The organism is Saccharicrinis sp. GN24d3 (assembly GCF_052400645.1).
Classification (GTDB): domain Bacteria; phylum Bacteroidota; class Bacteroidia; order Bacteroidales; family Marinilabiliaceae; genus Saccharicrinis.
Map to the genome: position 1 here is coordinate 1 of NZ_JBQTGI010000020.1, position 96,718 is coordinate 96,718.

Sequence of the window (96,718 nt, forward strand, 5' to 3'; positions counted from 1 at the left end):
TTGAATTATATACCGCCATATAAAACATTACACATGCAAATATAAATCCCCGCAACATCAAGTGCGATGAAATTTTAATGTAATTTTTTTACCCACGATAAATTCTTTGAAAGTAATCGGGAAAAGTTATGCCTCGTTTCAGCAACTCCTTGTTTTATCGTATTTTAAATACGCATTACATACCTCTAATACATAATCCGGGTTAAACCACGTAAACGTTTACTTCCATTTATTGGCAATTGCCACCAGCGACAACATTACCGGAACTTCTACCAAAACCCCGACAACCGTTACCAAAGCGGCAGGTGATTGCAATCCAAACAATGCAATTGCAACGGCCACAGCCAACTCAAAGAAATTGCTTGCACCAATCATAGCTGCCGGTGAACATACCGCATGTGGTAATTTAAGTTTTTTACCGCCAAGCCAGGCAATAAAAAAGATAAAGTAAGTTTGAATGACCAATGGCACTGCGACCAATAGAATTATCAATGGGTTTTCACTGATGGTATTTCCCTGAAACGCAAATAACAATACCAATGTTAGCAACAATGCTATAATGGAAACAGGCTTAAACTTAGGTAGAAATGATTCTGTAAACCATTTTTCTCCCCTTCTCTTTATTAACTGTTTATTGGTGATATATCCTGCCAACAGCGGAATAACCACAAATATTAACACACTTGCTACCAAGGTATCATAAGGGACTTGTACATTTGTCATTCCCAACAATAATCCTACAATAGGTACAAATGCAACCAATATTATTAAGTCGTTTACAGCTACCTGAACCAAGGTATAATTTGGATCTCCATTGGTTAAATAACTCCAAACGAAAACCATTGCCGTACAAGGAGCTGCTCCTAACAAAATGGCGCCTGCAATATATTCTCCTGCAAGTTCGGGCGAAATATAAGCCGCATAAATTTTCGAAAAGAAAATCCATGCAAAAAAGGCCATGGTAAAGGGTTTTATCAACCAGTTTACAACAAGGGTTAATATTAAGCCTTTTGGGCGCTTTCCTACGTTTTTTATGCTGGAGAAATCAATCTGTAACATCATAGGATAAATCATCAACCACACTAAAATAGCGACAGGGATATTAACTTTAAATACCTCTAACGAGCTTAATACCTGCACGCTGTCCCCGGCAAAATTACCAATAAGAATACCTGCACCAATGCACAAGGCAACCCAAAGGGACAGGTATTTTTCGAAAAATCCTATCCCAGCTTTACTTTCAGCCATAAGTCAAATATTTGAAGTAATGAAGGGGCCGTCTCAAAATTAATTTATGTTAACAGTGAAACTTACGGATTGTAAGTTGGAAGGCAATAAATCCCCATCCATTCGTTTGGCGTTTACAATTCGTAAGTTTATCATTTTCATAAATTAAATTCCGAACACCCTCAAGGTGAAGTCTTAATTTAATTGAGGTTCGATTTTCTCAGTATATAACTTATGAAATCCTTCTTTAATCTCGTCCCTAACACGGATAAATTCACTCCAGATAAACTCCTCTGTTCCTTCTGCGTGCGACGGATCGTCAAACCCAATGTGCAAACGATTTTTTACTTTGCCCATAAATGCGGGGCAGGCTTCATTTGCTCCGCCGCAAACCGTTACGACATAATCCCATTCTTCGTCCAAATAATCGTTTACCGAATCTGAACTATGACCGCTGATATCCAAACCAATCTCTTTCATGGCCTTAACCGCTTTTTGGTTAAGTTTACCCGAAGCTTCGGTTCCCGCTGAACGAACCGTGATTCTCTCGTCAAAAGATTGTAAAAATCCATGAGCCATCTGACTGCGACAGCTGTTACCTGTACATAAAATTAATACCTTCATTGTTGTAAGTCATTTGAATCAGGAAAAATGAACACAGGGACACAAAGGAAAAGCGTTTGTTTGACTGCTTTTTGTTATTCCTATATCATTTTCCAAAGTTTATATGATTATTTACATTTATAATTTTTTGTGTTTAGCTGATCAAAGAAAGCAAGCGAAGTAAGCTTTAATTCATCGATCTTTTTCACATTTAAACAATACTTTGTTTTTACCCCTGCAATCTCACCTTCAATCAACCCCACTTCTTTTAATTCCTTAATATGCTGATTCACGGTTGTTCGCCCCAGGGGCAACTCATCCGATATGTCACCTGTAATACATGATTCTGATTCAGCGATGAATATAAGGATTTGCAACCTGGCAGGATGCGAGAGCGCCTTGAAAAGGTTCGCACTTTCCGTCAGGCTTTTTTCGAATAATTCCGATTTTGCTTGTACCATAACCCATTTGTTTGACGCAAATATACGTCATATTTTAACATGACGTATAAATACGACATTAATTTAATGTTAAAAAGGTAAAATTTTAATTTTCTTTATTCAAATCTAAAAACCAGTAGTACATAGCAAGAGATTGCTACTACGGCATTTTACTAACTTATAACAATGTATGACTGAACTTTTTGTGAAGAAAACTAAATAGGTTAAGGATAGCATCGCCTGTAGCGATTCTATCCTTTTTGTAAATCAAATACTATATCTGTTCGCTATTACGAACTTTATAAATTTTCTTTTGCTGTGATTCGTGGTTGGTTCGCATTAACAGATCCAAGGTAATACCTGTCATAATCAGCTGAAAACCGCCAAGCAGGAATACAATTGCAGCAAAAATCAAAGGACGTCCCCAAATATCCTCCCCCATTAATTTCACTACCAATAAGTAAGCCATCAGAACAACTCCAATAGCAAAACTACCTGCACCAATAGGCCCCAGAAAGTGCATTGGTTTTTGGGAGTATTTATTGGTAAATCGCATTAAAATCAAATCGCTGATTACCTTAAAAGTACGCGAAAGCCCATATTTTGATTCCCCTGCAACACGAGCCCTGTGATTTACCGGAATCTGTTCAACTTTTGCACCTTCATTAATGGCAAGGATGGCAATAAAACGATGCATTTCGCCGTATAGCGGGATATCCTTTGCAATATCACTTCTAAAAACCTTTATGGCACATCCATTATCAATGATAGGTGTATCGGACACTTTTCGCACCAGCGAATTTGCAATCTTCGAAGGTATTTTTCTCAGAAACATATCATCTTTGCGTTGTGCCCTGATTCCGGTGACAACATCGCATCCCGTTTTTTCCATCACCTCCATCATCTTGATTAAATCGGCAGGGTCGTTTTGCAAATCGCCGTCTAATGTAGCAATGATATCTCCTGTAGCATAATCAATACCGGCCTTTAAGGCAGGACATTGGCCAAAGTTTTTTCTCAAGTCGATTAAAACAACATTTTTACCTTTTTGCTGTTTAATTTCTTCAACGGTTTTGTCTTTTGAACCATCATTAATCAGTATCGTTTCAAAATCGTATTTTGAAGGGTTCAGTGCTTCGTACACTTGATTTACTAACGGCGTAATGTTACCCTGCTCATTATAAACCGGAATAACTACAGAAATCTTCATGTTATGTTTTTTTAAAAAACTTATTCTATTTTCAGCAAATATACTTTTTTTAAGGACTTTTCGCGTGTGACAGGATTTAAAAACTCACCGGACATCCTTGATATTAATCGATGTGGAAAAGCTTTTTCAAAACCTATCCTGGACGGCATCATCTCCTTGATATCCTTATAACCTTCCTCGTTGGTTACCACCCAATAGTTGGCGTTATTCATCACTTTTTCGAAATCTTCTTTTTCCTGGTACCAGGAAGAAATTTTTGAGGGGTAAAAATAAGTTTCGAACTGACGAAACTTATAGGTATATAAATCTTCTTGCGCATTAGCCAATTGGCTGTATGCATCGCTAGCCCTGATACCGCCATGATATTGAAACGCGCTGGGTATAAAATGTGCATTTAAAACAAAATTTAATACAATGGAGGAAATGGCTAATGGAACAATGATTTTTTGATACAATTCATGCCTGGGCAATACAAAATAAATAGCAACTGCCATCCCAACGATCACCGGAATCCAAATTGTCAAGTTTCCGGTTTTAAAAACATAGGTGAGTATAAAAACCAATGCCGCAGTGATAATGGCCAGCATTACATTACGTGCTCCCAGCAACCACTTGCCTAACATATGGTTTTTGCTTTCCACTATTCCCTGGTAAAGAAATTGGGCTACAATTACCGATAAAAACGGCGTAACCGGATATAAATAATGAGGTGCCTTCTGACTCGCCACGGACAATATTAAGGTATAAATTATAACCACTGCATAAGTCATATACTCGGGTCGCTTAAATCTTTCGCTTCCCTTTTTTACAAACATACCTTTGATATGATTCCCGATGGTAATCAGTGTGAACAAAGACCATGGCAAATAAATGTAAATCATGGTATGCAGATAAAAAGAGATATCTCCATCCACTGCACCTCCTTTGTTGTAGGCACCTTGAATTCTACCTACATTATTCGACCAAAAAAAGAATTCGATCCCTTCCCAGCCAAAATTATCGTAATTGGCCTTTAACGTGGGAAACAGAACCAACCCTAATATTGGAAACGCCAACAACCAAACCGGATTAAAAATGTTTTTCCAGTCTTTTTTCAACAATAAATGTCCGCCAACAGCAAAAACAGCCACTGCTAATCCAACAGGTCCCTTGGTTATCATGGCAAAACCAATAAACACAAAACCTAAAATAAAATTGATAGCACTTTTATGATGAAGAAAGAAAGCCAGGAAAGATACGCCTAGCACAACATTAGCCGTCAACAGGGCATCCGTATGTAAGTCGTTATGGTACAGAAACATCATTTCGGATGTGGCATACATTAAGGCAGCCAGCAATCCTGTTTGTTCGCCATAATACAGTTTAGCCATTCTGTAAAGCGCGATAACACTTGCTATCGAAAACAATAAAGTGGGTAGCTTAAAAGCAAATAAAGATATCCCAAACAAATGAAATGAAGCAGTGCTCAGCCAAAAGAAAAAATGAGGTTTGTGCAAATATGGATGACCGTGTATTTGTGGAGTCATCCAATCTCCGCGCTCAAACATGATTCGGCTTATGGCGGCATACTTTCCCGAATCGATACCAACTTCCGGAAATAAGCCAATTACATAAACAATCAGGGCGGCGATAAACAATCCCGCTCCAACCTTTTTATTGTTCATATTAAGTGTCAACTATAATGCGTTAAAATCGTCGGCAAATATATTACTTTAATCCACAACAATATGGTATTTATGCAATAAACCAACTAATCCGGGTACTGAAAACCTTGCATTGCGGATTGAATTTTGTTCGGGATTAATGGAGAAATTAGTCGCAGTCCTAAAATCCGCTTTTTCCAGGTTGCTCCGCTGGAATATCGCTCCGCTTAAATCGCAGTTATGAAATGATGAACCGGTAAGCACTGTTCCAGAAAAATCTACCTCGGTCATCCTACAGGTATCAAAACCAGTCTTTTTTAGCTTTAGCTTATAAAACGAGGAATAATCCAATATACATTCGCTAAACCGGAACGATAACGAAAAGGTATTGCAATCATCAAACTGCAGACCGATCATTTTACAGCTTTTAAAGTGTACATCCCTGAAAGCACAATCGGTCAGCTTCATATTGCTTAGGTCACATTCAATAAATTCACATTCTGAAAATATGTAACCCGACAAATCACCCTCGGAGAAATTGCAGTTACGAAATATACAATCGTCGTATTCGCCCAAAGGCAAATCAATCATGATCATATCTTTAAATTCTTTACTAACTTGATAGCTGTTAGACACCTTATTCTGATTTTTATGATGAATACCTCTGTTGTTTTTTGCAAAAGGTTGAGTGTATGATTTCGTCAGGGATTTCGGACCTCAAACCCATCCAGTTACCGCCCAAGATTGAGGCGGGTGATAGCACTTGAAAACCTCTAGAAACCTTATAAATTATACACATTATTGAACTAAACCTCACTTCGCTCGGTGGCCAAAAGTCACTCCATTCGACTACCTTAATAGCTTACATGTTCCATTAACAGTTTACAATAATGACAAATTTAAAAAAACATTCGATCAGAAGGCCATCCTTCGCAATATAAGTGAGCGCATACGGGAACGTTACTGGTGGCACAATAATGATTATGCCAGCTTCGTCGAAAAAGAGCCTGAACAAACCAGTATCGAAGAACTACGTAACGATTTCCAGGCCCAACTAACCGAAGGGCAACGTGAAGATGGGATATTACGCGCCCTCGCATTCCCTTTTCTCCAATGTGATCCACAAATAGCCTGAACGGAAAAAATACACCCGATTGTCAATGAAAATAAGGAAGATAATGAAGAACTAAAAAGAGGTTTGAGAATAACACAGCCAGGCGCGAGATGCCCTTACCGAACAGAAAGCAGAATATTAAACCTCTTTAATTAAAAGGCTATAATAAAGGGATTTAGCCCAACACAAATTAAAACCCAATTGAGCGCTGGTCTTGAAGATTCAGCAAAAAAAAACGGCAGCAGGGACTTTTCTCCCTGTTGTTTTTTTTGTGCTCCGCTGGGCTTTAATATCTATCCTATATGGTTAGCGATTCGTGCTTTTATTTCTTATTTTTTCAAACTTTCCTTTTCAAAAAAATCAACTAAGATATCACACAATAGTTGGGGGCTTTCAATAGCGGGGCAATGTCCAACGCCGGGAATAATGTGCAATTCTTTTTCGTCCTTGGACAAACCAGATAATGCATTGTAAATTAATTCAGCGTGCCCTGTACCAACCACATAGTCTTGTTCGCCCTGAATAACAATTGTGGGAGTTTTTATCTGCCTTAATTCCGGTTCAATATTGATGTTGTTGTACGAAGGTGTGTTTCGGAAAGCAGCATTTACGATTTCTGCTTTATCTCCAACTTCTGCATATTCCTTGGCTGTATATTTCATCAATTTCATTAAGGCAGTATCTTGAACTACATCTTTAAATGAAATAACCTTGGAAGTATCGGCAAAATAAGCGTTGAATCCAAGTTTTGGAGGCACTTCATGTTTCATCCAGTTTACATCGGTATGGAAGTGTGCAAAATTACTGCTTTTAATTCGTTTCAGTTCTGCGACAATATGCTCCAATTCAGCTTTTTGTTCTTCAGAAATTTTGGTTTGAAGCATCTCTTTTGCTCTATTTGTTTCAAAATTAATAAGTGATTGGTTTTGATATTGGCTGTTCACTTTTCCGTCAATACACGCATAAGCATGCACTTTAGTCTGGTCTTTTAACAAGTACAAGAAACCATACATTCCACCCCATGAGGTTCCCATGATATTTAATCTATCTTTCTGGTATCTGGCGCGCAGGGTATCGATTACAATATCTAAATCTTCAAGATACTGCGCTACTGTAAGTAATATTGTGTCTGAACATGCCAAAGATTTTCCGCATCCACGTTGGTCAAGGTATGCCACCAGAAATTTATCTTCCAGTCCCGGTCCCATCAACTTTATGTCTATCCCGGAATATCCGCCAGGGCCACCATGTAAATTAATGATTAATGGTTTGTTTGCATTTCCACGCACTCGGACATAGACTGCTGATTCGGGGACATCAACCATTATCTCCTGATCAATAATTTTAATTGGAGATTCATTTTGGCAAGAGTAGGCTAAAAAAATAGCTCCTGTAATAAATACAATAAAGAAGATTTTTATTTTCATGATATACATTCAATTATTTAAAGACAATTTGTGGTCGTTTTTCAAAAATTATTACCACCGGTTTCGTTTAAGAAACGTTTTAATGGCTTATATACCTTATTGAATACTAGACTTTGTTCAATATCGCTTTAATTCAGCGCATTACAGGTTATATTCCTTCTAAATTAATCATCTTATACCTTCCGGCAAAGGCGCCAGGTTTTTATTTAGTGATCATTCTTTTGTCTCTTTTATTTTACTTATGAGATATTTCAGATTAAAGATCATGGATAAAATAAAGAGTAGAATGATTGCAATAACTAATAAAGTATTATTATCCAGAATAAAATAATTGATTATAAAAGTCGTAAACCCAATCAGCATAAAACTCTGCCCTATAATTAGGGTCAAATAGTCCGTCTTCTTTTTAGTCATTTTTTCTGCTTATTTATGGTTTATAAAAAATCTTGTATCTCAAAAAATAGACTAATTTCAGCCTTACATACAACTCAAACATAGATAAACCTGTCAGTTTTCGAATATATTTTGCAGAGTTACAATTACAAATACTACTTGTTTTTTAAGGCGGATGGTCCAAGAATATAATTAGTATCATACCTAATTTTTAAAATAGCATATCCCAGGGAGATATTTTTTTAATAGGCCAACTACTCATCCTCCATGGATTTTACCGCATTGTTGGGTAGCTCCAATGGTTTAGAAGATGAATTATCATCAGACCTGTTTAGCGCAACATAGAGTCCGGTAATTGATTTAATGAGGGCAGCTATTGCAGTAAGAATGGCCGGTGTTATCATCCAAAATGAATTCTTTTTTTCTTTCATCTTTGTAGAATTTGCTGATTGACCATCATTAAGATACAAAAATTTGATCGTTTTTAATTGAATGAAAAAGATTATATCACAGCAAATTATCTAAGATATCTCATTTATTTTCATGAGCTAAGGGAACTATTTATCCCAGTTTGCTAATTTTCCTTAGGATATCTGGTTTTAGTATTTCAATATTTTTTCCGTCAATATCGATAATTCCTTCATTTTTAAATTCAGTCAACAATTTAATGGTACTTTCTTTTGAGATACAAGCGAAATCAGCTATATCTTTTCTTGTAATAAATTTGAACACGTTTTCGTTGTTAAATCTGTCTGCGGTCAAATATAACAAGGTATCCGCAAGCCTTCCTGGCATCTGTTTGTAACCGATACTTTGTATAATATTAAAACATAGTTTTTCCTGTCTGCAATACCGTTTTATCATTTCAGAAGCAAAACTTGCGTTGTTCTCCAGCAGTTTTCTAATGGCATTTTTATCAATAAGGCATACATCAGTTTCTTGAAGGGCAACGGCCGAATAAAAATAAATATTGTCACCGTATATAGATTCTATAGCAATAAAATCGGACGCTTTAAGTATTTTGATGTTGGTAAATTTATTATTCTTGTTTTCCAGATAAAGTTTTACCAGGCCGTTGGAAACATATAAAACATAAGAAGCAAAAGCTCCCTGTTTACAAAGGTTCTCACCTTTTCTATAGGTAATTTGTGTTTTCTTTTGATTAATAAATTCTAATTCGGACGGAATTAATTTCCTGAAGCATTTCGAACCTATCTTACAATCAATGCATGTGCTGGTTAAACTCATAATCGCCTAGTTCTATTACATTATAAATTTAGGATAAAAATCCCAATTCCGAACAGGTTAGATAACTCATTTATTTTTGTGAGCTATCTTAGTTGATACGTTAATGACTAAGATGGCTATTTCAAATTTTTAGACGTATTATCAGGTAACTTTGATATTGAGGAATTAACAACTAAAAAGGAGGTCGATATGCCAAACAGAAATGGAACAGGTCCGGAAGGTAAGGGAGCCAGAACTGGCAGAGGATTAGGCAACTGTAATCCTCAAGAATCCGGGAACCAGGACAGATTTCAAAGAAGGGGATCCGCTCATCGGCTTGGACGGGCAAGACGCAACAGATGGAGACAAGGTCGGAGCTGAAACGCATAGTAGGTTGAACGATAGGAGGATGCCCAAAACGATAATGGGATTTTAAGATTCTTACAATTTGGGAGTTTGTTTCTTGTATCTAACCCCTATCTCCCCTGAAGGGGACTTTAAGACTTCCGGAAGCTGCCGGAGAGCTTTGGAGGGGTAAAATGGAAGACATCTTGTAAATCGTAAGTTTCAAATTTTATAATTGTCAATTTTGGACATTCTCTTTAAATAAAAAAACATGAATACGTCAAAGATTGCTATCCCGGTTGATAACGGGCAATTAAGCAACCATTTCGGGCACACGCAACAGTTTAATATCTATAAGGTAAAGAAAAATTCGGTATCCGGGGAGGAAGTTTTGTCACCTCCTTGCCACGAATCAGGCCAATACCCCGGCTGGCTGGCTAATATGGGAGTAACCGACGTGATTGCCTGCAGTATGGGCCAAAAAGTAATAGCCTTGTTCAATCAGAAAAAGATAAATGTATTTGTGGGGGTGACCATTAAACCACCTAAAGAGTTGGTATTGGAATTACTTAACGGGACCCTTGAAACCAGTGATAATACTTGTCACCCTTAAGGCAGGCGCATATACAAGGATTTGTGGCCGTAAAAGTTGCGAATATGTTGCGTTAGTTACCGGAGCAACAGGCTTATTTTGGGAGGTTTAATGGGCTTTAAAATACAACAATGCTCCATTCTCATAAGGTAAACTCTGGAACCTAATTTTTTTTTTGCTAAAACATTTCTTTTAGCTCATCCTCAGCATAAAGTGTCCCACCGATTTTTACGTCAGTTTTTTTCTTCTCTGGTGTTGGTGTGCCGCTAAAGAATATTCCTCCCGGCTTTAGCACTCTTTTTAATTCTAGTATAAAATTGTCGATATTGGTAAAAAAGTTTAATGTCAGGTGACACAAGCTTAAATCAAAAAAATTGTTGCCGAATGGCATATTGTTGGCATCAGTAACATAGAATTCAGCATTTTCAAACACACTATGATTGAATTTTTTTGCTGCCATACCAAGAAGCCCCGAACTGATATCAGTGCCGATATATGAGTTATCATTGCGCAGAAATTCTACGGCATTCCCACTACCGGCTGCAATATCCAATATTTTTTGATGGTGAATGTCTTGAAATTCACCTTTTAAAATCTCGAAGTGCTTTTGAATAGAGCCATTAAACTTATTGGGGAAAACAGATTTGTCCATGATCATGTTGTACAGGAATGAAAACATATCGCCAAGCCAGGGTTTATATTTCCGAATTTTCCCGTTATCGTATAATACATTGAAAACTTTCTTCTCCTTTGTTACCCGCACCGATTCTTTACGTTTACGGGTGTTCATCATTAAGTGTTTTTATTTTATGTATACCGTTGCCATGGAACAATAAATAGATTTCCATCCTGGGCTGAAACACTATTTTTTTTGCTTTTTTGGTTAAGATGATTTGCTTTGGATAATGGAATTTGCCCGCCTTCTATTTTCAGGTTTCCCCTTAACGCATCTTTCTGGGGTCCGCTGTTTTTTCTGTTTTTCATGACATTTTTTTTACTGACTATATCATCCGCTCAGTTGGTGAATTAGTATAACACTGACTATTATTTCCGATAGTTACTTGTATGAATTCATCGCCCGTAATTGATTAAATCATAGAGAACAACTACCCGATTTAACTTATGAATTAAAAATCCAACGTTCGAATTAGGTTGTATTAGTTCGAGCGCTCATCCTCGAAAAGGTGTGAAGAACCTTTATCGGCTAAAATGTATAATCAACTTTTAGGATCCCAGATAAAAAGGATTAAAGTATCATCCTTCGATTCGAAAGGACCATGCTTTTCATGTGCTTTGAACATTTCATAGGATCCTGCCGGATATTTTTTATCCTTGCTGATATATTCGCCTTTGAGTACTAAAAATTGCTCGCAGGTGGCATGCGAATGACGATCTACATGGAAGCCTTTGGGAAGCTTGAGTAAAATCGTTTTTGCAAATTCATCATCGCGCAACACTTTTTCTTTTGTACCTTCGGCATATCCTTCTACGTCTTGCCAGTTTCGGTCGTCGAATAAATCTCTCATTTCATTCATTTTAATTTCTAACATTTTAATTTCCTCCATATTTGTTTAACCATTGCCTACACCTCAAATAATTATATATCAATCCTGATATAATTATAGCTGGCCACATTAATTTGTTATTTTTGGGTTCAAAAATCAATCGCATAAAACCATCCTCTATCTGCTCTAATAGTTTTAACTTTACCTTCCCCTTCCAGCACACCCAAATATTTGTTAATCTCATTATGATGGATTCCCAGAATTTTATGAAGATCGTCAAGCGTACAGGACCTCCTGGATATGGTTTCTACAATGGTGCTTTCAATATCTTTACGATAAGATGTCATGTCTTTTCGTTCAGGTATCGGTGCAATAATTTCAACATTATCCAGTCCCCATAATTCGATAATTTTTTGCAGTTCATCCCACCTAGCTGCCCGTAATCCATGTACAATACCCGGTCTGTCGAGTGTATTTAACTGAATCTTGTCCGGTTTAATTTTTAATATGGCGTCCTTTATTGAATTTAGGTTATCCATACCGTCGTTATATCCCGGTATGATCATTACCTCAAGCCAGATGGTTCCTTTGAACTCGTTCCTAAAATCAATTAATCCCGGAATATATTTATCAACTGTCAGCTGTGTTGCCGGACGGTTTATTTTCCGGAATGTAGTTTCTGTTGCCGCATCAAGCGATGGAAGTACAACGTTTGCACCCATTAATTCATGACGAACCTTTTTATTGTAAAACAATGTACCATTGGTTAAAACTGCAACCGGAACATCTTTTTTTATCTGTTTAACAAATTGTAATACCTCCCCTATTTTTGTGTTGAGGGTTGGCTCACCAGAACCCGAGAAAGTAATATAATCGGGATCGGGGTTGTTGGCAAAATAATGTTCTAACTCACTGGTGACTTTATCATAGAGAATGTATTCTTTTCTTTCGGTTGTTAATAGCGTGGTGCGCCCCACCTCGCAATAAACACAGTTGAGGGAGCAAACTTTTTTAGGCACTAAATCTACCCCCAGGGACATTCCAAGCCGCCGTGAAGGTACCGGACCGAATAGAAATTTATACATTATGATATCTTTTTATCGTACTATAAAAATGGTGTCGTATCCCGCCTGTCCCCGCAGATATGACTTGACACTGGCTATAAGCATTGTTGTTCCACATGTAATGTTTTTTCAATTTCCAGTACAATTTTAAAAATCGCAATAGATATATCTGCTTCCTTGTTTTCAAGGATAAAAGGTTTTCCTTTATCTGCGCATATCCTTACCTCCAAATGAATAGTTTTGTTGGGGCTCTTCTGTTAACATGGTATGTTCCTCCTTGTTGACCGACACTAATCTCTTGTTTGGTTATTTATTACAAAAACATGTTGGGACAAACAATTGATTCGGGAATGTTTTTACTTCCCGATTCTTCAAAGACTTTTCTGCAACTACTCCATATTGAAACCTTAAAAAACTATATGTCCTTAAGCCTCGTAGCATCCCGCACAAGATCCCTCTCTTCCTTTTCGATTCTTTTTAATAAACTAATAAATACCTCTTTGACTTCATCAATTTTTGTCTCCTCTATTAAACCTTTGTATAATTTGATAAGACAATTGTTCATCAACAGCGCACTATCCACTACTTCGTCAACGGACATATCAGGTTTAATCACCATTTTTTCCAGACACTCTGACGAGATGTTTTCAGGAACATATTTGAACCAGGTATCCATTACTTTTTCCGATGCTTCTTTCTCGTAATTGGCGAGTGTCTCTTCACGATGTTTTTCATGTTTACTCAAGTACTCAAGCAACATTTTCACCCTTTGTTTTTCAGATTTTTCATGTAGTTGCTCATAAAAATCATTCAATTTCTTATGAAACAACCGGGCATAATCAATAATTTCGAACGTTTGTTTATAAGCCTTCATAAGATCCTCCCTTTCTTATTATCAATAGTACGAAAACACATCGTTTATCCGGCAGGCAGTCTTTGCGAGAATACGTCAGATGACAGGAGCAATGAACTTTTACACATCGCCCTTGGTAAAATAAAGTTACTGAATTTTTAGGTTTTTTAAAAGGAGGAAAGGAGGGTGCAAATTATTAAAAAGCCTAAGATATCTCATTCATTTTTATGAGCTACTACTAATTTTGTAATGCAATGTGCCTTAAAATTCAAATTAGCATTGCAATGTTATTCATGGAATGGTTTCATTTATATAAAGGCAGGAGCTATCCTGCTTTTAAACGCATAACAAATCTGATAAATCACCCCCGAAAAATTAAGGTTACCTAATAAACTTCTCTCTACCTTGCAAATTAATCAATCCCCAGAGTACCGCGGCTATTGAAACCGAAATAATAATGAGCCTGTTTTGGAACAACATGGTTTGAAACAGTGACTCACTGATATTATTGGGTGTAGAAAACGGATTCAAAAACACATTCCATTTGGAAACATCTATGAAGCCATGTAAAAACCAAAGGCATAGCCCCACAATAACCATAACCACTGCAGTTCCGTTGCCGTTTTTTACGATGGTACTAAACAGGAATCCCAACGTTCCGAATAACACGAGTACCACAATCAATTGTGCACCCATTTCAAGCACCGGGAGTTCAACCAATAAATAATTGTTGATAAAAGCCAGGATGGTAACGATGATAAAAACCATGACAAAAATGATAGACAAACGTACCAACCATACCTTATATCGATAGTTGGGAATGCCGAAAAGTATCTCAAGAATCCTGGAGTCTTCGTCGTTTTGTATCCCAAAGGCGGTCGGAAAAAACATGAGCAGGATTCCCGGAAAGATCAGTTGATAATAAACATCTTCTACGTTAATCATTTCATCGGAAAATAGGGATATACCGGTGAACAATAGATAGAAAATAAGTGAAGCCCCCAAAAAATAAATAAATCGGTTACCGAAAATAATTTTTAGGTTGTATTTGATAATATGCAAAATGTTTGTCATGACTACAGTTTAGAGGATTAAATATCAAGCATTAAGATGAACAACGCTATTCAGGGATTAAGTATTATGGTTTTTACCGGCCTTAACCAATGTTTTTAACGATGGCAAAGGCATAACTACTATTTGCTCAAATGTTCTTTTAATATACGGTCCAGTTCTTCCAGTTTACCCAGCGGCACCTCGTTGAGCGTTTTTACAAAATCAACCTCATGTTTCGGTTTTTTCAAGTTGTTCATCGGGTGATTTTCCGATATCTCTGTATTGGGTTCCGGGGTCCATTCCATAAAATCATTGGGGGTACACCTAAGCGCCAGGCAAAGTCGCTCAACGTCTTTAAGTTCCAGACGTTTGGCATTGTTGTTTTTAATTTTGGTTGCAAAATTATCCGAAAAGCCTGCTTTACGTAAGTATGCATGAACTTTTTCGATTCCTCTTGCCCTAAAAACTCTTTTAAAATTATATCGTAGCATCGTACCTGTTATTATCAATTGGTTTGTAAATAACTTGATCTATATTTTGACACATCCTTTTTACCATTTACTGGAGTCGCTTACGAACTTCTCATACGAAAAGTCGCTTTTTATAATCCTAAACTTACAATACATTGCAAAGTGCCACTTTTATGCGGTCTTTTTCCTTTCAAACCCTATAAAAAACCACTTATATAAAAGGATTAACTATTCATATCGGATATTTTACCACTCGTATATTAATTTATACCTTTTATAAAACCTTAAATACCACTTGCATAACACTATTAACCGCTTGTTTAATATTATTTACCGCTTGCAACCCATTTTTTTGTGCGTTTTGCCAAGAAACCCCGTTTGATGGCCTTCTATAGAGGCTTAATTCAAATCATGCGTTTATTGCGCGGATGTTTCATTCCTCAATAACCAAAGATACGAATCTTCGAGGCTTGAATGGACTTGCTCCGCGTTTTCCACCGGTTTATCGTTGGCCAGAACCCTAACCCGAACGGTCGCACCTGTTCCGATATGATGTACCACCTGATATTGCTTGTTAACTCGTTCAAACTCGTTGGCAGGAATCTCAAAAGTCCATACTTTACCTTGGGTGACCCGAGATAATTCGGAAGGTTTACCCCAATATTTGAGTTCGCCCCGTTTCATTACTGCCACCTGGTTACAAGAGCTGGAAATATCCTCGATAATATGGGTGGAGAAAATCACGATCCTGTCGCGGCTCAATTCCACCAACAGGTTACGGAAACGGATTCTCTCCCTCGGGTCCAGTCCTGCCGTCGGCTCATCTACCACTAAAATCCGAGGTAAGTGCAGCATGATTTGGGCAATTCCGATTCGCTGTTTCATACCACCTGAGAACGAACCGATTGCGTTGTCTTTCCTGTCCCACATGTGTACTGCTTTTAATACGTACTCCACTCGTTTGTATCTTTCTTCTTTTTTCCTGAGTCCCTTTAGCAAAGCCATATAATCCAGGAACTCGAACGAAGTCATATTTTCGTACGAACCAAATTCCTGGGGCAAATATCCAATCAGGCCTTGCAGTTCTTCCCGGTATTTAATCGAATCCAATCCATTCACGAATATCTTACCGTAGCTCTGATCAAGAATTCCGCAGATAATACGCATGATGGTTGTTTTTCCAGCGCCGTTAGGGCCTAACAATCCAATCATACCACTTTCCATGGTTAAGGATAATCCCTGGAGGGCTTTAAAAGGCTGTTTTTGTTTTCCGATAACGGGGATAGAGCGCACAAAAACATACCATGTTCTGCGAATGCCGGCAAAGCGACCTTTCAATCGTTCTACGTTAATATTTTCTGATTGTAACTTTTTGCCGGTAACATAAATATAGATACCCAAATACCAAAGCAATGCCCAAACAATGGCAGATGCCACACTATCAAACTTATAGGCAAATAAGGCTAAGGTAACGGCAGGATATGCCCACAACATCGATTTAAAGATTATGTTATTCGCCGAGAACAAACGTTTAAACCGTCCTTTTTTGTCCGGCCATTGTCTCAAATAAGCCGTATAAGATAAAAAGATAAAATAGCTGACAAACAAGAAGATAAAGTTCCATAATGAGGTTTCAAGATAAAACCAGGTCATCCATATCAAGAAACCAAACAACGGTATTTGCCAGATAATACCTTCCCTATAATTCTTAACCCCTTTGGTGGCCTGTTCCCTGCCACCATAAAGTTTACCCATTTTCCATTCGCGCATAAACCTGTTGTCGCGGTCGTATACTTTAACCACACTCTGCAGGCGAATCGTAATGGGCTCATCGGGTTTAATCAGTTGCGTATTGGCCTGTCTTAAGCTGGTCAACACAAAATACATCGTAGCAGGAATACCAACAATACACGCAAAGTATTCCACCAGCATCCAAATAAAAGTATGGTTCAACACAAATTGGATCAATAAGATACCTATCACCCATGCACTAAAAATAATAAGTTTATACACGATATTTAAGGATCGGATCCAAGCCAATGCGGTTTCTAAACCAAAACTAAAAGTGGGTATAAAAACCAGGGTCAACAGGGTACTGACCAACAGACCGCCCACAACGGTTATGGCAAAGGGCGCTCCCAGACTACCCACATATTCCGATTTACCCATGGCCAGGGGCAACATGGCAATAATGGTGGTTGCTGCGGTTATCAGGATGGGCCTAACACGGGAAATTCCTGCTTGCAGCAAAGCCCGTGAATGTCGCATGCCCTTTTTCCGCAGTATATTGGAGTAGTCGATTAGGATGATTCCGTTATTCACCACAATTCCCAACAAAATCAAAAAGCCTATAAGGGTATTGAGGTTGAGCCATGAGTTACCTGTAAAAATGAGTCCCAGAAACGAGCCAATGGCAGCCAAAGGAATAGAAAACAACATGACGAATGGGGTCACAAACGATTCAAACACCGAAGCCAGAATCATTAATATTAAAATAAAAGCCGTTCCTATCAGAAAATAGAACTCCTCAAACTGATCTTCTTCATGTATCACCTCAATGGCTGTACCTGAGGGTAGGTTTACCTCGGCAACCAAATCGTCTACATCCTGACGGGCCTGTTCCAACAAAGATTTTGAATCATTAATTTCCTGGTCGAAGGAATATCTCACCGTTATTTCTTTTTGCTGGTTTACCCGAAGGATTTCCGCGCGTCCGCTGGCATAGATTATATCGGAAAAATCGCTCAAAGCAACCAGGGCGCCCGAGTTTGAGATAATATTCAGTTGTTGGAGGTCATCGTAGGTTTTGGGAGGTACTTCTCCATCATCATAAGGGTTTTCCTCTTTCATCACAATATCGTACTCCTCGTTGTCTAACCTTAACATGCCTCCCGAGCGTAATTCACTTTGGAAGGTGCTCAATTCGGTGAGCACATTCTGAGGCGTTATGCTATACATGCTCATCAAGCCCGGATCGAACTCCAGGTGCACCTCGGGGCGGGGAAACCCGGCACTGACCCTTACCGACCTCATTTCATCCATATTGTCTTCTAAAATGTACTTGATGTCCTCCGCCAACAGCAACATCTTGTCAAAATCCTCGCCTTTTATCACCACGCTTTCCTGCTGCTGCCCTATGCCGAACATGCCCATCAGGTTCATTCCCGGGTTATCGCCGAAACCGGAACCTCCGCCAGTGCTGGCACCTCCCTGTTCCAAAACGGTTTCAGAGTCATCGTAGCCATACAACTTTGATTGAATCTCGGCCTTGATTTCACCCAACGAGCGTTCCGAGTCCTTTTTGTAGTCCTCTTTTAACTTAACCACCAAGCTGGCTTTTTCCTCATAAACCTGGCTGATAATTTTATCATGTTCAGAAACGGTTGCAATTCTTTTTTCAAATTCTTTCACCATTTCGTCGGTAGCCTCCAAAGTAGAACCGGAAGGTCGTTCGATATTGATGACATACTCCGGTGTTTCAACTTCTTTGTTTACCTGGTAACTAACTACCAAACTAACAAATACGGTCAGAAAAAAAGCAAGCACTGCCATATTGATGGTTCGCGCAGGCAATCGCAAAGCATTTTTCAACAGTACCAAATACGATTGTATCATCCTGTTGTGAAGCGGCAAACGCCTTAATCGTTTCTGAACATCTGATTTTCCGTACCACAAAACGCTGTGTGTCATCATGGGTATCAGCAACAATGCAACAGCCAATGAGATAATGAGGGTACCTACAATGGATACACTGATGTTTTTGGCTACAAGCTTAAAATAGATATTGGATGAAAACACAAAAGGAAGGAATACCGTGATAGTAGTCAATGTTGCGGCCAATATAGCCCGCCAAACTTCCCGGGTCCCCAATATAACTGCCTTGTCCCGGTCTTTTTCGGTAGATGCTACCCGGTAAATATTCTCCATGACGACGATGCTGTTGTCGATGAGCATCCCCACGGCCAGGGCAATACCGATCAACGTTAAAGTATTGATGGTGATACCGAAAGCATAGAAAATGTTAAATGCCGAAAACACGGAAATGGGAATGGACAACATGACCAGGGAAACCAATGGTATGTTCTTGAGAAAAATCCATAATATAAAAACTGCCAAAAGGCTGCCAATCAAAGCTAAATCGATAATTTGGGCAATATTTTCCTCCATCGTTTCAGCCGTATTGGATGTTATGGTTACCTCAACACCCTCTGATTCAAGCTCACGATTAAGCCGTTCCACTTCGTCTTTTATTCTGGCAGAAAGTTCTATCTGATTAACCGTAGATTCCCTTGATAACCTGATGGTAACAGCCTCTTTGGCATTAACCCTACTGTAGGACGTTTCTTCTTTAACGCCAAAGACTATTTGCGCAATATCCTTCAGCAAAATTGGTCCTTCGGCAGAAATGACTACATTTTCCAAATCCTGAATATCATTATACTCTCCTTCCACATTTACAAACAAGTATTGGTTCTCGTCCACTACCCGACCCGCAAATGTTTTTTCTCCTTCATTATTCAGAATCATCCTTCTGACTTCCGAAGTGGTCAGGTCCAATGCTTCTAGTTTATCTTCGTTTAAGGTAATCTCCACCGTTTTTTCCCTTCCCCCATAAACCTCTATCCCCGCAACGCCATCAATGCTTTCCAGCTTTTCACTAATACGTTCATCTGTAATCGCTCTAACGCGGTCCACATCACCTTCGCCCAACACCTGCAATTGCATAAACTGGTTGGTGATCTGGTCCATGTCCATTTTTAACACCGTAGCCCTGTAATCATCAGGCAACAGGCTTTGTGAGGAGCTCACCTTTTCCGCAAGCTTTAAGTAAGCATATTTAAAATCAACCTCTTTGCTAAGGTATACCATTATGGTCGCCCTCCCCGGATTGATGCGGGTTTCCATCTTTTCTATGCCTTCCAAAGTACCCACAACACCTTCCATAGGTATTGCGGCTTCTTGCTCAACATATTTGGGGTCAGATTCGGTATCCCCAACAATCTGGACAAAAAGCATGGGAAGCTCAGTGTCGGGATATAGCTCTACCGACAGGTTTTTGTAAGACACAATCCCAAGTAAGGAGAGCGCTATGAACAGCATGCTTATCAGTACTTTTCTATGTATTATAATGTTCATTGTTTCAGTCAGCAGTATTCAGTTAGTAGTCAACGGTACGCAGTTAACCTTTAAATTATTTACGTTGGTTCTTCCTTTGGTCCATAAAGACAAGGGGAAGCACTGTACCAATGGTACAGGGGTGAGGATCAATACAAATCCTCATTTTTATCTATTCGTTTTTTAAAAACCCCATCAAAAATGTAATATACACAAGGTATCACCACCAGGGTTAACAGCGTTGACGTTATCAATCCTCCAATTACCGCAATGGCCATAGATGAGCGAATAGCGGCACTTTCTCCAAAACCGAATGTTAATGGCAGCAATCCTAAAATAGTTGTTAAACTAGTCATAAAAATAGGACGTAAACGGCTGTTGGCTGCGGCCAGAATGGCATCTTTTAATTTCAACCCTTCTTTTTTCAATTGGTTGATAGCATCCACCAGAATGATGGAATCGTTAACGGCAATACCCGCCAACATGACCAGTCCGATATACGCCATAATATTTAACGACTTGCCTAAAATCAAGAAAGCGGCAATGGCTCCAACCCCTGCCAATGGAATGGTCAGTAAAATGGTAAACGGATGAATAAGCGATTCGAACTGGGAAGCCATTACCATATACACCAACACTATGGATAACAACAAGGCAAAAGACAAACTGCCGAATGACTCTTTTCGCATCATTTCGTCCCCTTTTATCTGATAACGATAACCGGTTGGAAAATCAATTTTACTCAAAATACTTTCCACATTAATCGCGAGTTTATCTACCGGGATATTTCCTTTCATATGGGCCGTTATTTTTCCCACGCGGTTTTGATTGTTTCGGATGATCTCTTTGGGCGACGAGCCTATTGAAACACTGGCTAACTCTCCCAAACGGTACGTATCATCTCCGTTTTCTATTTCAAAATTCTCTAAATCTTTTAATTGATAATCCGGCATTTTTAAGGTTATATCGGTCAACTCCCCATCACTCTCGATGCTTCCTGCATCTTTACCCATCAAAAATTCCTGCAGTTGAGTAATAATAGTAGAGGCACTGATGTTAAATAGTCCAGCCCTGTACCTGTCAATGGTCACGTTTACTTCCGGAACACCTTTTTCGAATGAACTCTTCACATTATAGAGTTCCCCTTCTTTTTTTAATTCCGCATATACCTTGTCCGTCAGCATATCTAATTCTTCTAAATCATCGCCAATAATCTCCACAACGAATGGTGCAGCATCATTGCCCAGAATCTCGCCCAGTGCAGTCTCATCCTGAATAAATTCCAACTCTAAGTCGGTTATTCCAACGAACATTTGGCTCAAAACAGGAATAAAATCATCGGTTGTATACGGAGACTTATCTTTTAACACCACCTTGATAAAACCAGTATTCTCTCCTTCAAAAACACTTTGGTCGCTACCCGACAAATCGGTTTGAGGACCTGAATGCGTGTATACAAACGCCAAGTGCTCGCCCATGCTTTCCTGAATCATTTCTTCCATGGAGTGCATGGTTGAAGCCGTTCTTTCCAAACCAACACCGGCTGGCAAAGTGACTTCGATAGAGAACTCTCTTGTTTTTGCCTGGGGCATAAATTCGCTTCCCACCAAAGAAATTGAAAAGTAACTTAACGCCACAAGAACAGCTGCCACCAATACCACCAGATATCTTTTATCAATCATAGTGCTTAAAAAGCGCGTGTATCGCGGATAGTCTTTTTCTTTAACTTTTATCTTTTCGGGTCGTTTACCCAATAATAAAACACTTAAAATGGGAATGATGAGTATGGCCACAAACAAAGACGAAAGCAAAGAAAAAGCCACGGTCCATGCCTGATCTTTGAAAAGTTCGCCGGACGCACCATGTAAATAAACGATAGGCAAGAACACCACAACAGTAGTTAAAGTAGATGCTACCAAAGCACCACCGACCTTCGCTGTTCCTTCAACTGCTGCTTCACGCAAGGGCCTGCCTTTTTCCAGCAGGCTAAAAATGTTTTCCACAACAATAATGGCATTATCCACCAACATACCGGCACCCAGCGCCAATCCGCCCAACGTCATGATATTTAAGGTGAGGCCATTAAAATACATCAGGTTAAACGTGGCGATAATGGAAATGGGAATGGCTGCGCTTACCACCAAAGTAGTACCGATTCTGCGCAAAAACAAGAACAATACCAGCACGGCAAATACAATTCCAATCAACGCACTGTCTTCTACCTCGGAAATGGCATCTGTAATAAATTCTCCCTGGTTTTTTATTACTGTTATTTTATAACCCGGCAGTGCTTTTTTCACCTTATCAAAACCTTTGTTTAAGGCATCAATGGCAGCTACCGTATTAAACTTTGTTTCCTTGTAAATGGACAATCCTATGCACCTATTCCCATTTAATCGAACGATATTCTGAGGATCTTGATTTTTATAGGAGACGGTGGCCACATCCTTCAAAAGCAAAGGCACTTCAACCATTTGACCCGTTTCGTTCTGTTCCAGGGTTCTTCCTACAACCAAATTTCCCAAATCCTGTGGCGACTGATATATACTAACCCCTTTAATAATGTACTTCTGCCCCAGTTCTTCGATAGAACCACCGGATACGTTACGGTTATAATTCTCAATTTTGGTAACGATTGTGGAGGAAGTTATTTCATGAGATTCCAGCAGATAAGGGTTTGTTTCTATAAGTATTTCTTTGGTCTCATCACCAGATAAACGAACATCCGCTATGCCATCAATCCTGATTAGCTCGTTGCGAATATAGTTTTGCGCCACTTTGCGCAGCTCGTCCATATCTGTAATATCAGGGTTCGTAACGGCTGCCAGCATAATTGGCGAAGCATTGGGGTCATTTCTGTAGATATTCAGCTCCTCAATATCTTCATCCTGACTATAAGGGGTCAATGCCTTTTGCAGGTCTAAAAAAGCCTCGTCCATATCCTGGTCCCAGGTATATTCAACGGTGATCTGGGCAGAACCTACCTGGCTTAAAGAACTTACATTAACAACACCGCTCTGGCGGATAATGGTACCTTCCATCTGCTCCACATACTGCTTTTCTATTTCTTCGGGAGGTCTTTCGCCGGATTCGATTTCGACCACGATTCGCGGGTTGTTCAAATCCGGGAACAAATCAGTGCCCAATCGGGAGAAGGATATAAATCCCAACAGCACAATGCCCAGGATAATCATGGCCACCGTAACGGGGTAATTTACAGAAAACTGTGCAAGTTTTTTCATGTTATTCTAGATAAAAGACAAAAGATAACCTGCCTTTAGGCAGACAGGGAGACAAAAGACTGATTGCCACGACTCTAAATAGAATCCCTTCATCAGCTAATCCTTTTATCAGATAATCTTCATCCGTACATTTTATTTATTTAAAACTTTAATTTTGGAACGGTTTTTCAGTGTTTCGAAGCCTTTGATAATTAAGCGTTCTTCGGGTTTAAGCCCATCTACTACTTCAATCATACCGGCATTTTCCATTCCCGTTGAAATTTTACGTTCACTGGCTGTCTCCCCGCGTGTAACAAACACTACTTTACCATCTGTTCTGGCCAGAATAGCGTCCTTGGGTATCACGACCACACTGTCCTTTTTATCCACAATTATATCGGCCTTCACAAACATACCAGGTCTAAGTTTCGAGTCAGAATTATCAATAACCAACCTGGCTTTAAAAGTTCTGGAATCGACATCAACTGCCGGAGAAATTTCTTTTAGTTTCCCCATGATGGTATCGTTGGGTAAAGAGTAGTTGGTTACCCAGGCTTGCTGGTTGATAGAGACTTTAGTAATCTGGCTTTCCGGCAACATTAAATCCATGACCATCTCTTTATAACTCATTATTTGAAGCACTTCTTCATTTGCCGCAATATTAACACCTTGCGAATAAAATGGCACATCCGTAATTACACCATCAAAAGGTGCCGACACCTTCATCTTTTCCAATTGAATTAGGGCGTTTTTGTAGCTGTTTTGCGCTGTTACCCATGCTTTTTCACCTGTTACCTTTTCACGAAGCGTTACGCCACCTTTTTCGTACAGTGCAGTTTGCTTTTCGTATTCCATCTTCGAAATCTCCAATTCAATTTCCGCACCTTTTAAATTAATACTGTTTTCATACTCTTCATCCTCTATTTTAATGATTACCTCCCCTTTTTTAACCAGGTCGCCCATTTTGTATTTTTGTCCTGTGCGCGGGTTCCTTTGCAAATAATAGTCACCAGACGATTCCGCGGTCAAAAGACTTTCATATTCAGACATGATGGTACCTGTAGCCGTAAAAACCTCTTCGATGTTATCCAATTTGACTTCCTGAACGGTAACCGGAACCGCTATATCCGCCGAGAATTGATTTTGCTGATTGTTACAGGCCACAGCTGCCAGACTTAAAACTGCGATGGGAAAATATTTTTTAAACATAGTCATTGAATTATTTCTTTTTAAATTGTGGAGCAAGTGGGGTATTGTTTTCAAAGTCGTACATACTCTGAATTTTCATATTCAGTAACTCAAGCTTATAATCGATGATGGAATTGGTTAGCTCGTTCTTGGCACTTGTTAACTGGTTTTGTACTAAATTTAAATCCATACTGGTTAAATCACCGTTTTTATATTTTTCAAGGTTGATTTCGTATGTCAGCTCTGCATTAGCGAGGTTTTTGCGTGCGATATCAATCTGACGCAAATTATTTTCTAAACTCCTAAATACCTGGCGTATGTTAAGTTTAATATCAATTTCTTCGTCTCTCAAATCATTTTGATTTATTTCGAGCGATGCCCGGGCAGCCTTCATTCGGGCTTTTTTCTCTCCCCAATCCCATAATGGTATGGTTAACCCAATGGAAACATTTTGACTGTTGGTGGGATCATTAAAAACGTTTTGCAATTCCTCATTTTCTCCAAACAGGCCTAATTTCAAGGTTAAGTCCCCTTTAAATTCGTTCAGTGCATTTGTGCGAATCAAGTCAAACTGGCCGTTTTCTATGGCTATTTGTCTTTGCCTTAATTCCATCCTGTTGTTCAATCCTTGTTCTATTGCTTTATTTAGGTCAACATCTACCGGTAAAATTGAGACGTCAGCCAATAGCATGATCTCTTCTTCCAGCGGGATACCCAACAATTGTTTAAAGTTATCCTTGTTGTTTTCAAAGTTTACCTCATAATTTTTCATGGTAGATTCACTGGTCATTAAATCCAACTCCGCCTGGTATAACTCTTCTTTTGCCGTTAATCCGCCGTCCACTTTATTTTTTATGATCTCGTAACTTTCTTTACGGTTTTCGTATTCTTCACGTGAAGTGTTCAAGGACATTTGCGCTACATAAACCGTATAAAAAGATTGAGTTACCAAGTTTTCTACCGTTAATTCTTCCAAGGCAAAACTCAACGCTGTATTCTCGTAGCTCAATTCCAGTTCCTGCAGCTCAACTTTCGTTCTGTTGTAGGTAAACAAGGGTTGTTCCAGGGTTAAATCTACACTGTTACTAAATCCCTTTAAGCCACCACCGGAAGCCGCTCCACTTGTACTTGAGTTATCAAAATATTGTAATGTATTGTTTAACGAAAGAACGCCATCTGTCCAGAGTATAGGTTGTGAAATATTAAAATTTCCCAAACTACTATAACTTTCTATAGTATACCATTCCGACAGCTGGTTACTGAAGCGTCGTTCATGGGAATAATCCAACGGATTTATATTTAAACTAAAGTTGGATTTTAACGCTGCTCTTTGCGCTTTCAGGTTTTCTTCGCTCCGGGTTAGGGACAACCTTGATGATTGAATACGCGGACTCGTTATCATGGCTTGTTCTATCGCTTGTTGCAAAGAAAGTATTCGTTGGGAGAATACACCGGAGGCACAGAGTAACCCCAGCATCACAAGCGTAATTTTAATTTTATTGAAACTCATATATTTATGGTTATTTTTCAAATAATACAATCTAATTTATTTCTCTTACAGCTTCACCCATTTAACGGCATCGGCAATCACCACCCTTTTGGTTGTTTTGTCAGAGAGCTCTACAACGGCGTCCCCTTCCGAAAAATAATATTCTCCAAGAAAGGCCCAATCGGCGTCGTCCTGGTCAACAGGCACTTCTACCATGTCTTGGCCATCATCATGATATACGGTAAATGTATAAACTGCATCCTTCGGGTCTCGTCCGCGAAAGTTGCCCAGTCGTTGGGATGGGATCATCGCGTACAGGTTATATCTTCCTGTCTCTCCTAGTTTGGCTTTGAATTGGGCCACGGCGTTACCATCCCCAGCCTTTTTATAGGACACTGATTTAGTATATTCTCCAAAGGCCAAAGAATTTAACACGGGGGTCCATCTGGCCGGCGGTCGGAAAAAAGATAATGTTTTATATTCCGATCCGTTCTCCTCATTTTCTTCGTCCTGACTGGTCAATATCATCTCCTTTAAGGTTTTTCTACCGGATGTGTTCACCACGGAGAATCCCTCATTTTCGTTGTCTACGATTATCTCGTTGGGTTGAGTTAGTTTTATCTCCTTTTTTAACGGCGTTTTACCAACAAGAGCACTAAACCCGGCAGGTGCCTCTTCAAAATCGGCCATCGGGAAACGTACATCCGAAGGAACATTTTTTGAAAGGTATGTGTGAATAGACATCATACGCGGTGCATTATCCAACACGATACCGATTTGCACATTTTGACCTTTCTCAATCAGGTAAATTTCTTCAAAACTGGATGTCATTCCTCCTCGTCCGCCGCCGGGGCCACCGCCGCCGCGGTTACCGCCGCCGCCGCGACTACCTCCACCATCTCGTCCACTTCTACCTCCAAATAAGGAAGCTTTAACAATACCGTCGGTTTCACCTTGGTTTGCAACCTCTATACTTACATAATATCTTTTCCTGTTTCCGTCCTTAAATTCATAAATCTGGCTTTCGCCAAATAAAAAGGAAGGTAACGCGATACTGGTTTCCGCATCAATCGTGTTTTTTCCATGCTTATCGCCTGTAATCAGCTCATTTAGTATTCCCTGGTCGATGACCTTCATTTTATTTGCACCCAGAAGGCTATCGATGTAGGTGCTGAAGTTATCCACCCCCACTCTCGATTGGGCTATGGCAAACTGATTGTTTCCAACCGTTACAATAATATCGGCTATGCTAATTTCCAGGTCATCCTTATCCACCAGCTCCTTTAAACTTCCTTTATTCTTATTTAAAAACAAAATGGACTTGTCGGTAGAGCTCATCCTGCCAAAACGGCCACTGGAGCTGTGCACACGATTTAGCATGTAGGACTCCAGACACATATTTAAAAAGGGCAAGTCGTTCTCGTTTAATGCATATACATAGTTATAATACAGCGGAAAAACAGAATAGGCACTCCAACTATCCAGGGTTCGACCCACATTATTTTCGTTCCTGAAAAACCTTCGGCTCTGAACAGGCTGAGCAAAAGTATTACCAATCAGGTTCATGAAAACATTGGTCTCCAATTCCTTATCCAATAATTCAAGATTATCTCTTTTTGCTCTTCGCTCCTCGTTCTGGAACCTGCTGGCCAGGTTAAAATCATTAATTCCTGCTCCTACCTCGGGCACAAAAATCATTTCGGGATGGGTATTGTCGTTACTGATGGACCAACCTCTAAAATGTGCATAAAAATGCAATGGTACCTCTACAACTGACAATCTGTTATAAGGGTACCTTACGCCAAGTTTTCTTTCGTAGTCTTCTTTAATTTCGGTAATTAAGAATGGTAAAGTATCGCTTAGATTTTCGAAATACTTCTCAAAGAAAAAACCATCTTCACGAACCGAGACAGCGTAATTAACACTATCTACATCAATGGATTTAGTTATGTAATGCCCCGCAGCCAAACTAATTTTAGTATACGGCTTATCCCCTTTAAAATAAGTCCATCCGTCATTGTTTGTTTTGATTCCTTGCGAAATAAAATTTAGCCCGTTGGATGACTTCACCTTCATGTTATAAGTGAAGAATTTTTGTATTCTTAGCGCATTGCGTTCTGCCACAACCGGGTACCAATAACTCTCTTTAGTAAGTAATACATAATTGGAAGTAGAAAAACAGCTTTTTTTATCGGCTACCAATGGATCATAGCGATGCAAAGCATCTCGTTCCTCCCGGCTAATATCGAAATAGGCCAGTTTATCGTTAGGTGTTCCTTTAAATGATATACGAACAGGAAGCGATTCGGCAGATTTTAAATTATTGTTGATGTACAAAAGGTTTAATTCCTGAGTAAAACTCACCCGGCTCCCATTTAACAGAATCTCTTTCACCTTAAGTCCATTGTTGAAAAAGAATATTAACTGAGCGGGGAAATTTTCATTTTTTGAGGAAACCACATTGAAGCTAACACTACCAGTTAGATGATTCCCTTTATGCTCCATCACAATATCGTAGTCGGATATCTCATACCCTGCATTTATAGGGAGTTCTTTTTCGAGTTGGGCTTGACGTTGTATTTGTTTTTCATTATTAATTTTACCCCATAAGTAATAACTTATTCCGGAAAGAGCCATAAACATAATCAGCACAGCGGGAAGCACCATGACCTTACTGCCCAATTTTGTTTGTGATAACCGAGGTAATTTATATATGGTCAATAAAATAAAAGCGATACCAATTAAGAAATATCCGCCTCTAATTAAAAGTAATTGGGTTACATTGGTAAAACCTACATACGATGAATATGCCAGGGGGGTATTAAAAGTGATAAAATCCCATACGCCAAAATGTTTTCCTTTTAAATAAAAAATTGTGGTGGCGATATATCCCAGCACCAATATAAATGTAACGGACTGGTTCCTGACCAATTGCATTATAAAAAACGACAGTCCCAGAATAAATACCAAGGTTGGAAATGAAATGATCAGGGGATACAACACATAGGTTAGCAAACTAAAACCGGCATCGGGGCTTATGAAATTCATAACGAAGGTGATGGCCAATGCGACCAGATTAAGTCCGCCGAATACGGTCAGGATACCCAAAGTTTTACCTATAACATACTGAAAATTGGACATATTACGCACATAGATAACCTCTGTGGTATCCAGCTTTTTATCCCTACTTAAAAAATCGGCGGAAAGAAATACGGCAATAATAGCTTGTACGATATTTAATACCCACAGATTCATATAGGGCAAACCACCTACCATCATCCTATCGGGCCAATTAGCCCTACCTATTTCTGTAGCAGCACCAATATTAAAGACTAATAATACGCCAATAGCAATAAGCGAGAATATTCTGAAAAACCAGCTGCGCAATAATGTTTTAACTTCGAATCGGGCTACTGTAAATAAAGGGTTATACATTGATAATTACTTTTCCTCGGTTTATGATATTAGATTTTAATTTTAGGTCGGATTAAACTTATCTTTTTAAATATGTAAGATACTCTCCGGACTTGTCTCATATTCCATAAAATAAACATAAGCATGTTCCAGGTTCGGTTCAATGGACAGCCCGTTAAACCCGTTCGAATTTGGAGCAATTAATTCCACCTCATACCCGTTGGCATCGGGAATAGTTGTGATTACCGGATATTTTTGTTTAAATTCTTCCATGAGGTCAAACCCCACATGTGTTCGCCAAACCTTTCCTCTCGACATTTCCAAAAACTCATTTGGGCTACCCGTAAAACCAATTTTCCCTTCGTTGAGCAATGCCATCTGAGTACAAGTACTGGAAATATCTCCAACAATATGAGTAGATAAGACTATAATAACATCTTTCTGGCTTAAGTCGGCCAGTATATTCCTAAAACGGATGCGTTCTTCCGGGTCGAGTCCGGTGGTTGGTTCATCCACAATAACAATCTTGGGATCTCCGACAATGGCTTGTGCGATACCCAATCGCCGTTTCATACCCCCGGAAAGTTTATTGGCAAATCGGTTTCTGACCTCAAACAAACCTACCTGTTCCAGTAATTTCTCTACTTCGTCCCTTCTTTCTTTTCTGTTGTTGATACCTGCCAGGGAAGCGGCATAGTCTAAAAACTCGTAGGTTTTTAACTTGGCAAAAAAACGGAAATCCTGAGGTAAGTAGCCAATCATAGCCCGCACCTCTTTCCTGTATTTACTCAATGGTTTACCATTTACCATGATCTCGCCACTGGATGGCTTGAGTAAAGTAACCAGTATTTTCATTAAGGTAGACTTACCTGCTCCGTTAGGGCCCAACAAACCAAACATTCCCGAATCAATGTTTAGGTTAACATCAGTTAGTGCCTGATAATTATTTTTGTATACCTTGTTCAGGTTTTGAATAGAAATATCCAATGTGAAGAAGTTTAAGAATTAGAAGATTGCCACCAAATATATATAAAATGAAAGGATATAGTAGCACTTTGGTTTTAAATTACTTTTATGAATATGTCAATTTGCCACACATTCACTAAATCGCTGCCGGAGTGCATCTGAAACAGAGCACTCCGGCAGGAATAAAACCAAACCACTGTTATTCTTGAATGTCGATTTCTACATCAAATTCGGCATCTGCACCGCCCAATCTCTGACCTGGACGGCCTTGCCCTTTCATTCTCTTTTGAAAATCACCATGACGCCCCTGACGTCCTTGACGCATTGCTTTACCAGGTCCGCCTCTGCGCCCTTTTGCGGCATGTGCGTCAAAAATAACCTTTTGCTCATCGGTTAACAAACTGCGTACTTTTTGTTTATTGGCAAAAAGTTTTTTGGCCACTTCTGTTTTGAGCTTACCTATCTCATCCAACAGCCTGTTGACCGCTTTGGTATCTACGTTATCGCCCGTTGAAGCAGCTTTTAGCTCAGCCATTTTAATACCTATCTCATTTTTTACAGGCGTCATATCCTTCATAAAGCTAATTTTTAAAGCTTTTATTTCTTCCTTTTGGGCATCGGTTAAATTCAATCCGTTTTTAGGGCCAAATTCACCATGTCCTGCTTTACCTCTGCGACCATCCTGATCACCGTAACCCCATGCGCTGCCAATTATTAATACGCCCATTAATGCAAACGCTGTCATCAACTTTACTCTTTTATTCGTTTTCATTGCTTTAAAATTTAAAATTTTTTTTTTTGTTTTTCGTAGTCTAATCTGGTTATCAGGCTTAAACATTACTTTTCCATTTTCATAAATGTTCCATTATGAATTAAACGAATACTTATGCCATTGGATTAAATCAGAAACCAAACTAAGTTCCTACAAGACTATTACCTGATATTTCACTATTATTCCCGACGCTCAGAGCTCTCACTACGTTTATTTTTGCCACGGGATTTTCCCGGTTCTTTAAATACATGCGAATGTTCCATGATTCTTATTATGAGCTTATCAAATATTTGTTTTTGCTCATCGTTACATATGCTGCGCATATTAACAAAGTGTTGCATGGTAAGCTGTTCCATCTCCAATTTATAAGATGCCATTTCCTTAAACAGAATTTCTCTCGATGCTGTATCGCCTGATTCGCTAATGGTATTGACCAAACGCTTACGTATCGCGTTCATACTATCTTTAACTAGTTCCACATCCTTAAAATATGACTTTTTTAATTGTTCGAAGTCCTTTTGTTGCGCTGGAGTGAGTTTCAATCTTTCAGCAAAAAAACTCATTCCTCCATCGCCACTTCTGCGGCTGCGTCCTTTTTCGATTTGCTCCTTATTATTTAGGTCGCGATGCCTTGGCGATTCCCACCAAATCCTCCACGAAAAAATATTGAGAACAACCAGGACAGCAATGATTATAATGTAATGTTTCTTCTCCATCTAAAGTAATTAATTGTCAGTTATGATATCATCGGTTAAAATGAAATCACTGTTCCAGGCAACATAATCGTTAACAGCTAACTCCATATTGTTATTGTTCGAAGTTTCTGCAATTGAAGATCGATTGTACATGTAATAATTAACCATGTTTACAATAACCAATAAAACTAAAACCGGCCGTAATACCAACGATAACCTTGAAAACCAGACTTGTTTATCTTCCAACTGCTCAACTTTACCTATCACATTGGTGGTAAAAAAAGGAGACGTATTTACGTTTTCCCTTTTTACTCCGCTTTGCAATATTCGGTCAATCTCATGATCTATTTTTTTATCCAGCTTCTTCATGTTCTTGCTCCTTTCTTTGTTAGACGACAACTTAGTTTTATCCCCTCACTTTTTTACAAATATTCTTTAATTTGTTTTTCGAGTACCGATTTCAGTTTTTTGCGACCTCGCATAACCAATGATTCCACACTCTTTACCGAAGTATTCATTATTTCGCTCACGGTTTGTTGATCCATTCCTTCAATCTGGGTCAATACGAAAGCTTCTTTTTGTCTGGCGGGCAACTTTGCAAGTCCGCTATACAACAATTCCTTTCTTTGATTTTGAATCATATCTTCGTCCGGATGCTCCATATCTCCTGCAGACCAATCATTATTTTTAAAATCCTCGATATATGATGTTAATCCTGCTCCCCTCTTTATTCTTTTTTGTTTACGAATATGATCCAGCGATTTATTGGAGGCAATCCGAAACACCCATGTTGATAAAGAAGAATCGCCTTTGAATTTTTTCAGCGATTTAAATACCTCCACAAATACTTCTTGTGATATGTCTTCGGCATCCGTTAAATTATTGGCATAGGAATAGCAGATATTAATAACCCGATCTTTAAATACGTTCACCAACGCTTCAAAGCTCCGGATATCACCCGCTAATATTTGACTTACAAGCTCTTGTTCTTGTTGCACCATATGGTTCCAATGCTATTTAGGAGTTTAGACGACTTATCTGAAAATACCCCTCACCAAAATTAAAATAAAATCGACCATAAACTATAATTTGAAAAAGCCAACTTTCAGCTTTTTTTCTATCTTTATTAAATCAATGGATCTTTAATTTTTTTTAACATAAGGCTTTGGACTGATTATATGTTACTTAATACCGATACAATGTCAAAATCGTCCATCTTATTGCAATCATCTTGTTTTAACATTAACAACTATTGATACCTAAAACAACAACATATTTTATAGTTAAGTCACATGAAATTGTCCCTGTCAATCATTGCATTACTCCTGTTATTTGTGGAGGCACGAGGAAAAGAAATCAAGGAAATTCTTTTACTCCAATCCTATCACACAGGTTATCAATGGACGGATGACATAACAAGAGGAGTAATGGACGGTATTGGGCCTAAGGATGAAACCCGTGTTTTTGTAGAATACATGGATTATAAACGTTTCCAGAACAAAGCTACCTTTTATGAACTTGAAAACCTGTATAAGTTTAAGTATTCGGAATTAGATATAGATGGTATAATATGTGCCGATAATTACGCATTTGAGTTTTTTCTGGAAAAGGGAGATAGTATCTGGAATAAAAACATCCCTGTAACTGTTTGTGGAGTAAATAATATCGAATTATTCGAATACGATGCCGAAAGAATTAAAGGCGTCAAGGAAGATATAGACGTTCGAAATACCTTAAACACTATTTTTCTTCTTCAACCCAATATTGATTCACTTATAATAATTTCCGACCAAACCCTCTCCGGTAAAATATTTCTGAACCAGTTTTTAGACAGGCTGAAGAGGTATAACCAAAGAATCCCTTATCAGATTTTAGATGGAAGTAGTTACGAAGAGATTAGAGACACTCTTAAAAAAATCGTTCCGGACCATAAGGCCATCATACTTTTAAGTTTATATTCCAACAAATATCAAGTTCCCGTTGAGATGAAAGATGTTGGAAAAGAATTATTGGAGGATATCAATATACCTATATACAGCTTTTGGAATTTTCTTCTGGGAGATTTTATCGTTGGAGGAAGCCTGATCTCTGGATATGATCAAGGTTATGAAGTCGCCAGTATATTAAAAGAGAAAATAGAAAACCCGGACAAGCATTTTGAAGATCTGATAAACACAAAACACAATCTGACGTTTGATTTTAACCTGATAAAAAAATACCATCTTAAATACACCAATTTACCGTCTCGGGCTATTTTCCTGAATAAGCATATCCCATTTTACGTAAGGTTTAAAAAGCAGTTGTTATATTTTCTAAGCACCTTGATCGTCTTGATTGGTATCATTTTTTTGCTGATGACCAATATCATCAGAAGAAAAAATGTAGAATTAAAATTAATGGAGAGTGAAGAAAGGTTAGAACTGGCTTTAAATGGTGCCAATGAAGGACTCTGGGATATTCAACTGAGATCAAAAAACATTGTATATAACAATAATTTTGCTACCCTTTTAGGTTATCCTTCCGCCTGCGAATTAAAAATTGGTATTACCAACTGGCGCCAACTATTTCGACCGGATGATATACCGCAAATAAAGGAGGCCTTATTGCTTCATCTACATGGTGCCATACCTATTTTCAAGCTGGAAATACAGATGTATACCCAAAGCGGGACATTAAGGTATTTCTCTATCAATGGCAAGATTACCGAGCGCGACCTAAATGATAAGCCTGTGCGAATCACGGGAATCATCATGGACATATCGGCCCAAAAAGAATTTGAAACCCGGCTAAAAATAGCAAAAGACAAAGCAGAAGAAAGTGACCGCTTAAAATCTTCGTTCCTGGCCAATATGAGCCACGAGATACGTACACCGATGAATGCCATACTCGGCTTCTCTGATATTTTGATGTGTCAGGATTTGAATGCCGAAGAAAAAACAAGTTACCTTGCCCAAATAAAAAACAGTGGCGAAAACCTATTGCATATTATCAACGACATTGTTGATATTTCTAAGATTGAATCGGGGCAGTTGATGATCCGAAAAGAGAAATTCGATCTCAACCATTTGTTAAATAACATACAGTTTGCAGGTAACGCCTTAATCAAAGCCAGAAACAAACCTATATCGTTGATCATTGACAAAAATATCAAAGAAACACCCCACTATATATACTCTGATCCTTATAGGCTAGAGCAGATAATTTTAAATCTTGTTTCTAACGCGGTAAAATTCACGCACGATGGAGGAATAGTGCTGAAATATGTAAATGGGGAAAACAACATGCTCACCATTAGCGTGTCTGATACCGGAGAAGGAATTACGCCTGAAGATCAGTTAATAATCTTTGAACGCTTCAGACAAGCGGAAAAATCTTCAAAGAAACTCCTTTCGGGAACCGGCCTGGGATTATCCATTACAAAAAGTTTGGTTCACCTTTTGGGCGGAGAAATTTCTGTAGAATCAAAACCCAACCACGGATCTGTCTTTACCTTTACCATTCCTTCAGCGTAGACTCTATATCTTAACCATGGTTGCGCCAAAGCCATATTGTTCAAAGGAGGCGTCTTGATAGCTATGCCATGAATATTTCTTATTTAGGCTTTTGATGATTTCGGACTTAAGAACCCCATTGCCCTTGCCATGAATAAATACTATTTTTCGATTTGACCGATTTTTATTCTCATTCATAATTTCGTGGAACTTACCCAACTGATACTCCAGTATTTCCTTGTTTGACATACCTCTGGTATCATCTAACAGTTCGTGTATGTGTAAATCGATCTCCAGAATTTCATTGTCGTCCCTTCGCACCGCTTTCCTAACCCTTGGTTTCTGTTCCTTTTGGGCCACCGCTTTTTTTATTTCCTGGGTCGATAATTCTTCCAGTTTTCTTTCGAAGGTATCTTTCAGCAGATATATTAAAAAGGCTTTATCCTCTAAATAGGCATTATTAGAATAACTATTTTCTTTTAAAAGTTTGGAACCGGAAAATTTAAACCTCTTCTCCAACGGTTTAATGGGCGTATATTCTTTACTTTTCCTGAATAAAACCAACTGGCATTCATACTCCACGCCATCTACAAAATTAATGGCCAGATTATCGAGTGCTAACTTGGTATTAGGCTCTATGGTGCCATGATACGCATTAATGATGTTAGCATTGTTGCAACGCCCTATACTATAAAAGGCAAAAAAGTTAGAGTCGTTTATTAAGTAAAGTCTGATATTACCGGGTAAATCCTTATCGCTGGTGCAAGCCAGCAAAAGCTTCGGTTCACCCTCCTCGTCGCTCTCCTCAAACTCATAACCATCCGGCTCCATTTCGCCAACGGCATTGCCCGGGGTATTCACCTTGCTATGCTTTTCCACTATAACGACTTCGGTTCTTAACGCCGGGACTTCAAATCCGTCGTCATCCAGCACGTATACCATTTCGTCCCCCTCCGTCCGACTTACAACTCCTCCACCAACTTCATTCAAAAACCTTACCTTATCTCCAACCGAAATTTTCATGTGTTTATTTTTAGTTCGATGAATCTATCGCGAATAAATGCATCATACTTTAATACATCCGTTGCTTATTCGATTCACATGATCATGTACTTAAATCCCTACAGTAAAAATACGTTATTAACGCATTAACATTGCCTTGTTTAATTACGCAAAATACGATAATTTGTTACCTATTGTATCACCTATTTTCATAATCACAAAGGCAGCAAATATAAGTTTATTATCACAAACTCAACCAAGAATAAACGCTCCTTAAGAAACATCAATCTTAATTAGAATCATTCTAAGCCAACACTACATAACCACAGGCAAACATAGCATCCTTAGCTAACACTCCTTTTCCGATAAATTAACGTTGCTTTATACAATTTGCTTGGTTACCTAACGGCTAAATGATTATTTTTGCATGCGAAATTAATTACAGAACGATGAATATACAGGAGATAAGAATTGAAGATTACACGTATGATTTGCCGGATGACAGAATTGCAAAATACCCGTTGGAAAACCGATCGGATTCCAAACTTCTTGTCTTTAACAAAACAATAACCGAACATAAATTTAACAACATACCTTCTTTACTACCTCAAAATAGTCTACTGTTGTTCAACAACACCAAAGTAATCCAGGCAAGGTTAAAATTTCAAAAAGAAACCGGAGCCATCATCGAAGTTTTTTGTCTGGAACCCGTTGAACCGTCTGATATAGCCATGATTTTTCAGGTAAAAGGAAGGGCAACATGGAAATGTATCGTTGGCAATTCAAAGAAATGGAAAGAAGGAAGCCTTTCAAAAACCATAGTCATAAATGGCCAAGTGGTGCACTTAACCATAACGCGAAAAGAAGTTTTAGAAGATGCCCAGCACATAGAGTTTAGTTGGGATCAGGAAGATATCAGTTTTGGTGATTTGTTGGACGCCATTGGAAATACTCCGATCCCACCATACTTGAATCGCAAATCTGAAGAAATAGATACTTTGCGTTATCAAACCGTATATTCGAATCATAAAGGATCGGTTGCTGCACCAACGGCAGGACTTCATTTTACAGATGAAATACTGAACAAAATAAAAGAGAACAATATTAAAACGGCGCCGGTTACACTTCATGTTGGTGCCGGAACATTCAAACCTGTCAAGTCTGCATCTATCGGTGACCACGAAATGCATATAGAACACTTTTTTGTGGATATGGCAACGCTGGATCTCATTTTAAAGTACGAAGGGAATATAACAAGTACGGGAACCACTACCGTTCGCACGCTGGAAAGTCTGTATTGGATTGGTGTAAAATTATTACAGAACACAAACGAACTATTTATAAACCAATGGGATGCATACAGCCTGCCTCAGCATTACTCGCTACAGGAGGCCATAGGCAGGCTCAAACAATATTTAATGGATGAGAATAGAACCATCCTTGAAAGTTATACGGGTATTTTAATCGCCCCGGGTTACGATTTTAAAGTCGTGGACAGGTTAATTACCAACTTCCACCAGCCGAATAGTACATTACTTTTACTTGTTTCCGCTTTTACAAAAGGCGATAATTGGAAAAAAATATATGAATATGCGCTCAACCACAATTTTAGATTTTTAAGTTATGGGGATAGTTCATTATTGTTTAGGGGCTGATGGGCATATAAAGGATCCGCATTACAACACATCATTCATATTTTTCTTGACATATCAATCGAAGTTAACGGTAAAACAAGTCGTTTTATAACAAAATAACTAACGGTAGTTTTACGATGAGTTCAATAAGTGACCTTGCACATTAAACCAAAAGTCAAGTTATTTCTTATCTTTAGTGATATTCGAATAATATATTTGGTTTATGGGAAACTCTTCAACAAAACGGGGCATATTTGACAAAATGCTTAATTGGACCGAAAAGGCCGGCAATGCACTGCCCCATCCGGCAACTCTTTTTGCCTTATTTGCCTTATCAGCCTTAATCCTTTCCGCCATCGGGAGCTTTTTACAATGGGAAGTCATTCATCCCGGAACCCAGGAAACCATTACACCGGTTAATCTTCTTTCGAAGGATGGCCTACACCGCATTATTCTGGATATGGTTGACAATTATACCGGTTTTGCGCCTTTGGGAATTGTGCTTGTGGCGATGTTGGGCATTGGCATTGCGGAACAAAGCGGACTCATCAGCGCCATCATCCGGTTATTGGTGTTAAATTCCAGGCAACATCTACTCACTTTTATTCTTGTTTTTACGGGCATCCTCTCCAACCTCGCCTCCGATGTTGGCTATGTATTGTTGATTCCTTTGGCGGGAGTCATTTTTATGGCCGTTGGCCGGCATCCAATTGCCGGTATGGCAGCTGCTTTTGCCGGGGTTTCGGGTGGTTTTAGCGCCAACCTGGTACTGGGCACCGTTGATCCCTTGTTGGCCGGTCTTTCGCAGGAAGCAGCCCACATCCTGGATGCTAATTATCAGGTAAACCCAACAGCCAATTATTATTTTATGGTTGCCTCCACTTTTGTGATCGCTTTTGCCGGAACAATTGTTACCGAAAAAATAGTGGAACCCAGGTTGGGCAGTTATACTAAAAACGAGGATGACCTGAAAGAAAAATTTGATCACCTTTCGAAATTGGAAAAGAAAGGATTAATGTACGCCGGGATATTGTTTCTGACGATTCTAATGGTCACCCTTGTGGGAATCATACCGCAAAACGGATTTTTCAGGGGAACAGAGGGAGGCCTCCTTAACTCTCCTTTGATTAAAGGTGTTGTGTCTATGTTATTTATAGTGGCAGGATTAATGGGTTTGATATACGGTTTTACCACCAAAGCTTTCCGCAATGATGCGGACGTCATGAACGGGATGGGCAAATCAATGAAAACGCTGGCCTCGTATCTGGTTCTGGTCTTTTTTGCCGCTCAATTTGTCGCTTATTTCAAATGGAGCAACCTGGGCATTATCCTTGCTGTTAAAGGGGCCGGTCTTCTGATGTCGTCCGATATTGGTCTTATACCCTTGATGATACTGTTTATTCTGCTTTCCGCAGCCATTAATATGCTGATGGGTAGTGCCTCTGCCAAATGGGCCATCCTTGCCCCTATCTTTATACCCATGTTTATGATTATGGGCTACTCACCTGAACTCTCTCAGGTAGTTTATCGAATTGGTGATAGCGTAACCAACGTAATTTCCCCCATGATGAGTTTTTATGCCCTTATTATTGCTTTTGTTCAGAAATATGACCCCAAAGCCGGCATAGGAACCATTATTGCTACCATGCTTCCTTATACCATGATTTTTTTGGTGGTGTGGATTTTGCTTTTGGTTGTCTGGCTATTAACAGGATTACCTCTTGGACCTGGTGCGGAGATATATTATAATCTGCCATAAGTATTTTGTGCCGGATTCTTACTAACCGTTTGATTATTAAAACGTACGTATATAAAACCTAAAAATATGAAGACTATACTATTTGTTCTTTTTATACTATTCATGCATCATGTGTCCGCGGCTGCACAAAAAACAAACCCATGTTACGATGCCGAACTGGCCAAAAAATTTGGTGCTGACGATTACGGCATGAAAAGATATATACTGGTGATGCTAAAAACAGGCGGCCATAAAACTACGGATAAGGCTTTCATAGACAGCTGTTTTACAGGTCATCTGCAAAACATAAAGCGGCTTGTTAAAGAAGGAAAAATGATAGTGGCAGGCCCTTTGTCAAAAAACGATAAGTCCTACAGAGGCATATTTATTTTAGATGTTCCTACCACAGAGGAAGCTGAAATCTTGCTCAAAACAGATCCTGCCATTAAAGAAGAACTTCTGGACGCAGAATTATATGGCTGGTACGGTTCTGCGGCCTTACCGGATTACCTGGAAGCTTCAGACAAAGTTTGGAAAGTAGGTTTCTGATACAGCGAAGGCATTCCCGGTAGCTTCAAATCCTATTTCTATTTGTTTAGCAGTAACTCCCAAAGTTAAAAGCATACCCCTATCCCTCCGCCTGAGATGGTGTTCCCCCCAAGTCTCAGGACCTGGGGAAGAATGTATTCCCGTGAAATAGTATTTCAACCCGCAATATGCATTAGAAAATCTATTACACATTGAAATTGTTTCAAAACAAGGCACTCCGCTGCTTCACTTCAACTCACCATAACGATGCTCCTGAAAGTAATCGGGACAAGTGATGCCTCGTTTCAGTAAAGCCTTGTTTTATTGCACTTTCAATGTTCACGACGAAGTGCTAATGCATAATCCGGGTTCAATTATTTTTTCTTCTTTTTACCGAAAAGGCCTTCGATGGCGTTTTTTACGTTATCATCTTTCAGGATATCCTTCACCACTTTTTCGGCTTCCTTTTCCAACTCCTTACCCACTTGCTTTTTAGCTTCGGCAAGATCGAGACTGAGTTTTGGATCTTTGGCGGTACCTTTAACAATAACGTCCACCATCACATCATCACCCGAGGTAGAAAAACCACCCCCCAGAAAACTCATAGCACCTGCTATGTCCTTGCGAGAAACGGGTGTTTTAACCACATAATTTAAAGATTGGTCAAACCCCTGCTCCCCACTTACCTCTATCCTACTTCCAAATACCTTTGCCGTAAAAGGTTCAACAATTATTTTACCATCTTTCATGATAAAGTTGATATCTAAATCCTCGGCTTTCATTTTACGGTATTTTTCCTTTTTAAGCAAGTCAGCCATGTTATTCAGCACTTTGGAATTGCTTACCTCAATAGCTTTCGATTTCAGGTTTCCACCTCCGGTAATGGAGGCAATCACTGGCATCATCTCTCTGTCTAGTAAGCTATTGTATTTAAAGTCGGCCGAAAATTGCCCTTTGGAGCTCTTGGCAATAGGCATTAATGAGTCGATGATACTAAACGAATTGGCTGTTTTGGTTATATCGATATTCCCTGCATCAAAAATAAAATCGACAAAAGGTTTCTTCACATCTTGCGTGTTGTACTCCCCGGCCATCTTCATCTCGCCATCCAGCAGCTTCATGGACATTCCGTTTAATACAACTCTCCCATCTTTAACCGTTATCTTACCTTTCGTATTATTGATCGTTAACTTATCGTATACTATCTTTCCAAAAGATGATGTGAACACAAAATCTATATTTTTGGGCACTTCAAAAAGCTCGAGGGCAGTAGTGTCTTCCGCTGCATTAGCTTGTTCCTCTTCAAACCCTTCCAAAAATTCGTTTACATCTAATAGATGAGACGAATGCATTAAGGAGCCTTTGATCGTTTCATCTTTAAATAGGTATGGCAAATAGTTCTCTATTTTACCACTCAAGTCAAAATCCGATCTCCCAACGTTACAAACAAACTTATTCAAGGCTATACTTTTCGGGCTAAACGTCATCAAGGCCTCACTAATAGTAACTTTGGGTAAACCGGTGCTTGTATACTCAAAGTCGTCCAGTTTCATTTTACCATTCACCTGAACCGATTCATAATCTTCTTTTTCGATCATCTCCATATTACCGTCCAAAGTCACATCGGCATCCACAACACCTTTAATGTCGAAGCTATCCATTGGAATGGCATCTTTCAATGATCCCAAATCGATTACACCGACCATACCTCCTTTAAACCGGGCATTGCTAACGGGTGTTTTCAGTAACAAGGAAGCATCAAAAGGATTTTGACCCAATTCGAAATGGAACTTCTCAATATTGGTTACCGTATTATCCGGTGATCCTCCGGGATTATTGACCACAACATTAATATTGATGTCGTTGATAGATTTTGGCAGATCGGGATATTTGATTTGACCATTATTGACTTTCAATATAGCGTCAAAGGCCGGCAGGTTATCTGTATCTTTATAAATACCTTTTGTTGTAGCTTCCAGCGTGAGGGTCCCTTGAGTCTGGACACCTTCCAAATCGGTTAAAAATTCTTTGGGAACCAAGGCCAACAAGGATTTAAATGTAGTTTCTTTGGCCCCCAACTTCAGATCCAGATGATAGCCTTCGTCCAGCATTCCCACATGACCGTCAAATCCAAGATTAAGATCGTTCACCATCAAATCATTTTCCTCAAAGGTAAATACCATATTGGTCATATCAGCCAAAATACCCGCAACCAGACTTACCTTTACCTGGTTAAGATATTTGGTTTTTTCCATGCTCACGTTTACGGCCTCAATGGAACTTTCCAACATAAGGTTGGTCGTGGCAGCCGACATATCACCCGAAAGATTTAAATGTAGGTTGTGGATGGCTGCTTCCAGGTCCATCGTTTCGTCCACATAAGTGATGATGGCATCTTTTACTTCAAAACTTTTTAACCTGATGGTAAAATCACTACTTTCCGCGTCCGCAGTTTCTACTTCTTCTATTTCTCCGGTAGCCTTATAAATATCCCAATTTACCGTGGAATCGGCCAATACTTTGGCATGAATCATCGGTTTGTCCAAAAGAATATGTTCTACCGACAAACTTCCACCCATGGCGCTCATCAAATCCGCCGACAACGCAAATTCATTTAGGTACAGCAGGGTATCATCCTCAAATTTATCGACCCCAACAACACTTAACCCGGACATCCCCACCGAGATATTCGGAAAATCTTTTATCAGTGAGAGGGAAAACTTTCCCCAATCTACCTTCGCAACAACTTGATTATTCACCTCTTCCTTAACTAACCGTTCAATTTTACCCTTAAAAAACAGGGGGGTAACCATTAATAATATAAGGATAAAGAGGACTATTCCACCTGTGATTTTTAAAAACTTCTTCATATATACTGAGTTGTTTATTATTCTATTTTTAATAACGGTTGTACTTATTAAAATTGCATAACCAAAGTTAAACAATAATACTTATCATCTATAATTGAAATTTGTTTTAAACTATAATTAATAAAACCGGCATGGCCGGGCCTTTAAAAATTTAACACCGGCAGTTTTCTATCATTCCGCGGAGCAGGTTATGCTGGTCCATTCCCGAAAAATCAGGCCGGGCTCAAATATTGTACGTCGACACGAATTTTTAAACATATAAAACTTGCCTAACGCTCAAGCAAAAATCAGACAAAATATGAATATTTCAAAGTAAAGTTCAAAAATCAGTATTCAGACTAAACATTTGTTTGACTGATTGCTTAATTAAAATGCATACTTTTATATTCGTGATCGCATTAATAAAACGGACCGTTAAGCCCGGGTTATGTATCAGAGGTAGGTAATGGGCATTTAAAATACCATAATATGCAAATAGATAAGAATCACGTAGAAAAACGCGAAAAATCGTATGATGATATTTTAGTGGCCAACAAAGCTTGGGCTAAATCAATGACCGATAAGGACAAAGATTATTTTAAACGTCTGGCTTTAGGTCAGTCCCCGGATTATCTATGGATTGGTTGTTCAGATAGCAGGGTACCTGCCGCCGGGGTTTCCCAAACAGATCCCGGGGAACTCTTTGTTCACAGAAACATCGCCAACCAGATTATCACCAACGACTCGAACCTTATGAGTGTTATTAAATACGCCGTTGACTATCTGAAAGTAAAACATATTGTTGTTTGCGGCCATTATGGTTGCGGTGGTGTAATCGCAGCCATGGAAAAAAACAACGATGAATATCTGGGTGACTGGCTCTCGAGCATTAAAGATGCGTACAAAAAATATAAAGCCGAGATAGAAGCGATTGATAACGAAAAAGGAAGAATCAACCGTATGTGTGAAATAAACGTGGAGCGGCAAATTGAAAAACTAGCTTCCACATCTATCGTTCAGCATGCCTGGGACAAAGGACAAGAGCTTCAATTACACGGCTGGATATTTGAAATTGAAACCGGCCTGATTAATCCACTTACCGATATATTGTCCAACCCAAACCAATGACATAATTTGACTGTTTCGCAGTTTTAACAAGCAAATCCATTCGTTAAATTCGCGTAATGAATGGATAAAAAAAAAGGATGCTCCGAAGTTAATCAGAACATCCTTTTATATTGTAGATACCGGGATTATTACAAACCAGCCAGGTAATCGTTTACGTTCTTTTCGATGCGAGCGATCACGTTGCTGACATCTTCCTTAACGAATTTATCTCCTGTAATACTTTCGTATAATTCAATATAACGCGCGCTGACCTGGTTCACAAACTCTTCTGTCATTTCCGGCACCTTTTGTCCTTCTTTGCCTTGAAATCCATTCTCCATTAACCATTCGCGCACAAATTCTTTTGATAACTGTTTTTGATTTTCACCTTTATCAAAACGTTCCTGGTATCCATCTGCATAGAAGTAACGGGAAGAATCAGGCGTATGGATCTCATCGATTAAGTAGATTTTTCCGTCTTTTTTACCAAACTCATATTTTGTATCAACAAGTATGAGTCCTTTTTCTTTAGCCATTTCTGAACCACGCTTGAATAATTCCAATGAAATACGTTCCAGCTCCACGTAGTCTTCTTCTGAAACCAAACCTTGTTGAATGATTTCCTCACGCGAGATATTCTCGTCATGTTCCCCTTGCTCAGCCTTTGTTGTTGGCGTTAGCAAGGGTTCAGGAAAAGCCTGGTGTTCTTTTAAACCTTCTACCAATGGCACACCGCAAATATCACGGCCGCCTTCCTTGTATAAACGCCATGAACTTCCGGTTAAATAACCACGTACAATCATCTCTACCGGAAATGGTTCGCAATAATGACCTACCGTAACCGTTGGATCAGGAGTAGCCACCTTCCAGTTAGGAACAATATCAGAAGTCGCATCTAAAAACTTTTCAGCAATCTGGTTCAAAACCTGCCCCTTATAAGGAATACCTTTGGGCAACACAACATCAAAAGCTGAAATCCTGTCCGAAACCACCATCACCAAATACTGATCGTCGATGTTATACACGTCGCGAACTTTACCTACATAATGTCCCTTTTGCTTTGGGAAATTGAAATCGTTTTGAACAATTGCTTTACTCATTTCTCAAAAAATTATAATTTATTATTGTAAAAGTTTTTCCATGGCAGCAGCCTCCGGCTTCATCTCCAATCGCAAATAAATATTTTTCAAATATTTGACATATTTTTTTTCCGATGGATATTGTTTCCTTAAATCCTCAAAAAGCCCTTTGGAAACCCTGTAGTTAGCCGAAACCTTTTTCAAATCACGTTTCAGATAAACGTAGGCCGTATAGGTTTTGTTTTGGTTATACTTGGCCATTTCGCTTTGGTACCCTTCCTCGGCCATAGTATAATAGTACACTGCTTTCCATTCTTTGGCTTGATTATACGAAGGATTCTCGTTAACCAATTTACTACAGAAATCCAGTGCTTCTTTCTTGTTGCCAGCCTCCTCTAGCGCTGACAGATAAGCCATACTTTGCTCTTCGTTGGTGTTTTTTAACTTTGGGAATGTACTTAAAATAGCATTATTGTCCTTCTCATTTAAAGCAATGTCAAATTGCGCTTTGGTAAGATAGTCTCCCTCACCATTCTCATTTAAAAAACCGGAATATTTGCTTAAAACCGAACTTAACATCCTGTTGTCGCCCAGCCCTTTTATACTCCCTATATAGCCTTTTACGCCTTTCAGGGTAACGCTATCGTTCAGTGCCTGCGAAAAATAGCCAGCGGCACCATCAAAGTTTTTTAGCCTTGAAGCACAATCGGCAGCCTTAAGATATATATCGTGGGGGACCTTTATGTTGGCCATGTTATAGTTGCTAATTAGTGCAGATAGCTGGTTGTACGCTTGAGAATAGTTTTGACTATCATAGGTAGCCATGGCAGCCACTTTAGAAGCATCTAATTTTTTTACAGGACTACAACTATTTAATACCCCTAACATTACACTTGCAACAATAAAACCCTTAAATAATCTCATAAAAATATGTTTAAAATTTTAATAGCGTATTTTTATATAGTTCTAGTACTTTCTATTGCCGCAAAGATAAAAAAAAGCCTATTGGAAACCAGTCTATTTAAGATTTAGGCGTGTTTTTTTTCGGCATAGCGTATGTAATTGTAAAATTAAATTCTATTTTTGTCAGCGCAAAATCAAAGCCACATACGCACACACGGGATTAGCTCAGCTGGTAGAGCACTGGTCTCCAAAACCAGGTGTCAGGAGTTCGAGTCTCTTATTCCGTGCCAACAAAACTTGGAGAGGTGACAGAGTGGCCGATTGTGCACGCCTGGAAAGCGTGTGTACCCGTGAGGGTACCGGGGGTTCGAATCCCCCCCTCTCCGCAGAGTAAATCACAAATTACACCAAAAGTCTGTAAATCAAACGATTTACAGGCTTTCTTGTTTTTGCACAGTACAAATAAATGCATTTAAAACCACTAGAAACGTGAACTCTCCGGTGACCTATTCACCACTCCCAATTAGGTCACCAGAAACACTGTAACAAACTGAATTAATACACACTAAACAACACTAACTTTAGAATTTTATTTTGAATTCAACTCATTTTTTCGTAACTTGGGTGAACTCTTTTAGGCATTTATTTATAATCCGAAAGTAAATCGGTCATTGTCTATTCAAAATCGTTAGTATATGAGCTCTTTTTCAATACTAAATATATATTATCTTATAAGAAAGAATAAAACCAACAAACACGGTGAGGCTCCTATATACATGCGCTTAGTTGTAGATCAGGAAAGGGTCGAAATTGCTACAGGTAGATATATTATTCCAACAAACTGGGACAGTAAATTAAACAAGGCATTCCCTAAAAAAAAGGGCGGAGTTCAAACCAATCAGTTTTTAGATATTCTTAAAGCTCAAGTTTTAGAACATCATACCCAGATGATAAAAAATGGCGAACACATTACGGCAAAAACACTTAAATCAAGATTTCTTGGCATAGAGGAAAATAAAAAAACACTCATTGAAGTTTTTGAATATCATAACAAGCAAATATCAGAATTATCTGGAATTTCATACTCACCTGCAACAATACAAAGGTACGTTACAACTCTTGATCACATTAAAAAGTTTATCCACCACCAGTATATCCAAAAGGATATAGCTTTAAATCATATCAAGTATTCTTTTATTACGGATCTGGAACATTATTTTAGAACCGTCCGTAAGTGCAACAATAATACGACTTATAAATACATCAAAAATTTCAAAAAAGTAATCAACATTGCAGTTAAAAACGAATGGCTGGATAAAGACCCTTTTGCAAAATATAAGACCTCCCTTGTCGAAGTAAAAAGAGAATTTCTGACCAAAGAAGAATTGAAAAAACTAAGGGAACTTAAAATATCTATTCCTCGGTTAGATATAGTCAGGGATTTATTTGTATTCTCTTGTTATTCAGGCTTAGCATACATTGATGTTGCCAATCTAACAATGGATAATATCAGAAAAGGTATAGATGGTAACTTATGGATAATTACCCAACGCCAAAAAACCAAAGTCCCTTCAAATGTTCCTTTGCTACCACACGCATTAGCTCTCATCGAAAAATATAAATTTTATCCTGCAAAGAAAACGGAAGACCATGTTCTCCCCCACCTCAGTAATCAAAAATTAAACGCATATTTAAAAGAGCTTGCCGATATTGCCTCTATTGACAAAACACTAACCTTTCATATAGCCAGGCATACCTTTGCCACAACTGTAACACTGGCCAATGGTGTGCCAATTGAATCTATCAGTTCAATGTTGGGTCATAAAAATATAAGAACAACCCAAATTTATTCTAAGGTGATCAACGAAAAAGTCAGTCAGGATATGAATGAGTTGAGGAAGAAGATTTTGTAATCATACATGACCTCTACAAAATCATTGGTTCATTTAAAACCGAGATAGACAAAGGTTAAATACATCCAGGATTTAACAATTTAATAATCATTCATTTATTAGTGCATTTATCTTTTCTTTTGCTGAAAGCATATCATGTTTAACTACTAATTTTTCATAGTACTTTCTTCGAATAACTTCAATTGACATATTTAGAAACTCTACATTTTTAAACGTTTCTTTATTTGTAGTAATAAAATCTTCTAGACATCCAATAACTACCTCAAAGTTATATTGCGATACCAGCGCAAGTTCTTCAAGACCGCCAACAACAAACCTTAAGAGATTATCAAACTCATGATCGCACTTAATATTTTCGTTATAAGATAATTCCAGCAATTCTTTAAATTGAGGCAAAACTGCTATATCTTTGTAATATGTAAGGCTTTGTCCATTTTGACTAAAAGGATTACGGTTAGTTTTCTTGATCCAATTAATTGAGCGGATTAACCCTTCAATTTGCCCAGTAGATATTAATAGTTTGTTAATTTCACATTGAACATCAATATTGTAGGAAGTTGAATCAATTTCCAACAAATGATTAATTACAAACTCTTTCTTGTTAAGTGTTAATAACTTCCTTAAAAGATAAAGACGTAAATTAATCTCAAGTCGAGAACTGCAATTTTCAAGCAATGAAATATCAATATTGGATTTAATTAATAAATCAACAATGTTATTCTTCTGATAATACTTCCCTTCCATTGTCACCAGGTCTTCGACTATAGTTCCATAGCAAGTCTCTAGATTATTTATTAAGGCATACTCAACATGCGCTTTATAAGTTGAGAAGTCATCAAGCGTGTGCTTTGTTAGATTATCTATAATCCGGCTATCAACAAGGCTCTTATCTTCAATATTTTCAACGATATAATCCAAAGAAATAGTTTCTAAACCAATTGTGTCTCCAAGAGTAAAGGACAACATATCGAGCAAAATATTTGTTTTACAGTTAAAAGAGAACTTACACATAAAAAAAGTAAGGTAGCATGAATAATCATTAATTGTAAAGCTACCGTCTTCATTATGGGTAATTGCCTTTGTAAAATCTACCGTTTCTATATTCTTATCGTACCAATTCTTAATAAAAGCTATTTGATACTTTTCAACTTCTAAATTCTTGTGATTTTTAATGTATTGATATAATTCACCTATAACCATATTTTCATAGGCTCCTTCATTTTTAGGAAACCAACTTTTGACTTCTGTTTTTTCAACAGGTGTGGTGAATTCTCGTATAAAATCCAATGCAGAACCAACATATAACTCCTCTAAATCAACCCTTCGGTTGTTTCTTCTTACTTCCCAAAGCTCATCTTCCGTTAAAACGTTTTTGTCACCAAAAACTCTTAATACTTCTATTTGGAATGCACTAAAATCAAATAGAAGATTAAAAGAATCCTGAACTCGTTGTCTATTTACTGAATCCCAGTCAATTCGTTCAGTAATTGGAATTTCATAACCTGACAGTTCTTTAACTTTTACCTTAAAGGATTCTGCCAAGTCAACATTTATATTGTAGATATCCCAATATAACCTATTAATAAAATCATCGCCTAGTTTTTTAGTAAGCACTGTTACAAAATCAGCTTCTGTAATTAAACCCGCAAGTTGAATATATGACGTATACTTACCTTCTCCCTCATTAAAGGAATCCAAAACAGAATAAAATGCCATGTCTCTGGTTCCCGTTTGAGTGAAAAAACTAAGAACTATACTAAACTGAAGAGAATGGTATCGTTTAGAATGATGCTTCATAAATTGAAACACATCATGGTAGATAGATTGGTCTTGGTTAAAAGCATCAACGCAATTTGAGATTATACTCTCATATAATTCCTTACTATCACTTGAATGTTCCAGAAAGTTGTGTTCTATGCAATATGCTATTATATTTTTTAAAGCTTTAGGAGATTTAAAAAGCATAATGCCCCTTTTTAAACTTAAGTCTTCATCAATCAATCTTACATGACCTCTTTCCGGATGTCCTTTTTTAAGTAAAGTATATCCTTCGAGGAAATATTTTACATGTTTTTCAAAATCAACACCTTCTGCGAGATAACTATACATTGCAGCACGTATATTTCTGGACTTTTTATGCTTAACTAATTCGAAGATTTTATACTCAAAGGTTCTATCTCTAAATTTAAAGTTGGTAATTGTACGAATAACAGAGTAAGCAAAATTATGATCATTAATTTTTTCTTCAAGTAAAGAAAGAAGGTTCTCTTTTATGGTTGAAATAGAAGGATATTCATCTAATGTAAAACCTCGCATAACATAAAGTGCGTTCATCCTGTTAATTCGGGGTTCATCGCAATCCATTGCTATGCTTAAAATATAATCTATTGATTCGTTAGACTGCCCAAAATAAGCTAAGTTGGTATCATTAAATTTATTGGAGTCAATCCATATTTTTTTACCTCTGTAGTATTCAAATATCTGTTTAAATATTTCTTTCCTGATTGAAGGAGACAATTTCTCCCTTTCAACGTTCACAAGGACTTCCGAATCATTTTGTACCAACCAATTTATTAGTTTCTTAAAAAGTATTCCTTCGGAATTAAGAATACTTATTAATTGTGCTACCGTATTAAACCAAGTAGGCAATACTTTATCTAGTTTCTTGTGAGATATAAACGACTTTACTGTTTCAAAATCTTGTTGCGATAAAAGTTCTGCACACAAAAATTCTTGAAAATAATTATGTTCGAATTTCCATCTGTTGCCTGTTGCTTCATCTTTTGTGAATACTGTACAATATTTGATTAGTTTAAATTCATTTGTTTCACTTATCAACTCTCTCAAATCTTTTTCCTCAATAACGCGGACTCCTGCAGTCTCCATTGCTAATGAAATTTTTCTGAGCAATGATAATGCTTTATACTTTTCATCCCTTAGTTCCATCGTTTCCTCGAAATGAACACTATCCCAACTAAATCTGGATTCTATGAAATCTCTAAACAAGTCAGTTCTTTTTAATTGCTGCTTAGGCACATTGGGATCATATTTTTTTAAGATAAGCTGTAAGAAAAAGGGGTTAAAAGCAATGTCTTCTAATTTATTAGAATAAATAGTATATATAAACTCCTCGCCGTTAAAAGGATACCGTTGATCTACAAAATCCTTAACATCCTTAACACTAAGTTCCTGCAGAAAAAACTCCTTATATCCTCTTATCGTTCCTTCGCCTGTATTAATTGATAAGTCATAAAAATTTGTTCTGCAGCTTAATACAATCTTAATTTCTTTATGCTTTTTTGAAAAACTGGCTATTCTTCTTTTGGCCTTATTCAATTCCGAAGGTTCAATTTCATCAAAACCATCAAGGAATAGTACAATTTGATCTTGTGGCACTTCAGTCCAATGGTCAGGTAAGATATCCTCTATTGAATCTTCTGAAGTATATGTATTGAGTGAAATAAAAATAGGGTAATACTCCCCGGATTTAACTAAAGCAATTGCGGTTTCTTTTAGCTCGATAGATTTCCCCATTCCTGCACTGCCTAGTAGAACTATGCGAGATTCTACTTTAATAATATCTTGCAAAGTTATCCTTTGCTTACCCTCTGTATTTATTGAAATATTATTTAATTCTTTTTGATCAGTTGCGCTCCTCGGAATGTATACTTCTGCTCCATCGATTTGCTTTAAAAAACAACCAGGGGCTTTTCTATTAGTACTTGTTTTAGAAGTCGTCTCTGATAATGGAAGGAAGTTTTCGGGCGACTTCAATCGTAATTCTTTAATTGCGTCAATAACAATTGCTTTAAGCTGCTCTTGTGCATTAATTAGAGAATCAACTTTTTTATTTAAAATTATGTTTTCACTAACAAAATGTTCAAAATAACAATCTATAAGCAGATAGTAGGCATTACTTTTCATTAGTTCCTCTTTAAAAAGATCTAGCAGTAATTTAATGTTATTATCTACCTCCTTATCTAAAGACTTTCTAAGTATGACCTGAACTAGCTGTTCCTTGCGGTTAGAGAGGTGAATTAATTCAGATTTACGTGTACTTTCATTTTTGGTCCATTTGCGTACTGCTTCCTCATAGGCTTTTTCAATCTTGTCAGACATCGTGTTATCTCCCGATAACTTTTTAAGTAGTTTTTTTCCTCCATCAGTTACGAAGCTTACCAGAAGCCCAGTTATAAATGATTTTAAAGTTTCGCCAGTTAGGATAGTTTCGATTAGCATAATATACTTATTTCTTAGGTGGGTTAATCTGCCAATAACCTCTGGTTCCTTCTTTTCTTTCTAAAACACCTTTTGACTTTAAGGCTTCAACATGTTTATCTACAGCAGAACTACTTTTTATATTCAGCTCTTTAGCAATTTGGGTTATTGAGATTTTATTATTTTGCTCAATTAATTTTAATACATCCAATTGTCGAGGCGTTAATTCAATTGACCCACCTATTACCCCACCTATTGACCCACCTTCTTCATTAACTTCATCTTGCTCAATTTCTTCCAAGAAATCAGGATGAATAGGCAGTTCGCATACAAAATATCTTCTATCAGGTTCATCGGTATCGAATAAAGGCTTTGGGGAGCCGTTATTTTTCATACCTCCGTAAATGGTTGGTAGACCGGTTCCTCTACCTTCGGTCAGTTCAAGTTCTTTAAGAAATTCACCTATCCTTCGGTTGCGGTAACGTCTGGTTCTTATACTTCTTCCTTTTTCAAAGTCGGTTTGCTTTAAAGAAGGATCAACCCCATTGTAACTGATTATTTCTATAGCTGTTGGTAAAACCCTTACTTCAATGGGTTCTCTGAGTTCGTAGTTGCGATGATATACAGCATTGGCCAGGGCTTCTTCAAGTGCATCGTAGGGAAAGTTCTGAATCCGGTCGGCTTCTGCTCTATCGGCATATTTAATCACCTTTCCTTTAATTACATTGGCTTTTAGGTAAGATAGTGCATCAGTCAACTGCTTCTGAATGGGACCATCAAAGGTCTTCTCTTCGAATTGCTTGGCTCCGGCACCTTCGGGAAATTCAACTACATCAATCTGAACTGCCGGAAAAAACTTTTTAGGATTATCTGAAAACATCAACAATCCTACATTTTTAGGAAAACGATGCTCTTCGGCTCCCTGACATAGATTCATGGCCTCTGCCAGCTCCTCTACTTTCATTGTGGCACTTTCGCTGTGCAATTTACTTTTTGTCTGATATAAGTGCTCACGCATCAGGCCAAAGTCCAAATCATTGACACTGGCATGAGTATTAACCCTGTCATCAAAAGGTATCTTGGCGGTAAGTTGAATCAATTCAGATTCCTGTTCTTCGTTAGGAATAACAGTATTTGAATTCACCCTAATACGAAAGTTGTATGTTTTATGCTTTTTTACCTTAACATCATCTGGTACTTTGTAAGGACGGTTACTACCCGCAGGAACCCAAATCACCAATACATGTTTACCATCAATTTCTTCCAATGACAGACGTGGCATGTAACCTGGTTGAACAAGGTTGCTATAACCTACCATTTCTTTCTCCACTTTCTCCAAAGCATCAGGATTAAATCCCAAAACTGGACGAACAGGTTTGCCATTTTCTTCTTTTACCCCAACTATAATATATCCGCTTCCCTGATTCTCAAAATCATTGGCAAAAGCACATACTGTTCGCATAATGGTAGTTGGGTTCCAATCCTCCTTAAACTCCATTCTGCTTCCCTCTACCTTTTTTCCGGATAGTAATTCTTCTATGCTGGTTAGTATGCTCATTGTTTTATTCTTTACTCAAACAACTTCTGAATTAACCATGCAGCCAATAAAACTCCTCCAATGGTAATGGCGGCTTTAATTAAGTCATCCGTATTTTTATTACTTATAAAGTCCTTATATTGTTTTTCTGTAATATGCCCATTTTCATACATGATAAGCATGTAATCCTTAAGGTCTTTGGGGCTTGCCTCTTTATTATCAATCTTCTCTTTAAGGTCAAGCAAACGTTGATATTCAATATTTTTCATTTACTTGTTCTTTTTGTTTTAATGCACTAAGTATTGCAGGGATTAACTCTTTCATTTGATCCCCAACTGTATCAATTACTTGCTGTTGCAATTCGTCCTTCTTTTTTAAATCAGAGATTTGTAACTCCAAACGATGAACTTCTTTTTGCAGTCCTTCTGCCCTATCTCTAATATATTCTTTAAGTTTATGTCGTGTACCCAAAAAAGAAGCTAGAATACCTCCTGCCATCATTATTAAATAAACAACATCTTTTAATCCAAATTCCATTCTATAAAAACTTTAAATTTTCTCTTCAACAGCTTCTTCTTTCTCTTTCTTTATTTTAAACCATTCATTACTAATATTACAATTCTCACTGTTTGGGTCAGGATTAGCTCTATTTATTTTTACTTGTAGTGGCATTGGAACACAATTGCCAAAAATTAAAGCCTCCCCTGGGACAGCTTGTTTAATTTTTGTTGAATAATCATCTGAATAATATGGTAATACTGAATAAATATATTTCATATCTACTTCGTTCTGAATCCTGTGAATTATATAGTTACCGCATTGAGATAATACTGTACTGGATAACTCAGAAGGTCTCTGAGATGAAATAAGCAAGTATAAAGAGAACTTACGCCCTTCTCTTGCAATGCGCTCAAATATATTCTCCTTCAAAATATAGTCTGCATCCTTCTTTATATATCTATGTGCTTCATCAAGAATCAAGTGCACCGGGGATTTTCTTCTGTCATCACCTCGTTTACTTTTCCTAAATTCAAAAATCATCCGACTAACTACACTAGTCATTAACTCCAAAACATCATTACCTACCTCACTCGAATCAATCAATACCAACTGATCAGAGTCATTATCTAATTTTGTTGCCAAATGATTTTCTAGATATTCTATACTATCCTTGAATACAGTTGAATTATCCCTCATGAAATCACAATCAGGGTTATGAAGAAAATAATCTAAACGACTTAACACTGTTGATGTAAATTCTCGAATTCTTCCATTACCTCTTGCTTCTTCTTCCAAAAGAACTATATCTACTGCAGTTTGCAAGAAATTATAATCGAAATATTCTCCAGGTCTTAATCTTTCACTATCTGTTTGTATAGCAAGAATTTCATCTATTTGTTTAAATACAGTTTCGTCATGAGTATCTATTACTTCGGTGTCATATCCAACTATATTCCCTCTTTCCCTTCTTGGTGAAACACTAACAAACTTATCTGTCTCACCTTTTATGAAATTCGGTAGTGCATGAGAAAGAGAATCATTGTTGCTACCAAAGCTTATAAGACATAGGTCATTACACGTCTCCAAGAAGTTCATAAGGTCGTTATGCAATTCTTCGTCTATTTCTCCATTAAAATCTGTATAAGTTTTCTTAATCTGAGTAATAGCTCCTTTAGCAGCGGTCATTTTTGTTGTATCGCTATCAACCTGTGATAAAATATTTAATAAGATATTGCGAACTTTCCATTTAATGTAATTAACAAATTTTTTTGTCTCCTTTGTTCCTTCGTCAGGATTGAAAATTTTGTAAAATTTAAAACATTCCTGTAATACCCGTTCCCAGAAAGGCTTCTGAGTTCTTTCTGATGCCATTAGAAACGCTAACCATTCATCCAAATTCATTAAATAATAGGGAAGTAAAAATGAACCATGCGAATCTGCATTTGTATTTGGTTTAAGAAATGAAGTTCCAATCTCTTCAAATAGCCCACCATAAAAAGCTCTATGGTATTCTCCATTGACATCAAATAGAATAGTTTTAGCACCATTTGCATGATTAGCTTCTTTTCTATACACTTCTTGCAATATATGAGCAATCGTATTTGATTTGCCACTACCACTATTGCCTAATACAGCTGTATGAATATTAAATAACTTATTAATATTGAGATTGATTTTATAGTTAATCATGTTCTTGCTTTTACCAATCTCAACTTCTTGATGTACTCCTCCCTGTATTTCTTCTTTTAGACTGTTAACTGGAGATAAGATTGCTTTTATATCCTCTATTGTTACAATACTAACATCACTATATATTGACGGAAATATACCAACCCCCATATTGAAATCATTTCCTTTAGTAAGAGTTCCTATGGGTTTAATTACTAACTCTCTTGAGCTATCTAGATTATAATTCGAGAATACTTTACTATCCAAATTATTGTCAAGAACAGCAATAACTTCACAAATAATGTTGTCACCAGTTGGATTAATGGTCTTTAAGTAACTGCCTATATTTCCAAAATAATACACCTGACCATTTAAATTAACAGTGGAGTTTCTCGTTTCGTGAAATAATTTTACTCTAAACTTATCGTATTCTACCGAAATAACCTTTCCAATTTTCATTTTGATAAGTTTTTATGGTAAAACTGTATAAATTCGGTTAAAGAATCTTCCGCTTTTGTTGTGTCAATATTGGGTAGTAATTCATCTACTATAAAATTGAAATAATGAATAGGTTGTGAATACTTTTTTCCTGAACTTTCTTCTCGTTCAACCTCACCATAAATACGGTAAATCCTATTATCTTCAATTTTGGTAATTGCCTTGTCCTCAATATCATTTAATACTACTACACTAATTGTGGAGTTTGTTGCTAAAGCCTGGTATATAACATTATTGATGTGCTCATCACTAAAACTATATCCGATGACGAACAATACACTATGCGGCTCCAACAATTTCCTCTGAAACTCACGGAATAGCTCAACATAAGGACTTCCCAAACTTTTATTTTGCTTGGTAGGCGTTGGGTAAATTAAAACATTATTGTTTTTTCTATCTGGATTATTTATCTCCTTTATCTTGAAATAAGTATTTGAATTCTGATTATCTTCAATCCAATTTATTGAACCATGAATTTTATACAGGTAAACCATATTTTCAACAGGTTCAAATTTACCTATACTTGTATCCATTCGCTTAGAAAAGGTATAATTGAAAAAAGCTGGATTAAAAAACTTATTCAAACCTCCTCCAAACCCATTTATGTAATTGATATTTAAACTATCTAATGCAGTTTCATTAAATAAGTCATTATTGGTTGTAAAAATATTTAGCCTTGATAAATCCTTATTTCTTAACGCAAGTCTACGATAGAAGTTTTGGTAAACATTGAGCGTCTGATTGTAATGAGCATCCTTTTCAGAGACATTAATGTTATTAAATATCTCAGATTCCATAGCTTCGATAAGTCTATCGCATATTCTTATCTTATCAAAAACTTTACTGTTATCAAGGTAAATTTTATGTGAATATAAAATTCCTAGTATATCCTCAAGGTTACTACTATCTTTAACTCTCTTCTTAATATGTAAATACTCTTCTTTTATTACTCGTTCTGCTTTACTAATCCATTCAACTTTTTCATCCACTTTTTCAGCTAATCCTTTCATATTGGGAATAGCAGGACAACTAGTCCCAGAACCAATTAGAAAATGAATATTTTTTAAATTGAAGAGCTCATTAAGTTTTTCTTTTATACTATTGAGAGCGCTTCTATCGAAACTGTCGCCAGATTCGAATTCTGATAATAAATCATTTTGTCCTTGAAAAAAGTTAATGTTGCTCATAATTGATTGTTAGTTTGATGTTATTTAACTCCTACCTCCCCTGAAATCAACTTTGGCAAAAGTGAATCTCTTAGTTTGGTTAAAATATTTTAGATTTTACTTTATGGATTTTACTTGTTTCATCACTTTCTTTCTTTGCCTATTACCATATATAGTTTTACTAATAAATTAGTTTTGGTCATGCAAATCGACTAAAACCAATACATCTCAAATTAACATCAAATAGAAAATATTTAATGCAATGTTGTAAAGTAGAATATCCTCTACTAAAATTCAAAAATCTAGATAAAGATAAATATAATATGACTAAGAGCTATAGATTATAGTGGTAACAGTAGGATCAGAACTAACAATATCACTTATATTCTGACAGTTATCAACATATAAAAAAACTCTAATTTAGATTATTCTTTTATTTCGGTATGGTAGACTGAGATATCACAAAGTTAGCGAGGCGAGCCAGACATACCAATCCGATAACGAACTGCAGTAGCAAGTAGACTACGGCATAGAGGCATCACGTTCAAATTGACATCCTCCCAAAACTAAGTGCTTAAGATATCTTCTTTACCATATTATCCTGAGACAGTTTTTTAAAAAACTAAGTGTGAACTAAAAGCGTTTTCATAATGATACAAATCATAATTTATACCTTTTTTTAGGTTTAAAAGGAGCTCACACCCCCAATATATACTCCGACGACTTCTGCCCTGCACTAGCCGCATTCACAATCCACTTTTCATGCTCATTAAGGACTGACAGCCAGTTATGGATATAGGCAACATTTTCTTTGATAGTAGTTTCATGAATGCCACAATGTCCACATAAGTAAGATGCCGAGAATTCTGCTATTAATTCCTCGTAACTCAATTCATGATCATCACTGTGATTGACCTCTGCAATGCCTTTGCGGTTTAACCTTGACGGATGCCCTACGCTGTGGCTCGCCTCGTGGAAAAGTACGCTAAAAAACGATTCTGGGTTATCAAAACACTTTGGTTCCGGAATATGAATCTGGTCAGTGGCCGGATAATAATATGCATCGTTTCCTCCATAGAATATTCTGGGACCATCCTTATATCCTTTTATGATGTCTTCCGCTCTTTGAATCCTATCAAATTTAAGTTCGTCTATATTTTCTACAAGACCCACAGGTTCATAATCTATTCCGGTGGTCTGGGTGATATTAAACACCTTGTAATACCTGAAGATATACGTTCTGTCTAACTCGATGTTGCCATCCTTATCTTTTATCTCATGGTCGACAGGTTTCCAGAACACCACAGGAAAACTCTTTTCGCCTTTAATAATTTTGCCTCCCAAGGATTTAATTTGGTTGAACGTTAAATAATATGGTTGCTCGAACCTGTTCAGCAACAACACAAAGTTGATTCCCTTATAAGGAATCCTTGATATAAAGTTCTGCGGTGGAACAAAATCGCCACTTCCATCAAAGTTTTTCCATGGTTTGCGCCAGGGAACTATACCGTTTTCAAATTCCTCGATAATTCTTTCGTTGATAATCTCATAAACCGATTTTGAAGCTTTCATAAGTAACACCGCTGCCCTGCGGATTTATTTTGGCATGTGGCCCGCCATTGGTTTATGGCAGGCTACATTGAGCAGAAAAGAAATAAGTCAAGGGGTTTATGTCATTCCGTATTTTCGGAATGAACAAATTCGAAGGACAGTGCAACCGCCCCTTTACTATTTCTTTTTGCGATGAATAAATTGCGGTAAACCATGGACGGGACGGTAACCAAAAGAAGAACTAGTAGTCCCAAAGCTTTATTGGATATAAGCATTTGCAGAAACAAAAAATGCCAGGCTATCTTGCAAAACAAAACAACCCGACATAACTGAATTTTAGAAAATTATGCGAATTTAGAATATTATATTCAAAGTATAAAACCCTAGTATCTAATTTGTTTACCTTTTGACTTGTTAAGCCGCTTTCTCTTACTCCTATCATACCTTTGCCGGTAATTTCCTTTGCGCCAATAGTTCATCAGCTCGAACAAAAACTGTCGGTTGATCCTTTCCATTAGGCTTATGTTTTGCATTTGATGAAACTCATGGGTTTGCTGCTTTTGAGGACTGTTGACAGCCCGGTTTAACAGGTATTCGAAATGCGATTCCAGTGCTTTTTTAAGCTCGTTTTTGGCGTTCTTGTCAAGCTTTGATACAATATTATACTCCTCGCTTATGCTTAAATCAAGCGCTTTTAAGCTGATCTTGTTGTTTTTCGAATCGTTGTTGATTATTGATTTCTCCTTGTCTAAGAGGGCTTCAACCAGGTTTCTGTTATTGGTTAGCAATTGGTCTGTATAATCCCTGACAATTGCATAAAACCCGTCATTGCTTAAAACAAAACCCTTTAATCGTATACTATATTTCTTAATCAGGAACTGTGCATCCACAACGGTTTTGTCATTGGGAGAAAAGATATTGTAGTTTCCGTTCTTGGAGACTTGATAAGGGATAAGGTTGTTTCTCAGAAAAGTTTTCCGAAGTTCCTGTTCGGTAAAGAATCTATATTCTTGAATCAGTTCCTTAAGTACCTGCTTTGTTTTATCCTGTAGCGTTTTTTGAAGTTCTTGATTCTTTTCAATTTGTGGTTTGTCGGAAAAATCCAAGTCTGGTCTTTCTTTAAAATCAGATACTTTGATGGAATGCCGTAAGGAATTTCCTTCCTTATCTTTTACCAATACAACCTTTCCTTTCCCGCTTTCGTAAAGCTCAAGATTAAACGCTTTCAGAATATCTTTATATTCCTGTGCTGATGATATGTTTGAGCTGTTCAGTATTTTAAAGACCTCCTGTACCGATGCCATCAAGTCGGGACTTTGTGCATTGGGTATCAGGTTAACCGAATCGTTTTTCTTTTGGGTATTGTCCAGGTGATATTTTTGCGCCAACTCTTGGATAAAGCTATTGACCTTTCGTTTTTCGTTGCTGTCACTGATTTTTTTGAGTGTATTTACATCTATTCGGGTGCTTACAATATGAAAATGGGTTCGTTCTATATCCTCATGTTTATAAATAAAATAAGGTTGATTTTCATAACCCAATCTTTTCATCAGCCTGTCCATTTCATTCCGAAGGTCGTTCCCGGTCATTTTTAGCAGGTCACCTTTTGTTGGATTAACAGAAATATGCAGGCATTTGTTTTTGACCCTAAGGTTCTTGTCCTCAATATTCTTCAATAACTGAAACCTAAAATCTTTTGAGTAGACAAAAGCGTTGGCGGCGTTGGTGTTTCTGCTATGGAAAAATTTGGCATGTTTCTGCTCCACTTTTTTTTCGTTGTATTTAAAGGCTGCCAAGGTATCTTCGGCCTGGTGCAAAACAATAACCATTCTCCCATAATTTATAAGTTCAGTAGCTTTAAGTGTTTCTCCAAGGCTTTCCTGCAAAGTTTCAGGAGCTCATAAGATTCCTCTAACCTAATTTTGTCTGTTTCTCCCAACATATAGGTATTGTAAGCATTGAGCTGGTGGGCTATCTGGTTCATATTGCTGCCCAGTTTTGCCAGTTCATAATCCAGTGATTTGAATATGGTTTTAAAATCCTTGTCAATCTGAATAATCTTTACCTCCCTTTTTTTGAGCAGATGGAAACGGACAAATTCACTAAAGGTGGAAAACCTTTCCTTTTTGTAATGTTCCATGATTTTGGTTCTATCCTCCTGTGTCATCCATACATTAATCTGGGCAGTGTGCTTTGATTTATTTTCTTTTTTTGGTCTCATGGATGCACGTTATTGAACAGTCAGCTATTTTGTTTTTTGGAACCCCGTAGGGCAAGAACCCGTTTTTTATATAAAAAAACACATCTTGCATTTTTAAAAATTGAGAAGTAACCAATAAGATATTTTACCGGATATGGAGACGGAAAAAGGAAAAGGGAACGGGTCCCTTTCCTTTGAAAAATCGCTTAAAGTATATTTAAACTATACCTTTACCCCTTTGCCTTGTTTTTGGGTTTCGGACTGCGTCTGCTTTTGGGCCGGCGCCTTTTCCTGCTTGAAATTTGTAAAACCGATATTCCTTGCGGCAGGGTCAACCTGCAATGTGGCAGAGAAGACCTTATCGTTTCTTCCGGTCATTCCTTTAAGCTGGATCTTCTCCCCGTTTAGGAGTTTCTCTTTTTGGGATGCGCTCAAGGTTACCCCTTTGATGGTATCGTTGACCTGTATATTCCTTTGCTTAAGCGGGATAACCTCGTTGGTTTTGGCATCGATACCGATATAGTATTTATCCTTCTTGCCGTTGAAATCCTGCAGCTCGATGGCCTTTCCGATATTGCGGTCTTTGAGCAGGGATTTTTTCTCTTCCTCGGTAAAGGTATGCCCCATGTAACTATCCGGTATATGAAGGCGCTGGATAGGGTGCATTCTTACTTTCATCTCACCCTCTTCCTTCTGCAGGCGTATCTTGGCAGGTATCTTATAGTTCTCGCCGTTAATATTGGCATTGACCGTGTAAAGCTTCTGCGAACGGAAACCGTTCAGAAAATCGTTGAGCTCTTTTTGTTCCATCTTTTGGATGAAATCTTTTTTGATGCCTACCTTTTCCAGTTTTTCGAGGGGCACCTCGTCCAGTTTGTAACGCGTTTTTTGTTCCATGACATTTGATTTTGAGTTAAACATTGATGTATCATCAGTATTACCCATGCGAACGGATCCGTTTTCCGCAGATGGATTGTATATCGTTGTATATTTCTGTCCTGCGATCTTCCAGGTATCTTTCCTTGTTCTTGAAAGTGTAATATTGGGGCATCGGCTGCAACCTCCCTTCTTCCCTTCTTACCTGTCCCGTATCTATATCTATCAGGGCATTGAAGTTTTTAATCTTCAGTTGATCCGAAAAACTATCGGCCACCTGACCTACCATATGACCCTGCGGCAAGGTGGCTATCTTACCTTCGGGCACCAGGTAATCCAGTTGGGTAGATACCGTTGAAGATTGGGTATTGCGGTTGATACTGACCGATTGGCGTTCCTGCAATACCTTGCCCATCCTGCTTTGGATATATCGGGCCGTTTCACCTGTTGCCTGGCCGCTGAACACGTTTCCGATGTTGGTAAGGACCGCGTTGGCCGATTCCTTTCCATAGTCCCTTATCAGTTGGTCGATGGTCTGCACACCCAGCAAGGTCGATATCTTGTTGCTTCGTGCCGTGGCTATCAGGGTATCCAGTCCCCTGAAATAGATGGTCGGCAGCTCGTCGAAAATCAGTGATGAAGGGTGTTGCCCTTTTTTGTTCATGATTTTGAGCATACGGGTGATAAACAATGACAATACAGCCCCGTACACCTCTATCCGCAACGGATTGTTGGCCAGGCACAATACCTTGGGGGATTTGGGATTGTTGATATCCAGTGAAAAATCGTTGCCCGAGCATATCCAATAGATTTCGGGAGTGATGATTTTCGAGATAGCAATTTTCAGGCTACCCAGCTGACCTTCCAACTGTTCGTTGGCTCCCCGCTGATGGGCATTGATAAAAGGGTTGATGATATTGACCACATCCTGTTCCGTCTCCATGACCTCAAACAGGTCGTCATAGTCCAGCTGCAGCATTTCGATGGCATGGGGAAGCGTGCAAAACCTGCCTCCATCATATCTTTTGAGAAACCAAATCACCGCTGCCAGAAAGGTAACCGCCGATTCAGAAAAGAACTCGCCTTGTTTCCTGATCCAGGTTCGGTTCAGGTTATACAATATTGTTCGGGAAGCCTCAAAAGCATCCACGGGACTGTCCATCAGTTCGGGCAATAGCGGATTGCAACGCTGGCTGAACCTTACATCGTCCAGGTTGATGACATTAAACTGTGTGTTTTTAGGAAGAATCCCCTTTTCCCTTTCTTTGAGATAGCGGTTATAACATAGCTGTGACAGGTCGGGAAACTTAAAATCGTACACGCACATGGTAAATCCCTTTTTCAGATGCTGTCGGATAAAAGGTTGCACCACCCCAAAGGATTTACCGGAACCCGGCGTACCGATGACCATGCTTGCCCTAAACGGGTTGACAACATTTATCCAGCCCGCCCTGTTCTTTTTCTGGTTCCGGTACTGCGTTTTGATATTAACCGACCACCTGTTCTCGATGCGTTCCTCCTCCTGGACAAAACTTTCGTTTCCCTCGTTAAAACGATCCTTCATCAGGTTGACATTTATGATTTTGGATACGTTGTCAAAACCCACATTGATAAGCACAAAGGACAAAACCGAGATAAGCATATATACCAAGGTATATTGTGGATACAATAACAGGCTTGCCCAATAGAGCATTAGTCCAATGACAATTTGTAAGACTATTTTGGAAACATTGAGTTTTGGCTTTTTCTGGGCTTTGGTGCCCATACAGGTGACAAGCAGGATCAGCAATGTCGTAAGCTTCGAATAAACGGTGTCAGACAAAAAGGTCAGAGCATTTAATCTCTCAAACAGGAAATCCAGCCCTTTCAGATAAAAGTCCCTTGCCACAAAGTAATCCAGACAGGTGACGTACAATGACACAAAAAGCAGCAGGTAACTCGCAAAGCGGAATGCTTCGTGAAGGCGTATCAACTGTGTTCCTTCCTGATGTGACATAACTTTGATTAATACTTGTTTATGAATACTGTTGGATACTAAAGGCTTTTTGCCCTAACAATGGGTTTGTTGGAGAAATTCAACTTCAAGTCCCTTCCGGTATATCCATTGGTGATTTCTTTCAGGCTTACCTCCACTTCTTTGTGTTTGGGTATCGTGAAAGTTTTAAAGACCATAACGATTGTTGCTTCATCGTTGGGTACAATCGACAATTCCCCATGCGAGGCATGTTCCGGTTCAATCAGGTATTCCTGCACATTGGCCGCCTTTTTCGGTTTCTTGTCGCGCATTAGAAAAGTGGGTACTCCTGTGATATAAATGATGTTGGAGTTGTTTTTGATATGAATTTCCACAAATAGGAGGTTATGCTTTACCTTGATATCGGTTAACGAAAACTGGATTTGTTGAGCATTTACCTTTTCAATACTTCTGCGTATTTTACGTTGTCCCAACTGTTTCATGCCTTCAAGGATTTTATCCAAGGGCAAAGAGGTACCGTAAATATCAAGTATCGGCTGACCTTTAAAACTGCTCAGTTTGTATTGCAAAGGACAATCCTTTTGATAGCCCACATCAAACGTGTAAAGCTTACCATCACAGACTAAGGATAATGAAGTAGTATCTTTAAAAACATTGCTAGCTTTTACCCTGACGATATTGGGATAATCACTCAGCGTTTCCGCTATGAGTTTTTCACCGTTTCCCACCTGGACATAACTGACAGCTTTGGGACAGACTATATGTACCACTTTGTTTTCGTTGACCGAAATATGATTGGCTGCTGCCGAAAGAAAAAAGAAGATCGATATGAATAAAATGGATAGTGTTTTCATGGATGTATTATTAATAAGTTTTGTGAATCAGTAATTCGCTTCGACCGCGTCGATTATTCGCTTCGGTTCCCGTATGACGGGACAGGCTGAACCGATTAGTCGTTTTTGAGGATCAGAACGGTGTTTTTTCGGAGGTATACTTTTTTAAGTCGTACCCTTTTAAACATGGATTTGGTGATATCGTTGGCGGCATCCATGCCCATGTAGGCCAATGGATTGCCCTGGGCTTGCAACATAACCGAAGCGTTCATGCCACCTGCCATGTCTTTATATACTTTCCTGGCCACATTATCGGGAACATATAGTCCCCGTATCCCGTCCAGGTCGTAGGCATTCAGGCTAACCGATAGGTATTCCCCTTTGCCCTGTATGCTATTGACATAGACTTGTAATCGTTCATTGTCGGTTTTGCAAATGCCGTAAATGATGGTATTGGCTTTGATGGTCTTTCCTTTAATCTGTACATCGCTCAGCAAACGCATCATGACCCGGTTGCCCGACATCACTTTGAAATCTTCTATGATCTGTGCTTTGATTAAGGTTGGATGATTTCTGACAGCTCTAAAACCCTTGTTGACCTTGGGGGTCACCTGATGATATTCTTCTCTCTGTTGCTGCTTTTTCCGCATTTGGAGTTGCAGCTGTTGTAATCGCTGCACCTGTCTGGTCAGGGAATCGTTGTGCAGGATCAGTTTCTCATGTTCGCCAAACATGCCCTCCAGTCCCTCAATGTCCATAACATCGGGATATCCGGCATAAGATGCCTTCTTTTTATTAGAGGTGCCTTTATTGTCCGTCCTCTTTTTTTGATAATGATTGGAGCTAGGTTTTTCCCTATTTTCACGTTGTCCAGTTGTTTGATGATTTTCTTTGGTATGGGTTTTGTTCCCTTTGGCCGGCTTTGGTTCCATCGCTTCCCTGGCTGCTTTCTCTTGTTTTTTAACATGATCCATCAGCACTTCGTTAACGTTCTTCCGGGGCACATCTTTGATTTTATGCGCCAGTGTCCTTGCCGAAACCGTATCCACATCCAGCTTGACCTCCCGAATGGGCTCCTGTGTCTCCATCTGGCGGTAGGCCTCCCGCTTGTCCATGATATCGATATTGCGGTCGGCTTCAGGCAGTTGATAGTTGGCCCCTTTTATCTTATCGGCTTCAATCATGTTCTGGCTTCCTGTACCCCCACCCATCACATAAAATATCAATATCAGAAAAGGAACAGGTAACAGGGGGAGTACAAACAGGCTTTTGTTTTCCTTAATTAACTTCATCATGAATCTGAGCATTTAAGAGTTGTTCAAATGAATCTACCGGAAGCTCAAAGGGGCTTCTGTTATTATCCAGGCTGTCGCTTTCCGAAATGCTTCCTTTCCCGGGCTGCCTGATTTTAGTATATCCGATATCGGGTTGACCTGGCTTTAAAAAGGTAATAACATAGAGTACAAACAGAAGGGTCAATATGCCAATCCATTTAACCTGCCTTTTTTTCTTGCTCAGCCCTTTGTCTTTTTCGTCGGCCCTGAGCAACCATTGTTTTATCTTTTCCTTCATTATCTTGGGATTAGTGGATTAGTAATTACTTCTGCGTACCGTTTTGATATCGCTGTTGTCGTTGATGATCCAGGCTTCTATCAGAAAGCCGTGGGTATTGTTATCGGTCCTGGAGATGTTCCTGAGCTGTCCCGAGGAATGCAGGTTCCTGATGGTGGTATTGGACTTTCGGACGATCTTTTGTTTGCCGTAATAGCTAAACGCATAAGGGTAGGAAGAAAAATCCACCCTCACCGAATCTGTTATCAATGTCATGCTGATATCCGATGCGATAACACGGTTGTAGAGGTTGCTTTCTTTAAAGGTGCGGTACTGTTTCATGGCACTGTTGTCGGCCAGGTACAAAGCTTCACGGATATTGTTTTCGATGTAATCCTTATCGGGTTCCAGGGTAAAGAACAGTTCGTGAAAGCGTTTGACATGGTTCTTGGCTTCGGCATCCCTGTTCTCCGAAATATCGGAACGCAACGCCAACAGCAAGGACTGTCCGTTGTCCAAGACATAAATTTTTTGCCTGGATGCCTTGACCAGCTGCAAAGATGAAATATAGGTGTATACCCCACCTCCAATAGACAAACAGGTCGTAAGAACCAGTACATAAACCGTAAACCTGAATTGGCGCTGTATATTAATAAGTTGTTTCATAATCATTTGTTAATGTAAATTTTGCGCCATGTAAATCAATTATCGGCTACCCGCCTCGGGTTACTTTAGGGCACCTTTGCTGATAGCCATCATGGCCGCTGTTCTGAGCATTCTTCCTCCACCAGTACTTGTACCCGAAGCATTGACGATCCATGAAGCTATCTTGGGCACCATGACCAGTCCGCAGATACCACAGATCGGCACCACCAGGTTGGACACAAAAAAGAGTGAGGGCTCATAGAAACTAATTTGGTTCATCATAGAGATTTCCGCATCCAGGACATAGACCAGCAGGTGCTGTGTCAAAGACAGGATAATCATGGCTATCGGCAGATAGAGGTTGACATTGATAAAACGTGCAATCCACTGCAGGTAACTGTCCTCGAAACCGTCAAAGATGGATATGGCAAAAACCAGTGGCCCAAAGATGATCAGCAAAACGCAAAAGACGGTTCTCAGAAAGGCGATCAGGTAAACCACCACCTCAAAGACCACCTCGGTCAGCTGGCGTATGCCGTCCATCAGGTAAAAATTGATCTGGTTCCTAAGTGCCCGCCCGCTGATGATGTTATAGGAGGTCAGCAAGACATTGATTCCCTTGTCCCATAAATCAGCTTCTTTCTCTTCGTTTTCATAAAAAGCGGGCAGGTCGTTTAACAGGATGGCATCCTGTTTTTCCTCCAGGCGTTCGGATACCTGCTCCTGTCTGTTGCTGTATATCTCGCTTGAAAGGGAGGTTAACCCTTGTGTGGGCACCATCAACAACTGAACGAACGGCCCCCAGAAGGTGATGACCAGCACCAAAGCAAAAGGTCTGAGCAACGGCAATATCATAATGGGATTATCCGCTATCAACTGTTCAAAGATGCGCTTGGCAATAAACAGAAAGGCCGCAATTCCACCGATGGCCCGTGCCATATCCACCAATAAACGGGCATGGTCGATGCCGGCTTGTATCAAAGTATCCGTAAAAGCATAGAAATTTTCGATATTCATGGTTACATAGTTTTAGTTGTTGCTAAAATCTTGAATTGCCCAAAAAGGACAGGTGGTAAACCGACTGGCTTTGCATGGACTGATAGTAGTTTATCTTTTGGGCACAGTAATGGATGCTTCCCGTCAGTTTCTTCAACGAAGACCTTATTTCTTCCATGGACTTTAACTTATGGCCCTGTTTGGCATCCATCAGGTTAAGCATCACATAAGATTTCATTAGGTGGTTTAGCTCCCGTTCAAATACATTGATCATATCGGCATTCAGCTGGTTTGCCCCCAACCTGTCCAATGCTGCCCTGGCTTTTGCAAAGCTTGCCCCCACATCAAACACATCGTCCAGAACCACAACCCTGCTGTTTTTAAGAAAGGATTCTATGGTATGCTGATCCTCTTGGTTCAGTTTGATGCCGCTTACCTGCTCCATACTTTCTTTTAAAGCCTTTTTATCTATGTTTTTGAAAAAAGTCCGCAGGGCATGTTTGACGGTCACATCCGTATACACCGTTCCATCGGATACGGGAAAGGAGTTTAGGTAATAGTAATAGTGGCTGGGGTAAAGCCGGGCAAAAAAATGCGGTACGGGTGGCAGCCAGCCCTTGAAACACACAAAGGTCAGCGGGTAATCATTCTTCATGCTGGGATATCTGCCTTTCCACTTTTTGATGGCAAAAGGTTTCTGGGCAACACCTGCTGACAGGATGAAAAATAGAGTCGATAAGATAATGATTGATTTCTTCATAACCTGTGTATTTAATTGGATTCGTACAAGCTGTAGTAAAAGGCAAAGCTTTTCAGGTCGCCCCTGGCATGGCTCCGCATATAGGAAGCGTACAGGATTTTGTTGTAGAGATAACAGATGGTACCATAATGGCGGTGCACCTGACGGTATACCCCGTTGATGACATCGTAGCGCGCTTTGTCGTCCATGATAAAAGCCTTGTCTATGGTGATGGTATTCAGCACCCCGGTCACCAGGTCGCGGCTATCGGTCAGGATAATATCGAACGCCTGCAGGATGGCTGCCGCCTGACGGGGCGTGAAATTATGGTCCTGGATCAGCTGGGGGACTTTTTGGGTATAGATATCCAATATCTTGCCCAGCATATCCCTGGTTTCCTTAATGCGCTTGTAGTCCTTGATCAGTCCCGACACATTCTCCACCGCATCCAAAATCTGTTGGTCGATGCCCAGCATCTCGGCAGTCAGTTCCTTGATGTCCCCGTTTAAGGCACGGATCAGAAGGTTATACCAGTTCATCTTACTAAGTATGCCCTTTTCCTGTGTCCACAAGGCTTCGCGCTGAATACCTGCGCCCACATCCGAAACGGGGGTTTGGGCTTGTGTCTGAGCCGTTGTTATCATAACAATCGTAAAAAGTATTATTGAAAGTCTTTTCATCACTGCAATTTTTTTAGTTAAATCTTTTTGGACGTGATTAAATTATATGCTCCGGCCAAGCCGGTTTAAGAGTTGAATAAATGATCCGTAGTCACCGATTTGGGAGAGCAGTTCCTGTTTTTCCTTTTCCTCAGAGGTGTAGCAGTAATACTCCTGCTTGCTGACCTCAAGGGCAAACACCCTGGAATAGGCACCCATACCGATAAAACACTCCTTGAGCTTGCGCCCCGTGGGCAGGTTCCTGTTGACGGAAAGGATCTGCTCTTCCTGAAACTTGGTCAATCCCAATACCCCGCTGATTTTATCGAACTTGTTGGCGAACTTGCGCATGTCCAACAGTATCTTGGTATCGGCATTGTTGATGATGGCATCCCTGATGATGGGGCTGGATATCACGTCGTCAATCTCCTGGGTGACCACCATGGCTTCCCCAAAGAACTTCCTTATGGTCTTGAAAAAGTATTTGATATAGTCCGCCATCTGTGGCGTGGCAATGGCTTTCCAGGCTTCCTCGATACAGATGACCTTTCGTGTGCCCTTCAGTGTGCGCATCTTCTGCATAAAAATGTCGATGATGATCAGCGTGGCCACCGGAAATATTATAGGGTGGTCTTTGATGTTGTCCAGCTCGAACACGATAAAAGGACATTTAAAGAACTCATCGGTATCCATATCCCTGTTTAGTAGATAGTCGTATTCACCTCCCCTGTAATACTTGCCGAGGATAAAGAAAAACTCACCCGCATTAAAAAACAGCCCCTTCTCTTTGACCAGGTCGGGTATCCATTCCTGCACAAACTCGAAATAGGCGTTAAAGCTGTACCGTTCCCTTTTCTTTTTGTAGAAAGCGGTCAATGACTGGGCAATCACATCTTTGTCCACCTCGTTCAGATCGGGTTTGTAGATGGTATATAATACCGACAGAATGGTCTGTTTACATTCCGTGGTGAGCAGTTCCCCGCTTAATACAAAAGGGTTAAAGGAGATGGGGTTGTCCTCGGTAAACTCTACCAGCATGGCACCTCCTTTGTCTTTCAGGTACTCGCTAAGGTATTTGACCAGCATCTCGTAACTCCTGCCCACATCCAACAACACGGTATGGCAGTTGTTGCTCTCCGCATAATGCCTCAATAAGTGATTGGTAAAAAAGGACTTGCCTGAACCCGAACCACCGATGACCACTTTGTTGCGGTTGTGGATCCAGTGCTTTTCCATGGGTTCGTCGGAGATATCCACTTTAACGGGGCAACCGCTTTGCCTGTCGGAAAAATGAACCACAAAGTCGGAGCTGCTGTTTTGTACCTCCCCCTCAAAATTCAGGAAACAACAGGCCTCGGGTGCCTGCATCAACATGGGTTCCGTTTCAGGCAGTTGGGTGCTGCCCGGCATGTTTGCCCAGTACATCAAAGGTGCATCAAATGAATGGCGATAAGGCAGGCAGTTCATTTTTGAAAATCCTGTTCCTGTTTCGCTTCTTTTCTTTTTTAATCCGGCCAATGATTCATCAAAGAGCATCAGGTTAAAATGCATCTGCACAATCGGCTGTCCCCCTTCCCCAACCGCTTCCAAAAACGATTGGATCAGTTTGGCGTTAAGCTTGTTTTCTGCCGAGAATTTCGACAGGGAATAGATTTTCTTTTGACTGCTTGCCAGATAGCTTTTAATTTCTGTTTGGTTACCCATGTATAGGAAGCAGTTGGTGATATGGGAAAACGGTAGCCCGTAGGTCACCGGATAGATCATGGACACGGGCAATCCTGTCATGGGCTGGGCGCTTATCGGTTTTACCTCCTCGGGTACATTGTCGTAGTTGTTGAGCCCGTATATCTCCACAAAAGAGTCGGTGGCCTTCAGGTGGTCACGAAAATCCAGGCTGCCCAACACCGGGGCTTTTGCATCAAAGTTCATGGACAGGTAGCGCTCCATCAGGACAACAAGTTTTTTCCTATCAAGTCTTGAGCTGTTTATTCCTCCCTGGCGGAGCTGTTCCGTCACATTGTCCCGGGTTTCTTCCAGCTTCTCCCTTTGTCCCCCGGCTTTTTTTTTCTTGCCCGACGGATTGATCAGGCTGCTGCCCAGAAAGTTCTTCATCAAACCCGTGTTCAGAACCGAGATAAAAAGATAGCCTTCGTGTTTCAGGTGGCTTCTACCGTTAAAATGTTTAAGATAAGATTGGGTCAGAAACGATTCTTGCATTTTTTTACCTTCAACATCCAGGCTTTCGTCTACAAAAAGTTGTTCCAGAAAATAATCCTGTCGGTGCAAAAGTGTACCTGCAGGCAGCATTGCCATAATCCTTTTGAAAGTATCGTGCAGGGCATAGAGTTTTTCCTCGCTGCACGCAAAAAGCTCTGGCAATTGAAGCTTGATTCCCACGGTCATATCCAGGTTACGGGATATCAGGATATCGTCCTCAAAACCCAATACGGGAATGCATTCCTCTATGCTTTTAACCTTCATGCTTTCTGAAATTTTAATTTGATCGGTGACGTTCTATCAGTTTCTTAACCGTAAACCGGATACTTACAAAAGCAGGCAGTTTTTTGGCTATCTTCTTTTTTTCGTAACCTGCCGGTCCCAATGTTTTCTGAATCTTGCTTAATCGTGCCAACACAACAAACAAAACAGGAACCGTTAGAAGGACCGCGGGGTAAGGGCCTGTCAACAGGTAGACTACCGTAAACCCGACAAAGCCTACCAAGAGGGCATACAATGCTTTGTAAACCAGTACCCCCGAATAACCTTTGACATAGATGTCGGTGTCTACCTTGCTGATGCGAAACGTTTTCTTGCCCTTCATGTTTTATTCCATAAATTGAAAATAGTTCTGGTAATCCCTGCAATACGGGATGTAAACAAATGCCGATGTATTAATGAACAGAGCAAAGGAACATTGTGAACTTGGCTCTGGATTCATTAAACAATCGGTATTAACCGAAGAATGCCTGTATCACCACGCCTACCAATATGAGGAACAGACAGGCACCGAACCAGCCCATCAATGCCTTCTGGGTATCCTGGTCGCCGCTCTGCCACTTGATATAGACGCGGATGCCCCCGATCAGCCCGACCACGGCACCGATGGCTATGATCAGGCTGGAGATAGGGTCAACATAGGATTCCACCTCGGAGGTGGCCTGGTCGATCCCGTCGGCCGATTGTGCCATCAAATTGTACATTGAACAGTACACCAGCATGGCCAGCAACAATATTTTGTGTTTGTAGTTTTGTAATAGTTTCATGGTTGTTATGTTTTAGTGATTAAGAAAGTGCAGGTTGTCGGGTGGCATAGGCCAGTTCCTTCTCGAACTCCCTGTTTTCCATTTTGCATGGCCGTTGGAAATTGTCGATGGATATTCCTGAAGGATCGGGTGCTTCATCGGGCTTGACTATAAAACTCTCCCATGCGTTTTCCGTCAGACAGACCCTTTCCATGGGGTAGTCATTGGAAGAGAGTTCTTTGACTTTGATTTCAACCATTGGTCTGTCGGCTTCTTCCTCAAAACTGTTTTCTTGCACTTTGCTTTTGTTCTTTATAGCCAGATAGGCCAATAGTAACATGTAATAAAGCGTAAGGCAGGCAACTATGCCCAAGGAAAATTGCAGATAGGTAATCTCGTTCAGTCCCAACTTGATCATGCCAAAACCAAACAGGTTTTGACCAGCCCAAGTTGTTGGCAAAATTTTTAATACTATTTCTAATATAATCATCACGTTCTGTTTTATAATTTAAAGTATCACAAACGATTAAAAATTTTGCTGGAGTAACAAATCTCGATATTCTGAAGTCTTTGGCAGGATATTCGGGATAAGGTCCTATCACATTTTTTCGTTTTTGGTATGCTGACACAAAGTTGGGAAGGCTTTTGGGAAGTTTTTCCCAAGTTGTTCCCAGTGGGATTTTGTTTGTACCGCATTGACATATTTTGGTGCATTTTTATTTCGCGTAAGCCACCTATTGAATGGGATTTGGTGCGATTTGCAAAAGGAAGCGGATATAAAATGGCAGGTAAACAGGCCTTAAGGGGAAGGGCATCGTTCCATACCCCATCACATCGCAAAAACTTTTCATTTTTTTTGTGGACGAAAGCTAGTATATAAAATGACCCAAATAGTAATTAATAAAAAATGAAGTGTTTTGATGTGATACAAAGCCATGCTCTTCCCCTGCGCGTTTATGCCGAACTCTTTTGCCAATGCGCCAATCCCGAAACAGCTTTGCCTGCGCGAAATGGGAATGCATGGCTGAAAGGATTATACCGATTGGTTAATGACCTTAGCGTTAAGATTGCTTCGCATTTAACGCTGTCATTAATCCATCGGCATCCCAAGAGCTAATTTTTATAATTAAAATGGTATAATTTAAGGCAGGATTTATGGCTAAAAAAAGCCTGAATATTGAATAGTGGTCTTCCTTGAGCTTTGTGATTTAAGGCTTCAAAACAGCTTAAATGTGGCTAAGAAAAGAATTGATAAATAGAACAAAGCCAAGGAATGAAACGGTTATCCTAAGAAAAGAACACGGCATGCAAGAAAGCCCGGGATCCCCGGCTCGGATGGGCTTTGGGCAGGGACTTCCCGGGCTTTTGAAACTTGCGGTGTTGATTAACCCTCGATAAGCACCAGAAAATCCAATACATATCGAGGGTTGATATTGAATTGTGCGAAAACGGCTTTTTTGAAAAAAGGAAGACTGGCATAACTATACTTGAACAGTAGTAAGCAATTTTTGTCCTTTTTCAAATATGCCGTTGGGACCAAACTACAGGAAATAACTTAAATGAATCTATAAAACCTCGGCATTTTTCATCACCTGTTGATAGATGGGTGTGTTTTTGAGCTGTTTGTGCCAGTCTTTCCGGGAATAGACAAACATGGAGACAGATTGCCCCGTTTCCAGTTCTATCTTGTAACAGGCATCCAGCAACTGCTTTTCCTTGGTCAGATCAATTTTACCGTCAGTCAACACATACAGCCGCCAGTCCTCTTTCGTGTTTGTTTGGGAGGGAACAAGGAGCCTCAATTGGGCTTGTGGCTCCAAGGCTTGAATATGTTGTTTGATCTGCTCTTTTGTTTTGTTCATGGTGCGAAAATAATATTATTTGTTTGATGCTTTACTTTCTTTTATCCTTTATTTCCCTGTCGAAGCTCACCAGGTTGAACATCTCACGCATACGGCTTCTGACACGGTTTCCGTACAGTTTTTCCAGTTCCGATGCCGACAGGTTCGTAGTCATATGCGTCAGCATATTGTGCGAAACAAAATGGTCGTAACGGCTCAGAAGTATCTCGGCCATCACGTTGCATTCGTTGCCGTAATATCCCACCGGCTGTTCTATTCCCACATCGTCAAAACAGTACACCTTGGGGATATGTTTTCCATGATTAAATCCATAGGAAAGTCGGGTATACCTGGCCAGCACATCATAGCCTTGTCGTGCAAAGCTAAAGGCCACCTCTCTCGCCGACTGTACGGCATACCTTTTTTCGGATGGCAGAAAATGGTTGAGCAGGCTCATAATGGCCGTTTTACCGGAGCCTACAGGCCCGCTCAGCATGATTCCTTTATCAGGGCTTAGGCCCTTCTTTTCCATGTTTTCCTTGTCCCCGATGGCATAAACAAGCAGTTTGTAAAGTATCTTGTGGTCTTCTGCTTTAACCCTGAAATGTTCCCCGAACTGCTTTTTTCCCGCGTTTTCCAGCCAGGAAAGGCATGCGGGAAAGCTATAGTGCATCCATCCGTTCTTTTCCCAACGGATGCCTTTTTCATAAAGGTTCTCCATAGTCTTTGTCGTTTTTCGTTGACAGATAATTGGTCGTATCCTCCTTATTTTCTTTGTTGGAAGAATATCGGGAGATGTTGAGTATCCAGTTCCTGGCGGCAGCTTTCCAATCCTTCATGGGGCTTCTGCCGCCCACCTTCCAGCCGTTGGATTCAAAGTGGTTAAAGAAACGTTCTGCCTGATTTGGGTCGGCTTCCTTTTGTTTAAAGTAACCTTCGATTTGTTTAAGGGTCGGTTTAACAAAACGCTTCTTTTTCTTTTCGTCGGCATCTGCTTTTTTAAGCCCTAAAACTTCCGGTTGTTCCCCGTGCGCGCGTCCCCCAATATTATTATTTAATATCTCTTTATTATTATCTAATAATGATATATGGTTATTATTCAATAACTTATAAACAGGGGCACTGTTGTCGCTTTGGGTATTGCCAGTTCTATTACCACCGGTATTACCAGCACTATTACCACCGGTATTACCGGTACTTGTATCACCGGTATTATCAGTACTATTATCAGCGCTTTTACCAGTAGTATTACCACCGCTTATATCACTGCTATTATCAGCACTATTACTACTGGTATTACCAGTGCTATTACCAGCGGTATTACCACCACTATTATCAAAAGTGATAATGGTTATTACCGAAGCTTCAAACTGGCTCTTGCTGGGACTGTAGGAAATGTAACCCCAAGCGTCCAACTCTTTAATCGTCCTGATAAAGGTGTTGACAGAGCCTATCTTTGACAGGGGCATGATCTCGTGACGCACCGCCTGCATGGGGTTAACAAATTTAAGTTTGCCCCAAACAAAGTACAGTGCCATATACAGGCCGATATGCCTGGGAAGTACCCTCACATCCGATATCAGGCTGTCCAGCACACAGTTGATGTGCATCAGGGCATTCATCGCTCAAGCCTGGAAGGTAAACTGTTTTTGCCGAGCATCTTGGTCACTTCCCTGGATTCGTAGAAGATGATACCCCCCACTTTGGTAAACGGCAGGTGGCCATTGTTGCGAAGGTTCTGAAGGGTGCCTTGCGAGACACCCAACATCTCTTTTACCTCATAGGTCCTCAACCACTTTTTGCCGGTATTAACGTTGTTTTGGTCCATCATCTTGCCCAGGTCTTTTAGCAGGAGGGCCCTGAACTCTTCCAGGTCGCCGATGGTCACGATCTGTTCCCTGAACAGTTTGTCCCGTCCGTAACTGTAGTCTCTTTCTGATTTTAGTGTCATGATGAAATGTTTAAGGGTTAAACAAACAGACACTAAAGTTGTACAGAATATTCCGTATTGTTTCCCAAGTTGTTCCCAGTGGGATTTTATTTGATATCAAATAAACTGTTTTGGTACCGGTTTTTTAAAATAAACAGGGATTGTCGGCTTGGTCTGGTGCCGTTTGATATCATTTTTTTCCGGGACCTTTTCCTTTCTTTCCCAAGAGGGTTTCTATCTTTTTTGCAAATGAATCCTTTAGTTTGTCGAGATATGCTGTCGGGTTGTCTCGTTTTTGAATATCATATAGCGCCCCGTACACATCCACTTTTTCAACGTTGAACATCCAACCGATATATTCGCCCAGCCTCTTCACATTGGCGTCCCCATTGTTTATGCTCCTGGACCCTACCAAAGCATAGGCCAGTTCGGCAATGTACACTTTCTTGTCCGTCCACTTGAATTCGAAATGGTCGGGACGATTTCTTGGTACAGTCTTTTGATTCGTTTTGTCCAGCTCCAGAGAATCCATACGTGAAGACATATATTCTATTATCATCTCGTGAGCCCTGAAATCGGCAAATAGGTTGTCGCACTGGGTTGTGAAACCGACGTCCATCACGGAGAAAGGGTGGTGAAGGAACTTTTTGGGGTCAAAATTCTTACGGACAAAAAACTGTTCGTCGTTGAACGTCGAGCCCCTTCGGTAATAGAAATAGCAAATATGCTTGGCCTGCAGGAACCTGTTGTAATCCTTAAGTCTGTTCTTGAGGTAGGTAAGGACCATCTTGTTGGTGCCCCTGGGCTTTTCGCATTCTACCTGCTGCAGGTAAAATAAATAGAGCAGTTGCCCCACGACCATGGGCTTGACCTCCTTAAAGAAACATATCTCCTGGCCGGGTCCTTTCAGCCCCCCGTTTATCACGGTATTTCTCAACCGTTGAAGGTATTTTACACAAATGTCAATCCCGACATCAATATCTTTTAAGGGGTTTTCCTCGTGGATGGTGAAGGATTCCATCTCAATACCGTATGCGTCGATAACGGACTGCAGTTTTTTGTCAAAGGTAACCATAGCAATATAGTTTAGGCCATATTCCCTGGTCCCGGAAATACAGGCGTTATTATTCCTGTTATTAATTGCTATGATTCCCGTCAATGGCGATTTCTAACTATTATATTGCGTTGATTTACATTCAAATTAAGAAATTTTGGTTTGATGGAAAAACGAACTTTGTTGAATATTTGAAATAATTGGTTTAACGTGTGAGGAATGGGGATGAAAGTAAAATTATATCAACAATACTAAAGTTGTTTGGATTAACTTAACCGGAACAAAATTTCAAGATGATTAAACAGCTTTTATTTGGATTATCATCCATCTACCGTGGTATATTTTTTTTACATACCACATTCAGGTAAAATCAAATCAATACTTGCGATAGTGTATAAGAACACTCCTTTTTGTTGATTTAATCCTTAAAGAATGTTCATTGTTAAAAAAATAACTGCTAACTATACCTAAACAATCATATTATTTTAAATAAGCGTTACTTGGGGATTATGACGAATAGGAAAAAACCATCATATTATAGGGTCATCATGCATTACTTAAAACCTGTCGACGCCTTGTGTTCGTCCCGATCCAAACGGGAGAGTCGAATTACGGGAAGGATTACGGCAAAAAGTAGCCCGTACCATACGTAATAAACACTATTGGACGGAATTACTGGCATTTCTATAGTTCCAAAAAACCAGGGGTTTTTCGATACAACTCAGTTTTTGGTAAAGGTTTTGTTTTGTAAAGTGTAGCTTAAAGCAACTTTAGTGTAATTATTTACAACTGAAATATAATCATATCTATAGGACTTCGATAGAAATTGAGTCTTAACATAGATCTTTAACTAGCTATTATCTTCAAATGCAAAAGAATAGGCCTATTCCATGCAATCAATCTCTGTGAAACAAATACAATGACTACATTTATTATAAGTTGTTTCCAGCTGTGGGTACTTCCTTTGGAATATCAACGGGTCCCATTATATAAGTTTTTGGTCCTAGATATAAATCGGAATTCATCATTTCGTCCCAACTTATTTCTTTCCCCGTATAGGCTGAAATTCGCCCCATAATTCCAGTCATTGTTGACTCTGCGATTTGAAAGGCTTCATTTACAGGATTAGCAGTACGAATAGCTGTTACGAGATCAATAAGCTCCTGGTCATAAGGATTGGTATTTAACCGGCTGATATTTGAACCACTTCCATCCTTCGGATATTCGAAAGTCCATTTTATAGAGCCATCGGGGTTAAATATGGTGTTTTCACAATTGGTTGAACCTTTAGTACCTTGTATGCGATCGGAAATTTTGTTGCTGCAATTGTTGATTTGCCTGCACATACTGTGATAATGTATATCATTATCATACACAAAATCAACACTAAAAAAGTCGTACTGATTACCTGATATACGGCGTTGGCGCGCACCAAAACCCAGAGCCTTTACAGGATGTTTTCCCACAAACCAATTTACAACATCTAAGTTGTGTACATGTTGCTCAACAATATGGTCCCCGGAGAGCCAACTCCAATTTACCCAATTACGAATCATATTTTCAAGTTCAGACCATTCGGGTCTTGGATTTCTGTGCCAAAGCTTGCCTATATTATAATAACTGTTGGACGATACAATATCACCGATCTGCCCATCTGCAATCCGTCGATAAGTCTCAATATAATCTTGCTGATGTCTTTTAATAGTTCCGGCAACAACGGATAATCCCAGCATTTTTGCCTTCTCAGCAGAAACCATCACGGATCTTACACCTACAGGATCAACAGCAACAGGTTTTTCCATAAACACATGTTTCTTAGCTTTTACGCAAGCTTTAAAATGTTGCGGACGAAAATGCGGAGGTGTAGCCAGAATCACAACATCCACATCACATTCCATTAGTTTTTCGAATGAATTAATGCCGGAAAAACATAAATCGGGTGATATATCTACCCCTTTTTGTTCTTTAATCTTCTGTTTGCATGCTTCAACACAATCAGGAAAAATATCTGCTAGTGCTGCAATTTCAACATTAGAACCAGAATTCAGGAAATTGAGAGCTGCGCCTGTACCACGATGACCACAACCAACCACTCCGGCCTTTAATAGAGAACCGTCAGGAGCTTGCGACAGAAGTGAAGGAAACTTGTATTTTTCCTTTTTTTCTGACTGACAGGACGAAAGGAATGTGTTGGCTCCTGCTATGGCCAAAATACCTGCGGCTGCGGTGTTTCTTAGAAATTTCCTCCGGCTGTTATTGTATTCTTCAATACTCATATCAATCTTAATCTTTACATTTTCACTACCTTTATTCAAACGGGTTCCATTCACAAACCACACGAAAACCAACATCATTACAATCGGAATACCACCATTTGCTTTTAGGAATTTGTGGATCTGTGACCAACCATTTTTCATGTTGAGTATGATCTCTGTAATTTAAAAGAAGTTCTGTTGTTGTGCTTTTAAATGAACCTCCCATAATAACATGTTTCACTCCTTTACTTTCATTTAATAAAGGAACTGTATCAAAACAAAATTCTTTTACATTTCCTATCATATTTATCAAACCAAAGTCATTTGGCAAAACATCCTCTGGCATTCCTGTTTTTCCATTACTGTTTCCTTTCCAGATTACGTACTTATTAATATCATCGCTCGGCTTCTTGAATAATCTTCTAAGAAATCCTTTCGAAACTACGTCTTCAAGGTTTTCACCCCAAAAAAATTCTTTATTGCTACCTGCATTACAGGCATATAACCATTCATATTTGCCTGGTAAACGATATTTTTTCCCTGTTTTAAATGATAACCATTTGCAATAAGTGTTTGCAGCATTCCAGGTCATGGTTATAGCAGGTCGCATACCCATTCCCCAGCCTTGCGAAGGATCTCCAAACGGGGGTGTTGGTCCGGAGATTGCATCTACATTCATATAATCACTAATAATACGACCTTCGGTTTCAGTGTCCCTTAAAAACGCTCTATATTCATCCCATGATACCTCAATTTTACCCATGAAAAAAGATCCGATTTTTATGATTTCATCCTGATTATTATTATAGAATCCCCCTTGAATGGCAAGCATATCAAAAGTCACTGATGTACCCGGAATTTTCTCTTTAAAAGAAACAAATTGATTAACATCAGTAGCTTGTTCGTATGTATCATGTTTATGTTCCGCTTTTAGTAACTCTGTATTTACATTGTGAATGTTTTTTGTACCGTGTCCGGCACTTAAATGACAATTGATACATTGCAAATTATCCTGATTATTTTTGTAATAAAAGTGGGCCTGATCTCCCTTTTTAGACAAATGCAGGGGAAATAAGTTCTCATGACATTTAATACAGGAAGCATTAAAGGTGTGCCGTCTGGCATACTCCAGTTGAGACTTCTGTTCCCAATTGATCTTATCAGGATCTTTGAAGCAATATGAGTAAAAATCCTTTAAAGCACTTCTCATTTTTACAGGCCAATAATTACTCTGACTTTTAGGAGGTAAATGGCAATTGACGCAATCAACCACAACTCCAATCCTGTTGTTGTTATGTGAGGAGAGTTTCCATGAGCTTGCGGCCTGTGAATGTATATGGCAAGACATACAATATTCATTCCGGGATGTTTCTTTGTCAATTCTCTCTAAAGAGACAACAATTCCAATTGCAAAGCAAAAGCTCATGAGCAAGAGCAAGAAACACATTGATTGATTAAGTTGAGACTCTTTCTTTATTCTCATTTTTTTAAGCTTAAAAATGTAACTTTCTTATCTTATAAAGTGATATTTATTTCCATTTAAAAAAACGAATCAAAATACATTTATGTTCTGAACTATGTCCCCTAAGAAACACAAGCACATCAACAGAAATAATAATTTCTTCTTCTTCTGTATTGATTCATGATTTAACAAGTACAATAATCTACATGTCTCCTGCTTCCACCTATTAAACTTACATTTATTAACTTAACTGAGTACAAGTAAAAGTACCTACTCCTAAACAAAAAAAAGTACTTCAAATCGTGAAATAAAGTATACAAATCATGAAGATTCCATCTTATATGAGCAATAGTACCATTATTGCAAAAATGATGTGGCCTTCTGTATAATTATGAGTATTATAAACTGTATCTCCATATAAAAAAAGGTGCACAAAAAGAGGAAATCGATTACAAGATCTCATTCCATTTTAAGTACACCTAAAATTCAAATAAATAAAAAGTTAATCTTTCTATTTCATAAGCTATCCGACTTTTCAGCAAAAGTGACTATTGAAAAAATAAACCTAATTAATAAACCTTCATATATATTTAATGAAAATATATTTTCTCTTTATAATGCCCTTTTGTAGTAGATATGCAAACAATATAAATTCCTTTCTGCAAGTAAATCGGTAACATAACATGTCCATACTGTAATTGATTCATGTATACTACCTGTCCCTGCAGATTATATACTTTTACAACACCTTCATCAGTCATATACCTAATATTTAACTGACTGTCTGAATACCAAACTTTCAATTGTAGCAATTCATTCTTCCCTACAGCCGTCTCTGAATTATCACTTACTTTAAACCGGAACTCAGAAGCTGAACTCCAGGGGCCTCCATTGGCCTCGGAGAGTGATACAACCTTAAAGTACCGGGCATTTTTTCGAGCAAAAGATACCTCTTTGGCAAACGAACTGTAAATCCAATTTCCTGTAGCCACCGGATAACCCCAGCTCATGGGATCATCGGATAGATATAATTCATACTCACCTATATGCCCATTCTTTCCTCCGTCTTGTCGGGGTAAATACTCAAATGTAGTCAAATCATAACTTTTACCCATGTCCACAACTATTTCATGTGGAAACGGATCAGTGCCAGTCGACCATCGGGAATGCCAATGTGTTGTTTCATCGCCATCAATGGCTTTTTCAGTTTTAATATGCTCCATCGGATCTTCGGAGTTGCATGAAACAATTGTCCAGTCCTTACTTGGTATGTATATAGATGGAATGGCTTTTCCGCCTGACATAACCACCGATACCAGAGTGATTTCCCCATTATTTTCTATGGTCACATTTTTTTGCATTGATCGGACCTCCTGCTCTTCGGGTGTGTCATAATTCAAAACCGACATAGTCACAACTTCGCCTGTGCCTGAGGCTCCCGATGCTGTTTCCATATACAGAAAATATTTTAGCGGCTGCGTTGCATCATATCCTTCTGTAAGATCTGTCAGGTCATAGCCAAACTCCATGTCTTCGGTGTGCATTATTCCATCATTCCACCTTCCAAGCATCGGTACTTTTCCGTTTCCGGCAAAATTAAAATGCTCGCAAACTACTAGTTTCTCAGGTTCGGAAGCATTTATATCGGAAGCGATTCCCACACTCATCTTAAGCTCACTTCGGGCACTGTAGTTCATTTTTACCTTTATGGTTCTTCGGGGCTTATAATCCTTTCTAATCCAATATAGTTCAGCCCCCATGTTATCTTTTTTCAATAAACGATACGGTACAAAAACGGTTCCATTGTTTTTCCAGTTGGGACCCCAGCTATTGAGCATGATTAAAGCCCCTTTCTCCCAATCGAGCATGTCTATACGGCCATCACCATTAGTGTCTTCATTGTTGGTGATACGGCCATCGCCATTAAAATCAAAAGCAACCTCATCGTCATAACCAGCCCAGGTGGTACCATGATCCACTGCCGGCCCCCATGATTGAACGATAGTCAAACCGTTAGTCGCCAACGCATATTGAGCACCCTGGGTGGCACATCCGGCTCCGGCAACACCTCCGGCCCTGAAGCTCGTATCCTCCCAGTGATTGTGCAACCACTCTTTTAAATACTGTAATGCAGCGGGTGAATCCAACAGGAAATCACCACTCTTCTCCAGACGGTTGCTCATGGCGGAGTACCATTTATTATATCCATTCATCCATCCATAATCAGGTGCATTGACTAAACTGGGCCAATCCACATCACCTCCATAAATACCTGAAACCAATGAACCGCCATAGGTCTGTGTATTCGGCACTCCGGTTCCTTTGGCCATGGCTTCCTTGCTCGAATATTGATCGGTGAGTAGCCAGGTGAAGTGTGAAGGCAGCATGTTTTGTGGCAGACTACCCGATTGATTGCGGTAACAATTTAACTCGTAAGCTAACATATAACATATACGGGAGGCTGACCCACACGAACCTCCTATCTGAGAAAAAACAGGACGCATGTATAGCTGCGTTGAGTTATCAATTTGTACAGGCAGGTCGGTACTTTTAAGCTGCGCTCCACGTAAGGCGTGAAGATCAGATTGGGACAATCTGCTTTCCGGTCGTGGAGGCCGGTATCCTTCAACAATCCAGGGTTCTCCCTGTGGATCAGGATTGATATTAATAACATTGTACGATTCCTGTGAAAAAAGATGCAAAGATGCAGCTATAAAGATGAAAACGGTAAATGCGATTTTTTTCATTGGACAAAACTTTGTAAAAAAAACGATAACTAAAAAGAAAATATCCAAAACTATGAATTAACGTTTTTGTACGCTATTATATTTTGGATTCTCTTTCATTAAAACATAACACTCCATAATTAAGTGCTACAAAATTTATTGCTCCTATTCAGTGAGTACTTTTGTTGAAACAAACTCCCCTCCGGCAGTTATTTTTAACAGGTAACAGCCTTTACCTAGCTTCAAATCACTCGTAAACGAATCGCCTTCGAATATTGCTTCCATCATTTTTTGTCCGGTTAAGCTATACACTTCAATCAACTTACTACCTGTCATACCATTAACCTGAATTTGCAATTTCCCGTTTCGTACCGGATTCACAACTGCTACTTTTTCAGACAATTCATTTTTTGAAATACCAGTAGGTACATCCTGGGCTCTGATTGCATCCAGTTCGGCATCGGTCAAAAGCTCCTTATAAAGTCTGAACTCATCCATTTCTCCCTGGAAAAATTTAGATCCCACATCATGACGGCCGAATACAATCGCTCCGTCACAACTCTCGGGTGTGCGGTCTGTTGTAACAGTATGTTCAGCATTCAATGTCAGGGTAACGGTGTTCGTCGTATGATTTGACCTCAATGCCACATATGTCCATTCACCTGGGTTGATTGCAGATTCCGAATAAGAATTTTCTCCGGCAATGAATGAACCTAGATAACCAAAGGTTCCGGTAGTTTCAGAAACAAACAAAAAGCTTCTCCTTTGCCCTGATCCCGGCGCCTGATGCACCATCACGTACTCATCTACTCCCGCAGTCGCATCTATTTTTATCCAACCACACAAGGTAAAGTCATCAGTAGCAGGATTTAACAACCCGGCCGGCGTTTGAAGTGTAAAAGTATGAGACGTAGTATTATCCACCCCCGAAGTGAAAACAATCCCTTGTCCATCAATCCCTGTTCCATATGCCACAGTTCCTGTTTTTACAGCATCATTGCTGTTAGCGGAGGCATCTTCCAGGTTTCCGTCAAATTTGTAATGAAAAACGGGTGTTGTGCTTTGCGCCTTCAACATAACAGATGCAAATAGCATCAAGGTAAACATTAGTAAATTTTTCTTCATAATAATTTAAATTAATTAGTTAACTATATACTACAACATTTTAGTCTCTTTAAGAATCACCTCTGGTTTCTACATGAGTCCGGAGGTACTATCTTGTTATTTCAATTAAAAGGCCCCCACTTCTCCTAATGAGCAAACAGAGATGTTGCCTTCGACATTTGAATTTTTAAGAATGACCTTAATGAAGCGGCTTGATGCCGGCGTACTGAATTTCACATCCTGTCGTGATGTCGCCATCCCTAAACTGAATTCTCCAGCCGAAGTAAAGGTGGTATTATCAGTACTGGTTAATATCTCAATGTCTTTAACCGAACCGTTGGTGTTGTTTTGACGCTGATAGAAGAACATGCCGTTCAGCGTCTCCTCTTTACTCAAGTCAATCACGAATTCGTAAGGATAACTGGTTGGATCTTCGCGCCATTGTGAATGCCAGATCACATTGATATCCCCATCGATCAACGCTTCCTTGTGCCCTGCCGGTGGATTTGGATTTCCGGTATCTTCGGAGTTAATACTCAACACTTTCCACATCGTTTTATCGATCTCTGCAATTTCCTCAACATTGATATCGATATCCGGTTTCCCGTCCACAAATTGATAGTTATAAACGAATGAAGTATTACGTCCATTCTCATGGCAAAATTTCACCCGCATCTCAAAGGGGAACACATTAAATTCAGAGTGGATACCATTCAATGGCATCGTCAAGGTAGCTGTTCCATCATTGATTTCAGTTGTGGTCCAGGTAACAGCATTATAATCAGCATCACCATCCTTAACATGAGGGTCGTTGTAGGCAATGATAGCATTCACCGGAATATCGGTAGTGAATTTCGCATTGAGATATAAATTGTCGTTATCAGCGTAGATACGCATTTTCTTCAATTCAAAATCAGCCTCTTTTTCATAATAGTCGATTTCACCTGTATTAAACACCTCATTATTGTTTAGGATTGCAGCATCGGCGGCCGTGAAATTGATTTTATCAGGTGTCTGATAGAGATAGTGGTTTCCATCGGCCATCATCGAAATCCAATCTTCTGTAGCCAATTGCTTATTATGTGGCAGGTTCAGGCAATGACCCAATTCATGAATCGTACCTCCAATCCAACGAACTTCCTGAGGATCGGTATTCCAATACTTCATGTCGAAAAACTCATAATCCAAAGCGAAACACCACCTGCCAAGACCGTAGAACGGTTGCCCACCTGCATCGCTGCCATGTTGTCCTTTAGTACTTGGCATGAAGATGATAGTATGATCACTGTTTTCCTCTTCGGGATGTGCTGCAAAATACTCCTTGATTTCAGGAATCGCTTTTTGACCTCCACCGCTATAAGGATAATAATCCTTACCTTGCTTAGCTGTTATCTTGGTAATTTTCACATAAACATCGGGCAAATTGGTATCTTTTAGTAAACCAAATGTTTTAGTCCCATAGCCATAACGGATCATTTGCTGTTTGTACCATTCCTGCATCCAAAGCATCACACCCGATAGTCGCTTGTGGTAGGTTTTTGACCCTTGCATATCGTTTGGTACGAAATACACCACATTCAGCGTGTTAGGCATCTCGGAGCTGTACTCTCCTGAAGGCTCAGCCGGAATTGGATTCGGAGTTGGTTCGGGCGTTTCTTCCTTATAACTTGAACACGAGTAAAGACCGACTGAAATATTTATCATAAAAAAAAGGATCAAGCTGATATTTCTTTTCTTCATAGCTAACTCATTTATTTTTTTTAAATAATCATGTTTTGATACTATAAAATTAAACCCGGCTTATTCTTTATCGCCAAGCCGTTTTATTTTCCATAAGTCATTGTGCGACTGGAGGTGTTCTTTTCGAATTATTTCTTCAACACGTTCCATCAAATCAGGATGCTGAGCAGAAATATCTATCGTTTCCTGTGGATCAGCTTCAAGATCGAATAATTCGAAATGTTTATCGGGTTGACTCATGGCATTTTTACAAATAGCTTTGTATTGACCTATTCGTACGGCAATTTGCCCTCCCATTTCAGGAAACTCCCAATAGAAATAGTCGTGTTGATCCTGCTTTTTCCCTAGGAGTTCAGGCAAGAAACTAATACCGTCAGTGTCCTTTGGCTTTTCAACTCCAGACACATCACAAAGAGTTGGCAACACATCCCAAAAGGCAGAAGCATGATCCGAAGTCGATCCCGCTTTAATTTTACCCGGCCATGATGCAATCATAGGGACACGTATGCCACCTTCATGCAAAAAGCATTTACCCCAACCGAATTCACTTTTAAAGGGGCCTGCGCTATTGAACCAAGCGGAGTCGGCACCGCCGTTAAATGTAGGCCCGTTGTCAGAAGTAAAAATGATTAGGGTATTCTCGTAAAGACCCAATTTCTTTAGTTTGTTCACTAGTTGCCCTACCTGTTCGTCAAGATAGGATACCATAGCTGCATAACCTGCATGTGGGTATCTGTGGGGAAAATAACCGCCTTTATTAATGTACGGTTCTTCATCTCCGAATTTCTTCACATAGTAATCCACCCATTTTGTTGGAGCCTGAATAGGAACATGAGGAATTGGTGTAGCCCAATACAGAAAGAAAGGTTGATGCTGATTTTCTTCGACAAACCCATTGAGCTTGTCAAACATTAAATCAGGAGAATATTCATTTAGTGTAAAAGGGGCATAAGAGGCTGCATCATATGGATCTGCCCCCTTTGCCAGTCTTGTCGACGGCGCAACCGTATCGTTATCCAAATAAACCCGATGGTCGTTTTCATACAAATGAACAGGATAATAAGTATGTGCCTGTCGCTGGCAATTGTAGCCAAAGAAATAGTCAAAACCTTGTTTGGTCGGAATGCCCTTGGTATGAGGCGCTCCTAATCCCCATTTCCCTACAACGCCTGTTTTGTATCCTCCCTCTTGCAACAGATGACCAATCGTGACAGTTTCCTCGGGTAAAGGTCTTTGTCCTTCCAAAGTGGAATCGGCAATATTTGCCTGGTAGTTCCATACATCTCCGCGCTCTGACCATTCATCATTACCGCGCACATAGGAGTGCCCCATGTGTTTTCCGGTAAGCAATACACAACGAGATGGAGCACAAACGGGCGCGCCTGCATAATGCTGAGTGAAACGAACTCCATTTTGAGCTAAATTATCAATATTGGGCGTTTCGATCAGTTTTTGACCATAACATCCCAACTCGCCATAACCCAAATCATCAGCCAAAATGTAAATGATATTGGGTTTCGTATTATTTACTTCTTTTGAATCGACACAAGCTCCTGTCAGACTCATGATACCAAGTAAAACAGGACACCCCAGGAGGGAAAATATATTCTTCATTATAATAGTGATCTGATATGAGTTTTCAATCATTTGAAGTCATTCGCAACAGATGTATCCCAAACAGAGTCCTTCAACCCTCAAGTTGATTTTATGTAGGATGAATCACCTATCTGGAAAAGTTTATCCCGGAACAGATTATTCCGGGATAAGTCAATTCTGTTTAAGGAATGCTGCTCCAACCTGGATTTTGTTTCAATTGTGGATTTAATACAATTTGATCAGAAGGAATTGGTGACAGATAGTAATGATCTGGTACCCCTTCAGGTGCGGCATAAGGTTGCACATAGCCTTCATCTGCTCCATTCTGAATAGGTAATTTGTTACCATATTCCGAATTCACAACCCATCGACCTAATTTAGCCTCTTTTGTATATTCACCCCATTTTTTCCAGCGTCTCAGGTCATCGGTACGGAAACCTTCATACATTAACTCAACAGCACGTTCACGGCGAATCTCCCAAAGAGCTGGTTCCACCGTTGCATCACGGGTTGGATCATCAGGAATGGCGCTAATACTTAACGCTGCCACATGACCACGAGCCCTGAGTTTATTTACAGTAGCATCGGCTACTGCTTGTGTAAATTCACCCAACTCAAAAGCAGCCTCTGCATAGTTCAGCATCACCTCTCCCATACGGAACAGAGGCGCATCGTGCACATCTGAATTTTGAAATCCCTGAGAGATTCTGTTCTGAAACTTATATAACCAATACCCGGTTGCAGTGGCATTGAAGCCTTGCCCTTCATTATACTTTCGGAAATGAGGGGATACCTTCAGAACATTACCCGCCCAGTTACAGTTTGGTAATGTTTTTTGCTCGTAGGTAGAAATTTCATCCATTAAATCGATGTACTCATTCACCTTTATATCCGCCAATTTGGTATATGTTTTACCACTGGCATTTACCCTATATGGAGGAAGTACCGTGTAATATAAACGATGATCCCTATTACGAAACTCATCGTAGGGATCTTTATCTCCAGCAAACAAAGGACTTGTCCAGCGGGTTTGTCCATCGGTACACAAGTATATGTCCATACCTTTTTTGGTTACATCCCAATTCCCAATAGAACTTCCCGTGTGATGCGACAAATAATGGCGCATTTTAATAGGAATGTAGGCTTTATAAAGCAGTATACCGGGTTTTCCTGCCAGATCTTCGCTATTAAACACGTACTGATAGTCATCAATTATTGTTGGATGATCTGTTACCAACGCTTTACTAGCTTCAAAGCTCGCTTGCAAATATGGCGTTTCACCCCCTAAGCTATGATACTTACGCCAAGTCCCCTCACGAAGTCCAAAACGGGTAATTAAAGCTCTTACAACGTCGCGATTAACCGTATTTTCACCATTCCCATTGGCGTTGATATGCTCCTCGGCCCATGTCAGATCGTCCAGGATATTCTTTGCCACCTCATCTCTTGGGGTACGTTCTCCATAAAGGTACTCTTCATCCGAATCAGTAAGTACCTTATCAACCCATGGCACAGCACCATAAATGTTCACCAGATTAATATACTCATAAGCACGAAAAAACAAACCGACACTTTTCCAATGCGCTTTTTCTTTATCAGTTAATTTTGATGTCGCCCCCTCAATATTGTCAAGCATCAAGTTAATACTTTTAATGCGTGCATATGCATTGTTCCATGTGCTTGACGAAGATGGCACTGTTATTAATTGATGCAACCAACTGTTTGGTTGTGTAGAAGTGTTATAAAGCGCCAGGTCGCATCGCGCCTCTTGATTCAAAACATCCCGGCTGCTGTATCCAATAAAAGCATCATAAAACCCCCATGCATATATCTCAAAGTTAGAGTTATTTGTGAAGGTTGTTGGAACTGTTAACTGATCTGCTGGAAACCTCTCCAGACTGTCTTCGCATGCTATTAATAGCAGTGCAAACAATAATATCAATAAATATTTTTTCTTCATCTGTTTATTTTTTTTATTGAACACTCCATAACAGAATTTACATTTTTGCAAAGATCGTTACGGCTCTTATCATCATTCATTAGTAAATTGTTATTTAGAAAGTTAAGTTCAATCCGGCAATAAAACTTTTCATATAAGGATATGTTCCTCCTTCACCTTTGTTTTCTAACTCAGGATTGTTTCCATCAGGGAAATTATCCAACATAAAAGGATTCTCAGAGGCTACATAAACCCTTAATTTATCTATACCCAAACGACCCATGATATTCTTTGGCAAAGTATACCCTAAGGTCAGGTTCTTTACCGCCAGGTAAGCTCCATTAATCAAATACTTAGTTTGCACCAGCTTACTGTATGGGTAATTCACTTTTCCATCATAGTAGTTACGTGGAAAATAAGCATCTGTATTCTCAGGAGTCCAATAATCTAACTGGTGTGCGTATAAGGGGATAAACTGGTTATAAGATGGGAAACGCAGACTATTGTCTCGCCATACATCTCTCTTACCAACACCCGAGATTACAAATGAAAAATCAAAACCCTTGTATTCCGCGCCACCATTGATACCAAACTGATATCGACGGGTACTGTTACCAATAATTTTCCGATCACCAGGACCTGTATTTGGAATTACTTCTCCAGTTTCCGGATCGATTGATGGTTCTAATGTATTATCACCAGAGAAGATGATTCCATCTCCATCCAAATCTTTGTACTTTATATCACCAGGGTTTGGATTAGTTCCTTTATAATAGGGTATACCATCTTTTAATGTACCATTCATCAGGTTGGCACCTAAAGTCCCATCAACAAAATCATCTGTTGTATAGTATCCATCTGTTTCATAACCCCAAATCTGACCAAACTTGTATCCGTTGTAATACTGACTTAACAAACCTGCCTCATTATCGAATTTGGTAATTTTAGATTGACCATCGGACAAGGTAAACGCCACATGGTAGGAGAAATCTTTAATTTTATCTTTCCAACCCATTTGCAATTCCCAACCATATGATTTTAGATCGGCGGCATTTTGCTGAGGAGCACTTGCACCCAACACGGCAGGTAATTCTGCGCCCGGAGCAAGCATACCTATAGTTTCGCGCGAATAAATATCGAAAGAAGAAGTTAAACGGTGATTTAATATGTTTAAATCGAACCCAATATTTTTTGTTACTACCTCTTCCCAGGTAAAGCCGGCACTCACTAATCCAGGTGTATTAATGGTATTGTATCGCACCCCTTTATTCGTATTGATCCATAAGGCTTGTCCTATGGACATGCCGGGGATAGCAGGATATAGACCTGAAGTCTGCTGGTTACCTATAGATCCCCAAGATGCACGTAGTTTCAACAAAGAGATAGCAGCAACATCTGCCATAAACGACTCTTTACTAATAGTCCATCCTGCTGAAATAGAAGGAAAGAAACCATATCTATCACCTTCGGCAAAACGAGACGATCCATCGTAACGACCATTCGCCTCTAAAAAATATTTCTCTTTGTAGTTATAGTTTAAACGGGCAAAAGTTCCCATAACAGCCCACGAACCAAAGCTATCGTCAGCAGTCACATCGCCACTGGCCATTGAAATAGAAGGCAAATCCACATTAATCAGATTATTCTTTTTTGCCCAGAACGATTCGGTATTGTAATCTTCTTTGTTAAAACCAATTAATCCACCTATATGGTGATGCCCTAATTCTTTAGTATAATTGGCATACACGTTATAAGCCTTGTATTCAGACTGAGAATTGTACTTTTGGTAAAAAGTTTTCTCCGGATCAGCAGCATTCAATGTTAACTCATCGGCATTCACTGTCTGAATTTGCTCATCCACTGAATATTGCATAAAGTCTTTTGTTTCATAGGTAAACTCACCTGTGAATATCAGATCTTTTATTAATTCATAATCCAGCCTTTCAAATAAGCGTAAATTTTTGCTTTTTGCACTTGTAGGCGTTTTATAACGTTCCATATTAGCAGGGGTATCATAAGGATATGTCGTTCCATCCTCAAAAGTATGAAACCCTTCAGCCGGCGTAAATGCACCTCTTCGCAAAGCTATATCGTACCGTCCAATCGGATACGATTGCTTACTATTCAAATACATTATATCTGAGGTTGATTTTAACTTCGAGGTAATATCAACCTGGTAATTGGTATTGAAGTTATATCTGGTGTAACTATCGTTATCGGTTACAACAATACCATCCTCATCACTATACCCCATTGACACCCTATATGCGGAGTTCTCGCTACCACCACTCACATTGAAGTTGTGAATTTGCGTAAAACCGTTATCATCCAGGAATGCACCAATCACATCAGAATCCTTCAACCTGTAGTTCAGGCCATCCTTTGTGGCTATCCCATTAGGATATGTACCTGGATTTTTTCTGTAATCATCTAAATAGGTCAACCAGGAATCTACCTCCTGACCTGTCCAGTACTGATCGTAGCCCCAATCTTTTAGCGCACTCACATAATCGTAGGTAGAGGCTTTTGATGGCAACTCGGTTGGAGAAGAAAAACTATAGGTAGAAGAGTAATTAAAGGTAGGTTTACTATTTCTTTTCCCTTTTTTGGTTGTGATCAAGACCACCCCAAAAGCTGCACGAGCACCATAAATAGATGCAGCAGCAGCATCTTTCAGTACGGTCACCGATTCAATATCCTGTGGATTGACATCACGGATGGCAGCAGGCACGTTATTAACCAACACCAATGGATCACCGCCATTTATGCTGGTTAGGCCACGAATATTAAGAGACAGTCCGGGATCACCTGGCTGACCGGAATTAGAGGTGATTTGCAAACCGGGAACAGTTCCTTGCAATGCACCAAGTGCATTAGTAATTGGCCTGTTCGAAAGCACGTCTTCCATTTTTACGGTAGAAGTAGCTCCTGTAACATTCGCTTTCTTTTGAACGCTAAAACCAACCACCACTAATTCCTCTAATCCAATTAATTCACTCTTAAGAACCACGTTAATGATAGTTCTTCCACCAACTGCAAATTCCTGAGTTTGCATTCCAATAAAAGAAAAAACCAACACAGAAGATCTTGAAGGTACCTCAATAGTATATTCTCCATCTATATTGGTAATTGTACCTTGGGTAGTACCTTTTAATATAATGGCAACACCCGGTAGAGGTATCCCCTCCGCATCAGTAACTATTCCGGTTACTTCCATCTCTTGTGCATACAATGAGTGTATTCCCAGAGAGCACAAAAGCACAAACAACATTAAAATTTTTTTCATACTTAGAAATTAATTAAATGATTACTTAAAGGTGAAACAGCAATAACCTATTTTAATAAGTCTCAATTCAGCAATTCACCTCATGATTATTTAAATTATTAATCACTAGTAAAATTACAGACTATGACAGTAATCCATGGAGATCAAATCTTGAAATAAAGTACACAAATCAATCAATCTAACTATATCTTTGATTTTGAATAGGCTTTCCTGCTCGACTACCGACGGAATACCAATACAACCCGATATTATAATGGTATTCTAACGATTATAATTAGTTCATCCTAATAAATGGACTAAACGGTTGATAACCTGCGGATAAGCTTTTGTATTTAACTTTATTAATCTTCAAGTAAATGTATATTTTAGACATAAAGCTTACATAGTTGGAAAACAAGACAATACAACTCAGTTCAGTATTTTTGATACATCTTTGGATAAGTTCATTAACCTAGAGCATGAACTATGTGTTTTATCGAAGCAAATTGATTGGGATAAGATCGAAACCGAGTTCTGGGTTTACTATTCGGATTTTGGACGGCCATCGATTCCAATCCGCAGGGTCGTAAACTTGCTTTTGCTAAAGCACATTTAGAACCTTAGCGATGAAGCAATAATTGACAGGTGGATTGAAAATACTTATTGGCAGTATTTTAGTGGGGAGAAAGTCTTCCAGACCCAAAAGCCTTTTGACCCGACTGAACTAATACATTTTAGAAAACGAATAGGCAAAGAAGGCCCTGAAAAACTATTAAAGGTTTCTGTGCAACTTTTTGGACAAGAAGCCCAAGAAAAAAAGGTATTATAGACAGCACACTCCAAGAAAAAAACATCACTTATCCAACAGATGCCAAGTTACATAAACGCATCATAGAAAGAGTTAATGTGATAGCAAAACAAGAAGGAATTGTGCTGCTCCAGACTTATACTCGGACTCTAAAACAGTTAATGATAGATCAACGTTTTCATAATCACTCCAAAAGAAGGAAGAAATCTCGGGCTGCATTACGGAGAATAAAAACCATAGCCGGTCGCCAGGTAAGAGATATTGAAAGACAATTTAACCCGCATTATTCATCACGAGTTCAATTCTAAAAAAGCGCATAGAATTTTTTAGAAATACCGATTTCACTAGCGAGATTTTGAAAAATTACGAATGATTTCCCGATATTCTTGCTAAAAAGCACTTGTAAATAGCTAAATAACAATTGAATATGGTCAATTTATACAAAAAGACACACCTATCCCATTGGTGTTTGTTTTGCTTTTATCGCATAATAAGTTGCCTTAGTAAATCTTGATGGGGGAAAGCCTTTGAAAATCGATAATATATACGTCTTTTTGTCTTTTTTATTGTTGCCCCTACTTTTAGTAAAGAAACACGAATTGTACTTACTTGCCATTTCTTTGCGGCTTCATATTTAGTTTGTTTTATTGCCTGTTTTAGTAATAAAAACATCTCGTAAGCCATGCAGCTTAATATTAATCTCATGAAGTTTGCCCAAAAGCCATGATTGGAGAGTCTATCTGAGAAGCACATATTTTTCACTTCCTTGATTCGGTTTTCACTTGCATCACCACGCTTTACATAAAAATCAAAATATATTGAACGAGCATCTGCCTCATCCATATTGCTGATAAAATGTCTAACATTCAATCCCTTACCTGTGCTTTCTATTTTGGAGTAGCACCGTTGGGACTTGTGCCATGTTTTGGCTTGATACTCAAAGCTGGTAAAATGTTGGTGTTTTCTGTTTTGAGAAACATACAGGTGAGTAACGGCATTTGCAATACGGGCAACTCTTTGTTTTAGTACTTCGTTACTGGCTTGCCCAATAGAGTATTTAAGATTAAAATCACAGGCAAGTTTATAAAATGCAGGACCACTGAAGCCACTATCCGCACGGATAAAAATTTCCATATCAGGGTATTGTTCTTTTATTTTGACCAATATCCATTTTAATATAGCAACATACCATTTGTTGGAATGACTGTTTCCCGGACGAAGAACCGGAACAATAATTTGACCTGTCCCTCCATCGTGGAAAAACAGCTCGTTATACATGAAGTGCCCGTAATAACCATTAAACATGGACATTTGCTGATTGCCATAAGTGGGGTCATCTGTTGCATCTATATCTATAACAACTTGTTTACGATTTTTGAGTGTTGCAACATAACGGTCTATCCAGGCATAGCACAGTCCAAATATTGAATGTTTGTCTAAACTATTCTCTAAACGGGAAATGGTTGGTTGGGAAGCAAGTTCGCCTTCTAGTACATCTTGAAGTAAAGGGTCGTTCTTTAAATAAGTTACATCATTAGCATCTTCGTAGCCAAGCATTAGCATGTATACTCTTTGCTTTAGAAGCTTTACCATGCTGTGCGTGATATGAAATGGATTACGGGAATCTGGCATCAACTTGCTAAAATAACTGATTAGCTTATGTTTACGCTCTAATTTTTCGAGCAACAGTACCGCCCCGTCACTACTTATCTCTTCTGCTGAAAAATCTAATGAAACCGCTGTATTACCTCTATAACAATAGTTCGTTAAAAAATTAAGCGGCAATAGTGCCGTAAAGTTTGTAAATTTGTTTTCCATTTTTACCGGCATATACAACATGTACCAACCGAATGTTCCTTTTAAGCCATTTGGA

Annotated in this window: 74 protein-coding genes, 2 tRNA genes and 1 pseudogene; 11 read left to right on the top strand and 66 right to left on the bottom strand. The window is 39.1% G+C overall.

The features are described from left to right. Positions 1-219: 219 nt before the first annotated feature. From arsB to ACT29I_RS20110, 9 genes are all read right to left on the bottom strand, one after another. Complete coding sequence (gene arsB, locus ACT29I_RS20070) at positions 220-1,248, bottom strand: ACR3 family arsenite efflux transporter (RefSeq protein WP_444794253.1); 1,029 nt, start codon at positions 1,246-1,248, stop codon at positions 220-222. 174 nt (positions 1,249-1,422) lie between these two features. Next, positions 1,423-1,851, bottom strand: a complete 429-nt coding sequence (locus tag ACT29I_RS20075; protein WP_430933919.1) for an arsenate reductase ArsC — start codon at positions 1,849-1,851, stop codon at positions 1,423-1,425. Between the two features lie 107 nt (positions 1,852-1,958). Then, positions 1,959-2,291, bottom strand: a complete 333-nt coding sequence (locus ACT29I_RS20080) for an ArsR/SmtB family transcription factor (RefSeq protein WP_430933920.1) — start codon at positions 2,289-2,291, stop codon at positions 1,959-1,961. A gap of 253 nt (positions 2,292-2,544) precedes the next feature. After that, complete coding sequence (locus tag ACT29I_RS20085; RefSeq protein WP_430933921.1) at positions 2,545-3,480, bottom strand: glycosyltransferase family 2 protein; 936 nt, start codon at positions 3,478-3,480, stop codon at positions 2,545-2,547. A 20-nt stretch (positions 3,481-3,500) separates the two neighbouring features. Then, positions 3,501-5,144, bottom strand: coding sequence for an ArnT family glycosyltransferase (locus ACT29I_RS20090; RefSeq protein WP_430933922.1), 1,644 nt, complete (start codon positions 5,142-5,144; stop codon positions 3,501-3,503). Between the two features lie 48 nt (positions 5,145-5,192). Continuing rightward, entirely contained in the window at positions 5,193-5,759 is a 567-nt protein-coding gene (locus ACT29I_RS20095; RefSeq protein WP_430933923.1) for a pentapeptide repeat-containing protein, read from the bottom strand. An 807-nt stretch (positions 5,760-6,566) separates the two neighbouring features. After that, positions 6,567-7,664 (bottom strand): alpha/beta fold hydrolase, encoded by a 1,098-nt coding sequence (locus tag ACT29I_RS20100; protein WP_430933924.1) that lies wholly within the window; start codon positions 7,662-7,664, stop codon positions 6,567-6,569. Between the two features lie 647 nt (positions 7,665-8,311). Further along, positions 8,312-8,488 (bottom strand): hypothetical protein, encoded by a 177-nt coding sequence (locus ACT29I_RS20105; RefSeq protein WP_430933926.1) that lies wholly within the window; start codon positions 8,486-8,488, stop codon positions 8,312-8,314. A gap of 130 nt (positions 8,489-8,618) precedes the next feature. After that, positions 8,619-9,305 (bottom strand): Crp/Fnr family transcriptional regulator, encoded by a 687-nt coding sequence (locus ACT29I_RS20110; protein ID WP_430933928.1) that lies wholly within the window; start codon positions 9,303-9,305, stop codon positions 8,619-8,621. A gap of 189 nt (positions 9,306-9,494) precedes the next feature. On the opposite strand from ACT29I_RS20110, the gene ACT29I_RS20115 reads away from it, so the two are divergent. After that, complete coding sequence (locus ACT29I_RS20115; RefSeq protein ID WP_430933929.1) at positions 9,495-9,665, top strand: DUF5320 domain-containing protein; 171 nt, start codon at positions 9,495-9,497, stop codon at positions 9,663-9,665. Positions 9,666-9,900: 235 nt separating this feature from the next. Then, positions 9,901-10,242: a NifB/NifX family molybdenum-iron cluster-binding protein gene (locus ACT29I_RS20120; protein WP_430933930.1), complete on the top strand. Its 342-nt coding sequence runs from the start codon at positions 9,901-9,903 to the stop codon at positions 10,240-10,242. Between the two features lie 157 nt (positions 10,243-10,399). Here ACT29I_RS20120 and ACT29I_RS20125 read toward each other — a convergent pair whose 3' ends face one another. The 17 genes from ACT29I_RS20125 to ACT29I_RS20205 all read right to left on the bottom strand — a co-directional run bounded on the left by ACT29I_RS20125 (position 10,400) and on the right by ACT29I_RS20205 (position 33,027). After that, entirely contained in the window at positions 10,400-11,014 is a 615-nt protein-coding gene (locus ACT29I_RS20125) for a class I SAM-dependent methyltransferase (RefSeq protein WP_430933931.1), read from the bottom strand. A 14-nt stretch (positions 11,015-11,028) separates the two neighbouring features. Further along, a complete protein-coding gene (locus ACT29I_RS20130) occupies positions 11,029-11,205 on the bottom strand; it encodes a hypothetical protein (RefSeq protein WP_430933932.1) in 177 nt (58 codons plus the stop codon). 233 nt (positions 11,206-11,438) lie between these two features. Continuing rightward, positions 11,439-11,747 carry a cupin domain-containing protein gene (locus ACT29I_RS20135; RefSeq protein ID WP_430933933.1) on the bottom strand — a complete coding sequence of 103 codons (309 nt, stop codon included), beginning with the start codon at positions 11,745-11,747 and terminating at the stop codon, positions 11,439-11,441. A gap of 128 nt (positions 11,748-11,875) precedes the next feature. Then, a complete protein-coding gene (locus ACT29I_RS20140) occupies positions 11,876-12,811 on the bottom strand; it encodes a radical SAM protein (protein WP_430933934.1) in 936 nt (311 codons plus the stop codon). A gap of 394 nt (positions 12,812-13,205) precedes the next feature. Continuing rightward, positions 13,206-13,664 carry a hypothetical protein gene (locus tag ACT29I_RS20145; protein WP_444794254.1) on the bottom strand — a complete coding sequence of 153 codons (459 nt, stop codon included), beginning with the start codon at positions 13,662-13,664 and terminating at the stop codon, positions 13,206-13,208. A 360-nt stretch (positions 13,665-14,024) separates the two neighbouring features. Further along, positions 14,025-14,717, bottom strand: coding sequence for a hypothetical protein (locus ACT29I_RS20150; protein WP_430933938.1), 693 nt, complete (start codon positions 14,715-14,717; stop codon positions 14,025-14,027). Positions 14,718-14,836: 119 nt separating this feature from the next. Further along, positions 14,837-15,187: a helix-turn-helix domain-containing protein gene (locus ACT29I_RS20155; RefSeq protein WP_430933940.1), complete on the bottom strand. Its 351-nt coding sequence runs from the start codon at positions 15,185-15,187 to the stop codon at positions 14,837-14,839. Positions 15,188-15,583: 396 nt separating this feature from the next. Beyond that, a complete protein-coding gene (locus tag ACT29I_RS20160; protein WP_444794255.1) occupies positions 15,584-20,302 on the bottom strand; it encodes an efflux RND transporter permease subunit in 4,719 nt (1,572 codons plus the stop codon). A 128-nt stretch (positions 20,303-20,430) separates the two neighbouring features. Then, complete coding sequence (locus ACT29I_RS20165) at positions 20,431-23,523, bottom strand: efflux RND transporter permease subunit (RefSeq protein WP_430933943.1); 3,093 nt, start codon at positions 23,521-23,523, stop codon at positions 20,431-20,433. Positions 23,524-23,655: 132 nt separating this feature from the next. Next, complete coding sequence (locus ACT29I_RS20170; RefSeq protein WP_444794256.1) at positions 23,656-24,717, bottom strand: efflux RND transporter periplasmic adaptor subunit; 1,062 nt, start codon at positions 24,715-24,717, stop codon at positions 23,656-23,658. A 4-nt stretch (positions 24,718-24,721) separates the two neighbouring features. Next, on the bottom strand, positions 24,722-26,200 hold the full coding sequence (locus ACT29I_RS20175; protein ID WP_430933945.1) for a TolC family protein: 1,479 nt from the start codon (positions 26,198-26,200) through the stop codon (positions 24,722-24,724). 45 nt (positions 26,201-26,245) lie between these two features. Next, a complete protein-coding gene (locus ACT29I_RS20180; protein ID WP_430933946.1) occupies positions 26,246-29,614 on the bottom strand; it encodes a golvesin C-terminal-like domain-containing protein in 3,369 nt (1,122 codons plus the stop codon). Positions 29,615-29,680: 66 nt separating this feature from the next. Next, a complete protein-coding gene (locus ACT29I_RS20185) occupies positions 29,681-30,580 on the bottom strand; it encodes an ABC transporter ATP-binding protein (RefSeq protein WP_430933947.1) in 900 nt (299 codons plus the stop codon). Positions 30,581-30,758: 178 nt separating this feature from the next. Continuing rightward, positions 30,759-31,331 (bottom strand): Spy/CpxP family protein refolding chaperone, encoded by a 573-nt coding sequence (locus tag ACT29I_RS20190; protein WP_444794257.1) that lies wholly within the window; start codon positions 31,329-31,331, stop codon positions 30,759-30,761. A gap of 179 nt (positions 31,332-31,510) precedes the next feature. Continuing rightward, the gene (locus ACT29I_RS20195) at positions 31,511-32,047 is read right to left on the bottom strand and encodes a Spy/CpxP family protein refolding chaperone (RefSeq protein WP_430933949.1); all 537 of its coding nucleotides are present in this window, start codon (positions 32,045-32,047) and stop codon (positions 31,511-31,513) included. Positions 32,048-32,056: 9 nt separating this feature from the next. Continuing rightward, positions 32,057-32,395: a hypothetical protein gene (locus ACT29I_RS20200; RefSeq protein ID WP_430933950.1), complete on the bottom strand. Its 339-nt coding sequence runs from the start codon at positions 32,393-32,395 to the stop codon at positions 32,057-32,059. 53 nt (positions 32,396-32,448) lie between these two features. Next, the gene (locus ACT29I_RS20205; protein WP_430933951.1) at positions 32,449-33,027 is read right to left on the bottom strand and encodes an RNA polymerase sigma factor; all 579 of its coding nucleotides are present in this window, start codon (positions 33,025-33,027) and stop codon (positions 32,449-32,451) included. Between the two features lie 291 nt (positions 33,028-33,318). Here ACT29I_RS20205 and ACT29I_RS20210 point away from each other — a divergent pair, with 291 nt between their 5' ends. After that, on the top strand, positions 33,319-35,538 hold the full coding sequence (locus ACT29I_RS20210) for a sensor histidine kinase (RefSeq protein WP_444794258.1): 2,220 nt from the start codon (positions 33,319-33,321) through the stop codon (positions 35,536-35,538). 3 nt (positions 35,539-35,541) lie between these two features. On the opposite strand, the gene ACT29I_RS20215 is transcribed toward ACT29I_RS20210, so the two are convergent. Further along, the gene (locus ACT29I_RS20215) at positions 35,542-36,540 is read right to left on the bottom strand and encodes a Smr/MutS family protein (RefSeq protein ID WP_430933953.1); all 999 of its coding nucleotides are present in this window, start codon (positions 36,538-36,540) and stop codon (positions 35,542-35,544) included. Between the two features lie 428 nt (positions 36,541-36,968). On the opposite strand from ACT29I_RS20215, the gene ACT29I_RS20220 reads away from it, so the two are divergent. From ACT29I_RS20220 to ACT29I_RS20230, 3 genes are all read left to right on the top strand, one after another. Continuing rightward, positions 36,969-38,174 (top strand): S-adenosylmethionine:tRNA ribosyltransferase-isomerase, encoded by a 1,206-nt coding sequence (locus ACT29I_RS20220; protein WP_430933954.1) that lies wholly within the window; start codon positions 36,969-36,971, stop codon positions 38,172-38,174. Positions 38,175-38,376: 202 nt separating this feature from the next. Further along, entirely contained in the window at positions 38,377-39,912 is a 1,536-nt protein-coding gene (locus ACT29I_RS20225) for an AbgT family transporter (protein ID WP_430933955.1), read from the top strand. A gap of 66 nt (positions 39,913-39,978) precedes the next feature. Then, on the top strand, positions 39,979-40,440 hold the full coding sequence (locus tag ACT29I_RS20230) for a YciI family protein (protein WP_444794259.1): 462 nt from the start codon (positions 39,979-39,981) through the stop codon (positions 40,438-40,440). 353 nt (positions 40,441-40,793) lie between these two features. Here the strand turns inward: ACT29I_RS20230 and ACT29I_RS20235 are convergent, their stop codons facing one another. Beyond that, complete coding sequence (locus tag ACT29I_RS20235) at positions 40,794-43,289, bottom strand: AsmA family protein (RefSeq protein ID WP_444794260.1); 2,496 nt, start codon at positions 43,287-43,289, stop codon at positions 40,794-40,796. Between the two features lie 468 nt (positions 43,290-43,757). Between ACT29I_RS20235 and ACT29I_RS20240 the strand changes: the two genes are divergently transcribed. Beyond that, positions 43,758-44,396, top strand: a complete 639-nt coding sequence (locus ACT29I_RS20240) for a carbonic anhydrase (RefSeq protein WP_444794261.1) — start codon at positions 43,758-43,760, stop codon at positions 44,394-44,396. Between the two features lie 128 nt (positions 44,397-44,524). On the opposite strand, the gene ACT29I_RS20245 is transcribed toward ACT29I_RS20240, so the two are convergent. Continuing rightward, on the bottom strand, positions 44,525-45,475 hold the full coding sequence (locus tag ACT29I_RS20245; RefSeq protein WP_444794262.1) for a phosphoribosylaminoimidazolesuccinocarboxamide synthase: 951 nt from the start codon (positions 45,473-45,475) through the stop codon (positions 44,525-44,527). 21 nt (positions 45,476-45,496) lie between these two features. Then, the gene (locus ACT29I_RS20250; RefSeq protein ID WP_430933960.1) at positions 45,497-46,378 is read right to left on the bottom strand and encodes a hypothetical protein; all 882 of its coding nucleotides are present in this window, start codon (positions 46,376-46,378) and stop codon (positions 45,497-45,499) included. 193 nt (positions 46,379-46,571) lie between these two features. Here ACT29I_RS20250 and ACT29I_RS20255 point away from each other — a divergent pair. The 3 genes from ACT29I_RS20255 (at position 46,572) to ACT29I_RS20265 (ending at position 48,270) form a co-directional block, all read left to right on the top strand. Continuing rightward, positions 46,572-46,647: transfer RNA gene (locus ACT29I_RS20255), tRNA-Trp, on the top strand. Between the two features lie 9 nt (positions 46,648-46,656). Further along, positions 46,657-46,743 (top strand) — tRNA-Ser (locus ACT29I_RS20260). A gap of 309 nt (positions 46,744-47,052) precedes the next feature. Further along, positions 47,053-48,270 (top strand): site-specific integrase, encoded by a 1,218-nt coding sequence (locus ACT29I_RS20265; protein ID WP_444794263.1) that lies wholly within the window; start codon positions 47,053-47,055, stop codon positions 48,268-48,270. Between the two features lie 87 nt (positions 48,271-48,357). Here ACT29I_RS20265 and ACT29I_RS20270 read toward each other — a convergent pair whose 3' ends face one another. From ACT29I_RS20270 to ACT29I_RS20440, 35 genes are all read right to left on the bottom strand, one after another. After that, positions 48,358-52,509, bottom strand: coding sequence for an NACHT domain-containing protein (locus tag ACT29I_RS20270; RefSeq protein WP_444794264.1), 4,152 nt, complete (start codon positions 52,507-52,509; stop codon positions 48,358-48,360). Between the two features lie 7 nt (positions 52,510-52,516). After that, entirely contained in the window at positions 52,517-54,046 is a 1,530-nt protein-coding gene (locus ACT29I_RS20275) for an RNA-binding domain-containing protein (RefSeq protein WP_444794265.1), read from the bottom strand. An 11-nt stretch (positions 54,047-54,057) separates the two neighbouring features. Continuing rightward, positions 54,058-54,294: a hypothetical protein gene (locus ACT29I_RS20280; RefSeq protein WP_444794266.1), complete on the bottom strand. Its 237-nt coding sequence runs from the start codon at positions 54,292-54,294 to the stop codon at positions 54,058-54,060. Next, complete coding sequence (locus tag ACT29I_RS20285; RefSeq protein WP_444794267.1) at positions 54,281-54,562, bottom strand: hypothetical protein; 282 nt, start codon at positions 54,560-54,562, stop codon at positions 54,281-54,283. The genes ACT29I_RS20280 and ACT29I_RS20285 overlap by 14 nt, the downstream gene beginning before the upstream one ends. Positions 54,563-54,574: 12 nt before the next feature. Beyond that, positions 54,575-56,653, bottom strand: coding sequence for an ATP-binding protein (locus ACT29I_RS20290; protein ID WP_444794268.1), 2,079 nt, complete (start codon positions 56,651-56,653; stop codon positions 54,575-54,577). Beyond that, on the bottom strand, positions 56,650-57,879 hold the full coding sequence (locus tag ACT29I_RS20295; RefSeq protein WP_444794269.1) for an SIR2 family protein: 1,230 nt from the start codon (positions 57,877-57,879) through the stop codon (positions 56,650-56,652). The genes ACT29I_RS20290 and ACT29I_RS20295 overlap by 4 nt, the downstream gene beginning before the upstream one ends. Before the next feature lie 675 nt (positions 57,880-58,554). Continuing rightward, entirely contained in the window at positions 58,555-59,430 is an 876-nt protein-coding gene (locus tag ACT29I_RS20300) for an ArdC family protein (RefSeq protein ID WP_444794270.1), read from the bottom strand. 362 nt (positions 59,431-59,792) lie between these two features. Next, a complete protein-coding gene (locus ACT29I_RS20305) occupies positions 59,793-61,238 on the bottom strand; it encodes a relaxase/mobilization nuclease domain-containing protein (protein ID WP_444794271.1) in 1,446 nt (481 codons plus the stop codon). 11 nt (positions 61,239-61,249) lie between these two features. Beyond that, positions 61,250-61,630 (bottom strand): plasmid mobilization protein, encoded by a 381-nt coding sequence (locus ACT29I_RS20310; protein WP_444794272.1) that lies wholly within the window; start codon positions 61,628-61,630, stop codon positions 61,250-61,252. A 201-nt stretch (positions 61,631-61,831) separates the two neighbouring features. After that, on the bottom strand, positions 61,832-62,506 hold the full coding sequence (locus ACT29I_RS20315; RefSeq protein WP_444794273.1) for a DUF3945 domain-containing protein: 675 nt from the start codon (positions 62,504-62,506) through the stop codon (positions 61,832-61,834). Between the two features lie 40 nt (positions 62,507-62,546). Then, on the bottom strand, positions 62,547-64,481 hold the full coding sequence (locus ACT29I_RS20320; protein WP_444794274.1) for a type IV secretory system conjugative DNA transfer family protein: 1,935 nt from the start codon (positions 64,479-64,481) through the stop codon (positions 62,547-62,549). Between the two features lie 38 nt (positions 64,482-64,519). Continuing rightward, on the bottom strand, positions 64,520-65,314 hold the full coding sequence (locus ACT29I_RS20325) for a DUF4138 domain-containing protein (protein ID WP_444794275.1): 795 nt from the start codon (positions 65,312-65,314) through the stop codon (positions 64,520-64,522). Between the two features lie 95 nt (positions 65,315-65,409). Beyond that, a complete protein-coding gene (gene traM, locus ACT29I_RS20330) occupies positions 65,410-66,588 on the bottom strand; it encodes a conjugative transposon protein TraM (RefSeq protein WP_444794276.1) in 1,179 nt (392 codons plus the stop codon). Beyond that, positions 66,572-66,865, bottom strand: coding sequence for a hypothetical protein (locus ACT29I_RS20335; RefSeq protein ID WP_444794277.1), 294 nt, complete (start codon positions 66,863-66,865; stop codon positions 66,572-66,574). The genes traM and ACT29I_RS20335 overlap by 17 nt, the downstream gene beginning before the upstream one ends. Before the next feature lie 18 nt (positions 66,866-66,883). Beyond that, on the bottom strand, positions 66,884-67,510 hold the full coding sequence (gene traK / locus ACT29I_RS20340; RefSeq protein WP_444794278.1) for a conjugative transposon protein TraK: 627 nt from the start codon (positions 67,508-67,510) through the stop codon (positions 66,884-66,886). Positions 67,511-67,570: 60 nt separating this feature from the next. Then, positions 67,571-68,506: a hypothetical protein gene (locus ACT29I_RS20345; RefSeq protein WP_444794279.1), complete on the bottom strand. Its 936-nt coding sequence runs from the start codon at positions 68,504-68,506 to the stop codon at positions 67,571-67,573. A 22-nt stretch (positions 68,507-68,528) separates the two neighbouring features. Further along, on the bottom strand, positions 68,529-69,245 hold the full coding sequence (locus ACT29I_RS20350) for a hypothetical protein (RefSeq protein WP_444794280.1): 717 nt from the start codon (positions 69,243-69,245) through the stop codon (positions 68,529-68,531). 11 nt (positions 69,246-69,256) lie between these two features. Beyond that, positions 69,257-69,904 (bottom strand): hypothetical protein, encoded by a 648-nt coding sequence (locus ACT29I_RS20355; RefSeq protein ID WP_444794281.1) that lies wholly within the window; start codon positions 69,902-69,904, stop codon positions 69,257-69,259. A 42-nt stretch (positions 69,905-69,946) separates the two neighbouring features. Continuing rightward, positions 69,947-72,364, bottom strand: a complete 2,418-nt coding sequence (locus tag ACT29I_RS20360; protein ID WP_444794282.1) for a TraG family conjugative transposon ATPase — start codon at positions 72,362-72,364, stop codon at positions 69,947-69,949. A gap of 13 nt (positions 72,365-72,377) precedes the next feature. Next, positions 72,378-72,704, bottom strand: coding sequence for a hypothetical protein (locus ACT29I_RS20365; RefSeq protein WP_444794283.1), 327 nt, complete (start codon positions 72,702-72,704; stop codon positions 72,378-72,380). Between the two features lie 130 nt (positions 72,705-72,834). After that, the gene (locus ACT29I_RS20370; protein WP_444794284.1) at positions 72,835-73,146 is read right to left on the bottom strand and encodes a DUF4134 domain-containing protein; all 312 of its coding nucleotides are present in this window, start codon (positions 73,144-73,146) and stop codon (positions 72,835-72,837) included. A 19-nt stretch (positions 73,147-73,165) separates the two neighbouring features. Further along, on the bottom strand, positions 73,166-73,615 hold the full coding sequence (locus ACT29I_RS20375; RefSeq protein WP_444794285.1) for a hypothetical protein: 450 nt from the start codon (positions 73,613-73,615) through the stop codon (positions 73,166-73,168). Between the two features lie 1,075 nt (positions 73,616-74,690). Next, a complete protein-coding gene (locus ACT29I_RS20380; RefSeq protein WP_444794286.1) occupies positions 74,691-74,987 on the bottom strand; it encodes a hypothetical protein in 297 nt (98 codons plus the stop codon). Between the two features lie 31 nt (positions 74,988-75,018). After that, entirely contained in the window at positions 75,019-75,687 is a 669-nt protein-coding gene (locus tag ACT29I_RS20385) for an ATPase (protein WP_444794287.1), read from the bottom strand. Further along, positions 75,671-76,576, bottom strand: a complete 906-nt coding sequence (locus ACT29I_RS20390; protein WP_444794288.1) for a hypothetical protein — start codon at positions 76,574-76,576, stop codon at positions 75,671-75,673. Before ACT29I_RS20390 ends, ACT29I_RS20385 begins: the two co-directional genes overlap by 17 nt. Before the next feature lie 8 nt (positions 76,577-76,584). Continuing rightward, entirely contained in the window at positions 76,585-76,950 is a 366-nt protein-coding gene (locus ACT29I_RS20395; protein WP_444794289.1) for a helix-turn-helix domain-containing protein, read from the bottom strand. 136 nt (positions 76,951-77,086) lie between these two features. Beyond that, entirely contained in the window at positions 77,087-77,971 is an 885-nt protein-coding gene (locus ACT29I_RS20400) for an RteC domain-containing protein (protein ID WP_444794290.1), read from the bottom strand. A gap of 911 nt (positions 77,972-78,882) precedes the next feature. Then, entirely contained in the window at positions 78,883-80,367 is a 1,485-nt protein-coding gene (locus ACT29I_RS20405; RefSeq protein ID WP_444794291.1) for a Gfo/Idh/MocA family protein, read from the bottom strand. Continuing rightward, positions 80,258-81,688 carry a NapC/NirT family cytochrome c gene (locus ACT29I_RS20410; RefSeq protein ID WP_444794292.1) on the bottom strand — a complete coding sequence of 477 codons (1,431 nt, stop codon included), beginning with the start codon at positions 81,686-81,688 and terminating at the stop codon, positions 80,258-80,260. The genes ACT29I_RS20405 and ACT29I_RS20410 overlap by 110 nt, the downstream gene beginning before the upstream one ends. Before the next feature lie 569 nt (positions 81,689-82,257). Then, positions 82,258-84,414, bottom strand: a complete 2,157-nt coding sequence (locus tag ACT29I_RS20415) for a discoidin domain-containing protein (protein WP_444794293.1) — start codon at positions 84,412-84,414, stop codon at positions 82,258-82,260. 144 nt (positions 84,415-84,558) lie between these two features. Further along, positions 84,559-85,518, bottom strand: coding sequence for a LamG-like jellyroll fold domain-containing protein (locus tag ACT29I_RS20420; protein WP_444794294.1), 960 nt, complete (start codon positions 85,516-85,518; stop codon positions 84,559-84,561). 105 nt (positions 85,519-85,623) lie between these two features. Beyond that, on the bottom strand, positions 85,624-87,237 hold the full coding sequence (locus tag ACT29I_RS20425; protein WP_444794295.1) for a discoidin domain-containing protein: 1,614 nt from the start codon (positions 87,235-87,237) through the stop codon (positions 85,624-85,626). A 60-nt stretch (positions 87,238-87,297) separates the two neighbouring features. Then, positions 87,298-88,851: an arylsulfatase gene (locus ACT29I_RS20430; RefSeq protein WP_444794296.1), complete on the bottom strand. Its 1,554-nt coding sequence runs from the start codon at positions 88,849-88,851 to the stop codon at positions 87,298-87,300. Positions 88,852-89,014: 163 nt separating this feature from the next. Further along, the gene (locus tag ACT29I_RS20435) at positions 89,015-90,793 is read right to left on the bottom strand and encodes a RagB/SusD family nutrient uptake outer membrane protein (RefSeq protein ID WP_444794297.1); all 1,779 of its coding nucleotides are present in this window, start codon (positions 90,791-90,793) and stop codon (positions 89,015-89,017) included. A gap of 94 nt (positions 90,794-90,887) precedes the next feature. Further along, the gene (locus ACT29I_RS20440) at positions 90,888-94,058 is read right to left on the bottom strand and encodes a SusC/RagA family TonB-linked outer membrane protein (protein WP_444794298.1); all 3,171 of its coding nucleotides are present in this window, start codon (positions 94,056-94,058) and stop codon (positions 90,888-90,890) included. Between the two features lie 607 nt (positions 94,059-94,665). Here ACT29I_RS20440 and ACT29I_RS20445 point away from each other — a divergent pair. Further along, positions 94,666-94,866 (top strand): annotated as a pseudogene (locus ACT29I_RS20445) (transposase); the annotation flags it as partial. A 459-nt stretch (positions 94,867-95,325) separates the two neighbouring features. Here ACT29I_RS20445 and ACT29I_RS20450 read toward each other — a convergent pair. After that, positions 95,326-96,718 (bottom strand): IS1380 family transposase (locus ACT29I_RS20450; RefSeq protein WP_444794299.1); only part of this gene is annotated, 1,393 nt, incomplete at its 5' end.

What these genes read in the sequence shown, in the direction of transcription:
- arsB (WP_444794253.1), bottom strand. Translation starts at nt 1,248, where the DNA reads ATGGCTGAAAGTAAAGCTGGGATAGGATTTTTCGAAAAATACCTGTCC.
- ACT29I_RS20075 (WP_430933919.1), bottom strand. Translation starts at nt 1,851, where the DNA reads ATGAAGGTATTAATTTTATGTACAGGTAACAGCTGTCGCAGTCAGATG.
- ACT29I_RS20080 (WP_430933920.1), bottom strand. Translation starts at nt 2,291, where the DNA reads ATGGTACAAGCAAAATCGGAATTATTCGAAAAAAGCCTGACGGAAAGT.
- ACT29I_RS20085 (WP_430933921.1), bottom strand. Translation starts at nt 3,480, where the DNA reads ATGAAGATTTCTGTAGTTATTCCGGTTTATAATGAGCAGGGTAACATT.
- ACT29I_RS20090 (WP_430933922.1), bottom strand. Translation starts at nt 5,144, where the DNA reads ATGAACAATAAAAAGGTTGGAGCGGGATTGTTTATCGCCGCCCTGATT.
- ACT29I_RS20100 (WP_430933924.1), bottom strand. Translation starts at nt 7,664, where the DNA reads ATGAAAATAAAAATCTTCTTTATTGTATTTATTACAGGAGCTATTTTT.
- ACT29I_RS20105 (WP_430933926.1), bottom strand. Translation starts at nt 8,488, where the DNA reads ATGAAAGAAAAAAAGAATTCATTTTGGATGATAACACCGGCCATTCTT.
- ACT29I_RS20110 (WP_430933928.1), bottom strand. Translation starts at nt 9,305, where the DNA reads ATGAGTTTAACCAGCACATGCATTGATTGTAAGATAGGTTCGAAATGC.
- ACT29I_RS20115 (WP_430933929.1), top strand. Translation starts at nt 9,495, where the DNA reads ATGCCAAACAGAAATGGAACAGGTCCGGAAGGTAAGGGAGCCAGAACT.
- ACT29I_RS20120 (WP_430933930.1), top strand. Translation starts at nt 9,901, where the DNA reads ATGAATACGTCAAAGATTGCTATCCCGGTTGATAACGGGCAATTAAGC.
- ACT29I_RS20125 (WP_430933931.1), bottom strand. Translation starts at nt 11,014, where the DNA reads ATGATGAACACCCGTAAACGTAAAGAATCGGTGCGGGTAACAAAGGAG.
- ACT29I_RS20130 (WP_430933932.1), bottom strand. Translation starts at nt 11,205, where the DNA reads ATGAAAAACAGAAAAAACAGCGGACCCCAGAAAGATGCGTTAAGGGGA.
- ACT29I_RS20135 (WP_430933933.1), bottom strand. Translation starts at nt 11,747, where the DNA reads ATGAGAGATTTATTCGACGACCGAAACTGGCAAGACGTAGAAGGATAT.
- ACT29I_RS20140 (WP_430933934.1), bottom strand. Translation starts at nt 12,811, where the DNA reads ATGTATAAATTTCTATTCGGTCCGGTACCTTCACGGCGGCTTGGAATG.
- ACT29I_RS20145 (WP_444794254.1), bottom strand. Translation starts at nt 13,664, where the DNA reads ATGAAGGCTTATAAACAAACGTTCGAAATTATTGATTATGCCCGGTTG.
- ACT29I_RS20150 (WP_430933938.1), bottom strand. Translation starts at nt 14,717, where the DNA reads ATGACAAACATTTTGCATATTATCAAATACAACCTAAAAATTATTTTC.
- ACT29I_RS20155 (WP_430933940.1), bottom strand. Translation starts at nt 15,187, where the DNA reads ATGCTACGATATAATTTTAAAAGAGTTTTTAGGGCAAGAGGAATCGAA.
- ACT29I_RS20160 (WP_444794255.1), bottom strand. Translation starts at nt 20,302, where the DNA reads ATGAACATTATAATACATAGAAAAGTACTGATAAGCATGCTGTTCATA.
- ACT29I_RS20165 (WP_430933943.1), bottom strand. Translation starts at nt 23,523, where the DNA reads ATGAAAAAACTTGCACAGTTTTCTGTAAATTACCCCGTTACGGTGGCC.
- ACT29I_RS20170 (WP_444794256.1), bottom strand. Translation starts at nt 24,717, where the DNA reads ATGACTATGTTTAAAAAATATTTTCCCATCGCAGTTTTAAGTCTGGCA.
- ACT29I_RS20175 (WP_430933945.1), bottom strand. Translation starts at nt 26,200, where the DNA reads ATGAGTTTCAATAAAATTAAAATTACGCTTGTGATGCTGGGGTTACTC.
- ACT29I_RS20180 (WP_430933946.1), bottom strand. Translation starts at nt 29,614, where the DNA reads ATGTATAACCCTTTATTTACAGTAGCCCGATTCGAAGTTAAAACATTA.
- ACT29I_RS20190 (WP_444794257.1), bottom strand. Translation starts at nt 31,331, where the DNA reads ATGAAAACGAATAAAAGAGTAAAGTTGATGACAGCGTTTGCATTAATG.
- ACT29I_RS20195 (WP_430933949.1), bottom strand. Translation starts at nt 32,047, where the DNA reads ATGGAGAAGAAACATTACATTATAATCATTGCTGTCCTGGTTGTTCTC.
- ACT29I_RS20200 (WP_430933950.1), bottom strand. Translation starts at nt 32,395, where the DNA reads ATGAAGAAGCTGGATAAAAAAATAGATCATGAGATTGACCGAATATTG.
- ACT29I_RS20205 (WP_430933951.1), bottom strand. Translation starts at nt 33,027, where the DNA reads ATGGTGCAACAAGAACAAGAGCTTGTAAGTCAAATATTAGCGGGTGAT.
- ACT29I_RS20210 (WP_444794258.1), top strand. Translation starts at nt 33,319, where the DNA reads ATGAAATTGTCCCTGTCAATCATTGCATTACTCCTGTTATTTGTGGAG.
- ACT29I_RS20215 (WP_430933953.1), bottom strand. Translation starts at nt 36,540, where the DNA reads ATGAAAATTTCGGTTGGAGATAAGGTAAGGTTTTTGAATGAAGTTGGT.
- ACT29I_RS20220 (WP_430933954.1), top strand. Translation starts at nt 36,969, where the DNA reads ATGAATATACAGGAGATAAGAATTGAAGATTACACGTATGATTTGCCG.
- ACT29I_RS20225 (WP_430933955.1), top strand. Translation starts at nt 38,377, where the DNA reads ATGGGAAACTCTTCAACAAAACGGGGCATATTTGACAAAATGCTTAAT.
- ACT29I_RS20230 (WP_444794259.1), top strand. Translation starts at nt 39,979, where the DNA reads ATGAAGACTATACTATTTGTTCTTTTTATACTATTCATGCATCATGTG.
- ACT29I_RS20235 (WP_444794260.1), bottom strand. Translation starts at nt 43,289, where the DNA reads ATGAAGAAGTTTTTAAAAATCACAGGTGGAATAGTCCTCTTTATCCTT.
- ACT29I_RS20240 (WP_444794261.1), top strand. Translation starts at nt 43,758, where the DNA reads ATGCAAATAGATAAGAATCACGTAGAAAAACGCGAAAAATCGTATGAT.
- ACT29I_RS20245 (WP_444794262.1), bottom strand. Translation starts at nt 45,475, where the DNA reads ATGAGTAAAGCAATTGTTCAAAACGATTTCAATTTCCCAAAGCAAAAG.
- ACT29I_RS20250 (WP_430933960.1), bottom strand. Translation starts at nt 46,378, where the DNA reads ATGAGATTATTTAAGGGTTTTATTGTTGCAAGTGTAATGTTAGGGGTA.
- ACT29I_RS20265 (WP_444794263.1), top strand. Translation starts at nt 47,053, where the DNA reads ATGAGCTCTTTTTCAATACTAAATATATATTATCTTATAAGAAAGAAT.
- ACT29I_RS20270 (WP_444794264.1), bottom strand. Translation starts at nt 52,509, where the DNA reads ATGCTAATCGAAACTATCCTAACTGGCGAAACTTTAAAATCATTTATA.
- ACT29I_RS20275 (WP_444794265.1), bottom strand. Translation starts at nt 54,046, where the DNA reads ATGAGCATACTAACCAGCATAGAAGAATTACTATCCGGAAAAAAGGTA.
- ACT29I_RS20280 (WP_444794266.1), bottom strand. Translation starts at nt 54,294, where the DNA reads ATGAAAAATATTGAATATCAACGTTTGCTTGACCTTAAAGAGAAGATT.
- ACT29I_RS20285 (WP_444794267.1), bottom strand. Translation starts at nt 54,562, where the DNA reads ATGGAATTTGGATTAAAAGATGTTGTTTATTTAATAATGATGGCAGGA.
- ACT29I_RS20290 (WP_444794268.1), bottom strand. Translation starts at nt 56,653, where the DNA reads ATGAAAATTGGAAAGGTTATTTCGGTAGAATACGATAAGTTTAGAGTA.
- ACT29I_RS20295 (WP_444794269.1), bottom strand. Translation starts at nt 57,879, where the DNA reads ATGAGCAACATTAACTTTTTTCAAGGACAAAATGATTTATTATCAGAA.
- ACT29I_RS20300 (WP_444794270.1), bottom strand. Translation starts at nt 59,430, where the DNA reads ATGAAAGCTTCAAAATCGGTTTATGAGATTATCAACGAAAGAATTATC.
- ACT29I_RS20305 (WP_444794271.1), bottom strand. Translation starts at nt 61,238, where the DNA reads ATGGTTATTGTTTTGCACCAGGCCGAAGATACCTTGGCAGCCTTTAAA.
- ACT29I_RS20310 (WP_444794272.1), bottom strand. Translation starts at nt 61,630, where the DNA reads ATGAGACCAAAAAAAGAAAATAAATCAAAGCACACTGCCCAGATTAAT.
- ACT29I_RS20315 (WP_444794273.1), bottom strand. Translation starts at nt 62,506, where the DNA reads ATGGAACAAAAAACGCGTTACAAACTGGACGAGGTGCCCCTCGAAAAA.
- ACT29I_RS20320 (WP_444794274.1), bottom strand. Translation starts at nt 64,481, where the DNA reads ATGTCACATCAGGAAGGAACACAGTTGATACGCCTTCACGAAGCATTC.
- ACT29I_RS20325 (WP_444794275.1), bottom strand. Translation starts at nt 65,314, where the DNA reads ATGAAAACACTATCCATTTTATTCATATCGATCTTCTTTTTTCTTTCG.
- traM (WP_444794276.1), bottom strand. Translation starts at nt 66,588, where the DNA reads ATGATGAAGTTAATTAAGGAAAACAAAAGCCTGTTTGTACTCCCCCTG.
- ACT29I_RS20335 (WP_444794277.1), bottom strand. Translation starts at nt 66,865, where the DNA reads ATGAAGGAAAAGATAAAACAATGGTTGCTCAGGGCCGACGAAAAAGAC.
- traK (WP_444794278.1), bottom strand. Translation starts at nt 67,510, where the DNA reads ATGAAACAACTTATTAATATACAGCGCCAATTCAGGTTTACGGTTTAT.
- ACT29I_RS20345 (WP_444794279.1), bottom strand. Translation starts at nt 68,506, where the DNA reads ATGAATATCGAAAATTTCTATGCTTTTACGGATACTTTGATACAAGCC.
- ACT29I_RS20350 (WP_444794280.1), bottom strand. Translation starts at nt 69,245, where the DNA reads ATGAAGAAATCAATCATTATCTTATCGACTCTATTTTTCATCCTGTCA.
- ACT29I_RS20355 (WP_444794281.1), bottom strand. Translation starts at nt 69,904, where the DNA reads ATGAAAAGACTTTCAATAATACTTTTTACGATTGTTATGATAACAACG.
- ACT29I_RS20360 (WP_444794282.1), bottom strand. Translation starts at nt 72,364, where the DNA reads ATGAAGGTTAAAAGCATAGAGGAATGCATTCCCGTATTGGGTTTTGAG.
- ACT29I_RS20365 (WP_444794283.1), bottom strand. Translation starts at nt 72,704, where the DNA reads ATGAAGGGCAAGAAAACGTTTCGCATCAGCAAGGTAGACACCGACATC.
- ACT29I_RS20370 (WP_444794284.1), bottom strand. Translation starts at nt 73,146, where the DNA reads ATGAAACTATTACAAAACTACAAACACAAAATATTGTTGCTGGCCATG.
- ACT29I_RS20375 (WP_444794285.1), bottom strand. Translation starts at nt 73,615, where the DNA reads ATGATTATATTAGAAATAGTATTAAAAATTTTGCCAACAACTTGGGCT.
- ACT29I_RS20380 (WP_444794286.1), bottom strand. Translation starts at nt 74,987, where the DNA reads ATGAACAAAACAAAAGAGCAGATCAAACAACATATTCAAGCCTTGGAG.
- ACT29I_RS20385 (WP_444794287.1), bottom strand. Translation starts at nt 75,687, where the DNA reads ATGGAGAACCTTTATGAAAAAGGCATCCGTTGGGAAAAGAACGGATGG.
- ACT29I_RS20390 (WP_444794288.1), bottom strand. Translation starts at nt 76,576, where the DNA reads ATGCACATCAACTGTGTGCTGGACAGCCTGATATCGGATGTGAGGGTA.
- ACT29I_RS20400 (WP_444794290.1), bottom strand. Translation starts at nt 77,971, where the DNA reads ATGGTTACCTTTGACAAAAAACTGCAGTCCGTTATCGACGCATACGGT.
- ACT29I_RS20405 (WP_444794291.1), bottom strand. Translation starts at nt 80,367, where the DNA reads ATGAAAAATGGTTGGTCACAGATCCACAAATTCCTAAAAGCAAATGGT.
- ACT29I_RS20410 (WP_444794292.1), bottom strand. Translation starts at nt 81,688, where the DNA reads ATGAGAATAAAGAAAGAGTCTCAACTTAATCAATCAATGTGTTTCTTG.
- ACT29I_RS20415 (WP_444794293.1), bottom strand. Translation starts at nt 84,414, where the DNA reads ATGAAAAAAATCGCATTTACCGTTTTCATCTTTATAGCTGCATCTTTG.
- ACT29I_RS20420 (WP_444794294.1), bottom strand. Translation starts at nt 85,518, where the DNA reads ATGAAGAAAAATTTACTAATGTTTACCTTGATGCTATTTGCATCTGTT.
- ACT29I_RS20425 (WP_444794295.1), bottom strand. Translation starts at nt 87,237, where the DNA reads ATGAAGAAAAGAAATATCAGCTTGATCCTTTTTTTTATGATAAATATT.
- ACT29I_RS20430 (WP_444794296.1), bottom strand. Translation starts at nt 88,851, where the DNA reads ATGAAGAATATATTTTCCCTCCTGGGGTGTCCTGTTTTACTTGGTATC.
- ACT29I_RS20435 (WP_444794297.1), bottom strand. Translation starts at nt 90,793, where the DNA reads ATGAAGAAAAAATATTTATTGATATTATTGTTTGCACTGCTATTAATA.
- ACT29I_RS20440 (WP_444794298.1), bottom strand. Translation starts at nt 94,058, where the DNA reads ATGAAAAAAATTTTAATGTTGTTTGTGCTTTTGTGCTCTCTGGGAATA.